At 69.1% G+C, this 111,843-nt stretch carries 107 protein-coding genes and 1 pseudogene (2 of these 108 only partly in view); 57 read left to right on the top strand and 51 right to left on the bottom strand.

All coding sequences use genetic code 11. From position 1 onward, the window contains the following. Positions 1-323, bottom strand: partial view of an MFS transporter gene (locus tag ABD655_RS01320; protein ID WP_344710881.1) — the 5' end (the start) only. The gene continues 1,051 nt to the left of window position 1, outside the view; the window shows 323 of its 1,374 coding nt (coding positions 1-323); its start codon is at positions 321-323; its stop codon lies beyond the left edge, outside the window. Between the two features lie 147 nt (positions 324-470). Here ABD655_RS01320 and ABD655_RS01315 point away from each other — a divergent pair, with 147 nt between their 5' ends. The 9 genes from ABD655_RS01315 (at position 471) to ABD655_RS01275 (ending at position 10,065) form a co-directional block, all read left to right on the top strand. Then, entirely contained in the window at positions 471-959 is a 489-nt protein-coding gene (locus ABD655_RS01315; protein ID WP_344710879.1) for a cation:proton antiporter regulatory subunit, read from the top strand. Between the two features lie 9 nt (positions 960-968). Beyond that, entirely contained in the window at positions 969-2,168 is a 1,200-nt protein-coding gene (locus ABD655_RS01310) for a cation:proton antiporter (protein ID WP_344710878.1), read from the top strand. Between the two features lie 95 nt (positions 2,169-2,263). Continuing rightward, entirely contained in the window at positions 2,264-3,847 is a 1,584-nt protein-coding gene (locus tag ABD655_RS01305; RefSeq protein ID WP_344710877.1) for an MFS transporter, read from the top strand. Positions 3,848-4,057: 210 nt separating this feature from the next. After that, positions 4,058-5,938 carry a molecular chaperone DnaK gene (dnaK, locus tag ABD655_RS01300; RefSeq protein ID WP_344710876.1) on the top strand — a complete coding sequence of 627 codons (1,881 nt, stop codon included), beginning with the start codon at positions 4,058-4,060 and terminating at the stop codon, positions 5,936-5,938. A 2-nt stretch (positions 5,939-5,940) separates the two neighbouring features. Then, complete coding sequence (locus tag ABD655_RS01295) at positions 5,941-6,582, top strand: nucleotide exchange factor GrpE (RefSeq protein ID WP_344710874.1); 642 nt, start codon at positions 5,941-5,943, stop codon at positions 6,580-6,582. A gap of 6 nt (positions 6,583-6,588) precedes the next feature. After that, entirely contained in the window at positions 6,589-7,575 is a 987-nt protein-coding gene (locus ABD655_RS01290) for a DnaJ C-terminal domain-containing protein (RefSeq protein WP_344710872.1), read from the top strand. A 77-nt stretch (positions 7,576-7,652) separates the two neighbouring features. After that, on the top strand, positions 7,653-8,174 hold the full coding sequence (locus ABD655_RS01285; protein ID WP_344710869.1) for a heat shock protein transcriptional repressor HspR: 522 nt from the start codon (positions 7,653-7,655) through the stop codon (positions 8,172-8,174). A 77-nt stretch (positions 8,175-8,251) separates the two neighbouring features. Next, positions 8,252-8,986, top strand: coding sequence for a potassium channel family protein (locus ABD655_RS01280; protein ID WP_344710867.1), 735 nt, complete (start codon positions 8,252-8,254; stop codon positions 8,984-8,986). Continuing rightward, complete coding sequence (locus ABD655_RS01275) at positions 8,983-10,065, top strand: AI-2E family transporter (RefSeq protein ID WP_344710865.1); 1,083 nt, start codon at positions 8,983-8,985, stop codon at positions 10,063-10,065. Before ABD655_RS01280 ends, ABD655_RS01275 begins: the two co-directional genes overlap by 4 nt. A 60-nt stretch (positions 10,066-10,125) precedes the next feature. Here ABD655_RS01275 and ABD655_RS01270 read toward each other — a convergent pair whose 3' ends face one another. Further along, entirely contained in the window at positions 10,126-10,734 is a 609-nt protein-coding gene (locus ABD655_RS01270; RefSeq protein ID WP_344710863.1) for a hypothetical protein, read from the bottom strand. A 195-nt stretch (positions 10,735-10,929) separates the two neighbouring features. Here ABD655_RS01270 and ABD655_RS01265 point away from each other — a divergent pair, with 195 nt between their 5' ends. The 3 genes from ABD655_RS01265 to ABD655_RS01255 all read left to right on the top strand — a co-directional run bounded on the left by ABD655_RS01265 (position 10,930) and on the right by ABD655_RS01255 (position 14,635). Beyond that, positions 10,930-12,150, top strand: coding sequence for a glycosyltransferase (locus tag ABD655_RS01265; RefSeq protein WP_344710860.1), 1,221 nt, complete (start codon positions 10,930-10,932; stop codon positions 12,148-12,150). A 6-nt stretch (positions 12,151-12,156) separates the two neighbouring features. Further along, on the top strand, positions 12,157-13,356 hold the full coding sequence (locus ABD655_RS01260; RefSeq protein ID WP_344710858.1) for a glycosyltransferase: 1,200 nt from the start codon (positions 12,157-12,159) through the stop codon (positions 13,354-13,356). Between the two features lie 259 nt (positions 13,357-13,615). Beyond that, a complete protein-coding gene (locus ABD655_RS01255; protein WP_344710856.1) occupies positions 13,616-14,635 on the top strand; it encodes a GlxA family transcriptional regulator in 1,020 nt (339 codons plus the stop codon). 67 nt (positions 14,636-14,702) lie between these two features. On the opposite strand, the gene ABD655_RS01250 is transcribed toward ABD655_RS01255, so the two are convergent. Beyond that, on the bottom strand, positions 14,703-16,298 hold the full coding sequence (locus ABD655_RS01250) for a M20/M25/M40 family metallo-hydrolase (protein ID WP_344710854.1): 1,596 nt from the start codon (positions 16,296-16,298) through the stop codon (positions 14,703-14,705). 151 nt (positions 16,299-16,449) lie between these two features. On the opposite strand from ABD655_RS01250, the gene ABD655_RS01245 reads away from it, so the two are divergent. The 4 genes from ABD655_RS01245 to ABD655_RS01230 all read left to right on the top strand — a co-directional run bounded on the left by ABD655_RS01245 (position 16,450) and on the right by ABD655_RS01230 (position 22,034). Continuing rightward, a complete protein-coding gene (locus ABD655_RS01245) occupies positions 16,450-18,114 on the top strand; it encodes a SulP family inorganic anion transporter (protein WP_344710852.1) in 1,665 nt (554 codons plus the stop codon). Between the two features lie 102 nt (positions 18,115-18,216). Continuing rightward, a complete protein-coding gene (locus ABD655_RS01240; RefSeq protein ID WP_344710850.1) occupies positions 18,217-20,424 on the top strand; it encodes an ATP-dependent Clp protease ATP-binding subunit in 2,208 nt (735 codons plus the stop codon). A gap of 259 nt (positions 20,425-20,683) precedes the next feature. Further along, the gene (locus ABD655_RS01235) at positions 20,684-21,154 is read left to right on the top strand and encodes a hypothetical protein (RefSeq protein WP_344710848.1); all 471 of its coding nucleotides are present in this window, start codon (positions 20,684-20,686) and stop codon (positions 21,152-21,154) included. A gap of 13 nt (positions 21,155-21,167) precedes the next feature. After that, positions 21,168-22,034, top strand: coding sequence for a UbiA family prenyltransferase (locus ABD655_RS01230; RefSeq protein ID WP_344710843.1), 867 nt, complete (start codon positions 21,168-21,170; stop codon positions 22,032-22,034). Positions 22,035-22,098: 64 nt separating this feature from the next. Here the strand turns inward: ABD655_RS01230 and ABD655_RS01225 are convergent, their stop codons facing one another. From ABD655_RS01225 to ABD655_RS01210, 4 genes are all read right to left on the bottom strand, one after another. After that, positions 22,099-23,244: an FAD-dependent oxidoreductase gene (locus tag ABD655_RS01225; RefSeq protein ID WP_344710838.1), complete on the bottom strand. Its 1,146-nt coding sequence runs from the start codon at positions 23,242-23,244 to the stop codon at positions 22,099-22,101. Continuing rightward, positions 23,237-23,938 (bottom strand): methyltransferase domain-containing protein, encoded by a 702-nt coding sequence (locus ABD655_RS01220; protein WP_344710836.1) that lies wholly within the window; start codon positions 23,936-23,938, stop codon positions 23,237-23,239. The genes ABD655_RS01225 and ABD655_RS01220 overlap by 8 nt, the downstream gene beginning before the upstream one ends. After that, positions 23,935-25,068: a type III polyketide synthase gene (locus tag ABD655_RS01215; RefSeq protein ID WP_344710834.1), complete on the bottom strand. Its 1,134-nt coding sequence runs from the start codon at positions 25,066-25,068 to the stop codon at positions 23,935-23,937. Before ABD655_RS01215 ends, ABD655_RS01220 begins: the two co-directional genes overlap by 4 nt. A gap of 290 nt (positions 25,069-25,358) precedes the next feature. Then, complete coding sequence (locus tag ABD655_RS01210; RefSeq protein WP_344710831.1) at positions 25,359-26,765, bottom strand: MFS transporter; 1,407 nt, start codon at positions 26,763-26,765, stop codon at positions 25,359-25,361. A gap of 57 nt (positions 26,766-26,822) precedes the next feature. On the opposite strand from ABD655_RS01210, the gene ABD655_RS01205 reads away from it, so the two are divergent. After that, complete coding sequence (locus ABD655_RS01205) at positions 26,823-27,350, top strand: ArsR/SmtB family transcription factor (RefSeq protein ID WP_344710829.1); 528 nt, start codon at positions 26,823-26,825, stop codon at positions 27,348-27,350. A gap of 42 nt (positions 27,351-27,392) precedes the next feature. On the opposite strand, the gene ABD655_RS01200 is transcribed toward ABD655_RS01205, so the two are convergent. Beyond that, the gene (locus tag ABD655_RS01200) at positions 27,393-28,556 is read right to left on the bottom strand and encodes an acyl-CoA dehydrogenase family protein (RefSeq protein WP_344710826.1); all 1,164 of its coding nucleotides are present in this window, start codon (positions 28,554-28,556) and stop codon (positions 27,393-27,395) included. A gap of 83 nt (positions 28,557-28,639) precedes the next feature. Between ABD655_RS01200 and rraA the strand changes: the two genes are divergently transcribed. After that, complete coding sequence (rraA, locus tag ABD655_RS01195) at positions 28,640-29,119, top strand: ribonuclease E activity regulator RraA (protein ID WP_344710824.1); 480 nt, start codon at positions 28,640-28,642, stop codon at positions 29,117-29,119. A gap of 98 nt (positions 29,120-29,217) precedes the next feature. On the opposite strand, the gene ABD655_RS01190 is transcribed toward rraA, so the two are convergent. The 3 genes from ABD655_RS01190 to ABD655_RS01180 all read right to left on the bottom strand — a co-directional run bounded on the left by ABD655_RS01190 (position 29,218) and on the right by ABD655_RS01180 (position 31,959). Then, on the bottom strand, positions 29,218-29,805 hold the full coding sequence (locus tag ABD655_RS01190; protein ID WP_344710822.1) for a nitroreductase family protein: 588 nt from the start codon (positions 29,803-29,805) through the stop codon (positions 29,218-29,220). A 148-nt stretch (positions 29,806-29,953) separates the two neighbouring features. Beyond that, the gene (locus ABD655_RS01185) at positions 29,954-31,072 is read right to left on the bottom strand and encodes an ABC transporter permease (RefSeq protein ID WP_344715628.1); all 1,119 of its coding nucleotides are present in this window, start codon (positions 31,070-31,072) and stop codon (positions 29,954-29,956) included. A 2-nt stretch (positions 31,073-31,074) separates the two neighbouring features. Further along, complete coding sequence (locus ABD655_RS01180; RefSeq protein WP_344710820.1) at positions 31,075-31,959, bottom strand: ABC transporter ATP-binding protein; 885 nt, start codon at positions 31,957-31,959, stop codon at positions 31,075-31,077. Between the two features lie 259 nt (positions 31,960-32,218). On the opposite strand from ABD655_RS01180, the gene ABD655_RS01175 reads away from it, so the two are divergent. Then, positions 32,219-32,794, top strand: coding sequence for an NADPH-dependent FMN reductase (locus ABD655_RS01175; protein WP_344710818.1), 576 nt, complete (start codon positions 32,219-32,221; stop codon positions 32,792-32,794). A 110-nt stretch (positions 32,795-32,904) separates the two neighbouring features. On the opposite strand, the gene ABD655_RS01170 is transcribed toward ABD655_RS01175, so the two are convergent. After that, the gene (locus ABD655_RS01170; RefSeq protein WP_344710816.1) at positions 32,905-33,624 is read right to left on the bottom strand and encodes a response regulator; all 720 of its coding nucleotides are present in this window, start codon (positions 33,622-33,624) and stop codon (positions 32,905-32,907) included. Between the two features lie 23 nt (positions 33,625-33,647). Further along, positions 33,648-34,922 (bottom strand): sensor histidine kinase, encoded by a 1,275-nt coding sequence (locus tag ABD655_RS01165; protein ID WP_344710814.1) that lies wholly within the window; start codon positions 34,920-34,922, stop codon positions 33,648-33,650. Positions 34,923-35,071: 149 nt separating this feature from the next. On the opposite strand from ABD655_RS01165, the gene ABD655_RS01160 reads away from it, so the two are divergent. Genes ABD655_RS01160 through ABD655_RS01150 form a run of 3 tightly spaced genes read left to right on the top strand, consistent with a single transcriptional unit; the run spans position 35,072 to position 36,864 of the window. Then, positions 35,072-35,509, top strand: a complete 438-nt coding sequence (locus ABD655_RS01160) for a VOC family protein (protein WP_344710812.1) — start codon at positions 35,072-35,074, stop codon at positions 35,507-35,509. Positions 35,510-35,512: 3 nt separating this feature from the next. Beyond that, entirely contained in the window at positions 35,513-36,220 is a 708-nt protein-coding gene (locus tag ABD655_RS01155; protein ID WP_344710810.1) for a winged helix-turn-helix transcriptional regulator, read from the top strand. An 11-nt stretch (positions 36,221-36,231) separates the two neighbouring features. Next, positions 36,232-36,864 (top strand): dihydrofolate reductase family protein, encoded by a 633-nt coding sequence (locus ABD655_RS01150; protein WP_344710808.1) that lies wholly within the window; start codon positions 36,232-36,234, stop codon positions 36,862-36,864. Between the two features lie 13 nt (positions 36,865-36,877). Here ABD655_RS01150 and ABD655_RS01145 read toward each other — a convergent pair whose 3' ends face one another. Together ABD655_RS01145 and ABD655_RS01140 are read right to left on the bottom strand one after the other, a co-directional pair. Then, a complete protein-coding gene (locus tag ABD655_RS01145) occupies positions 36,878-37,246 on the bottom strand; it encodes a hypothetical protein (protein ID WP_344710806.1) in 369 nt (122 codons plus the stop codon). A gap of 130 nt (positions 37,247-37,376) precedes the next feature. Next, the gene (locus ABD655_RS01140; protein ID WP_344710804.1) at positions 37,377-38,222 is read right to left on the bottom strand and encodes an exodeoxyribonuclease III; all 846 of its coding nucleotides are present in this window, start codon (positions 38,220-38,222) and stop codon (positions 37,377-37,379) included. A 104-nt stretch (positions 38,223-38,326) separates the two neighbouring features. Between ABD655_RS01140 and pyrE the strand changes: the two genes are divergently transcribed. Further along, a complete protein-coding gene (gene pyrE / locus ABD655_RS01135) occupies positions 38,327-38,908 on the top strand; it encodes an orotate phosphoribosyltransferase (RefSeq protein WP_344710802.1) in 582 nt (193 codons plus the stop codon). Positions 38,909-39,148: 240 nt separating this feature from the next. Here the strand turns inward: pyrE and ABD655_RS01130 are convergent, their stop codons facing one another. After that, entirely contained in the window at positions 39,149-39,724 is a 576-nt protein-coding gene (locus ABD655_RS01130) for a YdeI/OmpD-associated family protein (protein ID WP_344710800.1), read from the bottom strand. Positions 39,725-39,754: 30 nt separating this feature from the next. Next, on the bottom strand, positions 39,755-40,570 hold the full coding sequence (locus ABD655_RS01125) for an HAD-IIA family hydrolase (RefSeq protein ID WP_344710798.1): 816 nt from the start codon (positions 40,568-40,570) through the stop codon (positions 39,755-39,757). A gap of 134 nt (positions 40,571-40,704) precedes the next feature. Here ABD655_RS01125 and ABD655_RS01120 point away from each other — a divergent pair, with 134 nt between their 5' ends. Further along, complete coding sequence (locus ABD655_RS01120) at positions 40,705-41,643, top strand: SDR family NAD(P)-dependent oxidoreductase (RefSeq protein WP_378720994.1); 939 nt, start codon at positions 40,705-40,707, stop codon at positions 41,641-41,643. 106 nt (positions 41,644-41,749) lie between these two features. On the opposite strand, the gene ABD655_RS01115 is transcribed toward ABD655_RS01120, so the two are convergent. Together ABD655_RS01115 and ABD655_RS01110 are read right to left on the bottom strand one after the other, a co-directional pair. After that, entirely contained in the window at positions 41,750-42,385 is a 636-nt protein-coding gene (locus tag ABD655_RS01115; RefSeq protein WP_344710794.1) for a metal-dependent transcriptional regulator, read from the bottom strand. A gap of 70 nt (positions 42,386-42,455) precedes the next feature. After that, a complete protein-coding gene (locus ABD655_RS01110; protein ID WP_425561665.1) occupies positions 42,456-43,808 on the bottom strand; it encodes an Nramp family divalent metal transporter in 1,353 nt (450 codons plus the stop codon). A 331-nt stretch (positions 43,809-44,139) separates the two neighbouring features. On the opposite strand from ABD655_RS01110, the gene ABD655_RS01105 reads away from it, so the two are divergent. Beyond that, entirely contained in the window at positions 44,140-44,814 is a 675-nt protein-coding gene (locus tag ABD655_RS01105) for a TrmH family RNA methyltransferase (RefSeq protein ID WP_344710792.1), read from the top strand. Between the two features lie 172 nt (positions 44,815-44,986). On the opposite strand, the pseudogene ABD655_RS01100 reads toward ABD655_RS01105, so the two are convergent. Further along, positions 44,987-46,305, bottom strand: a pseudogene (locus ABD655_RS01100) (MATE family efflux transporter). Positions 46,306-46,375: 70 nt separating this feature from the next. Between ABD655_RS01100 and ABD655_RS01095 the strand changes: the two are divergent. After that, positions 46,376-48,337, top strand: coding sequence for a M13 family metallopeptidase (locus ABD655_RS01095; protein ID WP_344710790.1), 1,962 nt, complete (start codon positions 46,376-46,378; stop codon positions 48,335-48,337). Between the two features lie 133 nt (positions 48,338-48,470). Further along, complete coding sequence (locus tag ABD655_RS01090; protein WP_344710788.1) at positions 48,471-49,391, top strand: serine hydrolase; 921 nt, start codon at positions 48,471-48,473, stop codon at positions 49,389-49,391. A 37-nt stretch (positions 49,392-49,428) separates the two neighbouring features. Here ABD655_RS01090 and ABD655_RS01085 read toward each other — a convergent pair whose 3' ends face one another. The 6 genes from ABD655_RS01085 to ABD655_RS01060 all read right to left on the bottom strand — a co-directional run bounded on the left by ABD655_RS01085 (position 49,429) and on the right by ABD655_RS01060 (position 55,676). Continuing rightward, positions 49,429-50,016, bottom strand: a complete 588-nt coding sequence (locus tag ABD655_RS01085) for a PadR family transcriptional regulator (protein ID WP_344710786.1) — start codon at positions 50,014-50,016, stop codon at positions 49,429-49,431. A 107-nt stretch (positions 50,017-50,123) separates the two neighbouring features. Continuing rightward, on the bottom strand, positions 50,124-51,542 hold the full coding sequence (gene ligM / locus ABD655_RS01080) for a vanillate/3-O-methylgallate O-demethylase (RefSeq protein WP_344710784.1): 1,419 nt from the start codon (positions 51,540-51,542) through the stop codon (positions 50,124-50,126). Between the two features lie 57 nt (positions 51,543-51,599). Next, a complete protein-coding gene (gene purU / locus ABD655_RS01075; protein ID WP_344710782.1) occupies positions 51,600-52,472 on the bottom strand; it encodes a formyltetrahydrofolate deformylase in 873 nt (290 codons plus the stop codon). Between the two features lie 27 nt (positions 52,473-52,499). After that, on the bottom strand, positions 52,500-53,306 hold the full coding sequence (locus tag ABD655_RS01070) for a methylenetetrahydrofolate reductase (RefSeq protein WP_344715623.1): 807 nt from the start codon (positions 53,304-53,306) through the stop codon (positions 52,500-52,502). 170 nt (positions 53,307-53,476) lie between these two features. Next, a complete protein-coding gene (locus ABD655_RS01065) occupies positions 53,477-54,007 on the bottom strand; it encodes a MarR family winged helix-turn-helix transcriptional regulator (protein ID WP_344710780.1) in 531 nt (176 codons plus the stop codon). A gap of 181 nt (positions 54,008-54,188) precedes the next feature. Beyond that, positions 54,189-55,676 (bottom strand): aldehyde dehydrogenase family protein, encoded by a 1,488-nt coding sequence (locus ABD655_RS01060; RefSeq protein WP_344710778.1) that lies wholly within the window; start codon positions 55,674-55,676, stop codon positions 54,189-54,191. A 217-nt stretch (positions 55,677-55,893) separates the two neighbouring features. Between ABD655_RS01060 and ABD655_RS01055 the strand changes: the two genes are divergently transcribed. From ABD655_RS01055 to ABD655_RS01010, 10 genes are all read left to right on the top strand, one after another. Then, positions 55,894-56,772 (top strand): transketolase, encoded by an 879-nt coding sequence (locus ABD655_RS01055; RefSeq protein WP_344710776.1) that lies wholly within the window; start codon positions 55,894-55,896, stop codon positions 56,770-56,772. Beyond that, positions 56,772-57,737 carry a transketolase family protein gene (locus ABD655_RS01050; RefSeq protein WP_344710774.1) on the top strand — a complete coding sequence of 322 codons (966 nt, stop codon included), beginning with the start codon at positions 56,772-56,774 and terminating at the stop codon, positions 57,735-57,737. The genes ABD655_RS01055 and ABD655_RS01050 overlap by 1 nt, the downstream gene beginning before the upstream one ends. A 36-nt stretch (positions 57,738-57,773) precedes the next feature. Beyond that, a complete protein-coding gene (locus tag ABD655_RS01045; RefSeq protein ID WP_344710772.1) occupies positions 57,774-58,844 on the top strand; it encodes a zinc-dependent alcohol dehydrogenase in 1,071 nt (356 codons plus the stop codon). Then, positions 58,841-60,367, top strand: coding sequence for a sugar ABC transporter ATP-binding protein (locus tag ABD655_RS01040; RefSeq protein ID WP_344710770.1), 1,527 nt, complete (start codon positions 58,841-58,843; stop codon positions 60,365-60,367). The genes ABD655_RS01045 and ABD655_RS01040 overlap by 4 nt, the downstream gene beginning before the upstream one ends. Next, positions 60,364-61,353: an ABC transporter permease gene (locus ABD655_RS01035; protein ID WP_344710768.1), complete on the top strand. Its 990-nt coding sequence runs from the start codon at positions 60,364-60,366 to the stop codon at positions 61,351-61,353. The genes ABD655_RS01040 and ABD655_RS01035 overlap by 4 nt, the downstream gene beginning before the upstream one ends. An 87-nt stretch (positions 61,354-61,440) precedes the next feature. Beyond that, a complete protein-coding gene (locus tag ABD655_RS01030) occupies positions 61,441-62,433 on the top strand; it encodes a sugar ABC transporter substrate-binding protein (protein ID WP_344710766.1) in 993 nt (330 codons plus the stop codon). A gap of 74 nt (positions 62,434-62,507) precedes the next feature. Next, positions 62,508-63,290, top strand: coding sequence for an SDR family NAD(P)-dependent oxidoreductase (locus ABD655_RS01025; protein ID WP_344710764.1), 783 nt, complete (start codon positions 62,508-62,510; stop codon positions 63,288-63,290). Positions 63,291-63,304: 14 nt separating this feature from the next. Continuing rightward, a complete protein-coding gene (locus ABD655_RS01020; protein WP_344710762.1) occupies positions 63,305-64,204 on the top strand; it encodes a sugar phosphate isomerase/epimerase family protein in 900 nt (299 codons plus the stop codon). Between the two features lie 37 nt (positions 64,205-64,241). Beyond that, positions 64,242-65,705, top strand: a complete 1,464-nt coding sequence (locus ABD655_RS01015) for an aldehyde dehydrogenase (protein ID WP_344710760.1) — start codon at positions 64,242-64,244, stop codon at positions 65,703-65,705. Beyond that, positions 65,702-66,790: a zinc-binding dehydrogenase gene (locus ABD655_RS01010; protein WP_344710758.1), complete on the top strand. Its 1,089-nt coding sequence runs from the start codon at positions 65,702-65,704 to the stop codon at positions 66,788-66,790. Before ABD655_RS01015 ends, ABD655_RS01010 begins: the two co-directional genes overlap by 4 nt. 26 nt (positions 66,791-66,816) lie before the next feature. Here ABD655_RS01010 and ABD655_RS01005 read toward each other — a convergent pair whose 3' ends face one another. From ABD655_RS01005 to ABD655_RS00965, 9 genes are all read right to left on the bottom strand, one after another. Further along, positions 66,817-68,034, bottom strand: coding sequence for a multidrug effflux MFS transporter (locus ABD655_RS01005; RefSeq protein WP_344710756.1), 1,218 nt, complete (start codon positions 68,032-68,034; stop codon positions 66,817-66,819). Then, a complete protein-coding gene (locus ABD655_RS01000; protein ID WP_344710754.1) occupies positions 68,031-68,894 on the bottom strand; it encodes an ABC transporter ATP-binding protein in 864 nt (287 codons plus the stop codon). The genes ABD655_RS01005 and ABD655_RS01000 overlap by 4 nt, the downstream gene beginning before the upstream one ends. Then, a complete protein-coding gene (locus ABD655_RS00995) occupies positions 68,884-69,660 on the bottom strand; it encodes an ABC transporter permease (protein ID WP_344710752.1) in 777 nt (258 codons plus the stop codon). The genes ABD655_RS01000 and ABD655_RS00995 overlap by 11 nt, the downstream gene beginning before the upstream one ends. Further along, positions 69,657-70,508 carry an ABC transporter permease gene (locus ABD655_RS00990; RefSeq protein ID WP_344710750.1) on the bottom strand — a complete coding sequence of 284 codons (852 nt, stop codon included), beginning with the start codon at positions 70,506-70,508 and terminating at the stop codon, positions 69,657-69,659. Before ABD655_RS00990 ends, ABD655_RS00995 begins: the two co-directional genes overlap by 4 nt. Further along, the gene (gene menE / locus ABD655_RS00985; protein ID WP_344710748.1) at positions 70,505-72,058 is read right to left on the bottom strand and encodes an o-succinylbenzoate--CoA ligase; all 1,554 of its coding nucleotides are present in this window, start codon (positions 72,056-72,058) and stop codon (positions 70,505-70,507) included. Before menE ends, ABD655_RS00990 begins: the two co-directional genes overlap by 4 nt. 72 nt (positions 72,059-72,130) lie before the next feature. Next, positions 72,131-73,117, bottom strand: a complete 987-nt coding sequence (locus ABD655_RS00980) for an ABC transporter substrate-binding protein (RefSeq protein WP_344710746.1) — start codon at positions 73,115-73,117, stop codon at positions 72,131-72,133. Positions 73,118-73,190: 73 nt separating this feature from the next. Beyond that, complete coding sequence (locus ABD655_RS00975; protein ID WP_344710744.1) at positions 73,191-73,643, bottom strand: MaoC family dehydratase; 453 nt, start codon at positions 73,641-73,643, stop codon at positions 73,191-73,193. Positions 73,644-73,681: 38 nt separating this feature from the next. Continuing rightward, positions 73,682-74,575: an amidohydrolase family protein gene (locus tag ABD655_RS00970; protein WP_344710742.1), complete on the bottom strand. Its 894-nt coding sequence runs from the start codon at positions 74,573-74,575 to the stop codon at positions 73,682-73,684. Between the two features lie 20 nt (positions 74,576-74,595). After that, a complete protein-coding gene (locus ABD655_RS00965; protein WP_344710740.1) occupies positions 74,596-75,528 on the bottom strand; it encodes an SDR family oxidoreductase in 933 nt (310 codons plus the stop codon). 94 nt (positions 75,529-75,622) lie between these two features. Between ABD655_RS00965 and ABD655_RS00960 the strand changes: the two genes are divergently transcribed. After that, a complete protein-coding gene (locus ABD655_RS00960) occupies positions 75,623-76,105 on the top strand; it encodes a MarR family winged helix-turn-helix transcriptional regulator (protein WP_344710738.1) in 483 nt (160 codons plus the stop codon). 249 nt (positions 76,106-76,354) lie between these two features. Here the strand turns inward: ABD655_RS00960 and ABD655_RS00955 are convergent, their stop codons facing one another. The 6 genes from ABD655_RS00955 to ABD655_RS00930 all read right to left on the bottom strand — a co-directional run bounded on the left by ABD655_RS00955 (position 76,355) and on the right by ABD655_RS00930 (position 82,854). Then, positions 76,355-77,572: an MFS transporter gene (locus ABD655_RS00955; protein ID WP_344710736.1), complete on the bottom strand. Its 1,218-nt coding sequence runs from the start codon at positions 77,570-77,572 to the stop codon at positions 76,355-76,357. 76 nt (positions 77,573-77,648) lie between these two features. Beyond that, complete coding sequence (locus ABD655_RS00950; RefSeq protein ID WP_344710734.1) at positions 77,649-79,175, bottom strand: aldehyde dehydrogenase family protein; 1,527 nt, start codon at positions 79,173-79,175, stop codon at positions 77,649-77,651. A gap of 143 nt (positions 79,176-79,318) precedes the next feature. Continuing rightward, the gene (locus ABD655_RS00945) at positions 79,319-80,281 is read right to left on the bottom strand and encodes a VOC family protein (protein WP_344710732.1); all 963 of its coding nucleotides are present in this window, start codon (positions 80,279-80,281) and stop codon (positions 79,319-79,321) included. A gap of 23 nt (positions 80,282-80,304) precedes the next feature. Beyond that, positions 80,305-81,405, bottom strand: a complete 1,101-nt coding sequence (locus tag ABD655_RS00940) for a PrpF domain-containing protein (RefSeq protein ID WP_344710730.1) — start codon at positions 81,403-81,405, stop codon at positions 80,305-80,307. Further along, a complete protein-coding gene (locus tag ABD655_RS00935) occupies positions 81,398-82,102 on the bottom strand; it encodes a 4-carboxy-4-hydroxy-2-oxoadipate aldolase/oxaloacetate decarboxylase (protein WP_344710728.1) in 705 nt (234 codons plus the stop codon). Before ABD655_RS00935 ends, ABD655_RS00940 begins: the two co-directional genes overlap by 8 nt. After that, on the bottom strand, positions 82,099-82,854 hold the full coding sequence (locus ABD655_RS00930) for a PIG-L deacetylase family protein (RefSeq protein WP_344710726.1): 756 nt from the start codon (positions 82,852-82,854) through the stop codon (positions 82,099-82,101). Before ABD655_RS00930 ends, ABD655_RS00935 begins: the two co-directional genes overlap by 4 nt. Positions 82,855-83,075: 221 nt before the next feature. On the opposite strand from ABD655_RS00930, the gene ligM (ABD655_RS00925) reads away from it, so the two are divergent. Beyond that, positions 83,076-84,482, top strand: coding sequence for a vanillate/3-O-methylgallate O-demethylase (gene ligM / locus ABD655_RS00925; RefSeq protein ID WP_344710724.1), 1,407 nt, complete (start codon positions 83,076-83,078; stop codon positions 84,480-84,482). Between the two features lie 60 nt (positions 84,483-84,542). On the opposite strand, the gene ABD655_RS00920 is transcribed toward ligM (ABD655_RS00925), so the two are convergent. The 3 genes from ABD655_RS00920 to ABD655_RS00910 form a co-directional block, all read right to left on the bottom strand. Next, complete coding sequence (locus tag ABD655_RS00920; RefSeq protein ID WP_344710723.1) at positions 84,543-85,751, bottom strand: cytochrome P450; 1,209 nt, start codon at positions 85,749-85,751, stop codon at positions 84,543-84,545. Between the two features lie 28 nt (positions 85,752-85,779). Next, a complete protein-coding gene (locus tag ABD655_RS00915) occupies positions 85,780-86,760 on the bottom strand; it encodes a PDR/VanB family oxidoreductase (RefSeq protein ID WP_344710721.1) in 981 nt (326 codons plus the stop codon). A 106-nt stretch (positions 86,761-86,866) separates the two neighbouring features. Further along, on the bottom strand, positions 86,867-87,832 hold the full coding sequence (locus tag ABD655_RS00910) for a LysR family transcriptional regulator (protein ID WP_344710719.1): 966 nt from the start codon (positions 87,830-87,832) through the stop codon (positions 86,867-86,869). 93 nt (positions 87,833-87,925) lie between these two features. Here ABD655_RS00910 and ABD655_RS00905 point away from each other — a divergent pair, with 93 nt between their 5' ends. Continuing rightward, the gene (locus ABD655_RS00905; protein ID WP_344710715.1) at positions 87,926-89,278 is read left to right on the top strand and encodes an aminomethyl transferase family protein; all 1,353 of its coding nucleotides are present in this window, start codon (positions 87,926-87,928) and stop codon (positions 89,276-89,278) included. Between the two features lie 62 nt (positions 89,279-89,340). Here ABD655_RS00905 and ABD655_RS00900 read toward each other — a convergent pair whose 3' ends face one another. Continuing rightward, on the bottom strand, positions 89,341-90,003 hold the full coding sequence (locus ABD655_RS00900; RefSeq protein ID WP_344710711.1) for a GntR family transcriptional regulator: 663 nt from the start codon (positions 90,001-90,003) through the stop codon (positions 89,341-89,343). Between the two features lie 94 nt (positions 90,004-90,097). Here ABD655_RS00900 and ABD655_RS00895 point away from each other — a divergent pair, with 94 nt between their 5' ends. Then, positions 90,098-90,871, top strand: a complete 774-nt coding sequence (locus ABD655_RS00895) for an NAD(P)-dependent oxidoreductase (RefSeq protein ID WP_344710709.1) — start codon at positions 90,098-90,100, stop codon at positions 90,869-90,871. A gap of 77 nt (positions 90,872-90,948) precedes the next feature. On the opposite strand, the gene ABD655_RS00890 is transcribed toward ABD655_RS00895, so the two are convergent. Further along, entirely contained in the window at positions 90,949-92,067 is a 1,119-nt protein-coding gene (locus tag ABD655_RS00890; protein ID WP_344710707.1) for a 5-methyltetrahydropteroyltriglutamate--homocysteine S-methyltransferase, read from the bottom strand. Positions 92,068-92,119: 52 nt separating this feature from the next. Next, entirely contained in the window at positions 92,120-92,986 is an 867-nt protein-coding gene (locus tag ABD655_RS00885) for an IclR family transcriptional regulator (protein ID WP_344710705.1), read from the bottom strand. A gap of 246 nt (positions 92,987-93,232) precedes the next feature. Here ABD655_RS00885 and ABD655_RS00880 point away from each other — a divergent pair, with 246 nt between their 5' ends. From ABD655_RS00880 to pcaC, 11 genes are all read left to right on the top strand, one after another. Continuing rightward, positions 93,233-94,015: an ABC transporter ATP-binding protein gene (locus ABD655_RS00880; protein ID WP_344710703.1), complete on the top strand. Its 783-nt coding sequence runs from the start codon at positions 93,233-93,235 to the stop codon at positions 94,013-94,015. After that, positions 94,002-94,712 (top strand): ABC transporter ATP-binding protein, encoded by a 711-nt coding sequence (locus ABD655_RS00875; protein ID WP_344710701.1) that lies wholly within the window; start codon positions 94,002-94,004, stop codon positions 94,710-94,712. Before ABD655_RS00880 ends, ABD655_RS00875 begins: the two co-directional genes overlap by 14 nt. Before the next feature lie 3 nt (positions 94,713-94,715). Next, positions 94,716-95,597 carry a branched-chain amino acid ABC transporter permease gene (locus ABD655_RS00870; RefSeq protein WP_344710699.1) on the top strand — a complete coding sequence of 294 codons (882 nt, stop codon included), beginning with the start codon at positions 94,716-94,718 and terminating at the stop codon, positions 95,595-95,597. 20 nt (positions 95,598-95,617) lie between these two features. Beyond that, positions 95,618-96,694, top strand: coding sequence for a branched-chain amino acid ABC transporter permease (locus ABD655_RS00865; RefSeq protein ID WP_344710697.1), 1,077 nt, complete (start codon positions 95,618-95,620; stop codon positions 96,692-96,694). Further along, a complete protein-coding gene (locus ABD655_RS00860; RefSeq protein ID WP_344710695.1) occupies positions 96,691-97,968 on the top strand; it encodes an ABC transporter substrate-binding protein in 1,278 nt (425 codons plus the stop codon). The genes ABD655_RS00865 and ABD655_RS00860 overlap by 4 nt, the downstream gene beginning before the upstream one ends. 167 nt (positions 97,969-98,135) lie before the next feature. Beyond that, positions 98,136-98,900, top strand: a complete 765-nt coding sequence (locus tag ABD655_RS00855; protein WP_344710693.1) for an IclR family transcriptional regulator — start codon at positions 98,136-98,138, stop codon at positions 98,898-98,900. An 86-nt stretch (positions 98,901-98,986) separates the two neighbouring features. Continuing rightward, entirely contained in the window at positions 98,987-99,850 is an 864-nt protein-coding gene (gene pcaH / locus ABD655_RS00850) for a protocatechuate 3,4-dioxygenase subunit beta (RefSeq protein ID WP_344710691.1), read from the top strand. After that, positions 99,850-100,416: a protocatechuate 3,4-dioxygenase subunit alpha gene (gene pcaG / locus ABD655_RS00845; protein ID WP_344710689.1), complete on the top strand. Its 567-nt coding sequence runs from the start codon at positions 99,850-99,852 to the stop codon at positions 100,414-100,416. Before pcaH ends, pcaG begins: the two co-directional genes overlap by 1 nt. Beyond that, positions 100,406-101,827 carry a lyase family protein gene (locus tag ABD655_RS00840; protein WP_344710687.1) on the top strand — a complete coding sequence of 474 codons (1,422 nt, stop codon included), beginning with the start codon at positions 100,406-100,408 and terminating at the stop codon, positions 101,825-101,827. Before pcaG ends, ABD655_RS00840 begins: the two co-directional genes overlap by 11 nt. After that, positions 101,824-102,603, top strand: a complete 780-nt coding sequence (locus ABD655_RS00835) for an alpha/beta fold hydrolase (RefSeq protein ID WP_344710685.1) — start codon at positions 101,824-101,826, stop codon at positions 102,601-102,603. Before ABD655_RS00840 ends, ABD655_RS00835 begins: the two co-directional genes overlap by 4 nt. Beyond that, entirely contained in the window at positions 102,600-102,998 is a 399-nt protein-coding gene (gene pcaC / locus ABD655_RS00830) for a 4-carboxymuconolactone decarboxylase (RefSeq protein ID WP_344710683.1), read from the top strand. The genes ABD655_RS00835 and pcaC overlap by 4 nt, the downstream gene beginning before the upstream one ends. 592 nt (positions 102,999-103,590) lie before the next feature. Here pcaC and ABD655_RS00825 read toward each other — a convergent pair. Next, positions 103,591-104,775, bottom strand: coding sequence for a 4-hydroxybenzoate 3-monooxygenase (locus ABD655_RS00825; protein WP_344710681.1), 1,185 nt, complete (start codon positions 104,773-104,775; stop codon positions 103,591-103,593). A gap of 348 nt (positions 104,776-105,123) precedes the next feature. Beyond that, positions 105,124-105,879: an IclR family transcriptional regulator gene (locus ABD655_RS00820; protein WP_344710679.1), complete on the bottom strand. Its 756-nt coding sequence runs from the start codon at positions 105,877-105,879 to the stop codon at positions 105,124-105,126. Positions 105,880-106,255: 376 nt separating this feature from the next. Here ABD655_RS00820 and ABD655_RS00815 point away from each other — a divergent pair, with 376 nt between their 5' ends. From ABD655_RS00815 to ABD655_RS00795, 5 genes are all read left to right on the top strand, one after another. Then, a complete protein-coding gene (locus ABD655_RS00815; RefSeq protein ID WP_344710677.1) occupies positions 106,256-107,272 on the top strand; it encodes an acyl-CoA thioesterase in 1,017 nt (338 codons plus the stop codon). Between the two features lie 141 nt (positions 107,273-107,413). Continuing rightward, a complete protein-coding gene (locus tag ABD655_RS00810; protein WP_344710674.1) occupies positions 107,414-108,178 on the top strand; it encodes a 3-oxoacid CoA-transferase subunit A in 765 nt (254 codons plus the stop codon). Further along, entirely contained in the window at positions 108,175-108,843 is a 669-nt protein-coding gene (locus ABD655_RS00805) for a 3-oxoacid CoA-transferase subunit B (protein ID WP_344710672.1), read from the top strand. Before ABD655_RS00810 ends, ABD655_RS00805 begins: the two co-directional genes overlap by 4 nt. A gap of 1 nt (position 108,844) precedes the next feature. Next, the gene (locus ABD655_RS00800) at positions 108,845-110,020 is read left to right on the top strand and encodes a thiolase family protein (RefSeq protein WP_344710670.1); all 1,176 of its coding nucleotides are present in this window, start codon (positions 108,845-108,847) and stop codon (positions 110,018-110,020) included. Between the two features lie 120 nt (positions 110,021-110,140). Next, on the top strand, positions 110,141-110,926 hold the full coding sequence (locus ABD655_RS00795; protein ID WP_344710668.1) for an IclR family transcriptional regulator domain-containing protein: 786 nt from the start codon (positions 110,141-110,143) through the stop codon (positions 110,924-110,926). 131 nt (positions 110,927-111,057) lie between these two features. Here the strand turns inward: ABD655_RS00795 and ABD655_RS00790 are convergent, their stop codons facing one another. After that, positions 111,058-111,429, bottom strand: a complete 372-nt coding sequence (locus tag ABD655_RS00790; RefSeq protein WP_344710666.1) for a DUF952 domain-containing protein — start codon at positions 111,427-111,429, stop codon at positions 111,058-111,060. 47 nt (positions 111,430-111,476) lie between these two features. Then, on the bottom strand, positions 111,477-111,843 hold the 3' portion of the coding sequence (locus ABD655_RS00785; protein ID WP_344710663.1) for a hypothetical protein. 176 nt of this gene lie beyond the right edge of the window; only the last 367 of its 543 coding nucleotides appear in the window; its start codon lies beyond the right edge, outside the window; it ends in the stop codon at positions 111,477-111,479.

Genomic DNA, 111,843 nt, shown 5'->3' with positions numbered 1-111,843 from the left:
GAGGTGTCCGAGCGCTGTCCGGTGACCGGTGCGAGCACCGCGATGAGCAGGCCGGCGCCGGCCAGAGCCCACCCGAGCTGGGCCTCGACCGTTCCGGCCGGCCCGAAGCTGGAACTGGTGAGGTAGACGGTGAAGACGAACGTGGTCACCACGGCGTTGAAGGCCGCCGAGCCCCAGTCCCACAGGCCCCACGCCAGCACGATGCGCTTGCGCGTGCTGGACGGACCTTCGGCGCCCACGGCGCTCGCGAGCGCATCGGTCGGCGTGATGCCGGAGAACTGCGGCAGGTTGGGCGCCATTCGGGGAACGTCGGGATCGCTCATATGCGTCACGCTAGGGCCCTTCGGTGAACAGCGCGTGCGTCAGGGCACGCGCGCCGCGACTCTGCGGCCTGCTCAGGCTACAGCCGCCCGCCACGGCGACGCGGAAGCACCGAGACCGGCCGCCCGCCGCGGTGCCATGATGTACGCATGCCTGCCCACGTCGAACGCGCCGAGCTGCCCGGAATCGGTGTCCGCCACGACATCGTGACCGAGGAGGGGCGCCGGCTCTCGGTCCTGAACCTCCGCGACGGCGGTCGGCAGCTCGCGCTCTCCGACGAGGACGATCCCGACCGTGCCGGCGAGACGATCACGCTCAGCGACGACGAGGCGATCGCCCTGTCCGAGGTGCTCGGCGCCTCACTGATCCTCACGCAGCTGGCCGGGCTGCGCGATCAGGTGGCCGGCCTCGCCGTCGAGCAGATCCCGGTGCGTGCGGACTCTCCTTTCGTCGCTCGTCCGCTGGGCGACACGAAGGCGCGCACCCGCACCCGGTGCTCGATCGTGGCGATCGTGCGGGCGACGGAGATCCTGCCCGCCCCCGGGCCGGACGACCTCCTGCACAGCGGCGACACGCTCGTCGTCGTCGGTACCCGGGACGGGCTCGATCACCTCGTCCGCATCGTCGGCGGCAGTTGATCGCGGCGGATGGACCACGGCGCGCTCGTCCTCGTCGAGATCGGCGCGCTCATCCTCGGGATCGGGTTGCTCAGCCGACTCGCATCGCGGCTGGAGATCTCTCCGATCCCGCTGATCCTCCTCGGCGGGCTGGCGTTCGGCGAGGGCGGGTTCCTGCCCTTCACGCAGGGTGAGGAATTCATCGAGATCGGCGCGGAGATCGGCGTCATCCTGCTGCTGCTCATGCTGGGCTTGGAATACACCGCACGTGAACTCGTCTCGAGCCTGAACGGCTCGAAGACGGCCGGTCTGATCGACATGGCCCTCAACGCCGTGCCCGGCGCTCTGCTGGCCCTCCTGCTGGGCTGGGGTCCGGTCGGGGCGGTGGCCATGGCGGGCATCACGTGGATCTCCTCGTCCGGCGTCATCGCCAAGGTGCTGCAGGATCTGGGCCGTCTCACCAACCGCGAGACCCCTGTCGTCCTGTCCATCCTGGTGATCGAGGATCTCGCGATGGCGTTCTACCTTCCGGTGCTCACCGCGCTCCTGATCGGGGCGGGACTGCTGGCCGGCACCGTCTCGGTGGTCATCGCACTCGCCTCCGTGACCCTCATCCTCTATGTCGCGCTGCGTCACAGCAGGCTCGTGTCCCGCCTCGTGTGGTCCAAAGAGGCCGATGTCCTGCTGCTGTCGGTGCTCGGGCTGACGCTGCTCGTCGCAGGCCTCGCCGAGGGTGCCAACGTGTCCGCCGCGGTCGGCGCCTTCCTCGTCGGCATCGCCATCTCGGGTCCGGCGGCCAAGCACGCTCAGCGGGTCCTGACTCCGCTGCGAGACCTTTTCGCCGCGGTGTTCTTCCTCTTCTTCGGCCTGTCCACCGACCCGGCCGATCTGGTGTCCATGCTCGTGCCCGCGGTGGGGCTTGCGATCGTCACCATGGGGACCAAGCTGCTGACCGGCTATATCGCCGCGCGCCGCGCCGGCATCGCAGAGCCCGGGCGCTGGCGCGCGGGCTTCGCCTTGATGCCGCGGGGCGAGTTCTCCATCGTCATCGCGGGACTGGCCGTCGCGGCCGGCGTGGACCGCTCACTGGCCGCCCTCGCGACCGGCTATGTCCTGATCACGATGGTCGCCGGGCCGCTGCTGGCCCGCATCCCGGATTCGGCCCGTTTCATGGAGACCACACGGCGGATCGAGGCCAAGCGCCGCGCACGCCTGACCGCCGGCGGGTGACGACGCTCCGCGCGCCGAGCGGGTGACCTGCGATCATCCTCGCGCCGCCGAGCCGACCCACTGGTGCGCACATTCGCCGCGTGATTAGGTGAAGCATGAACGCCGCCACCAGGGCCGGAACCACGTTCAACGGCCGCCTTGCGATCCTGCTCGCGATGGCCATGTTCGTGCTCGTGGTCGACACGTCGCTGATGAACGTCTCGATCTCGGCGGTCGTCCGAGACCTCGACACCACCGCGAGCGGAGTGCAGGGCGCCATCGCACTCGAAGCGCTCGTCTCCGCGGCGTTCATCCTGATCGGCGGCAAGACCGGCGACCTGATCGGCCGCAAGCTCGCCTACATCCTCGGCCTGCTCGGATACGCGGTGGGCGCGATCGCGATGACGCTCGCACAGGACCTCCGGACGATCATCATCTTCTGGGCGTTCATCGGCGGCCTGGGTGCCTCGCTGCTGCTACCCGCGATGCAGTCGCTGATCCACGGCAACTTCCAGGGTGCCCACCAGAAGCGCGTGTACGCGCTGGTCGGCGCGTCCGCGGCCATCGCCGCCGGCGTGGGTCCGCTCCTGGGCGGCGTCATCACGACCTTCCTGTCCTGGCGGATCGGATTCCTCCTCGAAGCCGTCGTGATCGCCGTCGTGCTCTCCGGCATCCGGCTGGTGAAGGACGTCCGCTACGAAGGCTCGCGGACGGTCGACTGGGTGGGGGCGGTGTTCTCCGTGGTCGGCATGGGCGGGATCGTGCTGAGCATCCTGGTCTGGCAGGAGGGCGGGCAGTACGTCGGGCTGCTCCTGGGGATCGGCCTGGTCGCGATGGGCGGCCTGATCTGGTGGCTGATCATCCGCAAGCGGCACGGCAGGGCCACGCTGCTGGATCCGGACCTGTTCAGATCGAAACTGTTCCGCTCGGGTGCGACCGGTCAGCTGCTGCAGCAGGTCGCGCTGGGCGGTTCGATGATCGTCCTGCCGCTCTATCTGCAGATGGTCCTCGAGTACAACGCGCTGCAGGCAGGGCTGTCCATCGCTCCGCTCTCGCTGAGCATGTTCGCGGTGGCCCTGTGGGCGGGCAAGCGGGCCAAGGGGCGCCCCGCGACCATCATCCTGTGGGGATTCGGACTGCTGGTGGTCGGGCTGACGGCGGTGCTGCCGATCGTGCCCCGAGCCGACTCGGGCTGGTGGCTTGCCCTTCCGCTGATCGTGGCGGGAGGCGGCCTGGGGCTGCTCGTATCCCAGCTGAACAACTACACGCTCTCGCCGATCACCGACGAGCGCGTGAGCGAGGCGGCCGGGGTCAATTCCGCGGCCGGGTCGTTCGGTCTCTCGTTCGGACTGGCGTTCGCCGGGGCGATCATGCTGGCCACGCTCGCCTTCACGTTCACCGCCCGGGTGGACGCGAGCACCGTCATCCCTCCCGACGACAAGCAGACCATCGCCGCCGCGCTCGAGGAGGATGCCCAGCTGATCTCGACGACTCAGCTCGAAGAGGTCCTCGACGGCGAGCCGGCCGACGTGCAGGACGAGATCATCGCGATCAACGAGCAGTCACGCCCGATCGCACTGCAGATCGCGTTGCTGGTCCCGATCCTCGCCGGTGTCCTCGGCATCCTGAACGGCCTGCGGATGCGGCGCCTGCCTGATCCGGCGCCGTCTTCGGCCGCAGAAGGAACGCTGATCGGCTGATCGATCCGACACGCCTGCAAAGTTGAGCCAGTCCATATCAACTTCATTTGACACGTTCGGGCGGCCTCCGATAACCTTGAGTCATCGCGGCTCAACCCTTGGGTGCTGAGGCTCACATCTGTGAGTTCCGGTTCCAGGGTCGGCGCGAAAAGACTTCATACACCCCGGGGTCCGGCATCCGTCCGCCCCTGAACAAGGAGAGAGAAACACATGGCCCGTGCTGTTGGAATCGACCTCGGAACCACGAACTCGGTCGTGAGCGTCCTCGAGGGCGGCGAGCCCAAGGTCATCGCGAACGCCGAAGGCTTCCGGACCACCCCGTCGGTGACTGCGTTCACCAAGGACGGCGAAGTGCTCGTCGGCGAGACCGCGAAGCGCCAGGCCGTCACGAACGTGGAGCGCACGATCTCATCGGTCAAGCGCCACATGGGAACCGACTGGAAGTTCGACGTCGACGGTAAGAAGTGGACCCCGCAGGAGATCTCCGCGCGCATCCTCGGCAAGCTCAAGCGCGACGCCGAGGAGTACCTCGGCGACACGGTGACGGATGCTGTCATCACCGTGCCCGCGTACTTCAACGACGCCGAGCGTCAGGCGACCAAGGAGGCCGGTGAGATCGCGGGTCTGAACGTCCTGCGCATCATCAACGAGCCCACCGCCGCCGCGCTCGCGTACGGCCTGGACAAGGGCAAGCAGGACGAGCTCATCCTCGTCTTCGACCTCGGTGGCGGAACGTTCGACGTCTCGCTGCTCGAGGTGGGCAAGGACGACGACTTCTCCACGATCCAGGTGCGCTCCACCTCCGGCGACAACCGCCTCGGCGGTGACGATTGGGACCAGCGTCTGGTCGACTACTTCATCAAGCAGTTCAAGGACACCACCGGCGTCGACGTCTCGGGCGACAAGATCGCCCTGCAGCGTCTGAAGGAGGCCGCGGAGCAGGCCAAGAAGGAGCTCTCCAGCTCCATGTCGACCTCCGTCAACCTGCCGTACCTGTCGCTGACCGACAGTGGACCGGTCTCGCTGTCCGAGACGATCACGCGCGCGAAGTTCGAGGACCTCACCAAGGACCTCCTGGACCGCACCAAGAAGCCCTTCGAGGATGTCATCCGCGAGGCCGGCATCAAGGTCGCCGACATCGATCACGTCGTGCTGGTGGGTGGATCCACCCGCATGCCCGCCGTCGCCGAACTGGTCAAGCAGGAGGCCGGCAAGGAGCCCAACAAGGGCGTCAACCCGGACGAGGTCGTCGCCGTCGGCGCCGCCCTGCAGGCCGGCGTGCTGCGCGGTGAGCGCAAGGACGTGCTGCTGATCGACGTGACCCCCCTGAGCCTCGGCATCGAGACCAAGGGCGGCATCATGACGAAGCTCATCGAGCGCAACACCGCCATCCCGACCAAGCGCAGCGAGACCTTCACGACGGCCGACGACAACCAGCCGTCCGTCGCCATCCAGGTCTTCCAGGGCGAGCGCGACTTCACCCGCGACAACAAGCCGCTCGGCACCTTCGAGCTCACCGGCATCGCGCCGGCGCCGCGCGGCATCCCGCAGGTCGAGGTCACGTTCGACATCGACGCGAACGGCATCGTGCACGTGTCCGCCAAGGACAAGGGCACCGGCAAGGAGCAGTCGATGACGATCACCGGCGGCTCGTCGCTGCCGAAGGACGACATCGAGCGCATGGTGCGCGAGGCCGAGGAGCACGCGGCCGAGGACAAGAAGCGCCGTGAGTCTGCCGAGGTCCGCAACCAGGCCGAGACGCTGTCGTATTCGATCGACAAGCTGATCAAGGACAACGACGACAAGCTGCCCGCCGACGTCAAGACCGAGGTCCAGGCCGATGTCGACGCGCTCAAGGCCGCTCTGGCCGGCGAGGACGACGACGCGGTCAAGACCGCGTTCGACAAGCTCAACCAGAGCCAGGGCAAGCTGGGCGAGGCCATCTACGCATCCGGTCAGGCTGCGCAGTCGGCTCCGGATGCCGCCGGCGACGCCTCGACGGATGGCGGTTCTGCGGACGCGTCCGCGGCATCCGATGAGGATGTCATCGACGCCGAGGTCGTCGACGACGAGGACGAAGAGAAGAAGTAGCCATGACGGACAAGAACTTCGAAGAGCACGGGGCTGATCAGGAGCCTGGCGACGAGGTTCGACCGGACGAGGAGGGGTCGGAGGCGCAGGTCTCCGACCCCGATTCGCAGCCGGACGGATCCGAGGAGAGCTGGACGATCGACGACATCCTCAACGCCGCGCAGAACGTCGACGCCGCCGCCGAGGATGCGGTCATCGCCGACCTGGAGTCGGCCCTGTTGACCGACCTCAAGCGGCTGCAGGCCGAGTACGCCAACTACCGCCGACGCACCGAGGACCAGCGTGAGCGTGAGATCGAACGGGCCAGGGGCGAGGCCGTGAAGGGCCTGCTGCCGGTTCTCGACGACATCGATCGGGCTGACAAGCACGGCGATCTCGCCGAGGGAAGCCCTCTCGCCGCGATCGGCGAGAAGGTGCGCGCCCTGGCTGAGAAGCTGGGCGCGGTCGCGTACGGCGCGGCCGGCGAGCCCTTCGATCCCCAGCAGCACGAGGCGATCTTCCAGGCGCCGACGCCGGGGGTGGCCGAGCCGACGATCCTCGAAGTCGTCGAGGTCGGTTACCGCCTGGGTTCGGTCGAGCTGCGACCCGCGAAAGTGGTCGTCGCGGTGCCGGCCGACCCGTCGGCGGGCTCAGGGGCCGGTTAAGGCGCCATGGCCAGTCAAGACTGGTTCGACAAGGACTTCTACAAAGTCCTGGGTGTCGACAAGAGCGTCAGCGACGCCGACCTGAAGAAGACCTACCGCAAGCTCGCACGCAAGTATCACCCCGACTCCAATCAGGGCGATGCCAAAGCGGAGGCCACGTTCAAAGAGGTCAGCGAGGCGTACTCGGTGCTGTCCGATCCGGAACAGCGCAAGGAGTACGACCAGATCCGGGCGATGGGCTCGGGAGCGCGCTTCACGGCGGGCGACCAGCCCGGCGGGTTCGAGGACGTGTTCAGCATGTTCGGCCAGGGCCGGGGAGCACGCCAGGCGCCGGAGGACTTCGACGACATCTTCAGCATGTTCAACCAGCAGCAGGGCGGAGGCTTCGGCTCCGGTCGGTTCGGGCAGCCGTCGGGCGGATTCCGTGGCTACGGCGGCCCTCGGCGCGGGGCGGACATCACCGCCCGCACCACGATCGACTTCATCACCGCGACCCGGGGCGAAACGATCACACTGCAGGGGGAGGACGGCAAGCCGTTCAAGGTGAAGATCCCCGCCGGCGTCGCGGACGGGCAGAAGATCCGCCTACGCGGGCGCGGACGCCCATCCCCGGACGGCGGCGAGTCGGGCGACATCGTGGTCCAGGTGGCCGTGCGACCGCACCCCGTCTTCACGCGTGAGGGACTGAACCTCCGCGTGATCGTGCCGGTGACCTTCACCGAGGCGGCGCTCGGCGCGACGATCGAAGTGCCGACCCTGGGTGGCGATCCCGTGAAACTGCGGGTGGCGCCGGGTACGCCTTCAGGCCGAGTCCTGCGCGTGAAAGGTCGCGGTGTGGAAACAGCGAAGGGCACCGGCGACCTCCTCGCCGAGGTGCAGGTCGCGGTGCCATCCCACCTCGACGAGGCTGCCCGCGAGGCTCTGCAGCGGTTCCACGACCTGGAGCCGAAAGAGAACCCCCGCGCGGAGCTGATGTCGAAGGCGCGCGGCTGACCCGCAGACCGACCGCGGGTCGTGTCCCGACCGGGAGACGAAGCGGACCGAGGATCGAAGAGAAGAGGTGAGATGGGATGCCTGAACGAGAGATCGATGAGGACGCCCCCATCTTCGCGATCGCCGTCGCCGCCGAACTCGCCGGCATGCACCCGCAGACCCTGAGGCAGTACGACCGACTCGGGCTCGTCGTGCCCGCGCGCACCCAGGGCGGATCACGCCGCTACTCGACGCGGCACGTGGAACAGCTCCGCGAAGTCGCGCGCCTCTCGTCCGATGGCATGAGCCTGCCCGCGATCGCCCGGATCATCGAACTCGAAGATCGCGTGCGAGAGCTGCATCATCGCGTCCACGACCTGGAGGCGCGCGTGCGCGCCGAGCTGGAGAACCGGCCCGGTGCGCGCGTCTTCGCGGCGGGTGCGACCGGGTCCGTGGTCACCCTGCGCCAGGGCCGCCGTGTCCGGCGGGCGACCGACATCGTCGTGTGGCGGCCGCGGCTGGCACTCGAGCAGAGCCAGGATGACCCGGATGCCGCGGAGAGCGCCGGGCGCGCCGACGGCAAGCGGACGTCGCGGAGGCGCACCGACCCGGGGAAGTAGCGCAGCGCGCGCGGGCTCGCCGGTGCCTTTCCGCGCGGCATCCGGCATCCCGGCCGCGCGGGTTCTAGAGTTCGGGCATGACGGAGGAGCGCTGGCGGCAGCTGACGTACTGGCCGCTGTTGATCTCGTCGATCGTCTTCATCCTCGTCTACTCGTGGCAGGTCATCGCCGATCTCCAAGGGACGCTGTACCTGATCGCGCGGGTGTTCATCCTGCTGACCTGGCTGAGCTTCGCGGCCGACTACCTCGTGCGCCTCATGTTGGCGGACACGCGCGGGCGGTGGTTCCGCGAGCACATCTTCGATCTGCTGGTCGTCGCACTGCCGGTGCTGAAGCCGCTGCGGCTGCTGAAGGCGCTCACGCTCATCCATTCGCTGCGGCGCACGGCGGGCACCGCGCTGCGCAGCAGCATCGCGATCTACGGCGCCGGCGCCGCCGCGATCCTGATCTGGATCGCGGCCCTCGCCGAACTCGACGCGGAACGTGGAGCCCCCGGTGCGAACATCGAGACGTTCGGCGACGCGGTCTGGTGGGCGTTCGTGACGATCACGACGGTCGGCTACGGCGACTACTTCCCCGTCACGGCGTGGGGACGCATCGTCGCGGTGCTGCTGATGTGCGGCGGAGTGGCGCTCGTCGGCGTGGTGACGGCGACGCTCGCGTCATGGGTGCTCGAGCGCGCCGCGATCGGCCGTGACACGGACGAGCCGGCCACGCGGGGTCAGCTTCGCGACGTCTCGCACAAGATCGACGACATCAGTGCGCGGCTGCCGCCACCGCCCGCGCCGAAAGAGAGCGCCGACGCCCGATGAGCCTCTTCGGTCGCCAGCCCACCATCCCTGTGCCGCCACCGGCCGCGCTCTCCCCGACTCTGCGCGTGCTGCTCGGTCTGGCCGCTGCGGTGGTCGCGCTCGCAGGTTTGTTCTTCGCCCGTGAGTTGGTCGGCCCGCTCGTGCTGGCCGCCGTGATCGTCATCATCTGCCACCCCGTCCGTCATCCGCTCGAACGCTTCGGGTGGCCGCGCTGGCTCGCCACGACCGCTGTCATCGTCATCGCCTACCTGATCCTCGTCGTCCTGGGGCTGCTGCTGTTCTTCGCGGGGACGCAGTTCGTCCGCCTCGTGGCGGACTTCACCGACGAGCTGCAGGCGTCCGCGCAGACCGTGATCTCCTGGCTCGGTTCGATCGGACTGGGGGATGAAGCGTCGGATGCCGCGGCATCCGTTCTGGAGCCCTCGACGATCGTGTCCTTCGTGACCTCGCTCGGCGGAACTGCGGTGGGGATCCTCACGGCCCTGTTCTTCGTCCTCGCCTATGTGATCTTCATGGCAGTCGACGGCGCGCGCTACGCACGGGCCGAGACCTCGTTCGGTGCGGCCGCGCGGCCGACGGTGCGCCGCATCCTGAGCTTCAACACGGGTGTGCGGCGGTACTACGTCGTCAACGCGAGCTTCGGCGCGGTCGTCGCGATCATCGACGGGCTGGCGCTGTGGGCGATCGGGGTCCCGGCGCCGGCGGTGTGGGCGATCCTCGCGTTCGTCACGAACTTCATCCCGAACATCGGGTTCGTCATCGGGCTCGTGCCACCCGCACTGCTCGCCCTCGTCGTCGGCGGATGGCCGCTCATGCTCGCCGTGATCGCGATCTACAGCGTCGTCAACGTCGTGCTGCAGGTGCTCGTCCAGCCGAAGTTCGTCAGCGATGCCGTCGACCTCAGCCTGACGCTGAGCTTCTTCTCGGTGATCTTCTGGACCTTCATCATCGGTCCGCTCGGCGCGATCCTCTCGATCCCCCTGACCCTGCTGGTGCGTGCCCTGGTGCTCGAGGGTGACCCGGGCGCGCGGTGGCTGCGGTGGCTCTCGGGCGATCGGACGGCCATCGGGCCGGACTGAGCCTGCTCGGGCGCCCGACACCGGTCGTGCCGGCGCCGCTGCGGTCGGCGGTGCAAGGGATCAGGGATCGAGCCGCAGGACCTGGGACGACTCTCCGAGCGCGACGTCGTCCACGATTCGAAGGGTGCGCGCCAGCTCGTCCACGGCACCGAGGACCGTGCCGAATCGCTCCCGGTCGCTGCACACGGCGGTGACCGTCACGAAATGCGCGCCGGTGTCCCACGTGTACGTCGCGAAAGGCGGGGTGCGCTGATCCTGGGGAAGCGGCATCGCGAGCTTCTCTCCCATGCCCAGGTAGCTGCCGCGGAACGACTCGGTGTCGTCGTACTCCATCGGCATCGTGGCGCGCGCCGCGCGGAGCTGCGCCGTGGCCTCCTGAACCTGGGCCATGACGACCAGCAGCTCCGGGTCGGCCTTCCACACCCAGACGAGTACGCGCCCCGCCGCCCGGCGCATCAGGAACGGGGTCGCCTGACTCATCGCCCATGCCGCGAAGCCGCCCGGACGTCGCGACGTCGAATCCGCGGGACCGGCCACGCCGAGCGCACGGTTCGCCTGGTCGAGCAGCATCCGGATCGCGGCCTTGCGGTGCCGGCGACCGCCGAACACCAGGGAGCCGGTCACGGCGACCCAGCGCTTCGGATCGGCATCAGCCTGAAGTCGGGGCATGCATCCAGCGTACGAGGTGGGAACACGCGTCCGCGTCCGTCCGTGCGAGACAGCGAACCGGCCCGACCAGGGGCGAGGTGCCCGCGCCGGATGCGCTCTTCCGGGCGACGGGTGGGCCCCTCGGCTACGATTGAGTTGCGCATGCACCGACCCGTGCGACCCGCCCCCAGCGCAGAGTTAGGCAACCAGCATCCCGTGACCCCGTCCGAGACGCCCGACGATCCCCGCGCCACCGAGCCCGACGCTCACCGACCCCTCACCGTCGTGATCGGCGCCGACACCTTCGCCCCGCACGTCAACGGTGCCGCGCGCTTCGCCGAGCGCCTGGCCGCCGGCCTCGTGGCGCGTGGTCACGATGTGCACGTCATGGCCCCCAGCGCGACGCATTGGACGCGGGGGACAGCGACCGAAATCATCGAAGGTCAGCCGATGACCCTGCATCGGCTCCCGTCGTGGCGGTGGTTTCCGCACGACTGGCTCACGTTCGTCCTGCCATGGAGAGCGAAGCACCACGCCCGTCGCGTGCTCGACGAGGTCAAACCGGACGTCGTGCACATCCAGTCGCACATCGTGATCGGCCGGGGTCTGGCTCGCGAGGCCCACAAGCGCGGCATCCCGATCATCGCGACCAATCACGTGATGGCCGAGAACATCCTGGACTTCACGACCCTGCCGCATGCGCTGAACGAGGTGATGCTCAAGCTCGCCTGGGCCGACGCGAAGCGGACGTTCGTCATGACGCGCGCTGTGACCACGCCGACCCGCAAGGCGGCGGACTTCTTGGAGTCGACGATCGACATCCACGGCGTCATCCCGATCAGCTGCGGCATCGATCGTTCGAACTATGCGCCCGACCTCACGCCCCGGGACGCGCACCGCATCCTGTTCGTCGGCCGGCTGACCACCGAGAAGCACATCGACGTGCTGCTGAAGGCGGTCGCCCGGCTGGATCCCGAGCTCGATGTCCACGTCGACCTCGTCGGCGGGGGCGATCAGCGCAAGAACCTCGAGCAGCTCGCGCAATCGCTCGGGCTCGCGGCACGCGTGAACTTCCACGGGCACGCGCCGGAAGACGAGCTTCGCGCGCTGTACAGCCACGCCAGCCTGTTCGCCATCGCGTCGATCGCGGAGCTGCAGTCGATCGCGACCATGGAGGCGATGGCCTCCGGGCTTCCGATCGTCGCGGCGAACGCGGTGGCGCTGCCCCACCTCGTCCACGACGGCGAGAACGGGTACCTCTTCGAGCCCGGCAACGCCGAGGAGATGGCAGCACGACTCACGGACGTGCTCACCGCGGCGCCCGAGGAGCGCCTCCGCATGCAGCAGGCGTCGCTCGACGGCGTCGTGATCCACGACATCAACCGCACCCTCGACACGTTCGAGGCGCTGTACCGCGGCGACCCGCTTCCTGAATAGGCGCCGATGCACGTCGTGATGTTCGGCGATCAGCACGTCGAGTCCCTCGGCGGGGCACAGGTCTCGATGCGGCTGCAGCGTCGCTTCCTCGAGCGCGCTGGCCACGTCGTGACGGTCGTCGCGCCGCGGATGCACGGCCCCCGCGCCGGTGCGTCCGATGACGCGTACGTCGACACTCCGTCGATCCCGATCACGTGGGACCGGGAGTACTCGCTGTCCTGGCCGGGCCGCCGGACCGACCGGTTCGTGGATGCCGCGCTCGCCGGCCGGCCGCCGGTGGATGTGGTCCACGTCCAAGGCGACTTCTGGGGCGCCCTCATCGGCCATCGCTTCGCGACCCGACACGGCTTGCGCGTGGTCCACACGATGCACAACCGCGTGGATGTCGGGATCGAGGCGACCGCGCCGTTCCCCGGCATGGTGCTGCGGGTGCTGAACGCGTGGCAGCGGCGGGTCCTGAAGCTCGGACCGAAGGGCCGCGACGGATGGGCGTACCTGCGCGGCTTCGCCGTGCGCTCCCACGCGATCACCGCGCCCTCCTCGCACTTCGCGCGCCGACTGGAGCAGCACGGTGTAGCCCCCGGCATGGGGACGGAGCGGGCCGTCGATGTGGTGTGGAACGGGATCGACGACGACGTCCTGGACGCCGCGCTCGCCGCCGGCGCCGTGGTGCGCGACGCCGGCCGGCCGCGCTTCGTGTGGCTTGGACGGATGAGCCCGGAGAAGCGTCTGATCCCGTTCCTCGACGCCCTCGCCGAGTCGGGCATCGACGCGGATGTGGAGGTCATCGGGGGCGGGGGACAGGCGCGCGCGGCGCGCAGGCTGGTCGAACGGCTGCGGCCGACGGCATCCGTCGTCTTCGCGGGACGGCTGCCGTACGCCGAGACGCTGCGCCGCATCGCCGCGGCCGACGCGGTCGTGCAGACCTCGATCGGATTCGAGACGCAGGGCATGACCGTGTTCGAGGCCGCGGCCCTGGGCACACCCGCGGTCGTCAGCGACCCCGACATCGCGGCGGAGCTCGGTTCGGGCTTCTGGGCGGTGCCGGATGCTTCGTCCGCCGCTCTTGCGGCGACCCTGCGCACCGCGGCGCTGCAGATCGCGACCGGGACGGGCCCGACGCCGGACCCCTCGATCCGTGAGCGCTTCCGCCAGTCGTCGCGAACGGCGGCAATGGTGGAGGTCTACGCCCGCGCCCGGGCCTGACTGCCGGTGGCGTTCGCCCGGCGGTCAGGGTCGGGACGCGCTCAGGGGAGTCGCGTGTAGTCGGTCGGCTCCCGGTGGTAGCCGTCCTTGGTGAGGGCGACGACCGATGCACCGATCGCATATGCGGCAATGGCTGCAACAACAATGATCATCAACATGGCAGAAACGCTACGCTTGACGTGATCCGGCCACGAGTGGCAGGATGGACACACAACGCAGGAAAACTGCCACGACCGTTCCTTGCTCAGAGGAGTTCGACATGAAGACCGTCGCTGTCATCGTCCAAGACGGGTTCGCGCCGTTCGAGTTCGGCGTCGCGTGCGAGGCCTTCGGTCTGGATCGCACGGATGACGGCATCCCGAACTTCGATTTCCGGATCGTGGCACCCGAGCCGGGAGTCGTGCAGTCCAAGATCGGCTTCTCGATCAACGTCGACAACGATCTCACGTTCGCCTACGAGGCGGACCTGGTGGTCGTCTCGCCGACGCCCAAGGAGTGGTGGGGGCGCACCGATCCGCGTGTGCTCGACGTCGTGCGTCACGCCTCGGCCCGCGGCGCGTGGTTGCTCAGCGTGTGCAGCGGGTCGTTCATCCTGGCCCAGGCGGGAGTCCTGGACGGCCGCCGCGCCACGACGCACTGGATGTACGCCGATCGGATGGCGCAGATGTACCCGTCGATCGACGTCGATCCCGATGTGCTCTACGTCCAGGACGGACACATCATCACCAGCGCCGGCACCGCCGCGGGGCTGGATGCATGTCTGCACCTGCTGCGTCAGGAGCTCGGGGCGGAGATGACCAACACCATCGCGCGCCGCATGGTCGTGCCGCCGCAGCGGGACGGCGGTCAGGCGCAGTTCATCTCACGCCCGCTGCCCGAGGTCGCGAGCCTGTCGCTGTCCCCGGTCGCCGACTGGATGATGGAGAACCTGCGGATGGAGCTGCCCGTCGATCAGCTCGCCGCGAAGGCGCACATGTCGCCGCGCACCTTCGCCCGCCGGTTCAAGGCCGACTACGGCACGACGCCCGCGGCCTGGCTGGGCCGTCAGCGGATCATCCACGCGCAGCGCCTGCTCGAGCAGACCGACCTGGGCCTGGACCGCATCGCGTACGAGTGCGGTTTCGGCTCGGCATCCGTCCTCCGTCAGAACTTCTCGCGCGTCCTCGGCACGACGCCCACCGCCTACCGCGCCACCTTCTGCTGCGAGATCGGGACGGGCGGCTCGGCGCTCGAGCGCCGCGAGGCCGAGCGCATGGCTTCCGCAGTTCCCGCCGCATAGCGGTCTCGCCGCTGCAGCGACGCCGAAGCGGCGAGGACGACATGCGTCCCCGCCGCTTCGCGTCCCGCTACTGCGTGTAGCGGTCCCGCAGGGCGTTCAGGTCGACGCTGGATCCGAACGACTTCGCGCTGAAGGTGTCCGCCGTGCCGTTCACGGTCGATGTGTCGAACGCGAAGGTGATGATGGCTGCCGCCAGCGCGTCGGAGTTCACGTCCAAGGCGATCCGGTTGACGTTCCCGGTGAGCCGCTGCTTGTACGCCTTGTTCAGCGCCTTGTAGAGCGCCTGGTCCGCCCCATCGGCGGTGAGGCTGTCACACGGCTGGTGGTAGCACGGGTCGTAGGCGACATCCGCAAGACCGCCGTACAGCGCGGCCTCGTCGGCGGTCTTGATTTCCTCGGCGCCCGTGAACAGGCCGCCGGCCGGGATGCCGACCTCGATGAACGGCCCGTAGTCCGAGCGGCCCGAGAAGTCGGTGTCCTGGTACGGCAGCCCCTGCGACTGGTAGAACTGCTCGAAGACGTCCTCGATCGCCGCGGAGCCCTCGGGGATGAACCCTTCCGGAGCCGTTCCGCTCGAGTTGTCGCCGTCGTACACGCCGTAGAAGTAGTTCGGCGAGCCGATCATGTCGAAGTTCAGGTACAGCGCGATGGCATCCTGCTGTTCCGGGGTCAGGTTCGCGACGTAATGCTCGGAGCCGAGCAGGCCCTCCTCCTCGGCGCCCCACCACGCGAAGCGCACCGTGTTGGTCGGATTGACGCGCTGCATCTGGATCGCGGTCTCCAGCAGGGCGGCGCTGCCCGTGCCGTTGTCGTTGATGCCCGCGCCGTTCTGCACGCTGTCCAGATGTGCGCCCGCCATGACGACGTTGCTGTCATCGCCGGTCGTCGTCTCCGCGGTCACGTTGAACGCGGTCCGCTCCTCGGCGAAGTAGTCGACGGTCACCGTCACCTCCGCGCCGGGCGTCGAGGCGAGATCCTCGCCGACGGGGGAGGCCACGAACACCGCCGGGATGGTGAGTCCGGTCGCGTCGCCGATCATCCCGACCAGGCCGGGCCGACCGTCGTTGGACACGATGACCGCGACGGCACCCGCCGCCTGCGCATTGAGCGCCTTGACCGCGAACCCGCAGGTTCCACGCTGGACCAGGGCGACCGAACCCGGCTCGAAGCCGGCGAAGTCCGCCGCCTCGCAGCCGCTCGTGCTCAGACCGTCCCCGGGGAACGGCTCGACCAGGTCGACCGACACGACCGGCCCGGTGCCGGTACCCTCCGGGCTTCCGGAGTCGAAGTTGTTGCGGAGGAAGTCCTGGCCGTCCACCCACGTCGTCGGGGGGTCGACGCGCGTGAGCTCGGAATTCTCCTCGGCATAGGTGAACGGGAACTCCTGCACCTCGGGGGTGTACCCGGCGCGCGTGAGCTGCTTCACCACATAATCAACGGATGCCGCGTATCCGGGGCGTCCGGCCGCGCGGTCGCCGTTGTCGTCGGCGATGCGCTGCAGTTCCTTCAGATGGTTCATCACCTGGCTGATCTTCACGGCCTTGGTGAGCTTGGTGACAGTATCGGCCTCGGGCACCGCGAAGGCCGGCGATGCCAGACCAACGGTTGCCACCATGGCAGCGGCAGCGATCGCCGCACCCATTTTGTGGGACGTGAACGACATGGTTCTCCTCTCGGATATCGGCGACCTCGTTGACGCCGACGTTCCGACGTTAGTCAACGTGTCGTCGGTTGGGTAGGGCTGGCGCGGGTCACGGTGTCGGTGCATGCGGGCCCCGGTGTCGGCGCGCGGGGGCGTTCGATAGCGTGTGAGCGTGCGCGCCGCGCTCCGGAAACTCTTCTCCCGCAAGACCATCGGCAAGGATGCCGTGTCGGGTCTGGTGCTGGGTGTCGAGGCCGTGCCGGATGGCCTGGCTGCCGGTCTGCTCGCGGGCATCAATCCGCTGGCCGGCCTGTACGCGTACCTGTTCGGCATGGTCGGCGCCGCGTTCTTCACCAGCAGCACGTTCATGGTCGTGCAGGCGACCGGCGCCATGGCGCTGATCGTGTCGGACGCCGACCTCGAGAGCCGCGCCGATCCTGACCGCGCGCTGTACACCCTCGCGATCATGACCGGCATCGTGATGATCCTCGCCGGCCTGTTCGGCGGCGGGCGCCTCGTCCGATTCGTGCCGACGGCCGTCATGGCGGGCTTCGTGACCGCGGTCGGCGTGAACATCATCCTGGGCCAGCTGTCGAACCTCACCGGCTACCCGGCCGAGGGCGGCAACCGGCTCGCAAAGCTGGTCGACCAGCTTCTGCACATCCCGGAATGGAGCATCGCGTCGGTCACCGTCGGACTGCTGGTGATCGGACTGATCCACCTGTTCCGACTCGCCCCGATCGGCTCGGTGGGCCTGGTCGTCGCCGTCGTGCTCGGGTCCGGCCTCGCCGTCCTCCTGAACATCTGGCTCGGCACACCCGTGCTCCTGCTCGACGACATCGTCGACGTGCCGAGCGGCCTTCCGGCGCCGGTGCTTCCCAATATCGACGATGTCGTGTTCCTGATCATTCCGGCGTTCTCGCTCGCGTTCGTCGGGCTGGTGCAGGGCGCCGCGGTGTCAGCGGGCCTCCCGACCCCGACCGGCCGGCCCCCGAACACGTCGCGGGACTTCATCGGGCAGGGCGCCGGCAGCATCGTCTCGGGGGTGTTCCAGGGGATGCCGGTCGGCGGGTCGATGTCGGGCTCGTCGCTCGTCGTGGCGAGCGGGGCCAAGACACGGCTTGTCTTCGTCGTCGCGGGCGGCGTGATGGCTCTGGTGATCCTCTTCGCTTCGGATCTGGTGAACTACGTGGCGATGCCCGCACTCGCCGGGCTGCTGATCGTCATCGGCATCGGCGCCATCAAGCCCAGTCGCATCCTCTCCGTGATCAAGAGCGGCCCGCTTCCGACGACCGTCATGGCGGTCACGTTCGGGCTCACGCTTGTCATGCCGCTGCAGTTCGCCGTCCTCGTCGGGGTCGGCATGGGGATCATCCTGTTCGTCGGGCAGCAGTCGAATCGGGTGCGCGTGCGCCAGGTGCACGTACGTGATGCCGGGCGCATCCGCGAGACCGACCCTCCTGCGCGCATCCCGGCCGGCGAGATCGTGATCCTGCAGCCGTACGGCAGCCTCTTCTTCGCGAGCGCGCCGGTCTTCGAGAATCAGCTGCCCGCGGTGGATCGCGACTCGAAAGGCGCCGTCGTGATCATCCGGCTGCGCGGGACGGATCAGATCGGCCTGTCTCTCATCGAGGTCCTGCGGCGGTACGCGCGGGAACTACGGGATGCCGGTGCCTGGCTCAAGCTCGTCATCAGTGAGAAGCGCGTGTTCGACCAGGTGCAGACGAGCGGTCTGGCCGAGGAGCTGGGCCCGGGCAACGTGTATCGCAGCAGCGAGTGGGTGGGCGAGACGGTGCGGCGCGCGTATGCGGACGCGCGGGAGGAGCAGCGCGGCTGATGATGCGGCGGCATTGTCGCCGACGGACTGCTCTGATAAACTTGAGTCAACGCGGCTCAACTTTGAAGACAGCCGGAGCCGGTACCAGAACTCAGGAGACAGATGAACGCCACGCAGCAGCCCGGGCAGGAGGACCAGCAGAGCCCTCTCGAACAGTTCGGGATCAACCTCACCGACCGCGCCCGCCAGGGCAAGCTCGACCCCGTCATCGGACGCGACAGCGAGATCCGTCGCGTCAGTCAGGTCCTCACACGGCGCACCAAGAACAACCCGGTCCTCATCGGCGAGCCGGGCGTCGGCAAGACCGCCGTCGTCGAGGGCCTCGCCCAGCGGATCGTCGCCGGAGACGTCGCCGAGTCCCTCAAGGACAAGGAGCTGGTCACGCTCGACATCTCCGCGCTGGTGGCCGGTGCGATGTACCGGGGCCAGTTCGAGGAGCGTCTGAAGAGCGTGCTGAAGGAGATCACCGAGTCCGACGGCAAGATCATCACGTTCATCGACGAGCTGCACGTGCTGATGGGCGCCGGTGGCGGGGAAGGGTCGGTCGCGGCATCCAACATGCTCAAGCCGATGCTCGCCCGCGGCGAGCTGCGCATGATCGGGGCCACCACGCTCAACGAGTACCGCGAGTTCATCGAGAAGGATGCCGCGCTCGAACGGCGCTTCCAACAGGTGTACGTGGGGGAGCCCTCGGTCGAGGACACCGTCGCGATCCTGCGCGGGCTGAAGGAGCGGTACGAGGCGCACCACAAGGTCGCCATCGCCGACGCGGCACTGGTGGCGGCGGCATCTCTGAGCAGTCGCTACATTCCTTCGCGGCAGCTGCCGGACAAGGCCATCGACCTCATCGACGAGGCGGCGTCGCGGCTGCGGATGGAGATCGACTCCGCGCCTCTGGAGATCGACGAGCTGCGACGCCACGTGGACCGGCTCAAGCTCGAAGAGCTCGCGTTGAAGAAGGAGAAGGACGCGGCATCCAAGGAGCGTCTTGCCAAGCTGCGTGACGATCTGAAGGGCGAGGAGGAGCGGCTCGGCGAACTGCAGTCCCGCTGGGAGCGCGAACGAGCGTCGCTCAACCGCGTCGGCGACCTCAAGACGAGGCTCGACGCCGCCCGGATGGAGTCCGAACGCGCACAGCGCGAAGGGAACCTCGAGAAGGCGTCGCGCCTGCTGTACGCGGAGATCCCGGCGCTCGAGCGCCAGCTCGTCGAGGCCGAGCGCGAGGAGCCCGCGGGCGACCGCATGGTCAACGACCAGGTCACCGACGAGGACATCGCCTCCGTGATCGCCGCGTGGACCGGCATCCCGGTGGGCCGTCTTCTGCAGGGCGAGACCGAGAAGCTGGTGCACCTCGAAGCCGAACTCGGCAAGCGACTGATCGGGCAGAAGGAGGCCGTCAAGGCGGTCTCGGATGCCGTGCGGCGTTCACGCGCCGGCATCAGCGATCCCGACCGGCCGACCGGCTCCTTCCTGTTCCTCGGACCCACCGGTGTCGGAAAGACGGAGCTCGCGAAGTCGCTGGCGGACTTCCTCTTCGACGACGAGCACGCCATGGTCCGCATCGACATGTCCGAGTACGGCGAGAAGCACTCGGTCTCGCGGCTGGTCGGTGCTCCTCCGGGATACATCGGCTACGAGCAGGGCGGCCAGCTCACCGAGGCCGTGCGACGTCGCCCCTACAGCGTCGTGCTGCTCGACGAGGTCGAGAAGGCGCACCCCGAGGTGTTCGATGTGCTGCTGCAGGTGATGGATGACGGTCGCCTGACCGACGGTCAGGGCCGCACCGTGGACTTCAAGAACGTCATCCTGATACTCACCTCGAACCTCGGTTCGGCGACTCTGATCGACCCGACGCTGACGATCGCGCAGAAGCGCGATGCCGTGCAGGGGCTGGTCCGCCAGGCGTTCAAGCCCGAGTTCATCAACCGGCTGGATGACATCGTGATCTTCCAGGCCCTGACCGAGGACGATCTGGCGCAGATCGTCGAGCTCAGCGTGGACGCGCTGCAGCGCCGGCTGCGCGAGCGGCGGCTCACCCTGGCGGTCACCCCGGACGCGCGCGCGTGGCTCGCCGAGCGCGGCTACGACCCGGTGTTCGGCGCCCGCCCGCTCCGCCGGCTCATCCAGTCCGAGATCCAGGACCGCCTCGCGATGGCGATCCTCTCGGGCGGCGTGCGCGACGGGGACCTGGTGCGAGTGGATGTCGCGGCCGACGGGTCGACACTGGTGCTCACCAGCAGCGGCCCGGCCGCGGCATCCGAGCCCACGGCGGACGAGGACGACGTGGTCGAGGCGATCCTCGAGGACTGAGCCCCGGGCCCCTGCTGCTCCCCTGTCGCAACCTGCCGCGCGCGGGGGCGGTTTGCGACAGGCGAGGGGCTGGCAGGCCGGGGCCCCCTGTTGTTCCGCTGTCGCAACATGTCGCGCGCGGGGGCGGTTTGCGACAGGCGAGGGGCTGGCAGGCCGGGGCCCCCTGTTGTTCCGCTGTCGCAACGTGTCGCGCGCGGGGACGGTTGTGACAGGCGAGGGTTCCTCGTGTCGCATGCCGGTGCGGCGGTACGGTCGGGGCATGCAGATCGCACGCTCCGGCCGCTTCGTCTTCGTCGCCCAATGGGTGGCGGCGCTGCTGCTGCCGCTGTTCTTCTTCCTCGGTCGCGGGCTGGTGGGCGCCGAGGTCGGATGGATGGGCTTCGTCGGGATGGTGTACGGACTCCTCGTGGTCGTCGTGCTGCTGCTCCCGCCGGTGCTGACCCTCTTCGACCCGACCGTCCGGAGGGCGAAGGCCACTCGCCTCGCGTACGACATCGCCAGCGTCGTCCTGTGGGCAGCGCTCATCGTCGGCGCGCTCACCGTCCCCGACGCCGGGGACAGCGGGCGCCTCGACTCCGGCCTCACGGCCTGGACCGGGGGCGCGGTCACGTACGACGCATCCGCGGTGATCTTCACCGCGGCCGCCTTCATCACCGGCATCGCGTATCTGGCCGCCGTGGTGCTCGGCATCGCCGGCATCGTGCGGTGGCGCCGCCCGGTCGACGCGTGAACGGGGACCCGTCATGACCGAACCACCCCGCAGCGAGCCGATCGCGTCCGGCCGTCCGTCGGTTATCGGGGCGCTGTGGCGTTCGACGCACCCCGGCCCGAGCGTCGTGGTGACCGCGGTTGCGCTCACCCTCGGCGTCGCCGCGGGCCTTGAGCCCTGGCGCATCGTCGTGCTGACGCTCGCGATCTTCCTCGGTCAGCTCTCGGTCGGGATCTCCAACGATGCGATCGACGCGCCGCGGGACCGGGTCACGGGTCGAGCCGACAAGCCGATCGCCCGCGGTGACGTGTCGCTTCGCGCTGCGTGGGTCGCGGCATCCGGATGTCTTCTGCTGTCGCTCGTCCTGTCGTTCCTGCTGAGCTGGGCGATGGGGCTCGCCCACCTCGTGGCGCTCGCATCCGCGTGGTCGTACAACGCGGGGCTCAAATCGACGGTGGTCTCGGTCGTGCCGTTCATGGTCAGCTTCGGACTGCTGCCGTCCCTCGTGACGCTGTCCGCCGCGGAGCCGCGCGTCGCGGCCGGGTGGGCGTGGGCGGCCGGCGCGGCGCTCGGCGTGGCGATCCACCTCACCAACGTTCTGCCCGACCTCGACGACGACGCCCGCACCGGCGTGCGCGGCCTGCCGCACCGCCTCGGTCGCCGTGTCTCGGCCGTGATCGCGGCGGTCGCCCTCGTCGGGGGTGCCCTCGCGGTGCTGCTCGGAGCCGGCCCGACGCCGGTGAGCGTGGTGATCTTCGGCGCCGTCGTCCTCATCGCGATCGCCGGGCTCGTACTCGCGCTCGTGCGGCCGCCCGGGCGTCGGGTGTTCCAGCTCGTGATGCTCGCGTCGCTCCTGCTGTGCGTGCTGCTCGCTGCGACGGGTCCGGCGCTCGCGACCTGAGCCCCCGGCCGCCACTCGCGGGGGAAGGTGCGGGAAGCGCGGCGTCTCCGGGACCGGCGCGGCGTCACGGGCCGGCGTCGAGCCCCATCGCGTACGCCCACGCGAATCCGCGCCCGAGCGGCGGCATCAGCATGCCGCGCACGAGCGTGCGGCGTGCGGCATCGATCGGGCCCTGTCGCGGGCGGCCGAGCACAGTGTTGACCGCGGCGAGCCGCCCCGCCCGCACGGCCGAGCGCACGCGACGGTGCTCCCACACGGCGAGGTCCGCGTCGGGTGCGGCGCGCTCGTGGATCCACCGCGCCAGCAGCGGTGCCAGGCCGACGGCATCCAGCAGTCCGAGATTCATCCCCTGACCGCCGATGGGGCTGACCTCGTGCGCCGTGTCGCCGATCACGAACAGCCCGCCGCGCCGCAACCGCGGGGCGATGACGCGCCGCACCCCGAATGCGGTCGCGGTGACGACGGCGTCGGCGACGGATGCCTCGCCCCGAGCTCGCAGGGCGGCCTGAAGCCGCGCGACCCGCGCCGACTCCGAATCCGCGGCCGGATCGGTCGCGGCATCCCACGCCACCATGCGCCGCATCGCACCCGGGAGCGGGAAGGATTCGAGCACGCCACCCGGCGCGAGATTGACGATCGCGGTATCGGCATCCGATCGATCCCCGACGCTGATGTCGGACATGAGATAGCGGTCGGGGTACGTGGTGGTGGGCACCGCGCGATAGGCCAGCGGCCGCGCGGCCCACCCGCCGGCCAGCACGACGATCGGCGCGGCGGCCACCTCGTCGGTACCGTCGGAGTGCGTGAGCGTCAACTCGACGGCGGTCGGGCGCCCCCTCACCGCGGTCACCTCGGCACCGCGCTCCGGGGCCGGCGCCGCCGCACCGAGCACCGCCTCGGTCTCGGCCTGGGCCAGCGTGGCCACGAACGGGAAGCGCGTCGAGAGCCGGTCGAACCGCACGACCCCGAGCACGCGTTCGCCGGCGCGCGCTTCCCCGCGGTGGACGCGCCGGGCGTGCGCGAGCAGCTGCTCGGTGATGCCCGACTCCTCGAGGGCGGCGAGGACCGGCGCGTGCAGTCCGATCGCGCGGGTGCCGAGTCCGGGAGCCGGCCGGCGCTCCAGCAGTCGCACGTCCACACCGCGACGGAGGAGCTCGGCCGCGAGCAGCGTCCCTACCGGACCTGCACCGACGACGACGACATCAGGCATCGGCGAGTCCGGGTGCGACGGCGAGCACTCGGAACGGAAACGGCCGCTCGACACGCCACGGGGCACCCAGGACGTCGGCGAGCTCGGCCCGGCGATAGCTGCGGCGGATCGAGCGCAGACCGTCGGTGCGCAGGAACGAGCCCGGGGCGAACGGGGTGATCCACACCGTGTACAGCCCGTACGCGACACGGCCGCGTTCGATGTCCGCGTGCATGACCAGGCCGCGAGAGAGTCGACGCGACTCGTCGGCAAAACGCAGCAGCTCGTCCGAGGTCAGATGGTGCAGCACGTGGTTCGACAACACCAGGTCGAAGGATTCGCCCTCTTCCAGAAGGCTCCCGCTGTCCGTGCAGCGGAAGCTCGCTCCCGCCGGTGAACTCCTCGTGGTCGCCACCTCGAGGGCGCGGGGATCCGGATCCACACCGATCCATTCGACCGTGAGGCCGTCTCGCCGCGCGCGGTGCGCGAGGTGTGTCAGGACGTCGCCGCCGCCGCAACCGAGGTCCAGTACCCTCGCGGGCCGATCGAGCGCGGAGAGGTACGGCCGGATCCGGGAACGGTAGATGTGCCCCCACCCCGACACCACGCGGTTGATCGTCTCGAACCGCCGCAGCGTGGTGCGGAGGAGCTCGGGGTCGCACCCGGGGTCGTCCATCAGCTCGAGCAGGACCCCGTCGCGTTCGGCCAGGCTCATCCCGCCACTGCCAGGTGTCGTTCGGCGTGGGCGGCCGGCGTGACCGGGGCGATCCGCTTGGTGAACATGGCCGATTCGACGGTCAGCCCCGGGCCGAACGCGAGGCCCGCGATGGTCGCGCCGTCCTGGACCGCATCGTCGCGCAGCAGCTCCCGCAGGATGAACATGACCGTGGCGCTGGACATGTTGCCGTAGTCCCGCAGCACGGCGCGCGACGCGTGCAGCGCTTCGGGGGCGAGTTCGAGGCCGGCCTGAACCCGATCCAGGATGCTGCGACCACCGGGGTGGATCGCCCACGCCGTCGGCACGTCGCCCGCGAGAAAGCTGTCGACCGCTCCACGGATCTCTCGTCCGATGATGCGGGGCACCTCGCCGGTCAGGACCATCTCGAACCCGTCGTCGCCGATGGTCCAGGCCATGTCCTCCTCGCCTTCGCTGGTCAGCGTCGTGCCGAACCGCTCGAGGTCCAGGCCGGGGCGGTCGGCCGCGTCGGCGGTGATGACCGCCGCGGCCGACCCGTCGGCGAACACCGAGGACGAGACGATCTGGTCCGGCGACGCGCTCGGCCGGATGTGCAGGCTGCACAGCTCCGTGCAGACGACGAGCACGACGGCGTCGGGCTGGGCGGCGCAGAACCGCTCGGCTGCCCGCAGCGCCGGAAAGGCGGCGGCGCAGCCGATGAATCCCAGGTGGTAGCGCTCCGTGGAGGGTGCCAGCCCCAGGTCGCGGACGATACGGAAATCGGGGCCGGGGGCGAAGCATCCGGTGCACGAAACAGTGACCACGTGCGTGATCCGGGATGCCGCGACCCCCGCCTCGTCGAGGGCGGCCTGCGCCGCCCTGCGGGAGAGCTCCGGCGCGAGCCGGATGTACTCCGCGTTGCGCAGCGCGGTGCCGGGGGAGCGCAGCATCCCCTGGGCGTCGACGAAGATGCCGTCGCCTCCGGCATCGCCCAGTTCGGGCAGCACGGTGTGCCGCCGCTCGATCTGGGCCGCGTCGAACGTCGCGCGGATGAGGCGCTGCGTGAGCCGGTCGCAGTCGGGTTGTTGGGCGAAGAAGTCGCGGATGCGGTCCTGTGCGATCGTCGTCGGGGGTGTCGCGGTTCCGATCGACAGGATGCGTGCGGTCATGCTTCACGATAGGCCGGGAACACCGCTCGCGCACAGGGATAGCGCGATCCGCGTTCCCGCGATCGGGAATCGACCGTCTTCCGATACCCCCGCTCCGCGGGCTGTGCGATCGTCTGCGCGTTCGCTCCGCCTCCTCTGTTCACTTGCCCTGTATGTACGCCGATCGTCTCGTTTCGCGTACGAACAGGGCAAGTGAACAGGGGAGGGACGGGGCACACGAGCGGATGCCGCGGCATCCGGCCGTGCGTGGCGGGACACGCGAAGGGACAAGCGACGGGCCGCTCGACGGTTCAGCGGGCTGAGGGTGCCTCGGTGTCGGGCAGGTCGCGCATCGACCAGAACGGGCCGATGAGGACGAACAGCGCCGCGAGGAGCTGGCCGACGGCCCCGATCCACATCGTCGCGACCACTCCGAGCCACGTGCCGAGGGCGCCGGAGAGCACCGCCGCGATCGGCATCACGCCCCACACGACGAAGCGGATGGACGCATTCATCCGGCCGAGCAGCCGCGGCGGCGTGATCCGCTGCCGGAAGGTCACCTGGGTGACGTTGTACCAGAGCACAGTGAAGCTGCCGACGAAGCCCTGCGCGACCAGCAACGGGAACGCGATGGACGGCACCATCGCGGCAACCGGGAGAAAGACGGCCACGACGCTGAACCCGATGGAGCTGAGCGGGATCGATCGCGCTTCGCCGAGCCATCGCACGATGTGCGGGGTCGCGACGGCCCCGATCAATCCGCCGACGGCGCCGAGCGAGAAGATGACGCCCATCGAGGCCGGGCTGAGTCCGAGCTCCCGCAGGAGGAAGATCGGCAGCATGGTCGTCGAGACCATGTTGAAGAAGTTCGATGTCGCCGTCGTGCCCACGATCCGCCGGAGCAGCTTCTCGGCGAAGACGAACCGCAGGCCCTCCCAGATCTCGTGGAGGATCGGGGCCCGATCTTCGGGGGCACGCTCCGGCTCATCGTCACGCGTGAACAGCAGCGCAGCGAACGAGATCAGGTACGTGCCCACGGTCGTGAGGATCGCGAAGGGCGCAGCGATGATGCCGATCAGCCACCCGCCGATTCCGGGGCCGGTGATGTTCGCCACCTCGTACGTGGCCTGCAGCTTGCCGTTCGCCTCGGCGATCTGCGCCGGGCGCACCAGCGACGGGATGATGCTCTGATAGGACACGTCGAAGAAGACGGTCGCAACCCCGACGATCAGGGCGACGGCATAGAGGTGCCACATCTGCAGCGCGCCGAGCCACCACAGCAGCGGGAGTGCGGTCAGCGCGACCGCGCGCACCGCATCGGCCCAGATCATCACGCGCCGTTTGCGCATGCGGTCGATCCAGGCGCCCGCGGGCAACCCGACGACGAGGAATGCGGCCACCCCCGCGGCGCTGAGCATGCCCACCTGCAGCTCCGTCGCGTTCAGGATGAGCACCGCCAGGACCGGAATCGCCAGCTCCTGGATCTGCGATCCGAACTGGCTGAAGGCCTGCCCGCTCCAGAAGGTGAGGAAGTTGCGGTCGCGCCACAGGCTGCGGGGCGGCGCGGTCGGCCCTGAGTCCGTCACCCGCGTGTCGCCGGTTCGGTCGTCGTTCCTCCACTCGCTGACCGGTCCCGCCAGTCCGCCGGGGCGCTCGGATTCGGCACGTGCCTCGGCGATCACGTCACGATCCGTGCCATCGGCATCTGATTGAGACATGTCAATCAGTGTCCGACACTGATTGAGGAATGTCAATCACCGAGTTAGGCTGACGCCATGACCGAAGAGCGGATCGTCCTGCACGAGGACGATCCGGCTGCGCGGGCTCGGATCCGCGCACTCAGCTCCGCGACGCGACTGCGCGTGCTACGCCTGTGCGCATTCGAATCCCGCACGAACAAGGAGCTCGCCGAGCTGCTCGGCGTGAACCCGGGGACGATGCTGCACCACGTCCGCACCCTCGTGCAGACCGGGTTCCTCGCGGCCGATCCCGATCGCATCGGCGCTCAGGGCGCGCGGGAGGTGCCGTACCGGGCGACGGGGCTGTCCTGGCGCACGTCGATGCCGGGCGGGTCGCTGGTGATGGTCGAGACCTTCCTGCAGCAGATCGCGGGCCTGCCGCCGGATGACGTCGACACCACATGGCTCGGGCTCAAGATCAACGACCAGCACCGGGAGGAGCTCACGCACCGCCTGTACGAGGTGATCAGGGAGTTCAAGGAGCGCGGACCGGACCCGGACGGCCAGCCGTACTCGCTCTTCACCGCCCTGCACCCCGATCTGAACCCGCCGGCTTCGCGCTGAGCCGCTCGGAGCCGAGCCCGGCCGAACGTTCGCGTGCGGCGCTCAGCGGGTGAGGCGGCGCCCGATGATCTCCTTCATGATCTCGGTCGTGCCGCCGAAGATCGTGGCGACCCGGGAATCCATGTAGTCGCGGGCGACGGCGTATTCGCGCATGAAGCCGTATCCGCCGTGCAGCTGCAGGGCGCGCTGGATGACCCGCTGATGCAGTTCGGTCGCCCACCACTTGGCCATCGCCGCGGTGATCTCATCCAGTTCGTGGCCGGACGCATCGAGGATGCAGCGGTCGATGAAGGTCTGCGTCACCTCGATCTCGGTCGCCAGCTCGGCGAGGTAGAAGCGGTTGGCCTGGAAGTCGGCGATGCGCTCGCCGAAGGCACGGCGCTCGCCGGCGTAGGCGAGTGCCTGCTCGAAGGTCGCGCGCATGCGCGCCATCGACGTGATGGCGATGCTGAGACGTTCGATCGCGAGGTTGCGGCGCATGTTCGTGAATCCTTCGCCCTCACCGCCGAGCACGTTCGTCCGGGGAACGCGCACGTTCTGGAAGAACAGTTCCGCCGTGTCCTGCGCGGGCAGGCCGATCTTCTTCAGCGGTCCGGACCGGGTGAATCCCGCAGCGTCGGCATCGACGATCAGCATGCTGATGCCCTTCCGGCCCGCGGACGGGTCGGTGCGGACGGCGACGATGAAGAAGTCCGCGAGCAGGCCGTTCGAGATGAACGTCTTCGCGCCGTTGAGCACGAGAGCGTCGCCGTCCGGGATCGCCGTGGTCGTGATCGCGGCGAGGTCGGATCCCGTGCCGGGCTCGGTCATCGCGATCGCGCCGACCTTCTCTCCGGCGAGCATCGGGGCGAGCCAGCGCTCGTTCTGGTCCCGGGTGCCGAAGTTGGTGAAGTACGGCGCGACGAGATCGTTCTCGCCGCTGATGGACATCGACACATCGCTCGCTCCGGCGCGAGCGAACTCCTCGATGACGATCGCATTGAAGCGGAAATCATCCATGCCGCCGCCGCCGAACTCCTCGGGAGCGGTGATTCCGAGCAGTCCCGTCTCGGCCGCCTTGCGGAAGAGGTCCCGATCGACGCGTCCTGCCTCGCCCCACGCGGCCAGGTGGGGGGTGACCTCGCGCTCGACGAAGCGGCGGACCACGTCACGGAACTCGTCGTGGTACTCGCCGAAGATCGTGCGGGGAAGAGCGACACTGGCCATGGGAGACATTGTAGTGAAGTTCAATGATTTAAAACAACAACGATCTGAGCGCGGGCGAGCGCTGACTGGCTAGCGTGGTCGTCATGACGATCGCGACTGCGGACCTGTACGACCAGCGCGGGGACGCGCTGAACTCGCTGGCACTCCAGCTGCACGACCTGGGCGGACGCACCGCATTCGACGGCCCGATCCGCACGGTGCGGTGCCATCGGGACAATGCGCTGGTCAAGGCGGTCCTGGCCGGACCGGGGTACGGCGCGGTGCTGGTGATCGACGGCGGCGGATCGCTGGAGTCGGCCCTCGTCGGGGATGTGATCGCGGCATCCGCTGTCGATCAGGGCTGGGCCGGGATCATCGTCTTCGGGGCCGTTCGCGATCGTGCGGCGATCCGCACTCTGCCCATCGGCCTGAAGGCGCTCGGGAGCAATCCGCGAAAGAGCGCGAAAGACGGGACGGGCGAGGTGGATGTGCCGATCGTCATCGCCGGGGTCGCGTTCACGCCGGGCCGGCACGTATGGGCCGATGCGGACGGCGTGCTGGTGGAGCGGCCCGAGGAGAGCTGAGGCGCGGGGCCTCAGCCCGGCGGGGGCCTCAGCGGCGCGCGGCCCCAGCTCTGCGGGGCCTCAGCCCCTGCGCGGGCCTCAGGCCGCGGTCGCGGCTCTCACGCGTCGATGAGGATGCTGTCGGACAGCGGTCGACGCACGCGCGGCGCCGACTCGCGCTCCTGAAGCGCCTCGGGCAGGTCCGCGGCGTCGCCGAGTTCGCCGAGGGCGATGACGGTGACCGGCGCGAGGTTCGACCCGATGCCGAACCGCTCACGCAGCACGTCGGCCTCGAAGCCGCCCATCTGGTGCACGTAGAGTCCGTCCGCATGCGCCTGAACGCTCAGGTGCGCAACGGCCTGGCCGAGATCGTAGGAGGCGAAGGCCGCCGGGCGGCCCGCGTCGTCCGCGGTCTGGGCGATCGCCACGATCAGCACCGCCGCCTTGTCGGCCCACACCCGGTTGAACCCGGTGAGCGCGTCATGGATGGTGTCGTGCGCGGCGCTGCCGCGACGAGCCACCAGAAAGCGCCAGGGCTGGCTGTTGCCCGCCGACGGCGCCCAGCGCGCGGCCTCGAGGGCGCTCGCGAGCTTGGCCTCGTCGATAGGAGCGTCCCCGGCGAACGCGCGCGGGCTCCAGCGCGCGCTCAACACGTCGAGCACGGGGGCGTTCGTGTCGGCGGAGCGGCTGTGCAGGGTGGTTGTCATGGCGACCTCACGTGTTGCGATTCGGGGGGTGGGTCGCCATTGGCCCTCAGAGTCAACCTTATTCGCTCGAATATATTCCCCGGAACGCTGCCGCCGACATGATGGATGCCCCGGCCGCAGTGGCGGAGGCATCCAACGCTCACGTTCGTCAGCCGCGCAGCGCGTCCCGCAGCTTCACGCGGGCGCCCATCCGCAGCAGCGAGTTCTGGTAGATCCTCGCGCCGATCAGGATCGCGGCGACGCACGTGGCGATCAGGATGAGGAGCGACAGGATCGGCTCCCACCACTGCGCCTCGCCCAGGTACAGGCGCATCGGCATCCCGACGGGTGCGGAGAACGGCACGTACGACATGACGGCCAGCACCGTCGGGTTGTCGTTGAAGAAGATGACCAGGAAGTACGGCGCCATGATCAGCATGGTCAGCGGAGTCGTGGTCGATCCGATGTCCTCTTGGCGCGACACCATGGCGGCGGCCGCGGCGAACAGCGACGCGAGCAGGATGAAGCCGAACAGGAAGAACACCGCGAACCAGGCGATCGGCGCTCCGAGGCCCTGCAGGATCGCACCCTGCCCCGTTACCGTCAGCCCGATGATCGCCACCGCTGCGAGCACGAGGATCTGCCCCATCGCCAGGATCGTGTTGCCCACGACCTTGCCGGCCAGCAGGGCGCGGGTCGGAATCGCCGAGATGAGCAGCTCGACGACCCGGGTCTGCTTCTCTTCCACGACGCTCTGCGCGATCGTGCCGCCGAACAGGGATGCCGCGAGCAAGAAGACGATGCCGAAGCCGATCGCGACGAGATACCGCAGCGCCGGGTTGGTGTCATCGGGGTTGAGCAACTCGACCGGGGGTACCTGGGCGAGCGTGAGGATCAGCTGCGTCGGCGCCTCGGAATCGGCGATGACCGTGAACCCGAGCGGTGATGAGGAGTCGGCCACGATCGCCGCATCCACGTCGCCCGACGCGACCAGGGCTTCGGCATCCGCGCGGTCGGCGACGTCGGTGATCTCGAAGTTCGCACTCTCCGGCACGAACTGCACCGCGTCGCTGGTCACCGCGACCGGCGTGCCGGAGGTGTTCCCCGCCGAGAAGCCGCCCCACACCACCAGCGCGAGGGCACCGAGGAACAGGATGGCGGTGGAGATGACGAACGCCTTGCTGCGCAGCTTCGAGGCGATCTCGCGCTCGGCGACCAGCGCGATGCTCTGGGCGGTGCTTGGTGCGCTGGGGGCGCCCGCCCGCGCGGGCGAGGGGCTGGTGTGCACGGTCACTGGATGACCTCCTTGAAGATCTGGGCGAGCGTCGGATGCTGTGGCGCGAAGCTCGCGACATCGCCCTGCGCGACGGCGCGGCGCAGCACACGCTGGGTGGTCTGCTCACCGTCAGTTTCGAACACGGCGTAGCCGCCGTCGAACTCGAGGACCTCGACTCCCGGCTCGTCGCGCAGCCATCCGGCGTCGCTGGCCGAGACGAGCTCGTAACGGCGCCGGGAATGCTCGGCGCGCAGGGCATCGCGCGTGCCGGCGGCGCGGATCTCGCCCGCGGAGATGATGACGAGCTCGTCGCAGAGCCGCTCGACCACGTCCAGCTGGTGCGAGGAGAACAGGACGGCCGCGCCACGCGCCGCACGCTCCTGGAGGACGCCCGCCACGACATCCACGGCCAGGGGGTCCAGGCCCGAGAACGGCTCGTCCAGGATGAGAACCTGCGGTTCGTGCACGAGCGCCGCGGCGATCTGCGCGCGCTGCTGGTTACCCAGAGAGAGGGTCTCGACGTTGTCGCCGAGGCGCTCGCCGAGGCCGAGCTGTTCGAGGAGGAGCCGGGCTCTCCCGGTGGCGTCCGGCTTCGAATAGCCATGCAGCCGGGCGAGGTAGACGATCTGCTCGAGCACCTTCATCTTCGGGTACAGACCGCGCTCCTCGGGCATGTACCCGAATCGACGACGGTCCGCCGCGGTGACCTGGGTGCCATCGAGGGTCACCGTGCCACCGTCTCCGGCGAGCACGCCCAGGACGATGCGCATGGTCGTGGTCTTGCCGGCGCCGTTGCCGCCGACGAATCCGGTGAGCCGGCCGGGCCGTACGTCGAACGACACGTCGTCCAGCACCCTCCTCCCGCCATAGCTCTTCGTGATCCCTCTGAGTTCCAGCATCCTGGTTCCCCGTCTTTCCACTCGGCTGTCCACGGGCGGCGCACGCCGCATCGAGGACAACGCTACGGAGACCGTCGGCACCCGGCATCCCCCCGGGGGTGGGTTTCGTCGCCGGCAGCTCCGCCGCCCGGGGGAGACCGCGCCGCGACCCGCGAAGCCGATGCACGGGAATACATCCGAGGGCGCCGTCCTTGCATCGGGATGGAACGTCCACGGTGGCCCCCGCACCGGGGGCTGCCCTTTGTCTGGAAGGAAACCCATGAGCGACCGCACCATCGGCTACATCGTCGGAAGCATCTCGAGCACCTCGATCAACCGCCGCCTGGCGAAGTCCCTGGAACGTCTCGCCCCCGAGGGCACCACCCTGGTCGAAATCCCCATCGCCGACCTCCCCTTCTACTCGCCCGACCACGACGCCGCCTTCCCCCAGGTGGCGCTCGATTTCAAGCAGGCGATCGCGGACGTCGACGGCGTCATCATCGTGACCCCCGAGTACAGCCGCTCGATCCCCGGTGTTCTCAAGAACGCCCTGGACTGGTCGGTGCGCCCGTACGGCCAGGCGTCCTTCAGTGGCAAGCCGACCGCCGTCATCGGCACCTCCGGCGGTGGCATCGCGACCGCGGCGGCACAGCAGCACCTCAAGGCGATCCTCAGCCACATGAACGCCCCGACGCTGGGCCAGCCCGAGGGCTACGTCCAGTCCACGCCCGGGCTGTTCTCCGAGACCGGCGAGGTCACGGACGACTCCACCGCGGCATTCCTCGTCGCGTACCTCGAGGCGTTCGGCGCGCTCGTCGAGCGCTATGCGACCGAGCGGGTTGCGGCCGCCGCGTAGGTCCGATCGGTTTCGGACGGCGTACAACTCCCGCACGGCGCGGCAGCCGAGCTGCTCGCCGGAGCGGGAGTCGTACGCCGTCACCGCCGCTCAGCGCGTCCATGGCGCCCTCAGGCCAGACCGTTCCGGTGCGCGTAGACCACGGCGGCCACGCGATCTCGGGCGCCGAGCTTCTGCAGCACGTTCGAGACGTGCGTTTTGACCGTCGCCTCGCCGATGTACAGGCGCGAGGCGATCTCGGCGTTGCTCAGCGCCTGGGCAAGCAGGTGGAGCACCTCCTTCTCCCGATCGGTGAATCCGGGCCCAGCCATGTCCGCCTCGCGAGCCTGTGGCGCCGAACCGCCTGCGGAGACGGCGTCGGGCTGATCCCGGCTCGCCGCCGGGTCCTCGAGCGTCGCGAAGCGCTCGATCACGCGCCGCGTCACCTCCGGGGCCAGCAGTGCATCACCGGCCGCGGCCACGCGGACGGCCGAGATGAGCTCTTCCGGACCCGCGTTCTTCAGCAGGAAGCCGCTGGCTCCGACCGCGAGCGCCCGGAACAAATAGTCATCGCGGTCGAACGTCGTCACGATCACGACCGCGGCGTCGAGATCGGCATCCGCCACGATGCGGCGGGTCGCCTCGAGCCCGTCCATGTCGGGCATCTGGACGTCCATGCAGATGACGTCGGGGCGCAGAGCGGATGCCGCGGCGACCGCCTCCACGCCGGTGGCAGCCTCGCCGGCCACGACGATGTCGGGCTCGGTCTCGAGGATCATCCGGAAGCCGGCGCGCATCACGGCGTGGTCGTCCACGAGCAGCACGCGGATCGGCCCTTCGGATCCTGTCATCGCTCCGCTCGTCCTGGGCCTCCTCATGCCCGGAGCCCGGCGTGCGCAGGGACCGGGATCCGCGCACGCACGAGGAACCCGCCCCGCCCGCGCGGGCCGATCTCGATCTCGCCGCCCGAGGCCGCGGCGCGCTCGCGCATCCCCACGATGCCGAGCCCGGGCCGGGCGAGCGATGATGCGCGACCGGTGTTGGTCACCTCCAGCTCGACATCGGCGACGTCGTACCGCAGCCGGACGTCGGCCGCGGCATCCGGTCCGCCGTGGCGGCGCGCGTTCGTCAGCGCCTCCTGTGCAATGCGGTACATGTTCACCTGCGCGAGCGCGGGGACCTCGACCGGCTCCCCGACGATGGTGAAGCTGGTCGGCAGGCCGTTCTCGCGGGCGTGCTCGATGAGCTGCGGAAGCGCGGCGAGGCTGACCGTGGATTCGCTCGGCTCGGCGCCCTGCGGGGTGCGCAGGGTCTCCAGCAGTTGACGCAGTTCGGTCAGGGCGGATCGGGCCGAGGACTCGATGCCGAGGAGGGCACCGCGCGCGGCCTCGGGATCACGTTCCAGCACAGCCCGCGCGGCGCCGGCCTGAACGCCCATGGCCGACACATGATGCGCGACCACGTCGTGCAGTTCGCGCGCGATCCGCACCCGATCGAGGGCGACGGCCTGGGCGGAGGTGCGCTCGCGCTCGCGTTCGAGCTCGACGGTGCGCTCGTGCAGAGCGGTGCGTTCGATCGCCGCGGCATATGCCCGATCACCCATGTAGTACGCGCCCCCGAAGAATGCGGCGTTCACGAGGAACTGGATCAGCATGAACGCCACGAACGGCGAGAACACACCCACCCGCGAGAAGCCTTCGTCGGTGGGTGCCGTCGCGGACTGGAACGTGGTGATCAGGAGCCACCCGAACATGCCGACGATGATCAGGATGCGGATGAGGTTCGCGCGGCGACGGTCGTCCACCCAGGCGCCGACTGTATACATGGCGATGAACAGAGCGATGTTGCCGACGTACAGCTCGGGAACCTTCAGTGAGACGCCCACGAAGAACGCCACGGCGACGACGACGGCGGCGATCTCGGGGAACCGGCGGCGAACGGCCAGCGGCGCGGTCAGCGCGACCGTGTAGAGCAGCGCCCAGCTCAGGTGCGTGCTGTCCTCGCCGTACACCCCGGCCACCGAGCCGAGAGCCGCGCTCAGGATCGCGCCCAGGAGGAGTCCGCCGGCGAGCCAGATGTCGGCGCGGAGCTCGTTCGGGGTCGGGCGCGGGCGAGTCGTCGCCCCGGCGGGAACGGTGAGCACGGGCATGGCATCCACGGTACGGGGGAGCCGGTCGACGAACATCCCCCGTGGGGCGGAGACGCCGACACTTGCTATTGACAAGCACACTTGCTTTTTGCAACCATGTCGTCATCACCCGCGGCGGAGCCGCACACACGACCGGCAAGGAGAAAGAAATGACGCACATCTTCGTCAACATCCCGACGTCCGATCTGGAACGCGCGAAGGCGTTCTACACCGCTCTCGGCGCCGGCATCAATCCGCTGTTCACCGACGAGAACGCCGCGTGCATCGTCTGGGACGAGAACGTCTTCTTCATGGTGCTCACCAAGGAGTACTTCGCGACCTTCACCGACAAGCAGATCATCGACCCGAAGACCCACGCGCAGACGAGCATCGGGCTCAGTCGTGACTCGCGCGACGAGGTCGACGCGATCATGGCCGCGGGACTGGCCAGTGGTGGCACCGAGCCCAAGCCGGCGCAGGATTACGGCTTCATGTACAGCCGGGATCTGGAAGACCCCGACGGCAACATCCTCGGGTTCCTCTACATGGAGCCGCAGGCGGCGGAACAGGGCCCCGAGGTGTACCTGGCCGAGCACGCCCAGGCGTAGCGGGTGGCCTCTCGCAGCTACGGGCAGTACTGCGGGGTCACGACGGCCGTCGAGTTGATCGGCGAGCGATGGGCGATGCTCATCGTCCGCGATCTGCTCGTCGGCCCGCGTCGGTACACGGACCTCAAGCAGGGCTTGCCGAAGATCCCCACCAACATCCTCTCCACACGGTTGAAGGAACTCCAGGAGGGCGGTGTCGTGCGCCGCGCGCCGCTGTACCGAACCGGGCTCGTGTACGAACTCACCGACTACGGGCGCGAGCTCGAGCCGATCGTGCTCGCGCTGGGCCGGTGGGGCTTCCGACAGATGGGCGAACCCGGTCCCGACGACGTCGTGACCGCGGACTCCCTGACGATGGCGCTGCGGACCGCTTTCCGAGCGGATGCCGCGGCCGGACTGCCTGCGGCCGACTACGAAGTGCACGTCGGCGAGGTCGCGCTGCGGGTTCAGGTGGACGGCGAGCACCTACGGATCGCTCAGCTCGCCCCACCGGCCCCGCCCGTGGGGGGTCGGCTGCCCACGGGGGAGGCCGACCTGGTGTTCGCGGCAGGGCCGGGGATCCGCCGCCTCATCTCGGGGGAGCTGACTCCCGCCGAGGCCATCGCGCAGGACGTGCTCGCCGTGGTCTCGGGGCGGGCGGACCTGCTCGAGGGGTTCGCCTCGACATTCCACATCGACTCACCCGCTGCAGTCCCCGCGGCTGCGGCATGAAAGGACAACCCATGACCGGTCGGATCTACATCGATCTGTTTCTCACCCTGGACGGCGTGGCCCAGGCGCCGGGCGGCCCGGACGAGGACCGCGAATCGGGCTTCCCGTTCGGCGGATGGCAGGCGCCTCTGATCGGCGAGGTGGACGGCCGGTCCGTCGGCGAGGGTATCGCCGCGATGGACGCGCTGGTGCTGGGCCGGAAGACCTACGACATCTTCGCGTCCTACTGGCCCCAGCACACCGGCGCGGACGCCCCGATCGCCCAGACGTTCAACAGGATCCCGAAGTACGTCGCATCCCGTCACCCGCTGGCGCTGGACTGGGCGGGCACGTCACAGCTGGGACCGGATGCCGTCGCCGACGTCGTCGCGCTGCGGGACAAGCACGAGCGGATCCACGTGATCGGCAGCATCGACTTCGTCCAGTCCCTGCTGGCCGCGGGCGCCTACGACGAGCTCAGCCTGTGGGTGTACCCGGTCGTGCTGGGGCAGGGCAAGAAGCTCTTCCCGGACGGCGCCGCGCCGGCGACGATGACACTGCTGGAGCGCCCGCTGGTCTCGGCCCAGGGGGCGGTGCTGCTGCGTTACGGTCCCGCGGGCGAAGTGCGCACCGGGGACATGGGAGCGGACGACCGCGGTCTCTGATCCGCGCCGCGGATCAGACCTGGAAGAACGCATTGGCCCGGCGCGTCCAGAGCAGCACCAGACCGATCAGCACCACGACGCCGGAGACGATCCCGGACCAGACCTGCGCCTGCTGGGAGAAGATCACGAACACCGCCGAGATCAGGTTCAGCACGAACACGACCGTCACGACGATCCGCGCGCCATTGCTTCCGCGAAGCAGCCCGATGCTCACCACGATCGTGATGATGCCGAGCGCGAGCTGGATCAGCCCCAACCAGAGCGCGTCCGGCGCCATGAGGGCGGCGATCAGCAGCAGGATTCCGGCGACGATGTTGACGGCACCGGAGATCCAGGCCAGAACAGCGACGAGGGTGACCCCTCCCGGGCGGGTTCCAGCCATGGCGGCGCCTTCCTGTCGAGCTTCGGGTCGTCGACAGTCGCGTCGGTTCACAGTCGCATCGGTGTGCTTCGGGTTCGCCACACAGTAGCGGATGCCGCAACTGCGGCGATAGTGACAGTTTCGCGGTCGCTCAGCCGAAGATCATCGGGCGATCGTCGTCGTCCTCGGGGGAGGCCAAGTCGAGGTCGACGACCACGGGGACGTGATCGCTCGGCGCCTTGCCCTTGCGCTCGTTGCGGTGGATCGCGGCGCCGGTGACAGCGGTCGCGAGCGCGTGGGAGCCCAGGATGAAATCGATGCGCATCCCCTCGTTGCGAGGGAAGCGCAGCTGCTTGTAGTCCCAGTAGGTGAATCCGGTCGGCACGAGCGGACGGACGACGTCGGTCAGGCCGGCCGACTCGAGAGCGGCGAATGCCTCGCGCTCGGGCGGTGAGATGTGCGTCGCGAAGCCCTGGACCACCGCGGGGTCGCCGTTGTCGGCATCCGTCGGCGCGATGTTGAAGTCGCCGGTCAGCGCGAGCGCAAGGTCCGGCGTGGTCGCCAGCGTCTCGGACGTGTACTGCTGCAGGGCGCTCAGCCACTCCAGCTTGTAGAAATAGTGCGGGTCGCCGAGTGACCGACCGTTGGGAACGTAGAGGCTCCACACCCGCACGCCGCCCACGGTGGCACCGATCGCCCGCGCTTCCTGCGGAGCGTCCGGCCCCGCATGGTCCTTCTCGAAACCGGGCATGCCGGGAAAGGCATGTTCCACGTCGGTGAGCTGCTCCCGGCTCGCGATCGCGACACCGTTCCACTGCGAGAACCCGTGCGCTTCGACGTGGTAGCCGGCGTCTTCGAACATCTCGAAGGGGAACTGCTCGGCCTTGCACTTGATCTCCTGCATCGCCAGCACATCGATCGATTCGCGCACCGCGAAGTCGATGATCCGGTCCACCCGAGCACGGACGGAGTTGACGTTCCACGTGGCAAGCCGCATGCGGACAAGACTACGGCGAGCCGGCGACGCCCCGGCGTGCCGGTCGCGGAGCGCGCATCGACGCGATGGTCGGGCGCCTCGTCCGCGTCCGTAAACTCGGAGTCATGACCGCCGCCAGCACGCCCGAAATCGAAGCCGACCGTCAGGCGCTCATCGCGCTGATTCAGGACGAGGCCGTGTTCCACGGGGACTTCACGCTGTCCAGCGGCAAGAAGGCCACGTACTACGTCGATATGCGCAAGCTCACGCTGGACCACCGTGCCGCGCCGGCGATCGGCCGCATCATGCTGGACCTCGTCCGCGACATCGACGGCGTCGTGGCCGTCGGCGGCCTGACCCTCGGCGCCGACCCGATCGCGAACGCGGTGATGCACGAGTCGGCACGCACCGACGTCCCGTTGGATGCGTTCGTGGTGCGCAAGGAGCCCAAGGACCATGGCCGCGGCCGCCAGGTCGAGGGTGCGGACGTCGCGGGCAAGCGGGTCGTCGTGCTCGAAGACACCTCCACCACGGGCCAGTCGGCGCTGAAGGCCGTCGAAGCCCTGCGTCGCGAGGGCGCCGAGCCGGTGGCGGTCGCCGTCATCGTCGACCGCAGGACCGGCGCGCAGGCGGCCATCGAGGCCGAGGGCCTGACGTGGCTCGCCGCGATCGACCTCGACGACCTGGGCCTGACCCCGCAGTATTGACGCGAGCCGGATCAATGCGGGCCAGGCCCGCGTTGATGCGGCTCGGGTCAAGGTCGAGTAGCGAGCGCCAGCGAGCGTATCGAGACCCGTCGCGGCCGAGACCCTCCTCAGTCCTTGCGGTTGTTGCGCAGGTACTGCCAGACGAACACGATGAGCGTCCCGACCAGGACGATCGCGGTCGCCGCGAACAGCAGCGTCTGCTCGAAGTCGCTCATACCGGCCTCCTGTGCGCGGAGCGGCTCATGACGGCCTCTTTCCGTTCGCGGCATCCGCCACGATCTTCGCGATGCGGCTCGCGCGCGTCTCGGGACGTCGCGCCGCGTCCACCTGGCCGATCCCCATCTTCCGGGCGGACGGAGGGAATGCGTCCCACTCCGCGCGCGCCGCGGGTGAGGCATCGAGCGCGGCGGCGAAGTCGTCGGGCTCACGCATGGCCTCGGCGTTGTCGAACACGGTCCATGCGCCGTTGGCCTTCGCGACCTCGATCGCGCGGCGGCCGGGCTCGGCCATGAGTCCCTGCTCCTCGAGCAGGATGACGCGTGCCTTGTTCGTCGCCGCCCACCCGCTCGAGGGGCGGCGCGGCGCGAACCAGAGTCCACCGATCCGCTCGTCGAAGCTGCGTACCGGCCCGTCGATCCAGCCGAAGCAGAGGGCATGCAGGATCGAGTCCTCGTACGCCACGGCCTGAACGTCCGAGCCCGGGCGCGCGCGCACGAGCCACGCGCCCTTGGAGGTCGCGTGGTTCTCCTCGAGCCAGGCGCGCCAGGTCGCGGCATCCGGTGCATGAACACGCTCGCCGTCGTCGAGAGCCCCCATCAGTGCCCGCCTCCCCTCATGCCCGTACCTTCACAGCACGTCCGATTCGGGCAGGTCGGTCTCCATCGGCTCGGCCGCCAGCAGGTCGGCGACCGAATCGAGCACCTCGTCGGGGCGGAACGGATACCGCTCGATCTCGGCCGCGTCGCTGATGCCCGTGAGCACCAGCACGGTGTGCAGCCCGGCCTCGATGCCCGCGACGATGTCGGTGTCCATCCGGTCTCCGATCATCCCGGTGTTCTCGGAGTGCGCGCCGATCCGGTTCAGCGCCGAGCGGAACATCATCGGGTTCGGCTTGCCGACGACGTACGGCTCCTTGCCGGTGGTCTTGGTGATGAGGGCGCTGATCGCGCCCGTCGCGGGCAGGATGCCGTCGACGGACGGTCCGGTGGCGTCCGGGTTGGTGGCGATGAAGCGCGCGCCGTCGGCGATGAAGCGGATCGCCTTCGTGATGGCCTCGAAGGAGTAGTTGCGGGTCTCGCCGACGACCACGTAGTCGGGGTAGGTCTCGGTCATGATGTAGCCCGCTTCGTGCAGGGCGGTGGTCAGCCCCGCCTCGCCGATCACGAAGGCGCTGGCCCCGGGTGCCTGGCCCTTCAGGAAGTCGGCGGTCGCCAGCGCCGAGGTCCAGATGGACTCCTCTGGCACGACCAGCCCGGACGCCCGCAGCCGCGCGCTCAGATCGCGCGGGGTGAAGATCGAGTTGTTGGTGAGCACGAGGAACGGCGTGCCCTGGTCGCGCCACTGCTGCAGCAGTTCGGAGGCGCCGGGGACGGGTGTGTTCTCGTGGACGAGGACGCCGTCCATGTCTGTCAGCCAGCATTCGATGTCGGCGCGGCTCCGCATGCGCACAGCCTATCCGGCCGGTGTGACGCGCTCGCCCGACCGCCGCTCGCCTCGCAGCCCACTCGGGGCGGCGAGGAGTGGGCAACAGCCGTAGGCTCGATGTCGTGGCGCGAGAACAGGCGTGGGACCCCGTGATGCTCCCCGACCTGACCGGTCGCACCTACCTCGTGACCGGCTCGAACAGAGGGCTCGGGTACTTCGCGAGCGAGCAGCTGGCCCGCGCGGGTGCCGGCGTGCTCATGACCGGCCGCAGTCCCAATCGGCTCATGGCGGCGCGCGCGGCGCTGCGGCGACGGCTGCCGGACACCGGCGACCGCGTCCAGACGCTCCTCCTGGACACCAGCAACCTGGGCTCGGTGCGCGCCGCCGCCGCGACGGTCGCCGCTCGCGGAGCGCTGGACGGCCTCCTGCTGAACGCCGGAGTCGTGCATCCGCCGAAGACCCGCCAGACCACCGGAGACGGGCACGAGCTCGTCTTCGCCACGAACGTCCTGGGCCATTTCGCGCTAGCCGGAGAGCTGCTGACCTCGCTGGCCGCGGCATCCGGTCGGATGGTGTGGCTGGGCAGCATGTCGACGTCGCTGTGGAAGTACGACCCGGTCGACCCGCAGCTGGTGGAGGACTACACGGGATGGCGCGCCTACGTGCAGTCCAAGGTGACGACAGCGGGCCTCGGACTCGAAGCGGACCGGCGGCTGCGCCACGAGGGGGTCCCGGTGACCAGCGTCGTCGCGCACCCCGGCTACTCCACGAGCGGACGGACGCCCGGCATCCGGGGCGTGAACGAGCCCACCAGACTCGGGCGGTTCGCCGACAACCTGCAGTTCGCGATCACGCAGTCCAAGGAGCGCGGGGCGTGGACGCTGGTGCGCGCGCTGGTCGATCCCGCCATCGCGGGTGGCGAGTTCTGGGGACCGCGATTCGTCACGCGCGGCGCGCCGCATCGCGCGACGGCATCCAAGATCAGCCGCGACACCGAGATCGCCGCGCGCATGTGGACCTTTTGCGAAGACGCGACGGCCGTCCGCTGGCCCTTCGCGAAGGCCGCCGGCGTGCGCGTGCTGGGCCGCTGATCCGCGACCGAGCCGGCGCCGGCGTCCCTGCCGCGCGTTACACGTCCTGCCGCGGCCGCCGATGCGCGTTGCGCGCTGAGGTCCCTGCCGCGCCGACCGCTGCGCGTTACGCGCTGAGCCAGATCGCGCCCGCCGCGGCGTCCGGCAGCGCGACGTCGGCTCCGTCGATCCGGAGGGTCGCAGCATCCGTCACCGCCACCTCGGCTCCGACGGCCACGCCCGCCGCCTCGACGGCCCGCAGCAGGTGGGGGTCACGGTCGCTGACCCGCAGCACGCGGCCGGAGTGACCCGGCACGGCGTCGGCGAGCAGGACGAAGGGTTCGCGGTGCACCGTGCCCGCGGCATCCGGAATCGCATCGCCGTGCGGGTCGAACCGCGGGCGGCCGAGTCGCTCGTCGATGCCCTCGAGCAGTCGGTCGCTGAGGGCGTGCTCGAGGACCTCGGCCTCGTCGTGGACTTCGTCCCACGTGTAGCCGAAGTCGCGGACCAGCCACGTCTCGACGAGCCGGTGGCGGCGGATGATCGACGCTGCGCGGCGGGTTCCCTCCGGGCTGAGTGAGATCGGGCCGTACGGCCGGTGCGTCACGAGCCCTTGTGCGGCGAGCTTCTGAACCATCTCCGTGACGCTCGACGGGGCCAGGCCCGGTTCGGCGGCCAGCTGCGACGGCGTGATCCGATCGTCCTGCCACTCGGTGTGGTGGTAGATCGTCTTCAGATAGTCGTCGACGGCGGGGGAAGGCACGCGCCCAGGCTACCCGGCGGCGCTCACGTCGCACGTGGTCAGGACCGTTGCCGAGCGCATCGGTCGGTTCTCACGCACCGCTGAGCACCAGCCAGAGGAGCACGCCGTTCAGAGTGATGAGGAACACGGATGCCGCGACCCCCGTCGCGGTTGTCACGCCGCGGTTGCGGAACCGGCCGAGCGTGCGGCGCTGGGCGGTCAGGACGACCAGCGGGATCAGCGCGAACGGGATGCCGAAGGACAGCACGACCTGGCTGAGCACGAGGGCGAGCGTGGGGTCGGCGCCGAGAGCCAGGATCGCGAGCGCGGGGATCAGCGTGACCAGTCGCCGTGCGAGAAGCGGGATGCGGACGTGCAGGAGTCCGTGCATGATCTCGGCGCCGGCGTACGCGCCGACGCTCGTTGAGGCCAGGCCGCTGGCGAGGAGTCCGACGGCGAACAGGGTCGCGACCAGCGGGCCGATGCCGTCGCGCAGCGCCGCGTACGCGCCCTCGAGCGTGTCGGTGCCGGCGACGCCGGAGAGGTTGGCAGCGGCCAGCAGCAGGATGCAGAGGTTGACCGTTCCGGCGATCAGCATCGCGATGCTGACGTCCCACTTGGTGGCACGAAGGAGGCGCGCCGTCGAGATGCCGCGCTTCTCCTCGAGTTCGCCGTTCGCGCGGACGTTGCGCTCGGTGGCGGTCTCGGTGGTGGACTGGAACACCTCGGGCTGCCCGGCGGCGATCGGGGCGAAGCGATCACGTGCGAGCGCACTGTGGGCGTAGATGGGGTGCGGCATGATCGTCGCACCGAGGATGGATGCCGCCAGCAGCACCGAACCGGTGTCTTCGAAGCGCGGGACCAGCCCGCCGGCGACCGCTGCCGCGTCGGGCGGAGCGATGAAGACGCCGAAAGTGAAGCCGATCGCGATGATCGCGACGAGCCCGATGACCACGAACTCGAACGTGCGCGGTCCGCGCCGCGTCTGCAGCATAAGCAGGACGATCGACACCGCCCCGGTGATGACCCCGCCCCACAGCAGCGGGATGCCGAAGAGCAGGTTCAGCGCGACCGCACCGCCGATGACCTCGGCGATGTCGGTGGCCATCGCGACGAGCTCGGCCTGCAGCCAGTACGCGCGTCGCGCCCACGGGTTGCGGATCCGACCCCCGAGCGTCTCGGGCAGGCTTCGGCCCGTTACGATGCCGAGCTTCGCCGACAGGTACTGGATCAGCCAGGCCATCACGTTGCCGAGCACGACGACCCAGACCAGCAGGTATCCGTAGCGGGCGCCGGCGGTCATGTTGCTCGCGACGTTGCCGGGGTCGAGGTAGGCCACGCCCGCGACGAGGGCGGGGCCGATCAGCCACGCGAGACGAGCGGTGGAGCGCGGTGCGCGTCCTGTCGGGGGACGAACGTCGATGTCGGAGGCAGTTTTCGGCACACCGAAACTGTAGCGGATATTTCGGTCCACCGAAATATCCGTGAGCCCGCGGTTCCGCAGCCTCGTTTGATGCTCGGCTGTCACGACGTGCCGCTCGGCGCGGCGGTTTGCGACAGGCGAGCCCTGCGCGGGTCTCGACTCGACTCGCGCCTCCTGCCGCTCGGCGCGGCAGATTGCGACAGGCGAGCCCCGCGTGGGTCTCGTCTCGACTCGCGCCTCCTGCCGCTCGGCTGTCACGACGTGCCGTCCGGCCCGGCAGATTGCGACAGGCGAGCGCGCGCGGAAGCCGCGGCTGGGGCTCGGGCTCAGCCGCGCCGGGTAGCCTGGGCCGGTGACGGACCCGACCCTCCCCGAGACGCCCGCGAGTGCCCCAGAGCACGTCGAGCCGGTGCTCTCGCACGGGGTCGGACCCTGGCCCGGCGGTCCGGAGAACTGGCCCGCGGACCCGCATCTGGACCCGGAGCTGCTCGCCCACGGCGATTCGCGCAACGTGATCGACGAGTACCGCTATTGGCGAATGGACGCGATCGTTGCCGACCTCGACGGGCGACGGCATCCGTTCCATGTCGCGATCGAGAACTGGCAGCACGACATGAACATCGGCTCGATCGTGCGCAGCGCCAACGCCTTCCTCGCCGCCGAGGTGCACATCGTCGGCAAGCGCCGGTGGAACCGCCGCGGCGCGATGGTCACCGACCGCTACCAGCACGTCCGGCACCACGAGGACGTCGCGGCCTTCGCAGCGTGGGCGGATGCCGCGTCCATTCCCGTCATCGCGGTCGACAACCTGCCGGGTGCGGTGCCGGTCGATCGCGCGGAGCTTCCGGAGCGGTGCGTGCTCTTCTTCGGCCAGGAGGGCCCGGGGCTGTCGCCGGAGGCGCTGGCCGCGGCATCCGGAACCGTCGAGATCACGCAATACGGCTCGACCCGCTCCCTCAACGCCGCGGCCGCCGCGGCCGTCGTCATGTACGAGTGGTGTCGGCGCTGGGTCGCACCGGCGGCCTGACCCTCCGTCAGCCCCCGCGGCGCCCCGGTTCGCCTGTCGCGTTCTGCGGGTCGCGCCAGCGTGTTGTGACAGGCGAGCGGGAGGATCCCCGGTTCGCCTGTCGCGTTCTGCGGCTCGCGCCGGCGTGTTGTGACAGGCGAGCGAAGGGGGGATGCGCGGCGGATGCTGCGGCTCAGGCCGCCGTGCTCATCCACGCCGCGCCGCGGACGCGCCAGCCCAGCGTTGCGAAACGGGCGAGCATGTACACGCCGAAGAACGAGACCGACAGCCACGCGAGTCCGGCCGCATCGCCCGCCCCGACGACGGCGATGACCACCAGCACCGGAACGAACGGGATGAGATTGAGCACACCCGCGATCGCAAGGTACTTCGCGTCTCCGGCGCCGATCAGAACTCCGTCCAGCACGAACACGACACCGCACAGCGGCTGCGCCACCGCCAGCACGATCAGTGCGGGCTGAATGAGCGCGGCCAGCGCGGCGTCCCCGGTGAACAGAAGTCCGATCACACCCGAGAGTGCGCCGATCACAGCGCCCACGATCACGCCGAACCAGGCGCCCCAGGCGACGGTCCGCCCGAGCGTGCGCTGCACCTCGACCGTGTCGCCCGCGCCGAGGCCCTTGCCGACCAGGGCCTGGGCGCGGGCGCCAGGGCGTCCAGGGCGAAGGCGGCGGTCGAGAAGATGGTGAACGCGACCTGCCAGCCGGCCAGTTCCTCGGTGCCCAGAGCGGTTGCCACCGCCACCGTCGCGAGCAGGGCCACGCGCAGTGACACCGTCCGGACGAAGAGCCAGCCGCCCGATCGTGCGGAGCCGCGCACTCCGTCGCGACGTGGACGGATGGATGCCTCGTGCCTGCGGGCGAGCCGTCCGATCACGAAGACGTATGCGGCGACCATGCCCCACTGGGCCACGACGGTGCCGAACGCCGACCCGCCGATGCCCCACCCGAAGCCGTAGATGAACAGCCAGTTCAGCAGCGCGTTGGCGGTGAAGCCGAGCCCGGCGATCCAGAGCGGTGTCACGGTGTCCTGCATGCCGCGCAGCAGCCCCGTTGCGGCGAACACGATGAGCATCGCGGGCAGCCCCCACATCGAGATGCCGAGGTAGGTCTCGGCGTCCCGGGCGACCTCCGGGCTCGCTGCGAACATGCCGACCAGCAGGGGCGTGGTCAGGTAGCCGACCAGGGCCAGGACGGCGCCGATTCCGAGCGCGAGCCACATGCCGTCGATGCCCACGGACACCGCCCGGGTCGGGTCTCCCGCGCCGAAGCGGCGGGCGACGGCGGGGGTGGTGGCGTAGGCGAGGAAGACCATGAGCCCGACGATCGTCTGCAGGACGGCCGAGGCGATGCCGAGGCCGGCGAGGGGTGTGACGCCGAGGTGGCCGACCAGTGCGGAGTCGACGATGAGGAACAGCGGCTCGGCCACGAGCGAACCCAGCGCGGGGACGGCCAGCCGCCGGATGTCGCGGTTCAGAGTGTCGCGGGGCACCCGAGAAGCTTAAGCCGAGCCTGCCCACAGGCCGGTCCGGGTGCCCAGCGTGGACGCTTATCCTGTACGCATGACCGAAACCCGCTCCGGTCTCGCGCTCGACGAACTCAGTGCCGAGATCCGCCCCCAGGACGACCTGTTCCGCCACGTGAACGGCGCCTGGTTGGAACGCACCGAGATCCCCGAGGACAAGGCCCGCTGGGGCTCGTTCCACCTGATCGCCGAACAGGCCGAGAAGGACGTGCACGCGATCGTCGAAGAGACGCGGGTTGCCGAGCCGGGCACCGAGTCGCGCAAGATCGGCGACCTGTACACCAGCTTCATGGACACCGAGCGCATCGCGGAGCTCGGTGGTGCACCGCTCCTGGACCAGCTCGCTCGGGCGGATGCCATCTCATCGATTCCCGCACTCCTGCGCACACTCGGCGAGCTCGAGCGTGACGGCATCGGAGGCCTGATCGGGCTGTACGTCGAACCCGATCCCGGCAACCCGCAGCGTTACGTGCCGTTCCTCGTTCAGGGCGGCCTGTCGCTGCCGGATGAGAGCTACTACCGCCTCGACAACTTCGCCGAACTGCGCACCACCTATCGCGGACACATCCAGCGGATGCTCGAGCTGGCGGATGTGGCGGGTGCCGCGGCATCCGCTGATCGCATCTTCGCGCTCGAGACCGAGATCGCCACCCACCACTGGGACAACGTGAAGAGCCGCGACGCCGTGGCGACCTACAACCTGCTGCCGTGGGCCGAGGTCATCGAACTGGCGGGGGTCGATCTTCGCCCCTGGCTCGAGGGCACCGCGCCGGGCCGCGAGGACGCGTTCGCGGAGGTGAACGTCTATCAGCCCAGCTTCTTCGAGGGGCTCGGGTCGCTGCTGGGCGAAGAGCGCCTCGAGGACTGGAAGGCGTGGGTGCGCTGGCGGATCGTCCACGGTGCCGCGGCGTTCCTGTCCGACCCGTTCGTCGACGAGAACTTCGCGTTCTACGGAACGCAGCTGACCGGCGTGCCGGTCAACCGTGAGCGTTGGAAGCGCGGGGTGGGACTGTCCGAGGCCGCGATGGGTGAGGCGATCGGGCGGGTGTACGTCGAGCGGCACTTCCCGCCGGCGGCCAAGGTCGCGATGGACGAGCTGGTCGCCAACCTCATCGAGGCCTACCGGCAGAGCATCTCGGACCTGGAATGGATGAGCCCCGAGACCCGTGAGCGGGCGCTGGCCAAGCTCGACGCGTTCACCCCGAAGATCGGCTACCCGGTGAAGTGGCGGGACTACTCCGCGCTGGAGGTCGACGCACTCGACCTGATCGGCAACGTCCGACGCGCGCACATCCATGAACACGACCGCCAGCTGGGACGCATCGGCCAGCCGGTCGATCGCGACGAGTGGTACATGACGCCGCAGACGGTCAACGCCTACTACAACCCGTTGATGAACGAGATCGTCTTCCCGGCCGCGATCCTGCAGTATCCCTTCTTCGAGGCAGACCGCGATGCCGCGGCGAACTACGGCGGCATCGGCGCCGTCATCGGCCACGAGATCGGCCACGGGTTCGATGACCAGGGCAGTCGCTTCGACGGTGACGGCTCGCTGCGGGACTGGTGGACGGATGCCGACCGCGTGGCCTTCGAGGAACGCACCAGCGTGCTGATCGAGCAGTTCAACGCGCTGGTGCCGCGCGGGCTGGCCGAGGACAACACGGTCAACGGCGCTCTCACGATCGGTGAGAACATCGGCGATCTCGGCGGCCTCGGAATCGCGATCAAGGCCTACGAGCTGTCGCTCGACGGCGCACCGGCGCCGGAGATCGACGGGTTCAGCGGCGTCCAGCGCCTGCTGCTGTCGTGGGCGCAGATCTGGCAGCAGAAGGGCCGGGATGCCGAGACCATCCGGCTGCTGACCATCGACCCGCACTCGCCGAACGAGTTCCGGTGCAATCAGATCGTCCGCAACATCGACGCGTTCTACGACGCGTTCGCGGTGACGGAGTCCGACGAGCTCTGGCTGGACGCCGACGAACGCGTAACCATCTGGTGATACGCTCCGCGCAGTCACCCGACTCGCGCGCGGCATCCGCTGCATCCTTTCCACAACCCAGAGCGCGCCACCGGATGATCAACTGGCGCCGACGGCGCATTACTCACTCCCACTGACACCGGAAGGAACACTGGTGGGCATTGCCCCAGAGCCCAAACGGGACGCAGAGTCGCTGCGGGGGTCGCGACGAAGCAACAGACGGCTGCCGCGACGGGCCGCGATCGGTCGCAGGTCTTTCACGTCGACGCTGAAGGTGCTCGATCAGCTCGCCGCGTCCGGTGCGCGGGTCGCTGTCCGCATCACCGATCTCGACCGCGGCAGCGCCGTGCTCGCCGGGGACGACCACGAGATGCTTCCGGTCGCCGGCCTCGGGGTGGTGCCGTTGCTGGTCGAGATCGCCGCCGGCTTCGAGTCGGGCGCCCTCGATCCGCTGGAGATCATCGATCGTTCCGCGCTCGATCAGGTCGCCATCGCCGGGGTCTGGCAGCACCTGAAGGCTCCCGCCCTGCCGCTGTCGGACCTCGCGGTCCTGGCCGCGGCGACCGGGGACGCCCTCGCCACGAACGCGCTGATCGAGCGCGTCGGGCTTCCCGCTGTCCGCGCCCGCATCGAGCAGCTCGGCCTTGCGCATTCGGCCCTGCTGGACGTGTTCCGCGACGAACGCGGACCCGACGACGCCCCGCACGTCGCGCTCGGTTCTGCCCGTGAGCTGTCCGAGCTGTTCGCCGCCCTCGTGAACTCAGAGGTCGTCTCCGCCGGCGTCAGCGCCCAGGTCGCCGAGTGGCTCAGCCTCAACCACGACCTGTCGCTGGTCGCGTCGGCGACCGGCCTCGACCCCTTCTCGCACGAGAACGACGAGCACGGGCTGCTCTTCGTGAACAAGACGGGGCAGGATGCCGGCATCCGTGCCGAGGCGGGAGTCCTGGCGGGTCCCCGGGCGGGCGTGTCCTACGCGCTCATCGTCTGCTTCGACGACCTGTCGATCACGCATCGGCTGCGCGCGCACGAGGCGTTCCGCACGCTCGGGGTCGACCTGATGGAGTACGTGTTCTGAGCCGGCGCCGACGGCGTCGCCCCGGTGCGGCCTGCCGCTAAGGGGAGACTTCCAGCTCGTCGACCAGGGCGAGCCCTCGGTGCGCCCACTCGATCTCGATGCGGGCGCGGTCGACGAGGCCTTCGTACGCGAAGCGCTTGTACGCGAGGGTGCGGTCGCGCTCGTCCTCCGGCGTGGCAGCGAGGCGCCGGATCAGCATGGGGTTGTCGCGCGCGGCGATACGGCGCAGTTCGTTCTCCCACACTCCGAGCTCGCTCTCCCACTGCGTGATGTGGGCGCGCAGGAACGCCCGCGCCGCCTCGGGAGTCGTCGTCTCCAGATACGCCGCGCGAAGGTGCGCCGGGTCGCGGACCCGCTGATAGTGCAGAGGATCGGCCATCCAGGTGAGGAACGCCTGGTCGCCGGTCCTGGTCACGTGGTATAGGCGCCGGGTGCCGCGGGCGCCGCGCACCTGCTCCTCACCCTCGATCAGGCCCTCGGCCTCCATCTTGCGCAGCTCGGGATAGATCTGCGAGTCCGGCGCGTGCCAGACATGGCCGACCGACTCGGTGAACTGCTTCTGCAGGTCGTAGCCCGACTGCGGACCCACGCGCAGCAGCGCAAGCAGGGCATAACGCAGACTCATGGGTCCTCCTTCCAGCGGGTGACACCGAGGCTATCAATGGTGCGAGGGGGCCCACCCGCGGACAGGCGAAATGAGCCTGTGCGGGCGAACCCCCTCGAGTCGTTCAGCTACGCAGAGGCGTTGTCGTAGCCGGTGCGCCAGCCGCCCTGGTAGGTCGCGCGAGCGACGGTCGAGTACGGCACGGGGCTGACCACGGCGCGGACCTCGGTCTGCTCGTGGGGCTCGACCGATGCCTTGCTGGTGCCGCCGTTCGGCTCGCCCCAGACGACCTTGAGCTCGGTGCCCTCGGGGACGTCCGGGTTGACCAGACCGAGCGAGAGGCCGCGACGCTCGTTGGCCGAGTAGCCGGTGAACATCGACAGGCCGACGGTGGTGCCGTTGGCGTCGACGACCGCGTCGTAGTTCGCCGAGCCGTAGTTGGCCAGCGGCAGGTCGAAGAACTTGTAGTTGGGTCCGTCGACGTTCAGCAGTGACGTCCACACCTTGCCGAGGTCCTCGGCGTTCCAGGCGAGCGTGACCTTCTTGCGCTGCGAGGCGGGATCGATCTTCTCGAGCGCGTCACGGCCGATGAAGTCGTGGTCGAACTTCACGAACGAGCCGTAGCCGAGTTCCCACGGCGTGAGGTAGTAGTCCTCGATGTTGTCCGAGACGAACGAGCCGGCGAGCGTGCCGGTGGCCTCGTAGCTGTCGACACCGAGCCACTCGCGGTATGCGCGCTCTGCTTCGCCGGTGTAGATGGCGGGCAGCGGCGAGGGGATCCAGCCGGACTCGAGCGTGTTCGACGGGTACGCACGCGAACCGACGGGGACCAGACCGAATTCGACACCGGCTTCGACGATCGCGTCGCGGATGACGTCGTGGTCGGCGTACGGGCCCCAGATCTCGAGCCCGGGAGCGCCGGCCATGCCGTGACGCAGCGTGCGGACATCCTTGCCGGCGATCTTCATCGTCGACATGTTGAAGAAGCCGAGCTTCTCCAGCGGTCCGCCGTTGAGCTTCTCGATGACGGCCCAGGCGTTGGGGCCCTGGATCTGGAAGCGGTAGTACTGGCGAGTGACGGCGTGGCCGTACGGACGCGAGGGCGAACGACGGTCGGCGCTGATCTCGAGGTTCTGGTATCCGCCGGTCTCACCGTGGAAGAGCAGCCAGTTGGACGCGGGCGCGCGGCCCACGTACACGTACTCGTCCTCGGCCTCGCGGAAGAGGATGCCGTCACCGATGACGTGGCCGGAGGCCGTCGTCGGAACGTACTGCTTCGCCTTGTTCACCGCGAAGTTCGCGACCGAGTTGATGGCGGTGTCCGAGATCAGCTTGATGGCGTCGGAACCCTTGAGGAACACGTTGTCCATGTGGTGCGACTGGTCGTAGAGGACGGCCGTGTCGCGCCAGGCCTTCTGCTCCTTGATCCAGTTCTGGAAGTCGGCGGGGACGACCGGGTAGATGTACGAGCCGATCTGCGAGTTGCGCAGGAGCTCAACGGGGCTCTTGGCCGCGTCGAGCACTTCCTGAAGATTCTTCGGTGCCATAGGAGGGAACCTCTCTGTTCGGTGGATGGATGCCCCGGGGTGAGGCATCGGTGGTCGTCAGAAGACGATGGTCTGGTTGCCGTGTCGGATGACGCGGTCTTGGGCGTGCCACTGCACGGCACGGGAGAGCACGGCGCGTTCGACATAGGCCCCGCGGGCCTGGAGGTCGGCGGCCGAGTGGGCGTGGTCCACGCGGGCAACGTCCTGCTCGATGATCGGCCCCTCGTCCAGGTCCTTCGTGACGTAGTGCGAGGTCGCACCGATCAGCTTCACGCCGCGCTCCTTGGCCTTGCGGTAGGGAGCGGCGCCGATGAAGGCGGGCAGGAACGAGTGGTGGATGTTGATCACCGGAACCCCGACGCTGTCGAGGAAGTCCTCCGAGATGATCTGCATGTAGCGGGCGAGGACGATGAAGTCGACGTTGCCCTTCAGCAGCTCCAGGATCTTCGCTTCGGCCTCGGACTTGTCCGGTCCCTGGGAGGGGACGTGGAAGAACGGGATGCCGAACGAGCGGACGTCCGCGGCGACGTTGGTGTGGTTGGAGATCACCATCGGGATGGTGACCGGCAGTTCACCGCGGCGGTGCCGCCAGAGCAGCTCGAGCAGGCAGTGGTCCGAGGTGGAGGCGAGGATCGCCATCCGCTTGGGCACGGACTGGTCCGTCAGGGTCCACTCCAGGCCCAGCGCGGTGACCGTGTCGGCCAGGTCCGCCTCGATGTCGGGCATCGCTGCGCTCAGGTCGGGACGGTGGAAGACGACGCGCTGGAAGAACGCGCCGCCGTTCGCGTCGTCGGAGTACTGGTCCAACGTGACGATATTGCCCTTGTTGCGGGTGATCAGCGCCGTCACCGCCGCGACGATGCCCGGCTTGTCCGGGCCGTGCACGATCAGGCAGGCGTGATCGCGCAGTGATTCATTCTGCAGAGTCATGACTTCTCCTCAGGCCTCGGGCGGCCGTCAGGACTGGGCGGCGGCGTAGCCGCGGGCCCAGTCGGCGGTCGCCAGCAGGCCGCCGAACGTGTAGAAGTGCAGCTTGACGTCGCCCGAAGCCGGGTCCTCGGCCAGCAGCGCGGACAGGTCGGTGACGAACTTGTCCGGACCTGCGGTGCCCATCAGGTTGGTCAGCGAGAAACCGTACTTCTTCACGATCATCGCGTTCGCGCCGACGCCGAAGCGGCGGGCGAACCCGATCAGACGCTTGATGCCGGCGGGTCCGGGCGTGCCGATGCGGATGGTGCTCTCGATGCCGCGGGCGCGGACTGCTTCGACCCAGGCGATCACCGGGTCGGTGTCGAAAGCGAACTGGGTGAGGATGGTCGCGTCCAGTCCCTGCTGCTTGAGGGAGAGGGACTTGTCCTCCAGTGCGCGCCAGAGGACGTCTTCCTTGATGTCCGGGTGCCCCTCGGGGTAGCCGGCGATGGAGACCTCCTTGACGCCGTAGTCGCGCAGCAGGCCCGTGCGGATCACGTCGTAGGAGTCCTCGTACGGGCCCTCCGGCGTGGCCGGGTCGCCACCGACGACGAAGACGTGCTCGGTCGCGCCGACATCCTGCAGGCGATCGAGGAACTCCTCGAGCTGAGCGCGCGAGGCCAGGCGCCGCGCGGAGATGTGGGGGACGGGGATGAAGCCGAGTTCCCGGACAGCCTTGGACGCCGCAATGCGCATCTCCAGGTCCTCGTTGCCGAGGAAGGTCACGTTGATCTTGGTGCCGGCGGGGATCGCGTCCTTCGCCTCGATGAGGCCCGGCACATCCTTGCCGGTCATCTCCAGGGAGTAGCCGTTCACCAGCTGAAGCGCTGCCTCACGGTTCGCGGTCACATGCGTGGTCTTTGACACTGATCGAGGTCCTTTCCGCTTTCAGTCGGAAGTCGTCTGTGCCTTCCGCCCTCCACAGTACCTATGTACATAGGGAATGTCTATAGGTAAATCGCTCGTCAGCCCGCGTCTGCGGGCGCGGGCGACTCGGACGCGCGCGAGAGCTCGGGCATCTTCTGAAGGAGCCTGCCGAGCAGAGAGTTGAGCTGGTCGATCTCGGCGGAGCTCAGGTCGCCGAGCACGATCTCCTGCCCCTCCAGTGAGATCGGCATCATGCGGACGTGCATATCCGCGCCCTCGCGGGTGAGGTAGAGGGGACGCGACCCGCGGGCACCGTCGGCTGGAACGATCAGTCCGCGGGTGATGAGCGTGTTGACGCTCTTGGAGACCACCGCCTTGTTCATCGCCACGAATTCGGAGATGTCGCTGGAGGTGGCACCGGGCCGGATCGCCAGCGCGGAGATGACCCGCCAATCGTTCGTGCCCAGGCTGAACTCCTGCCGCAGCAGGCGCGACTCCCGCCAGACGAGCGCGTTCGACAGCAGGGCGATCAGCCGCGGCGTGAACTTCTCCGTGTCGATCACGTCCTCCAAAGGTGCGGTGACGATCTCCGGGCCGCCGACGAACAGGGGCCCGGCGTCAGCGTCCAAGTCGCCAGTCAATCGGACTCCGTTCCAGCGACGGATCACGGCAGATTCCGTGACGTGAGTCTATCGAGCGGGCTGAACGAGACCACTGGGATCGTCGTCAGCCGCCCACGCGGAGGCGCGAAGGGTGCCGCGGCCGACACCCTCGACCCGGGAAGCCGAGGATGCCGGCCGCGACCGCCCATCAGTGCGCCTGTGCGGCGAGCGCGGTGGCGTCGATGGTGGCGATGGAGCGGGTGTCTTGGAAGGCGCGGATGCCTTCGATGCCCTGTTCGCGGCCGAATCCGGATTGCTTCATGCCGCCGAACGGGGCGCGCAGGTCCAGGCGGGTCGCGCCGTGGTCGTTGACCCACACGTAGCCGCAGGCGAGTTGCCCGCCGACCCGGGTGGCGGCGTCCGCGTCGGCGGTCCAGACCGACCCGCACAGGCCCGCCCAGGTGTCGTTGGCTGCCGTGATCGCTTCGTCCTCGGTGTCGAAGCCGATGATCGGGATGACCGGACCGAACTGCTCCTGGGTGACCACGCGCAGTGCGGGGTCGGCGCCGACCACGATCGCCGGGCGCAGGAAGTTCCCGCCGGCAAGGTCCCCACCGGGGAGCTCGCCGAACTCGCGCACGTCGGCGCCGGCGTCCTTGGCCTCCTGGATGAGCTCCTCCACGAACGCCTTCTGCGCGGACTGGTGTAGCGGCCCCATCGTGGTGCCCTCGTCCAGCCCGTATCCGAGGACCACCTTCTCCAGCCGGGCGCTGAGCCCGGCGACGACCTCGTCCAGCCGGGAGTTGTGCACGTAGACGCGTTTGGCGTTCATGCAGATCTGCCCGGTGGTGTCGTAGATCGCCGCGTAGAGACGGTCCAGGTGGGTGTCATCGATGATGGCGTCCTCGAGGAAGATCGCCGCGTCGTTCCCGCCCAGCTCGAGCGTGACCCGGGTGAGCGAGGTCGCGGCCATCTGCATGATCCGCTTGCCGCCGTTGACGCTGCCGGTGAAGCACACCTTCGCGATATCGGTGTTCGAGATCAGGCCGGACATGTTCTCGTCCTTGCCGGTGACCACGTTCAGCACCCCGGCGGGAAGCTTCTGCGCGATCCGCTGGATCACACGGGTCAACGCCAACGGCGTCGAGGGCGGCGGCTTCACGATCGCGGTGTTACCGGCCAGCAGCGCGTGCGGCAGCGCGGCGCCGAGGATCGCGATCGGCCAGTTGAACGGCACGATCAGGGTCACCACACCCAACGCCTGGTACGACACGACCGTCTCGACCGGGATACCCGGGACCACCGGGAGGACCTTGCCGGTGTCCACCTCATCGGCGACCATCAACGCGAGGTTCCAACGGATCTCGAACACCAGCGCGTCCACCCACGCCTCGAACCGGACCTTGCCGTTCTCCTGCGACAGGATCGCCGCATCCGCATCACGCTCATCCGCGATCCCGGCGATCGCCTCGGCCATCACCCCGGCCCGCTCGGTCGCGCTCAACGCCGACCACGCCGGGAACGCACCCTTCGCCGCGGCCACCGCATCCGCGACATCCTCCTCCGTGGCAGACGCCGCATACCCCACGATCACACCCGGCTTACCCGGATCCGCAACCGCAAGCGACTCGGCAGTGGACCGCTCCACCCCACCGATGAACAGACCCGTTCGAACGGTCTCCAACGTTTCAGTCATGACTGATCAAGCACCTCTCTGTGACTTGCATATGCACCACTGATGCCTATGAGCATCGTAAACAAGTTTACGTGCATTCCTGTTTACTTGTAAATCACTTCGTGTTATTGTCGCTCAGTCGAGGTCCGGAACACGGATCCGATCGCAAGCGAGAGTCGCTGAGGACGCGCGCCATGCCGCCTCAGAGATGTCCGTGTCATCGATGAGGAGGCATGTGATGGGTGAAGCGACGCTTCAGAAGCGGGAGAACCCGCGCACCGTCGAGGAGCTGGAAGATCTCGCGTTCGAGCTGAGGTCGAAGCTGCTGCACCTGTGCGGCACCTATGAGGGCGCCGTTCATATCGGCGGCGATCTGTCCGCGGCGGACATCTTCACCGCGCTGTTCGAGTACGGCCTGCACGTGGACCCGACCGATCTGCGCAACCCGGAGCGCGACCGCTTCGTTCTGAGCAAGGGTCACGCGGCGGTGTGCATGTACATCGCGATGTCGATCCGCGGGTTCTTCTCCTATGAGGGGATCGTCGACACATACGGGCAGCTCGACAGTGCGTATGGGATGCACCCGTGCAAGGTGCAGCTGCCAGGTGTGGAGTGCTCCACCGGGTCTTTGGGGCACGGTCTGCCGATCGCGGTCGGCATGGCGCTGAGCGCCCGGGGTCGTGGCGAATCGCACCGCGTCGTGTGTCTGCTCGGCGACGGGGAGACCGGCGAGGGGTCGGTGTGGGAAGCGGCGATGGCCGCGCGCAGCAATGAGCTCGGCAATCTCGTGGCGTTCGTGGACCGCAACCGTCAGATGATGACGAGCTTCGCCGAGGAGCGGGTCGTCTTCGAGCCGTATCCGGACAAGTGGGCGGCGTTCGGCTGGAATGTCGTGCACATCGACGGCCACGACATGGGCCAGCTGGTCGAGGCGATCGATGCGCTCCCGGCCACGGACAGCAACCGCCCCACCGTGGTCATCTGCGAAACCGTCAAGGGCAAGGGCGTCGACTTCATGGAGCGCAACCTCGCCTGGCACGCCGGCTCGCTCGGCGCCGCCGATCTGGAGCGCGCGATGGCAGCGCTCGAGGCATCCCGCCAGAAGGAGTCCGTCTGATGCCCGTTACCTTCACCTTCGGAGAGATGCTCTCCGCCCGTTCCGTGATCGGAACGACCCTCGCCGAGCTCGGCGACGACTACCCGAACCTCTGGGTGCTCACCCCAGACATCGGCGCGACCCTGGTGGAGTTCCGCGACAAGTTCCCGGAGCGATTCCTGGACGTGGGGCTGGCCGAGCAGGTGTGCGTCGGCATCGCCGCCGGATTGGCCTACGACGGGAACATCCCCGTCGTGTCGGGCATGCTGCCGTTCTTGAGCATGCGGGCGCTGGAACAGGTCCGCAGCGACGTCTGCTACCCGAATCTGCCGGTGAAGATCATCGGCACCCACGGCGGACTGGTCGGCAACGGCGGCTCCACCCACTACGCCGTCGAGGACCTCGCGTTGATGTGCGCGCTGACCAACATGACGGTCACCTCGGTCGGTGACCCGCTGATGGTGGGCGAGATCATTCGGCAGTCGATGACGATGGAGGGTCCGATCTACATCCGTCTCGCCGTCGGCAAGAAGGACAAGGTCCTCTACGAACCCGGACAGCACGAGATCCGCATCGGCAAGGGCATCATCGCCCGCGAGGGCACGGACGCGACGATCTTCACGCACGGCACGGTCGTGGCCCAGGCACTGGATGCCGCTGAGGAGCTCGCGAAGGACGGCCGGTCTGTCCGCGTGGTGGACATGTTCACGCTCAAGCCGATCGACGAGGAACTCATCGCGCAGTGCGCCGCCGAGACCGGCGGACGGTTCGTGATCCTCGAGGACCACCTCGCCTACGGCGGTCTCGCCTCCCGGGTGGCGGACGTGATCGCCGACCGCGGCATCCATCTGACCGCGTTCGAGCGGCTCGGCATCCCGCAGGTCTACGCCGGCTTCGGCGAGGACGAGGAGCTGCGCGACAAGCACGGCTACGGCCTGACCGCGACCATCGCCGCGACCCGCCGCGTTCTCGCCGCCGGCGACTGACGCCCGACGGCCCCCGCTCGCCCAACGGAGAGACGAATGAGAACAGTCGCGGTCACCAAGATCGGCAGCCTGCGCGATCCGGATGAAGTTACGCGGGGCCGCATCGGCGTCGTGGACTTCCCCGACCAGCCACTGGGCCCGGAGGACGTCCGGATCCGTGTGGCCTACTCGGCCATCTGCGGATCCGACCCGCACCTGGCCGAGGGATTCTTCGGCACCGACGTCCCGATCGGTCTGGGCCACGAGCTGTCCGGCGTGGTCGAGGCGCTCGGGGACCGCGCGCACCGCAACGGGCTGCAGATCGGCGACCGCGTCGCCGGGAACTTCCTGCGCTTCTGCGGCACGTGCACACCCTGCCGTGCCGGCAAGCAGCAGTTCTGCGAGCACATTCAGGATTACAACCGGCCCGGCATGGCAGAGACGGTGACCTGGCACGAGTCGCAGGTGTACAAGCTGCCCGACTCGGTATCGCTCCTGCACGGATGCCTCCTGGAGCCCATCTCGGTGGCGGTGCGCATCGCCGATAAGACCCACATCAAGGTCGGCGACCGCGTCGCGATCTGCGGGGGCGGCCCGATCGGCCAACTCGCGCTGCAGGTCATGAAGCGCAACGGCGCGACCTCACTCACTCTCATCGAGCCGATCGCCGAACGCCGCGAGATGGCTCTGCGGCACGGAGCGGATGCCGTCATCGACCCGGTCACCGAGGATCAGTACCAGCGGTCGGAGGAGATCACGCAGGGCGCCGGGTTCGACGTCGTGATCGACGCCTCCGGGTCCGCTCGTGCCGTGCGGGGCCTGCTCGATATCGCCGCGAAGGGTGCGACGGTCATCTACGGGGCGATGTATCCGCACGACTTCGAGATGCCGCTGAACCTCTCGGACTACCTCTATCTGAAGGAACTCACCCTCACCGGCGTCTTCGTCTCGCCCTACGCATTCCCGCGAGCCCTGCAGCTCCTGCCCTACCTGGAGCTGGACGATCTGACCCAGTCGGTGTTCGACCTCGAAGATGCCGCCGAGGCGTTCGCCACGCACATCAGCGGTGCCTATGCGAAGGTGCTGATCCGCTGCAACGACATCGAAGACTCCGGGACTGCGTCATGACGCTGCCCGCGAGCGAGGCCGTCCTCACCGCGACCCCAGCTCTCGAGGCCGTCGATATCGTGAAGAGCTTCGACGGTGTCCACGCATTGAAGGGTGTGCAGCTGTCGGTCCAACCCGGCGAGATCCACGCACTCCTCGGCGAGAACGGTGCCGGCAAGTCGACGCTCATCAAGGTCATCACGGGTCTCTACGCACCCGACTCGGGACAGATCCATCGCAACGGCGAGGAGGTCGAGTTCGCCAACGTCCGCGCAGCTCACAAGGCCGGCATCGTGGCGCTCTACCAGGAGCTCTCGATCGTGCCGACGACCTCGGTCGCCGAGAACGTGCTGCTCGGAGAGCAGCTGCCCAGTCGGGCCGGCATCGTCAACGGCCGCGCGCTCCGGCGTCAGGCCCGTGTGCAGCTCGATCGGCTGAACCAGAAGATCTCGATGCGCAAGCTGGCCGGCGACCTGTCGCCGGTGCAGCAGACGATGGTCGCGGTCGCGCGTGCTCTGGCCACGGATGCGCGGGTCCTGATCCTGGACGAGCCGACGGCATCGCTCACCGACACCGAGATCCGCGAGGTCTTCACCGTCCTGCGCTCCCTCCGCGACGAGGGCGTGGCAGTCGTCTACGTCTCCCACCGGCTCGAGGAGGTCTTCGAACTCTGCGACCGCCTCACGATCATGCGCAACGGCGAGACGATCATCACGAAGAACGTGGCCGACACGACCATCAACGAGGTCATCTCGACAATGGTCGGCCGCAACGCCGACTCCCTCTACCCCGAGCGGGGGACGGCGACCGCGGAGGTCGCCCTCGCCGTGGAGGATCTGCAGGGGCGGCGAGTGAAGGACGTGTCATTCACGGCGCACGTGGGGGAGGTCCTCGGCATCGGCGGCCTCGCCGGCTCCGGACGCAGCGAGCTGCTGCGCATCCTCGCCGGGGCCCAGCGGGCGAAATCCGGAACGGTGACCGTGGGTGGGGTGGCCGTCCCCCATCGTGCCGGCGTCGGCCGGGTCCTCGCTGCCGGAATGGCGCTCGTGCCGGAAGAGCGCCGCAGCCAGGGGGTGCTGCTCGGTTCGTCCGTCCAGGACAACATCGCCCTCGCCAACATCCCGGCGGTCAGTCGTGGCGGCTGGGTCTCGGGCAAGCGGATCGCACAGATAGCCAACCGCGGCATGGCCGACCTTCAGATCAAGGCGCGCAGCGCGCGCCAGACCGTCGGCGAGCTCTCCGGTGGCAACCAGCAGAAGGTCGTACTGGCCAAGATGCTCGCGCGCCGGCCGAAGGTCCTTCTGATGGACGAGCCCACCCGCGGCATCGACGTCGGAACCAAAGCGGAGATCTACCGCCTCATCCGCGAGCTCGCAGCGAGCGGCACCACCGTGATCGCTGTCAGCTCCGAACTGCCCGAGCTGATCGGCATGTGCGATCGCATCCTCATCATGCACGAAGGCTCGATCTCGGGCGACGTCCCCGCAGAGGGCGCCGACGACGAACTCCTCCTCTCTTACGCCTACGGAAGGTCCACATCATGACGATTCAGAAGGAGCCGACCCGGACCGGGGCCATGATGGCCCAGCAGTCGCGCACGGCCGGACGAGTCCTCCTGCAGAGCGGCACGATTGTGGCGCTGATCCTGCTGATCCTCTTCTTCTTCGCGATGCGCCCCGACACCTTCCTGTCGTTCGTGAACATCCGCAACATCCTGTACCAGATCTCGATCCTGGCGATCATCGCCGGGGCCCAGACGATCGTCATGGTCGTCGGCGACTTCGATCTGTCGGTAGGAGCGACCTCGAGTCTCGCCGGCGCGGTCACGGCCGCGCTCCTGCTCGGGGACAACCCGCTGCCGGTGTCGATCCTGGCCGGTCTCGCGGTCGGTCTACTGGTGGGACTGGTCAACGGCGTGCTGATCGCCTATCTGCGCCTCTCGGCGTTCATCGCAACCCTGGCCACGATGACCTCGGTCATCGGGTTGGCGTATCTGGTCACCGGCGGCACGACGGTGTTCGGCATGCCGGCCGAGTTCAACGAGCTGGGACAGGGCAGGTTCCTCAACGTGCCGCTGCCGGTGTACTTCGCCGTCGTGATCTCGGTGCTCATCTGGGCACTGCTGCGATTCACGACGCTGGGTAGGCGCTTGCATGCGATCGGCGGCAACGAAGAGGTCGCACGGCTGTCCGGCGTGAACGTGCGCTGGGCGCGGATGCTCGCCTTCACGATGGCGGGCTTCATCTCCGCGATCGGCGGCATCCTGCTGGCCGCTCGGCTCGGCAGCGCCGCGGCCGAACAAGGCGGCGACAACACGCTGTTCTCGGTGGCGGCCGTCTTCCTGGGCATGACCGTCATCCGCTCCGGGGCGGCCAACCTCGGCGGCACGATGATCGGCGTGGGAATCATCGGCGTGATGAGCAACGGCTTGAACATCCTCGGCGTCAACGCCTACATCCAGCAGGTGGTGACGGGGCTCATCATCATCGCCGCAGTCGTCCTGTCCGGTCTCAAGACGCGGGAGAGATAGCGACCCGATCCGGCCGAACGTCACGCGGAACCCGTTCCGCGTGGGTATCAAGAAGCAAGAAACGCAGTCACACAAAGGAGTCAACACATGCGTAACACGTTCAAGATCGCGGCCGTGGTCGCCGCGGCCGCTCTCGCACTGACCGGATGCTCCAGTTCCGGTTCGGGTTCGGGCGACAGCAGCGGTGGAAGCGGAGACGAGCCCCTCAAGGTCATCGCCTTCACCTCCGGCAACCAGACGCCGGTCGGCGCATGGTGGGTCAAGGCCGTCACCGCCAAGGCGGATGAGCTGGGCTGGGACCTGACCATGATCCCGGGCGACTTCGACTTCCAGAAGATGAACCCCGCCGTCGAAAGCGCGATCGGCCAGGGCGCCGACGTCATCCTCGATGGCTACACCGATGTCTCGTCCATCGGCTCGATCGTCACAGCGGCGAAGGACGCCGAGATCCCGATCTTCGCGATGGACGCCGGCACGGAGGCGACCGATGCGTTCGTCACCAACATCACCACCAACCAGCAGCAGATCGTCGACAAGACGGTGGAGGCGATCGACGAGTCGATCGGCGGCCTGGAAGGCAAGACCGTCATGGTCATCGGCCACGACCCGCACGCCGGCATCCGGTTCCGCTCCGCGCTCGCTGTCACGGCATTCGAGAAGGCCGGGGCGACGGTCGTGGGCGGCGAGCCCCAGCAGGTGACCAACCCGGCCACCGGCCGCACCGAGGCGCTGAACTTCGTCTCCGACTACCTCTCCGCCAACCCCGACGGGCTGGACGCCGTGTGGGCCGGCTGGGATGACGCGGCACTCGGTGCCGCACAGGGCCTGGCCGAAGCGGGCTCGACCGCGCCGGTGACCGGTGTCGACGCGCTCTCCGAGACGCTCGCGGCAATCGAGGCGGGCGGCAACATGCTGGCGACGATCGACCAGCCCTGGCCGGCCGTTCTGGACATGCTGATCGAGGACGTCGTGGCATTCCAGAAGGACGGCAAGCTGCCGGCCAAGAACTTCGTCGACGTCGATGTGACGCTCGTGACGAAGGAGAACGCCGCCGACACCACTCCGTCGGACAAGCTCTAGCCGCACCCGTGGGGGCCGGGCGACCGGCCCCCACGTTTCCCCCCGCACATCACGCACCACGAAAGAGAATCCTCATGCGTTTGGAAGGCAAAGTAGCCGTCATCACCGGCGGCGCCAGCGGAATCGGACAGGCCACCGTGCTGAAGTTCGTCCGTGAGGGCGCCAAGGTCGTCATCGCCGACATGAATCTGGCGCAGGCCGAAGAGGTCGTCGCGCAGGTGGACGCGCTGGGATTCGAAGGCTCGACCACGGCGGTACGGACCGATGTCTCGGTGTACGCCGACGTCGAGGCCGCTGTCGCACGCGCGGTCGAGGTGTACGGGCGTCTCGACGTCATCTTCAACAACGCCGGCATCGCCGGCGGCAAGCCGCTGCTGGACCACGACCCCGCGGTCGACTACGCCCCGATGATCCGCGTGGATCAGGACGGCGTCTACTACGGCATCCTGGCCGCCGGCCGTCAGTTCCGCGACCAGGGCACGGGGGGCGTCATCATCAGCACCTCCTCGATCTACGGCGAACAGGCCGCTGAGCTGTCGTTCACCTACAGCGCCGCCAAGGCGGCGGTCATCTCCTTCACGCGTTCGGCCGCCTACGAGCTGGCCGAATTCGGCATCCGTGCCGTCGCCATCACCCCCGGACGCGTCGGGACGCCGATCATCAACCAGTTCAGCGAAGACCTGAAGAGCACCTTCGCGTCCGAGCAGCTGCGCAACAAGATGACCGCGCCCGAAGAGATCGCCAACGTGGTCGCCTTCCTGGCCTCGGACGAGTCGAACGTCATCAACGGGACCGTCGTGCACGTCGACGACGGCTACTCGGTGTTCAAGCAGCGCCTCGACCTGCCGACCTTCTAGCGAGCGGGGGAGCCGTGACCGCACAGTCCACTACGTCCACCACGCTCGACGTCGCGTGCCACCTCAACGTCGTCGTCCCCGACCTTTCACCCGGGACACTGCCGGAGGCGCTGGCCGCGATCGCCACCGCCGGCTACGCGCGTGTCGTGCTGCCCCCGGTCGATCCCGAGTCGACCGACGCGGCCGTGCTGCGCGCAGCCTTCGCCGACCACGGGCTCGTGCCGATCACGATCGCCGGACAGGGGCCTGGCGCCGATGTGTCATCCGCCGACGCTGACGAGCGCGCTGCGGGCGCGGCCGCGCTGCGGGCGAGTGTGGACCTCACCGCGGCGCTCGGCTCGGACCAGATGAACGGCGTTCCCTACGGTGTCTTCGGCCACCCCGCCGGTCCCACCTCGGCCGCGGCGTTCGACCGCGCCGCGCACGAGGTCGGCGCGGTCGCGGACTACGCGCACGAGCGCGGCATCACGATGACCTTCGAAGTGCTCAACCGCTACGAGACCTCGGTGATCAACACGGCCGCCCAGGCGTTGGTATTCGTCGCGGCAAGCGGCTCGGAGCACCTGCGCATCCACCTGGACACCTTCCACATGGCCGTCGAGGAAGCCGACATGGCCGCGGCCGTCCTGCTCGCCCTGCCCAAACTGTCGTACCTCGAGCTCGGACAGTCCGGCCGGGGCCGGCTCGGAACGGGATCCGTCGACATCGAACGCATCGTGCGTACGGCTCGGGATGCCGGATACTCGGGCCGCTGGGGTGTCGAGGCGTTCTCGCGCTCCGTGCTGTCGGACGGGGCCGCCGACATGCTGGCCATCTGGCGCTCGCCGTACGACCAGGGCGCCGAACTGGCGACCGACGCGATGCGTCTCGTCCAGCGGGCCTGGACCACGAACCCGCCGCCGCGCGGCATCTGATCGAACCGAAGCTGACCACGCAAGACGGAGGAAACGAATGACGATCATCACGGAATCCGATAACCGGCTGTTCGTCGGCGGGGAGTGGCGGCCGGCGCGGTCGACCCTGCGCATCGAGGTCGAGGACCCGTACGCCCGCACCACCGTGGGCGTCGCACCGGACGGCAGCTTCGACGATGTCGATGCGGCCGTGCGCGCGGCCCGAGCCGCCTTCGACCACGGACCCTGGCCGCGAATGACCCCGGACGAGCGCGCCGGTTACCTGGAGCGCCTCGCCGATGAGCTGGAGCGCCGCGGGGAGGGCACCGCCAGCCTGGTCACCGGCGAGATCGGCCAGCCGGTCGGCTTCTCCCGGATCGTCAACATCGCTCTTCCGGCGCGGCATCTCCGGTACTTCGCCGAGATGATCCGCGGCTTCGCCTTCGAGGAGCAGCGGCAGAACGCCAATGGACCGGGCACCTCGGTGGTCCGCCTCGAACCGGTCGGCGTCGCCGGGCTCATCACCCCGTGGAACTACCCGCAGTCCATCCTCTCGGCCAAACTGGCCCCCGCGCTCGCCGTGGGCTGCACGGTGGTTATCAAGCCCGCTGCCGAGACGCCGCTGGATGCGCTCGCCCTGGCCGCCGCGGTCGAGGCCGTCGGGTTCCCGCCCGGCGTGGTCAACGTCGTCACGGGTGGTCGCGAGACCGGCGACGCCCTGGTCAAGCATCCGGGTGTCGACAAGATCGCCTTCACCGGCTCGACCGCCGCCGGTCGCATCATCGCGCGCAACTGCGGTGAGCGTCTCATCCCGGTGACGCTCGAACTCGGTGGCAAGTCCGCGGCCATCATCGCCGAGGACGCGGACATCGACGTCACTCTCGCCGGGCTGCGCTCCGGATCGTTCATGAACTCGGGTCAGACCTGCTTCCTGCTCTCGCGGGTGCTCGTGCCGCGCACCCGGAAGGACGAACTCCTCGAGGGCTTGGTGGAGCTCGCCCGGTCCTTCCGTCTCGGCGACCCCCGCGACTCTGCCACGGACATGGGTCCTCTCGTGTCCGAGCGGATCCGCGGCCGGGTGCGCACCATGGTCGAGGATGCCCGCGGCGAGGGCGCGCAGATCCTCACCGGCGGCCGGGACCTGCCCGGCGAGCGCGGCTACTTCTACGAGCCGACGATCATCGCGGGGGCATCCGCCGATTCCCAGATCGCCCGCGAGGAGATCTTCGGCCCGGTCGTGACCGTCTTCGAGTACGACGGCATCGACGAGGCGATCGCGCTGGCGAACGACTCGCGTTACGGGCTCGGCGGGGCGGTCTTCTCGGCCGACACGGCCGCCGCGCTGGAGATCGCGCGCGCCGTGCAGACCGGCACGATCGGCGTGAACGGCTATGCGCCCGATCTGGCCACGCCGTTCGGCGGCTACAAGGAGTCGGGACTCGGTCGCGAACAGGGCACCGAGGTTCTGTACAACTATCTGAACACCAAGGCGATCAACACGAGCATCGGACGATCCGCATGAGAGCAGCAGTCGTCAACGCCTTCGGCGGCGGATTCGATATCGAGGACATCGATATCGCCGAGCCCACCGGCCGCGAGGTTCTCGTGGACGTCAAGGCCTCGGGGCTGTGCCACTCCGACCTGCACTTCGCCGTGAACGACTTCGGAATGGCGCCACCCATGGTGCTGGGCCACGAGGTGTCCGGGATCGTCGCGGCGGTCGGACCGGACGTCACCGAGTTCGCCGTCGGCGATCACGTGGTCGGCTCGCTCGTCCAGTTCTGCGGCGCGTGCCTGGAGTGCCTGAGCGGGCGCACGGTCAGCTGCCTCCGCCCCGAGGCGACGCTGCGGGCCGACGATGCGCCGCCACGGCTCAGCCGCCGCGGCGAGCCGATCCTCGCCGCGATGGGCACTGCCGGATTCGCTGAGCAGGCGCTGATCCACGAGAACCAGCTCGTGCGGATCGACGAGTCGGTGCCGTTCCCCGAAGCATCGGTCCTCGGTTGCGGCACGATCACCGGCGCGGGGGCCGTGCTGAACGCCGCGGGCGTCCGCGCCGGCGACACGGTCGCGGTGATCGGCCTGGGTGGCGTGGGCCTGAACGTGGTCAGCGGCGCCCGGCTGGTCGGGGCGGCGCGGATCATCGGCATCGACCTGAACGACGAGAAGCTCGAGCTCGCTCGCGCCTTCGGCGCGACCGACGGCGTGAACGCTGGTGCGGGCGACGTGGTGGCGCGGGTGCGTGAGCTCACCGGGGGAGGTGTCGACCACGCATTCGAGGTGATCGGCCGGAAGGAGACCGCCGAGCAGGCGATCGCCATGCTCCGCGTCGGCGGCACCGCGAGCCTCATCGGCATCCACGGCGCCGGGGGAAAGATCGAGTTCGACGCGAACGGGCTGCTGCGGGAGCAGAAGAAGGTGAACGGGGTCTACATGGGATCCTCGAACATCAAGCGCGACATCCCGCTCTACGCGTCGCTGTTCCTGCAGGGCCGGCTCAACCTGTCCGACCTCATCGCATCCGAGATCGCCATCGACGAGATCAACGACGCGTACGACGCGCTCGGCTCGGGCAAGATCGCACGGACGGTGATCACCCGGTTCTGATCCCGGTCCCCGGCGGCCGGGTCGGATCAGGCGGCGGTGCGTCGGCGGGTCGCGACGAACCCTGCTGCCAGCCCGGTCAGGGCGAACGCGGTCATCGACACCCCCGCAGGAACGGCGGTGTCCGTGCCCAGGGTGCCGCCCAGTGGTGAGGCGAGCGCGCCGAAGAGGAACTGCAGGAACCCGAGCAGCGCCGAGCCGGCCCCCGCAGCCGCGACGGCGTGGCCGATGGCCAACGCCGATGCGCTGGACATGACGATGCCGCAGCCGACGGCGACGGCGAACACCGAGGGCAGGTACGTGCCGAGCACGAGGGTTCCGGTGCTCGCGAACAGGGCGGTGGCCGATGCGCCGAGGAGCGTGACGACCTGCCCCACCCGCATCGTGGTCGTCGCGCCGCGCGCTCGCGCGATGCGTCCGCTCGACCAGGCACCGAGCATGACCGCGATCGAGCTGAGCGAGAAGGTGAGCGCGTAGCCGAACGGAGTGACGTCGAGGACCCCCTGGACGATGAACGACGACGAGCTGATGTAGACCATCAGCGCGGCGTAGCCCGACGCATACGCGATCGCGTAGCTGATGTAGGTCGGATTCCGCACCAACCGGCCGACGTTGCGGGCGAGCGCACCCACCCGGAGGGGGTGACGCTCGTCCGGCGGCATGCTCTCCGGAATGAACAGGATCGCCACCACCAGCATCCCGGTCGCGAACACCGCCAGGCCGAGCAGCGCCAGCCTCCAGCCGCCCACTCCGGTCAGCAGGGCGCCGAGCGGACTTGCGATGGTGGGGCCCAGCGCGATCATGATGAACAGGGTGCTGAACGCTCGGACGGCTCGTTCGCCCGAGACGAGGTCTGCGACCACGGCGCGGGCGAGCACTGCGCCGGCCGCACCGGCGAACCCCTGCACGGCGCGCACCCCGATCAGCACGGCGAGCGTCGGACTGGCCGCCGCTGCGAAACCGCACACCGTGAACAGCGCGAGCGCCGCAATGAGCACCCGCCGACGCCCCAGCGCGTCCGAGAGTGCGCCGATGAAGAGCTGACCGACTGCCGAGCCGGCCAGGAAGGCCGTCAGAGTGAGCTGGACCGCGGAGGCGCCGACCCCCAGGTCCTGAGCGATCGAGGGGAACGACGGCAGATAGAGATCCGTCGACAGTGACCCCGCCATGGAGACGTAGCCGAGCGCGGCGAGCAATCCGCCACCGAGCCGGTAGTCGCCCTTCGCCCTTGGTGCGGGGGACGTCACCGTGCCGCGGCGGCGTCGGGACGGAAGCCCCGCTTGGCGAGCTGGATCTGCTCGTAAACGTGGTGGCGAAGCTCGGTGAACCGCGGCATCGAGCGCGTCTCGAGCTGGTCGCGCTCCTCCGGAAGATCGATGATCAGATCCTCCTGCACGACCGTCGGCGAGCTCGAGAGCATCACGACCCGCTCGCCGAGGTACACCGACTCGTCGATGTCGTGTGTGACGAACAGCACCGACAGTCCGAGCGTCTTGCGGACCCGGCGCACGAGATCCTCGAGGTCGGCACGCGTCTGGGCGTCCACCGCCGCGAACGGCTCGTCCATCAGCAGAACCTCCGGCTGGTAGGCGATGGCGCGGGCAATGGCCACGCGCTGTTGCATGCCGCCGGAGAGCTGCCACGGGTAGGAGCGCGGCACGTGGTCGAGCTCGACACTGGCCAGGGCTTCCTGGACGAGCGCGGTGCGCTGCTCCTTCGGCATGCCCGCGTTCTTCAGAGGCAGCTCGACGTTTTCGGCGACGCGCAGCCAGGGGAACAGCGAGCGGCCGTACTCCTGGAACACCACGGCCATCTTCTTCGGCGGCGCCGTGACCTTCTTGCCGTCGAGGATCACCTCGCCGCTGGTCGGCGCGAGCAGCCCGGCGATGCACTTCAGGAGCGTCGTCTTGCCCGACCCGGACGGCCCGACGAGGCACGTGAGCTCGTTCTTGCCGAGATCGAATGTCAGATCGCGGACGGCCTCGATGTCGCCGCCGTCCGTGGAATAGACCTTCTTCAGATTCCGCACCGACAGGAGCGTGTCCTCGGGGGGCAGTGTGCGCCCGTAGGAGACGGTGTTCAGGGGCGGGGAGGTGTCAGACAACATTCTCAAGGTCCTTCAGTCCGGTGTACCAGCGGAGAACTCGTCGCTCGGCGTAGCGGAAGACCGCTGCCACGCCGTAGCCGATCAGTCCCAGCACGAGGATGCCCGACCACATCTCGGGGATGGCGAACCTGCGCTGGAACTGGATGATGGAAAAGCCCAGACCCGACGAGGATGCGAACATCTCGGAGATCACCATCAGGATCAGGCCGATCGGCAGGCTCTGGCGGATGCCGGCCATGATCTGGGGGGCGGCGCCCGGCAGGACCTGATAGCGCACGCGGGAGAACCCGTGGATGCCGTAGGAGCGGCTGGTCTCGTTCTGCACCGGGTCTGCGTTGCGCACGCCCTCGATCGTGTTCAGCAGCACGGGCCAGATGGCAGCCAGCGCGATGACGAAGATCTTCATTGCGTCGGTGGGGCCGAGCAGCAGCAGCAGTACCGGGATCAGGACGGGTGCGGGGAGGGCGCGGAAGAACTCGAAGACCGGCTCGGTGAACGCGCGCAGGTCCCGGTTGAGTCCGACCAGGATGCCCAGCAGCAGCCCCGCGACGATCGCGATGATGACCCCGACTCCGAATCGCAGGATGCTGGGCAGGACGTCCAGCCAGAGGCGCGGACCGAACCAGGTCTCGAAGAACGTGACGATGAGCTCGCTGGGGGTCGGGATGAAGAAGCTCGGCGACACGATGGTCGCGATCCACCACAGCAGCACGAGGATCGCCGGCAGGCCGAACGCGTAGCCGAGGGCGACGAGTGTCTTCTTCATGCGGGCACGTCCTCTCGCACCGACACGTGCCACGACAGCAGGGCGCGCTCCAGGAGCCGTGCGCCGAAGTTGATCAGCACACCCAGGAAGCCGGTGGCCAGGATCAGCGCGTACATCGTCGTATACAGGCCTGCGTTCTGCGCCTTGGCGATCTCCAGGCCCAGTCCGGGGGTGCCGATGATCAACTGCGCGGTGATCGCCAGGATCAGCGCGACCGCCGCAGCCAGCCGCAGCCCGGTCATCAGGTAGGGGAGCGTGGTCGGGAACACGATGTCGCGGATGCGCTGCCACGAGGAGAACCCGTAGCTGCGGCCGGTGCTCATCGCCACGGTGTCCACGTCGGCGACGCCGTAGAGGACCTGGATGAAGATCTGCCAGAACGCCGCGTACACGATCAGCAGGAGACTCGCTTCGATCCGCACGCCGAACAGCAGCACGGCCAGCGGGATCAGTGCGACGGAAGGGACCGGGCGCAGGAATTCGACCGTGGAGTTGGTCGCCCGCCGCAGGAAGGGGGAGAGCCCGATCACGACACCGAGCACGGCGCCGAGGACGAGTGCGATAGCCAGGCCCAATCCCCACTGAACCAGCGTCTCGCCGACGGCCACCCAGAACTGGGCGAGCGTGGCGACCTGGAAGAGCCGCGGGATGACCTCGGTCGGGGGCGGCAGGAAGCGGGCGTCGACCAGGCCGACGCGCACGACGAGCTCCCAGACGATCAGCAGCGTGAGGACGCCGGCGATGCCCAGCAGGGTCTTGCGGGGGCGATACCGCCGGCGGCGGTTCTTGGCCCGAGCGACGGTGACGGCGCGGGTGATGGTCTCATCGCCTGCGGGCGCGATGCTCATGATTCGCTCACCGATCGCTCGGCCACCGGAGCGGCGTATTGCGCACGGAGCTCGGCTTTGCGGATCTTACCGCTCGCCGTCCGGGGCAGCTCGTCCACGACGACCACCCGCTTGGGGATCTTGTACTTCGCCAGACGCCCCGTGAGATGAGCGATGACAGCTTCTGGTTCCACCGCGGCACCATCCTTCAGCGTGATCACGGCGAGAGGAACCTCGCCCCACTTGTCGTCAGGCACGCCCACCAGTGCGACCGCGGAGATATCGGTGAGTTCCATGATGACGCCCTCGACCTCGGCGGAGTAGATGTTCTCGCCGCCCGAGATGATCATGTCCTTCAACCGGTCCGATATGTAGACGTAGCCGTCCTCGTCGAAGTAGCCGAGATCGCCCGAGCGGAACCAGCCGTCGACGAACGCCCGCTCGGTCGCCTCGGGGCGCCGCCAGTACTCCTTGATGACGTTGGGACCGCTCACGCAGATCTCACCGACCTCACCCGGCGGCAGTTCGTTGCCGTCCTCGTCGATGATCTTGACGTCGGTGAAGAAGTGCTTCAAGCCCGAGGAGCCCATCTTGTGTCGCGCCATATGGGCCGGCATGGCAGTGGCTCCCGGGGCGGTCTCGGTCATACCGTAGCCGCACGAGAATCCGAGGCCGCGATCCGCATAGGCCGCCAGCATCCGCTCCGGCATGGAGGAGCCGCCGCACGTGAGGTGCTGAAGGCTGCTGATGTCCGCGGAAGCCCAGGAGTCGCTCTCCTGCAGCAGCTGGAACGTGGTCGGGACGCCGGAGAGCATCGTGACGCGCTCGGACTCGACCGTCTCCAGCACGTGGGCGGGGTCGAATTTCTCGTGGAGGATCACGGTGCCGCCCTGCAGCAGGGTCGGAAGCGCTCCGTTGCTGAGCGAGGCGACGTGGAACATGGGCGAGATGAGCAGGACCCGCTCGCCGGGGCTGACACCGTAGTCGACGAGGACGTTGAAGCAGTTCCACGTCAGGTTGCCGTGGGTGAGTACGGCGCCCTTGGGATGCCCGGTGGTCCCGGAGGTGTACAGGATGATCGCGGGATCGTCTTGAGTGACCGGCTCGTCGCGGTGCTCGGCCTTCCCCGAGCTGAGTACATCCTCGTACTGCTCGATGCCGGCGACGGGGGACTCACCGGCGATGATGATGCGGCGCTTGGCGCGCGTGGACCAGCTTCCCGACCGGGCGAGGTCGGTGAGGTCCGCGTGGAAGAAGAGAGTCGTGGCGCCCGAATCCTCGAGGGCGAACTCGATCTCCGGGGGTGCCAGGCGGGTGTTCAGGGGCACGAAGATGGCCCCGAGCGTCGTCGTCGCGAAGAAGACTTCGAGAAACGACGGATGGTTGTTCCCGAGGTAGGCGACGCGTTCGCCGGCGGTCACCCCGCGGTCGCTGAGTGCGTTCGCGAGCCGGTCGATCCGCTCGGCCAGCTGCTCGTAGTGGAGTCCTTCGTCGCGGAAGGTCAGTGCGACGTCGCCGCGCGAACGCTCGCGTCTGCGCCAGACCCACGGTCCGATCCCGTGATTGTGCACGACATCCCCTTCCTGGAGACGACTGGTGCCCAGGCCCGGTGCCGCCGCGACGGCGGCACCGGGCGGTGGGAACTACTGGATGATGACCTTGTCGAGGTCCGGCTCGCTGTCGATGAAGCCGTACTTCAGCGCCATCGCGCTCAGCTCCTCGATGACGCCGCGGTCGAGGTCGCCGGAGAGGTTCTCCAGGGCGATGTTCTTCACGACATCGGCGGGCATGCCGGTGAACTCGACGATGGTGTCGCGGTAGCGGTCGGTGTCATCCATCGCCAGCGCGGTCGCCTCGGTGATCGCCGCGGCGAACGCTTCGGCGATCTCGGGGTTCTCTTCCACGTACGCCGTGGAGGAGAAGCCCACCATCGTGTACAGACCATCGATCGCGGTGAGCGGGTCGCCGAGGAAGGTCACGCCCTCGGTGGCCAGCGAGGCGCTGAGGAACGGTTCCGGAATCCACGAGGCGTCGATGTTGCCCTGCTCGAGCTGGGCGAGCTGGTCGGGGAAGGCGATCTCGATGAAGTTCACCGCGGCCGGGTCGCCGCCGTCCTTTTCGACGTACGCCTTCGTGGTCAGGTCGCCCTGGGTGTTGACGGCGTTGAGCGCGACGGTCTTGCCCTCGAGGTCCTTCCACGAGGCGATGCCGGAGTCCTCCTTGACGACGATGCCCGAGGGGGGCGGGTCGGCGACGGCGGAGAAGCCGGAGACGATGCTCATCTCCAGCCCCTGGCTGGCGGCGACGAGCACGGAGAGCGGGTTTCCGACGGCGAACTGGATCGACCCGCTGGAGACGGCCGGCAGAAGGGCCGCGCCACCCTGGCCGAGCTGGACCGTGACGTCGAGGCCGTGCTTCTCGAAGATCCCCTCATCGATGCCGAGCTGCACGGCGGCCGAGGGGGCGATCTGAAGCAACCCGACGGTGATGGGCGTGAGCTCGCCAGAGCCCTCCGCCTCCGCGGTCGGGGCGGAGGTCTCGCTCCCGCTGAGATCCCCGGACGAGCATGCGGCGAGCATGAGGCCTGCGGCGGTCACGGCCGCCAGAGCCGCGATTCGTGTGATTTTCATTTCAGTTACTCCTTTGTGAACTGTGCTGGGTGCCCGAGGGCGGATGCTGCGTGTTCAGTTGTGATTCGGACGGTCAGAGGTAGAACCGCTGGAGGCTGCGCGCGACGACAGCCGGCTTGGTGCCGCCTTCTGTCTCGATCGTCGCATCAACGGTGAGCTGGTAGCCGCCGGCGACCTCGGTCACCTCGACGACGGCGGCGGTCATGCGGATGCGGGATCCGACCGGAACCGGCGAGACGAAGCGGACCTTGTCCAGTCCGTAGTTCACCTTCGTCGAGACACCCTGGACATCGAGCAGCTCGACCCACAGCGGGATCAGCAGCGAGAGTGTGAGGAATCCGTGGGCGATCGGGGCGCCGAACGGACCGCCCTTCGCCCGCTCCGGGTCGGTGTGGATCCACTGATGATCGGATGCCGCGTCGGCGAACGTGTTGACGCGATCCTGCGAGATCTCGAACCAGTCGGTGTAGCCGAGGTCGGTGCCTACCAGGCCGGGCAGGTCGGTGTAGCTGACGGTGGTGGTCATGGTGCTCCTTGATGGTTCCGGCGAATGCGTTGCGAGGCTCATGAAGGCGTCCCGAGTCCCAGCAGGCGGGCGGCGTTGTCCTTCATGATCCCGGGCATGACTTCGGGTTTGAGCGCCGTCTGCTCGACGTCGCGAATCCAGCGGTCGGGGGTGATCATGGGGAAATCCGAGCCGAAGAGCACGCGGCGCTTGAGCATCGAATTGGCGTAGCGGATGAGCTCTGCCGGGAAGTACTTGGGGCTCCACCCGGACAGGTCGATCCACGTGTTGTGCTTGTGCGTCGCGACCGAGAGAGCCTCGTCCTGCCACGGTACCGAGGGGTGGGCCATGATGATCTGCAGGTCGGGGAAGTCCCCTGCGATGCGGTCTAGAAGCATCGGGTTGGACAGGCCGAGCCGGAACCCGTAGCCGCCCGGCATCCCCGCTCCGATCCCGGTCTGACCGGTGTGGAAGAGAGCGACGACACCCGCATCCTGGAGCGCGTCGTAGAGGGGGTAGTACGTCTCGTCGCTCGGGTCGAAGCCCTGGACGGTCGGGTGGAACTTGAACCCGCGCACTCCGTAGTCCTCGATCAACCGCCTCGCCCGGTCGACCGCGGCCGCGCCGGTGCGCGGATCGACGGAGCCGAACGGAATGAGCACGTCGTTGTGGCGCGCAGCGCCCTCCGCGATGTCCTCACTCGAGATCGCCGGGTGGCCCACCTGCGTCTGGGCATCGACGGTGAACACGACGGCGGCCATCCGGCGCTCGCGGTAGTACGCGGCGATGGAGTCGAGGTCCGGCCGGGGGCCGTCGGTGCTGAAGTACTTCGAGGCCGCCTCCGTCAAGGCGGCTGGCAGCGAGGCGTTGCCGCGGGCATCGACCTCGACGTGCACGTGCACGTCGATCGCGTCGATCGCGTCGAGGTCGATCGCCGATTCGTAGCGGGTCATGTGTCTCAGCCTTCGCAGTGTCAGGCCGACGGGGCTGGGCGGACCAGCTCTTCGGGCAGGGGGGGGAATTTCTCGCCGACCGGCTGGAGTTCCCCGCCGATGACGGTCGGGAAGTCCGCCTCGAGGGCCTCGTAGGACCACCCCTCGTCGTGGTAGGCGGTGACGACCGGTTCGGGGTGGGCCCATAGCTGCAGGCGGTCTCCGCCGATGCCGATGGCCTGGCCGGTGACGCCGGCTGCGGCATCCGATGCCAGATACGCGACCAGACCCGCGACGTCGCCGGACGTGCCGAACCCGAGGTCGTGGCGGAAGAAGGCGGGCATCGGATCGCCGGCCGCGTCGGCCTCGACGGCTGCCGCGAAGTACGGAACGGTGGCGGTCATGGCTGTCGCAGCGACCGGGATGACGGCGTTCGCGGTGATGCCGGCCTTCTTCAACTCGAGCGCCCAGGTGCGAACCATGCCGACGATTCCCGCCTTGGCCGCGGCATAGTTGGTCTGCCCGAAGTTGCCACGCTGCCCGGTGGGGGAGCCGATGCAGATGATCCGGCCGGCGATGCTGTTCTCCCGCATGTAGGTCGCGGCTTCGCGGACACAGGTGAAGGTGCCGCGCAGGTGCACGTTGATGACCAGGTCGAAGTCTTCATCGCTCATCTTCCACAGCACGGTGTCTCGCAGGACGCCGGCGTTGGTGACGAGGATGTCGAGGCGGCCGAAGTTCTCCACCGCCGCGGCGACCAGCTTCTTGGCGGTCTCGGTCGATCCGACCGGAGCGACCACGGCGACGGCTTTGCCGCCGGCGGCTTCGATGGTGGCGACGCCGGCGTCGGCGGTGGCGGCATCCACGTCATTGACGACGACGGCGGCACCTTGACGCGCGAGTTCCTGCGCGTACGCGAGTCCGAGCCCGCGGCCGGACCCCGTGACGATGGCTACCTTGCCTTCGAGTGACATGAACGCTCCTTTGTGTCTCGTGCTCATTGAAGTCGAGTTCATTGAGATTGTCAATCATTCGAAATCTCTACCAAGTTGTGTTTATGATGTGAGCATGTCGATGGCGAGCCGAACGAACAGCGGGACGCCGGCGAGCAATGACCGACTCTGGGACAGCGTCGTCGGCAACGACCTGAGCTTCCGCCTCGCTCGTGCGAACGCCCTTTCGTTGGCCGGCGTGCACGCGGCCCTGGCCGAATACGACCTGCGCGTGCGGTCCTACTCCGTGCTGGCGATCGCCGCCGAGGGTTCGCGGCCCTCGCAGCGCGAACTGTCGGAGTTCCTCCGTCTCGACCCGAGCCAGATCGTCGCGCTCGTGGACGATCTGGAATCTCGCGGGCTCGTCCGTCGCGAGCCGGACCCGCAGGATCGACGCGCCAATGTCCTGGTCGCAACGGACGGCGGACGTGAACTCTTCCGCGCCGCCCGTGCGGCGAGCCGGCGGGCGGAGCAGGAATTCCTCGCCCCGCTCGGCGCGCTCGGTGCCCCGCTCGACGCGGCGCTGCGCATGCTTGCCGGCGCGCCCGACGCCGACTGAGTCGGCGGTTCGGGTCTCCACACTCGTTCACTTGCCCCGCCTCCCTCTGTTCACTTGCCCTGTTCGTACGCGAAACCGAGCTTCCGGCGTACAAACAGGGCAAGTGAACAAAGGGGGGCCGCGACCGCGTGCCCAGGGCGAGCCGACAGGGCGGACGCGGGGACGGCGCAGACCGCCGAGAGGACGCGCGGACGGAGTCGCCGCCGAGAGGACGCGCGGACGGCGCAGAGCGCCGAGCGGACGCCCGGGTCAGCGCTCGAGCACGTAGCGGTCGCGGCCGACCAGCAGGCCGAGGAACAGTTGGCCGATCAGGACCGCACCGACCAGGATCAGCGGGGCGAGCCAGCCGTCGGTGAGGCTGATGAGCGCGCCGAAGAGGATCGGACCGGCCGCGGCGATGAGGTATCCGCCGGACTGCGCCATTCCCGACAGGGCGCCGGCGGCCTGGTGCGTGCGGGCGCGAAGGCTGAACAGGCTGAGGGATACCGCGAGGGATGAGCCCGAGGACAGGCCGCACAGGATGACCCACACCAGGAAAGCCTGCGGGAACGCGATGAGGCCGCCGACGCCGATGATCGCCAGGACCGGGACGAGGGCGGGCGCAATCCGCTTGATGCGGCCGCGCAGCAGCAGGGGAACGGTCAGCGAGCCGACGATCGCGCACAGCTGATAGATCATGACATCGATGCCGGCCACCACTTCGGCGCGGCCCAGAGAGTGGGCGATCGGCGCGAACCAGGTCACGAGCATGTAGAAGATGCTCGACTGCAGGCCCATGTACCCCAGCACCTGCCAGGCGAGCGGGTCGGTCCAGATGCCCGTGCGCGGGCGCCGCGCCGTGGATCCCGCATCGCGCGGGCGACCGCGCAGCGACAGCAGCCACGCGACCAGCGCGAACGGCAGCAGCGCGCCGGTCCACAGCAGTGCGCCCTGCCAGCCCAGTTCGCCGGTGCCCACTTCGATGTGCGAGATCGGCACCACCACGCCCGAGGCGACCGCCCCCATGCCGGCCAGCAGGGCGGTGAACGCGGCGGTCACGACGGTGATGCGGTCGCCGAAGTCCCGCTTGATGACCGCGGGCATCAGAACGTTCGCCACCGCGATGGCGGAGCCGATCAGCGCGGTGCCCAGCCAGAGGTTCACCGGCGAACCCGGGATCGATCGCCAGATCGTGCCGACCGCCATGAAGATGAGGGACCACAGCACGACGCGCGGCATCCCGAATCGCGCGCTGAGTCCGTGCGCGAACGGGGAGACCACCGCGAAGGCGATCAGTGGAACGGCGGCCAGCGCGCCCAGCGCGGCTTCGCTCGTACCCAGGTCTTCGGCGACCTGCGCGAGGAGCGGGCCCAGGCCGGTGATGGTCGCGCGAAGGTTCGCCGCGATGAGCAGGACGGCCACCAGCAGGAGCAGCCGAGGACTGCTGCCGTGCTCTGCGACGCGGTCGACCGTGCGGGGAGCGGTCATCGGGTGTGCCCCGATGACCGCGCCGCGCGAGCGAGACTCCTGGTCAGGCAGAACGATCCTCCCTGACCCGGCACGGTCAGTGCGCCTGCGCCGCGAGGGCTTCAGCGTCGATGTGGGCGATGGAGCGGGTGTCCTGGAAGGCACGGATGCCCTCGATGCCCTGCTCGCGCCCGAACCCGGACTGCTTCATGCCGCCGAACGGCGCCCGCAGGTCCAGTCGCGTCGCGCCGTGGTCATTGACCCACACGTAGCCGCAGGCGAGCTGGCCGCCGACACGGTTGGCGGCGTCGACGTCGGCCGTCCAGACCGAGCCGCAAAGCCCCGCCCACGTGTCGTTGGCCGCGGCGATCGCCTCGTCCTCGGTGTCGAAGGGGAGGATCGGGATGACCGGACCGAACTGCTCCTGGGTGACCACGCGCAGCGCGGGGTCCGGGTCGACGACGATCGCCGGGCGCAGGAAGTTCCCGCCGGCAAGGTCCCCACCGGGGAGCTCGCCGAACTCGCGCACGTCGGCGCCGGCATCCTTCGCCTCCTGGATGATGTCCTCCACGAACGCCTTCTGCGCGCTCTGGTGCAGCGGCCCCATCGTGGTGCCCTCGTCCAGCCCGTACCCGATCACGGCCTTGTCCAGCCGTGCCGACAGGCCCTCGACGAGCTCATCGATGCGCGAGCGGTGCACGTACAGCCGCTTGGCGTTCATGCAGATCTGACCCGTCGTGTCGAACACGGCGGCGTAGATGCGGTCCAGGTGGGTGTCGTCGAGGATCGCGTCCTCGAGGAACACCGCCGCGTCATTCCCGCCCAGCTCGAGCGTCACCCGGGTGAGCGACTTCGATGCCATCTCCATGATGCGCTTGCCGCCGTTGACGCTGCCGGTGAAGCACACCTTCGCGACGTCGGTGTTGGAGATCAGGCCGGACATGTTCTCGTCCTTGCCGGTGACCACGTTCAGCACGCCGGCGGGAAGCTTCTCGGCGATCCGCTGCACGACCCGGGTGAGCGCCAGCGGCGTCGAGGGCGGCGGCTTGACGATCGCGGTGTTACCGGCCAGCAGCGCGTGCGGGAGTGCGGCGCCGAGGATCGCGATCGGCCAGTTGAAGGGCACGATCAGGGTCACCACGCCCAGCGACTGGTACGAGACGGAGGTCTCGACCGGGATGCCGGGAACCACGGGCAGGACCTTGCCCGTGTCGACCTCGTCGGCGAGCATCAACGCGAGGTTCCACCGGATCTCGAAGACCAGGGAGTCGACCCAGGCCTCGAAGCGGACCTTGCCGTTCTCCTGCGACAGGATCGCAGCATCGGCATCCCGTGCCTCGGCGATCCCTTCCAGCGCCGCGCGCATCTGCTCGGCGCGCTCGAGGGCCGAGAGGGCTGACCACGCCGGATAGGCGGCCTTCGCCGCGGCGACGGCGTCGTCGACGTCCTGCGGAGTGGCGGAGGCCGCGCGGCCGACGATCACGCCCGGTTTGCCCGGGTCAGCGACATCCAGGGTCGCGGCGGTGTGCCGCTCTTGGCCGCCGATGTACAGCCGTGTCCTGATTTCCGTGCCGGCCTCGCCGGTGACCGCGGTCGCGGAGTCCGCGCCTATCGTGTCCGTCATGTCCACACCCCTCTGTGCGTTGTTGCTCAGATTGTTGCCGAGGGCCCTGCCCAGCGCAGCGCCCGATCTCTGTTCATTCCACCACTGATTCGCTCAGCGGGGGCGGGAACGTCCCATGAGCCGGGCGCCGGCGCGGGAAAGGTTCAGTCTGCGACGACGTCCACGACCGGCGTGCCGTGCGTGTGGAAGCTCTCGATCGTCTTCATGCCCCACGCCTGGCCCTTCTTGCGCTCTTCCTGGCTCCACTCCACGACGGGCTGGTCCGGGTCCAGCAGCAGGCGCGCGCCGGCGTTGGCGAACTCGATGCGGTTGCCGCCGGGCTCCCAGACGTACAGGAAGAAGGTCTGGTTGATCGCGTGCTTGTGCGGACCGGACTCGATGTAGATGCCGTTCTCGATGAAGATGTCGGCGGCCTTGAGGATGTCCTCGCGCGTGTCGGGCGCGAAGGCGATGTGGTGCAGGCGGTTGCCGTGACGGGTCCAGTCATCGGAGTAGACCACGTCGTAGGACTTGTTGTTGAAGTGGAACCACCATGCCGCGTAGCCGCCGGCATCCAGCTTGATGCGCTCGCTCTCGCGACCGCCGAGAGCGTTGGCGATGAACTCGCCGTTGGCGACGACGTCCTTGGCGAGGTAGTTGATGTGGTCGAGGCGGCGGGCGTTGACGCCGTAGCCCGGGAAGCGCGATGCCTGGTTCTTCAGAGCCGGCTTGTCATCGGTCGCGACATAGCGTTCGGTCTCGTAGTAGATCGCCATGGCGTGGCCGTCGGGGTCGGTGAACTCGAACGTGGGGCCCGTTCCGACCTCGCCGTCGACCCAGCTGCCGCCGAAGCCCGTCTCGGTGATCGCTGCGACACGGCGCTGCAGCGCATCCTCACTGGATGTGCGGAACGTCGTGCGTCCCACACCCGCGGCATCGGATGCCGTGAGCTTGATCGTGTACAGCTCGTACTCGTCCCACGTGCGCAGGAAGACGGAGTCGCCCTCCTCGGCGACGACGCGCATCGCGAGCAGGTCGGTGAAGAACGCCTTGCTCTCCTCGAACTTGGGTGTGAGCAGCTCGACGCTGCCGATGTGGGCGACGTCGAACGCGGTGAAATCGGTCATCGTGCGGTCCTCTCTGGCGGGTGTTACAGGCGTGGTCGCGGAAAGACCACGCCGTCGAAGATCTTGCGGGCGGTGCGGGTGGAAATCGATGTGGCGTGCCACTGGCCGTCGTCGCCGAGCTGCACCTGAACGCGGGCGGGGAAGGTGCCGCCGGGGTGTTCGATGAGGTCGGGACCGGTGTCGGTCAGCGCCGCGATGTCGGCGCCGACGGCGCCGGGGATGCGGATGCCGGCGGCCACGGACGCGGCCATGAGCACGCCGATCGAGGTGTGGACGCGAGCGGGGATGAAGGCGCGGGTCGAGACCGCGCCGCCGTGGAGCGCGGGCGAGAGCAGGAACATCTTCGGGACGGTGGCGTGCGCCACATCGCCGAGGCCCATCGCCGGCCCTGCCTGCAGGCGGATGCTCTCGAGCGCGACCTTCAGATCGATGCGCTCTTCGAGCTCGGCCGGGGACTCCGTGCCCGCGACGCCGAATTCGTCCGCGCGCAGCAGGACGACCGGCATCCCGTTGTCGATGAGCGTGACGGAGTGACCGTTGAACGTGTCGGAAACGCTGCCGGACGGCAGCAGCCGCGCGTCGGGGCCGGGACTGAGGGCGATCTCGATGCCGGCGGCGGTACCGGGCACGCCGTCGATGGCCGTCCCGGTGCCGGACGAGGCGCCGTCGTAGTCGACGCGGCCCTGCGGCGTGAGGAAGGTCTCGATGGCGAGGTCGCCGGTGTTCACGAGCCGGATGCGCACCGTCGTGGTCTCGTCACCCGGTGCGACGAGTCCGCGCTCGACGGCGAACGGGCCGACGCCGGCCAGCAGATTGCCGCACGTCTGCGCGTCGCTCACGGTGGCCTGGTCGACACCGATCTGCAAAAAGAGATAGTCGACGTCGACGCCGGACTCGGCCGAGCGCGACACGAGGGCGACCTTGCTGGTCAGCGGGTGCGCACCCCCGAGGCCGTCGATCTGGGTGGGGTCGGGGCTGCCCATGATCCGCAGCAGCAGGCTGTCCCGCTGCGCGGGCTCGACGGGCAGGTCCTCGGTGAGGAAGTAGGCGCCCTTCGACGTGCCTCCGCGCATGAGCATGCAGCGGATGCCGTCGCCGGAGGGATCGCGCACGTCCTCAGTCACGGTCGTATTCCGCCTGACTGACGTACCGGACGCCGAGGTCGGCGAGGAGCGGGCGCAGCGAACTGACGTCCAGCGAGAGTTCGCCGGCCTGGTAGCGGAGCCGGGTGGCCGCCTCTTTCGCGGCACGCGCCTGGGCGGCTTCGAGGGTCGCCGCGGCGCGGGCGCGCGGCACGATCGTCACGCCGTCGTCGTCGGCGACCACGATGTCGCCCGGGTTCACCACGACGCCTCCGAGCACCACCGGAACGTTGACCGAGCCGGCCGTGTCCTTGACGGTGCCCTCCGAGCTGATGTGCGCGGTCCACACCGGAAAGCCCATGGTGCGCAGTTCGCCCGTGTCGCGCACACCGCCGGAGGTGACATAGGCGCGCACGCCGCGCTCCTGCATCTGCGTGGCCATGAGCTCGCCGATGAACCCGAAGGGGGAGTCGGTCGTGGGCACGACGACGACGACGTCGCCGGCGCGGGCCTGCTCGATCGCGGCGTGCACCATCAGGTTGTCGCCCGGGGCGGTCAGCACGGTGATGGCGCTGCCCGAGATCGACACGTCCTGCTGGATGGGACGGATGCGGGGACCGACGTAGCCGATGCGCCCCATCGCCTCGTGGACGGTCGCCGAACCCAGTTCGGCGAGCGCGTCGACGGTCGCGGCATCCGCCCGCTCGATGTCGGTGACGACGACGTGATCGGCGCTCATTCGAGGATGTCCGTGACCGCGGGGTAGTAGCGCACGTACGCCTCGCCCATCGTGTCCACCGGCAGCCCCAGGTTCGGGCCGGCGTTGCGCTTGAGCTGAACCCCGCGGCGCACCGCGAGCGAGGTGTAGTACTCCCACATGTGCTTCTGGGCGGGCAGGCACTCCATCGCCTTCTGCTTCATCGGGAACGCGGCCGTGATGTCCAGGAGCACGTTCGGCTTGAAGTCCGACTGCTCGGGCTGGTGGGGTTCGAAGAAGAACACCGGCGGTGCGCCGATGATCTCGTCGGTGGTGGGGAAGGTGCCGTCCGAGTTGGCCACACCGATCGCCTGTGCCAGGACGCGGGCCTCCAGCGCCATGCGCGCGGCCGCCGGGTGGTCGCCGTTGTACGGATCGGCCAGCGGGTGCGTCAGCACCACGGTGGGCTGCACGCGGCGGAAGACGTCGACGAGCTTCGCGACGGTCTCGGTCGATTCGAGCAACGGGTAGTCGCCGGCATCAAGGAACTCGATCTCGGCGCCCAGGGCGGATGCCGCGGCTGTCGCCTCTTCGCGGCGGATGGCCTTGATCTCATCGAGCGACTTGCCCTGCAGCCACTGGCTGGCCGACTCGCCGCGCTCTCCATACGACACGCAGACCACGACGGCCCGCTCTCCGCGCAGAGTGGCGGCGGCGATCGCACCGCCGGCACGCCAGACGAAATCGCCGGCGTGGGCGCTGACCACGAGAAGCGTGCGGGTTGACTCAGCCAAAGGGACTCCTGACTCGACAATCTCCGCCGACGGCGGACAGCGGGCATGGGTAACCGCAGCGAACACGGCCCGGCCCGTGAACCCAGAGAACCACACCCCTAGCGCAATGGTCAAGATTCTGGTTACAATTTTGGTGACCCTGAAATCCCTCTGGACATAGGGAAATGTTCTCCGTACCATCGCGGCAGGACCACAAAGACGAAGATGTTGAAGGGAACGACATGGCCAGCAATCTGCAGGAAGTCCTCGACGAGGCGGGCAATACCGTCGAACACCTGCGTAATTCGCAGCTCGGGACGTACATCTACCCGGTCGTTCCGGCCGAGTTCACCAACTGGCGCCGCGAGCAGATCGCGTGGCGTGAGTCGGCGGTGCTCTTCGACCAGACGCACCACATGGTGAACTTCTTCATCTCGGGACCCGACGCGCTGAAGCTGCTGTCGGAGACCGGCATCAACAGCTTCGCGAACTTCCCGCTGAACACGGCGAAGCAGTTCGTGCCGACCGCCTCCAACGGCGGTGTCATCGGTGACGGCATCCTCTTCCGCGAGGGAGAGAACGACTACGTGTACGTCGGCCGCGCCCCCGGCGCCAACTGGCTGCAGTTCCACGCCGAGACCGGCGGGTACAACGTCGAGACGCGCTACGACGACCGTTCGCCGTCGCGCCCATACGGTGCAGCCGTGCACCGCGAGTACTACCGCTTCCAGATCCAGGGCCCGAACGCCTGGCAGATCATCGAGAAGCTCAACGGCGGAGCGCTGGAGAAGGTCCGGTTCTTCCACATGGGCGAGCTGACGATCGCGGGCGAGAAGGTTCGCACGCTTCGCCACGGCATGGCCGGCGCCCCCGGGCTCGAGCTGTGGGGCCCCTACGAGCAGCACGGCAAGATCCGCGACGCGATCCTCGAGGCCGGCCGCGAGTTCGGCATCGAAGCCTGTGGCTCACGCGCCTACTCGTCGAACACGCTCGAGTCGGGCTGGATCCCCTCGCCGCTGCCCGCCATCTACTCCAGCGAGGCCGAGCGCGGCTACCGCGAGTGGCTGCCCGCGAACAGCTACGAGGCGATCAACGCGCTCGCCGGCTCGTTCGTCTCGGACAACATCGAGGACTACTACCTCAACCCGTGGGAGCTGGGCTACGGCTCGTTCGTGAAGTTCGACCACGACTTCATCGGTCGTGACGCGCTCGAGAAGATCGATCCCGCCGCGCAGCGCAAGAAGGTCACGCTGGCCTGGAACGACGAGGACCTCGCCAAGCTGCTCACCACGCCGATCGACCGCGAGGGCACCGGATACCAGGTCTTCGACCTGCCGAACGCGAACTACGGCTCGTCCAACTACGACGCCGTGATCGACGCGAACGGTGACACGGTCGGCCTGTCGCTGTTCACCGGTGTGACCGCCAACGAGAAGCGTGGACTGTCGCTCGCGACCGTCGACGTCGACGTGCCGGTCGGCGCCGAGGTGCGCGTGGTCTGGGGCGAGCCCGACGGTGGATCCAAGAAGACGACGGTGCAGCCGCACGAGCAGCTCGCCGTCCGTGCGATCGTCAGCCCGGTGCCGTACGCCGTCACGGCCCGCAACGAGTACCAGGGCGGGTGGCGCACCGCCAGCGTCGCAAGCTGATCACTGAGAAGGGGACGGATGCCGCGGCATCCGTCCCCTTCTTCGCGCCCGGGCCGCGGCTCAGCCGCGGTGCACGCGCACCGGCATGTGCTCCCAGCCGACGAGGGTGTTGTTGAGGTGGCGCTGCTCCGGAGCGGCGGGTTCGATGTCGACGATGCGGTCCAGCAGCGCGTCGAGCACGCAGATCGCCTCGAGGCGGGCGATGTGCTGTCCGACGCACTGGTGGATGCCCATCCCGAACGCGACGTGGCCGGACGGGTCCCGGTCCAGGTCGAACGTGTCGGGGTCCTCCCACCGCCGCGGGTCGCGGTTGGCCGAGCCCAGGAACATCAGGATCTTCTCCCCGTCGGCGATGTCCACCCCGCCCACCTGCAGGTCGCGCGTCGCGGTGCGGAAGAAAGTCTGCACCGGCGAGGTGAGCCGCACGGCCTCCTCGAACGCCGTCCGCGTGAGGGAACGGTCGCGCCGCAGCCGGGCGACGGCGCCCGGGGTGTGCGCCAGAGCGTGCACGATCGCCGCGATGCCGGTCACGGTGGTATCGACTCCGGCCGTCAGCAGTGAGCGCACGATCATCGGCGCGTGCTCGGGCGAGATCTCGCCACGATCGGCCGCGGCCCAGATCTGCGCCCCGAAACCGTCCTCGGTGAGGTTCTCGCGCAGACACTGCCGACCGATCCACTCCGTCACGGGCGGCATGTGCGGCGCGGCACTCGTGACGAGCTCGTTCGGGGGGCCGAACGCGTTGAAGGCGAAGTCGCCGTAGGGGAGCAGGTTCTCCCGGCCCTCTTTGCCGATGCCCACCGCGTCCGGGAAGACCCGCAACGGGAAGACCTCCGCCAGATCCGTGACCGCGTCGAATTCCTCGCCGCGGTCGAGGACCGCATCGACGACGGTCGCGGCATCCGCCCGCCATTGCTGTTCCAGATCGCGCAGACGCCGCGTGGTCAGCAGCGGCGCCACCACGGCCCGAGGCCCGTCGTGGCGCGGCGGGTCGGCCTCCAGCAGCACGCTCGGCGGACGCCACGGCTTCTCGTGCCGGAAGTTCGACAGGCCGACGCCGGCCGCCGACTGGAAGGACTGCCAGTCCACGAGGGCGGCGTGCACCTCGTCGTACCGCGCCATCGCGTACACGCCGTACTTCTCGAGGCGGACGACCGGCCCGGCATCGCGCAGGGCCGCGTGGTGCGGCAGCGGATCGCGCAGGAACTCCAGGTCGAACGGATCGATGGATGCCGCGTCCGGCGTGGTCGGAGACTCGACGATGCTCATGGGTTTCCTTCGTGATTCGGTCGGTCGTTCACAGGTCGAGTACGAGGCGGTCCGAGACCGCCCGTGAGATGCACGGGTACAGGCAGCGGGATTCCGCGCGCTCCGCCTCGCTCAGCAGTGCGTCGCGGTGGTCGGGGACGCCACGCAGCACACCGGTCTCGCACGTGCCGCAGACTCCCTGGGCGCACGAGGTGATGACGTCCACGTCGACGCGGCGAAGCGCGTCGACGATGGACTCGTCCTTCTGCACGGTGACCACGGCGCCGCTGCTGGCCACCTCGACCTCGAAGACGGTGGCCGGGCGGTCGGCATCGCCGCGCGCGGTGAACCGTTCCAGGCGGACCCGGTGGCGCCCCAGCGGAGCGGCCCACAGGTCGACGGCGTCGAGCATGCGCTCCGGCCCGCAGGCGTAGACGACAGGCGGGACGGCAGGGTCCGGCATCCAGTCGTCGATCACCGCGCGGCCGCTCTCGTCGGCGGCGTGGACGGTCACCCGCTCGCCGTACTGCGCCAGTTCGTCGAGGTAGGCGAGGCGGGCGCGCGACCGGCCCAGGTAGAGCAGCCGCCACGGATCGCCCAGGAGCTCGGCCTGGCGGACCATCGGCATCAGCGGGGTGATGCCGATGCCACCGGCGACGAACAGGTATCCCGGTGCGGGGGAGAGGCGGAAGTTGTTGCGCGGGCCGCCGAAGCCGACCGTGTCGCCGGCGGTGAGGCGCGTGTGGATGTGCTCCGAGCCGCCGCGCCCTTCGCGTTCGCGCAGCACCGCGATCGTGAAGCTGTGCGCATCCCAGCGGTCGCCGAGCAGGCTGTACTGGCGGGTGGTGCCATCCGGCAGCACGATGTCGATGTGCGCGCCCGGCGCCCAGTCGGGCAGTCGCTCGCCGCCGGGTCGGGCGAGCGTGAGCTCCACGACATCCTGCGCCACGTCGCGGCGGGCGGTGACGACCAGCGTGCCGCCGTGGGCGGCGTTGCGACGAGCGGATGCCGCGGTCAGCGTATCGGCCATCGCGAACTCCTTGCCGGGCGGCATCGGCGCCGCTCCACCAGGGACGCTACGCGGCCACCGCAGAGGGTCGAAGCCGATTTCCGTTGAACGGAATCGCTGGGCGTGCCTACGGCGACGTCGCGGATCCGCGGGCGGCACCGTGGATCGCGAAGAACTCGCCGTGGGTTCCGCGCACGGCCCGCACCACCGTCTCGTAGAGCCAGTCCAGGGCGCCCAGCTGCTGCGTGGTGGTACGCCGGTACAGGCACACCTCCACCGCCTGCATGTCCAGCGGCAGGGGGTGGACCACGAGGGGCCAGCTCTGCGCCCAGCCCGAGGCGATCGTGTCGGGAACCGTGGCGAGCAGGTCGGGACTGGTCGCCAGCAGCGGCGGCAGCGAGGCGAAGTGATTGAGCACGACGTCCGTCCGCAGCACCGCGCCGGCCCTGCGGAACGCGGACTCCAGGCGGGGCAGCCCGGAGTCGCCGGCGACGACCACGTGATCGGCGGCGAGGTAGTCCGCGAGCGTGATGCCGCCCGGCGCGGAGGCGAGCGGATGCTCGCGGGACATCAGCACGCCGTAGGCCTGCGACTTCAGCACGGCGTGCTCGAACCCTCCCGCGACCGGAGACGAGGTGACGGCCAGGTCGATCGTCCCCTGCGAGAGCCAGTCGGGCAGCGCCTGCACGTCCAGCGGCACGGCCTCGACGCGCAGGTGCGGAGCCGCGGAGCGCACGGCGCCGAGAATCGAGGGGAAGTACCCGATCTCGCCCAGCTCCGACAGTGCGATCCGGGACCGACGCCGCGACTGCGCGGGGTCGAAGCCGACGACGCCGTCGATCGTGCGGTCGATGCCCGCGAGTCCGTCGCGGAATCCGGGGAACAGGCCGACCGCCATCGGCGTCGGTTCCATCGTCCGTCCCACGCGCCGGAACAGGGGGTCGTTGAGGTCGCGCCGCAGCCTGCCGAGGGCTTGGCTCACCGCCGGCTGGGTCACGTACAGGCGCGCGGCGGCTGTCGTGAGACTTCGCGTCTCGTACACCGCCACGAACACTCGGATCAGGTTGAGGTCCACGAGCGCCGGGTAAGGCATCCTTTCTCGTCCATAACCACTGCTTATGCAAGATCGTAGGCCCGATATGTCCTGGTGCATAGCATGGGAGTCTCAAGGAACGAAGGAGTCTCCATGCCCGAGTCACTCGCGCAAGCCATCACCCGCGCCGGGAGTGCCGTGGACCTGCTGCGCAACGCCCAGGCCCGCCCCACCGTCTTTCCGGTGACGCCGGAGTTCAGCAACTGGCGCTCCGAGCAGCAGTCGTGGCGCACCTCGGTCGCGCTGCTGGATCAGTCGCACCACATGACGGATCTGTTCATCACCGGCCCCGACGCGCTCAGACTGCTCTCGGATGTCGGCGTGAACAGCTTCGCGAAATTCCAGATCGATCAGGCCAAGCAGTTCATCGCGGTCAACCACGAGGGCTACCTGATCGGCGACGCGATCCTGTTCTATCTCGCCGAGCAGTCGTTCGACCTCGTCGGATGGCACATGGTGCTGGACTGGGTGCAGTTCCACGGCGAGACCGGTGACTACGACGTCTCGTTCGAACGCGACGCCAGCTCGGTCGTTCGCGAGGGCGACCCGAAGCTGTATCGCTACGAGCTGCAGGGCCCGAACGCGCTGGCTCTGATGGAGAAGGTCACCGGCGCCGAGGTGCCGGCGACGAAGTTCTTCGGAATGGCGACCTTCACGATCGACGGTGTCGAGGTGCGCTCGCTGCGCCACGGCATGGCGGGGCAGCCGGGCTTCGAGCTGTTCGGTCCCTGGGCCGATGGCGAACGCGTTCGCGCGGCCCTCATCGCCGCGGGCGAGGGCCTGGACCTGGTCCTGGTCGGGTCGAAGGCGTATTCTTCCGCGAACCTCGAGTCGGCCTGGGTGCCTTCCCCGCTTCCCGCGATCTTCAGCGGCGAGGGCACCGATGCGTACCGCGAGTGGCTGCCGGTCACCCGCACCGGGTCGCTCGCCGGGAGCCTGAACTCGGATCGGATCGAGGACTACTACATCACGCCGTACGACATCGGCTACGGGCGGAGCGTCGCATTCGACCACGACTTCATCGGCCGGGCCGCGCTCGAGCGTCACGCCGCCGCGCAGAACCGTCAGAAGGTGACGCTGGTGTGGAACCCCGAGGACGTCGCATCGGCAGCGCAGTCCCTCCTGGAGCCCGGCCTGCCGGTCAAGTACATCGACTTCCCCAAGGCGCGCTACGGCCAGCACCAGCTCGACCGGGTGCTCGTCGACGGGAAGGACGTCGGGATCTCCCATGACGTGGGCTACATCACGAACGAGCACGCCTTCGTGTCGCGCGCGAGCATCGACAACGATCACGCGACGCCCGGCACCGAGGTCGAGGTGATCTGGGGCGAGGAGCCGAACTCGCACAAGCCCGCGGTCGAGAAGCACCGTCAGGTGTCGATGCGGGCGACCGTCCAGCCTGCGCCGTACTCGGCGTTCGCCCGGGAGAACTACCGCAAGAGCTGACCCTCGCTCCCTTGGCCGCGAGACAGCGGCGCCTATCCGGTCTCGCGGTCGAGAGGGGCGGGTCAGGCGACCTCGCGCAGGGCCCCGATCACGCTCAGCAGGTGCGCACGCACGGCCTGCTCCGCGGCGGCGGGGTCTCGCGCGACGATCGCGTCGATGATCGCCGCGTGCTCGAGCACCGACACCTTCGCGCGCTGCGGACGAGACGAGAGCTTGAACTGGTGACGCACGCTCTGTGCGTGCAGGCGCGCGAGCACTTCCGAGGCTGTGTGGTGCCGGCTCAGCACGCGCACGCGCTCGTCGAGCCGCTGGTTGAGCCGGGAGTACTCCACGAGGTCACCGTCGGCCACGGCGTCGATGAGGTCCTGGCGGAGGTGGAGGAACTCCTGGATCTCGCCGTCCGTGACGGATGCCGCGGTCTTGGCGGCGCACAGGCCCTCGACCCCGATGCGGACCTCGAGAATCTCGATCGCCTCTTCGACCGAGATCGCTCGCACCCGTGATCCGCGATTGGGGAGGCGCTCGACCAGTCCCTCGTTGGCGAGTTCGAGCAGCGCGGTGCGCACGGTCGCACGGCTGGCCGCGAACGTGTCGCTGAGGTCCGCTTCGATGAGGCGCTGGTTGGGGGCGTACTCTCCCCGCACGATCGCGTTGCGGATGACATCCGTCACCCGTTCCTCGGACGTCGCGGCGCTTGCAGCCGCGTCCTCGGCGGTCATCGACATCGAGTCTCCTTCGGGTCAGCCGAGACCGTAGGCCCAAGCTCCAACCACTATTGTCAACAATATAGAGGCGAATGCCCGTGGGTGGGAGGTCAGTATGCGCATTGCGGTCCTGGGGTTGGGTGAAGCAGGGAGCATCTACGCGACCGACCTGCCGACACGCGGTGCATCCGTCGTCGGTACCGATGTGCGCATCTCGGCCGCTCCGGCAGGGGTCGACCGGGCGGACGACATCCCGCGCGCCGTGCGCGGCGCCGACGTCGTCCTCAGCCTGGTCGGCGCGAGTTCCGCGGCATCCGTCCTCGAGGAGGCGCTGCCTGCGATGGGTGCCACCAGCATCTTCGCCGACATGAACACCAGCGGACCCACCGACAAGCGAGAGCTGGCCGCCGTCGCGGCGGCGCGCGGCATCCCGTTCGTGGATGTGGCGATCATGGCGCCGGTGCCGCGCGCCCGCATCGACACGCCGCTGCTGCTGAGCGGCCCCGGGGTCGCGCAGCTGCAGCCCTTCCTGCGGGATCTGCGCATTCCGGCGACCGAGGTCGGTCCGGAGCCGGGAGCGGCGGCCCGACTGAAGCTCCTGCGGAGCGTCTTCATGAAGGGACTGGCCGCGGTGGTGGTCGAGAGCGTCACCGCCGCCGAGATCTTCGGCGCCGAGGAATGGCTGATCGGCCAGATCGCCTCGGAACTCGGCGCACCGGACCGCACGGCGGTGGATCACCTCATCGATGGCACGACCAAGCACGCCGTGCGGCGAGAAGCCGAGATGATCGCGGCGCGCGAGTTCCTGCGGTCGCTCGATACGCCGCATCCCATGACCGACGGCACGATCGAGTGGCTGCACGCGGTCGCCGGACGCACCGGTCGCTGAGTCCCGAACCTGCCGCACGCTGAGCTTGCGGACGCGTCGTGGGTCGGCCGTTCGCCGCGCTCAGGCCCCGTCAACGCCTACGCGTCGGGCCACACCTCGGCCGCCAGCGCGACCGTCTCCTCGACCTTGGCCCACTGCTCGGACTCGGTGAGGACGTTGCCCTCCTCGGTCGAGGCGAAGCCGCACTGCGGGCTCAGCGCCAGCTGCTCGATCGGCACGATCGTGGCCGCCTCGTCGATGCGGCGCTTCAGCTCGTCGGGGTTCTCCAGCGCGCCGGACTTCGTGGTGACCAGGCCGAGCTCGACGACCTTGTCGCCCTTCGGGAGGAACCGCAGCGGCTCGAATCCGCCGGCGCGTTCACTGTCGTATTCCAGGAAGTAGCCGTCGTAGGCGGTCTCGCCCAGCAGCTGCTCCGCGACCGGCTCGTACCCGCCGGACGAGATCCACGTCGAGCGGAAGTTCCCGCGGCACACGTGGGTCGTGATCACCATGTCGGCCGGCTTGTCGCGCAGCGACGCATTGACCAGCGCCGCGTAGCGCTCGGGCAGATGATCGGTGCGGATGCCGCGCTCGGCGGCTTTTGCCAGCTCGACGTCCGAGCACAGGTAGGCCCACGCGGTGTCGTCGAACTGCAGGTAGCGACAGCCGGCGTCGTAGAACGCCTGCACCGCGCTCCGATAGGTCGCGGCCAGGTCCTCGAAGATGTCGTCGTGACCGGCGTAGGAAGAGCCCGCGAGCGCGTCGCGCTCGAGGCGGAAGTCGAGCACCGTCGGGGCAGGGATGGTGAACTTCGCCACGACACCGGCGGCGTCGGCGATCGGCTTGAGTGCGCGGAAGTGCTCGATCATCGGGTGATCGCTCGGAAAGCCCACGGTCCCGTCGATGTGCAGCCCGAGCGGTCGGGTCTGGACCCCTTGGAACTGGATGCCGTGATCGAGCTCGACGAGATTGACGCCGTCCAGCATCCCGAAGAAGTCGAAGTGCCACCATGACCGTCGGAATTCGCCATCCGTGGCGACCTTCAGGCCGGCGGCCGCCTCACGAGCGACGAGCGCGCTGATCGCCTCGTCCTCGACGAGGCGGAGGCCCGCGGCGTCGAGTTCGCCGGCTGCGTGACGCGCACGTGCGACCTTGATCGCCTCGGGACGCAGGAAACTGCCGACGATATCGGCGCGGAACGGGGGGTTCACAGACATGCCGCCAACTTTAGTTCCCAGGTGCGGAAGGCCGCGCTGACGTGTCCTGACGTTACGACGGTGCCACCGCGGAGATCGACTCGAGGTACTCCATCGACCGCACCGAGGAGGTCACGAGCGGCCGGAAGCGGCCGCCGGGAGTCGCGGCGGGATGTGCGGTCGGCAAGTACGCCGCCCGCATCGCCACCGTGATCTCGCGCGCGGCCCGGGTCAAGAGCTCGATGTGGCCGAGGGTCGGTGCATCGTCGTTGGGCACGACGACACCGATGGCCGCGATGACATCCTCGTGCGCGCCGTACACGGGCACCGCGATTCCGCGCGACTCCTCATGGATATGTCCGTTGCAGACCGCCCAGCCGTCCGCCCGCACCCGCCGCAGCTTCGCGTACAGGTCCGCCTCGGTCCGGATCGTGTGCGGTGTGTAGCGGCGCATCGGGCCGGCCAGTACGGCATCCACCACGGCCTGGCCCGAGTGGGCCAGAAGAACGAGCCCGCTCGAAGAGGCGTGCAGCGGGATCCGCCCGCCGATGAGGGTGGCGTTCACCACGGCGTCGCGCGTCGAGAGCCGATCCAGGAACAGCACCGCGGTGTCGCTGAGCACCCCGAGCTGCGTGTGCTGCCGCACGCGCGCGTGGACGGCCTGCAGATACGGACGGGCGAGCTCCCTCAGGCCCAGGGCTCCTGGCGTGCGGCACGCCAGCTCCCACAGCCGCACGCCCAGACGATACGTCCGGTCGGGCAACCGCTCCAGCAATCCCTCCCGCTCGAGCTCACCCACGATCCGGTGCGCGGTGGAGGGCGCCAGCCCGGCTCGCTCGGCGATCTCCGAGAGTGTCAGAAAGGGGACCGCCGCCTCGAACGTCCCGAGGATACGAAGATGCTTGGAGAGGACGGACTCGCCGTCGGATGCCCTTGCCACCGTTACTCCTCATCGAGCGCGTCGCCGCCGGACACGGCCGCCCGCCATCCTATGCTCGAATTCCATTGAACGGAACCCGAGTTCGCGTGATTTCGCCGCCAGAATAGGCTCTAAAGCGGCGGAATCATCACGATTTCGAAACTCGTTCCAAAATCGTTGACAATCTCGTCCGCGATCCATAACGTTCCATGTGGTGAAAGATCGCTTTACATCCCGAGCAATGGGGCGATCGGGGAGAGGTGGCGAATGGCCGCGCGATTGAAGCTGAAAGACGTTTCGCTGCGCTTCGGCGGCATCAAGGTCCTCGAAGAGGTCACCTTCGATGTGGAACCCGGCGCGATCTTCGGACTCGTCGGTCCGAACGGCGCCGGTAAGACTTCACTGTTCAACTGCATCAGCGGCCACTACAAGCCGTCGTCGGGGTCGATCATGATCGGCGAGACCGAGGTCGCAGGCGCACAGCCGTCGGCGCTGGCCGCCCATGGTCTGGCACGCACGTTCCAGCATCCTGCGCTGCAACTGCACGCGACCGTGCTCGAGAACGTGCTGCTGGGTGCGCACACACGACTCTCCGGCGGCCCGGTGGAGTGGTCGCTGCGACTGCCCCGCACGACGCGGTCCGAGAAGAGCCTGCGCATCGAGGCGCGCGCGCTGCTCGAACGCAACGGGCTGGGCTGGGCAGCCGACCTCCACGCCGATGAGCTCTCGCACGGCCTGCACAAGGGCATCGAGCTGTGTCGCGCACTGCTGTCCAAGCCGCAGCTGCTGCTGCTGGATGAGCCCGCCGCCGGCCTGCCGCACGCGGAGGTCGAGCAGTTCATCGCCTCCATCAAACGACTGCGCGACGAAGAGGACGTCACGGTGGTCATCGTCGAGCACCACATGGGCCTGATCGCCGCGCTGACCGACCGCGTCGTCGTCCTCGACCATGGTCGCAAGCTCATGGAGGGCACGGCGGCTGAAGCACAGTCCGACCCGCGCGTCATCGAGGCCTACATCGGCAAGGAGGCCGCGGATGACGCTGCTTGAGCTCACCGATGTGACCGCCTTCTACGGGCCTGTCCAGGTCCTGGAAGGCGTATCGCTCTCCGTTCCCGACGAAGGCGCCGTGGGCATCCTCGGCGCGAACGGTGCCGGCAAGACGACCACGCTCCGCGCCATCAGCGGAACCGTGCGCGCCGGCGGCCAGATTCTCTTCGACGGCAAGAACATCCGAGGGATGCGGCCGGACAAGGTCGCCGCCCTCGGCATCGCCCACGTGCCCGAGGGTCGTGGGACGCTCGCCGACCTCACGGTTCGAGAGAACCTGCGCGTCGGCGCGTACCTGCGCAAGGACCGCAAGGGCATCGAGGCGGACATCGAGTACTGCCTGGACCTGTTCCCGAATCTCAAGGAGCGGATCCGTTCGCACGGCTCGGCGCTCTCGGGCGGTGAGCAGCAGATGCTGGCCGTCGCTCGCGCCGTGATGGCCAAGCCGCGGCTGATGCTTCTGGACGAGGCGTCTCTCGGGCTCGCGCCGAGCACCGCCAAGAACGTCTATCAGGCGATCGGCCGACTGCGCCGAGAGTCCGGGATCGCGATGCTCGTCGTCGAGCAGAACGCGAATCTCGCTTTCACTCTGGTCGACACTGCGACGGTCCTGGAGACCGGCCGCAGCGTTCTGACCGGCACCTCGACCGAGCTCAAGGGCATGGACGAGATCCGACGCGCCTATCTGGGAGGCTGACCGATGGGCACTTTCATCCAACTGGTCATCGATGGCCTTTCGGCCGGTTCGATCTATGCCGCGCTCGCGCTGGCGATCGTGCTGGTCAATCAGGCCACCGGACTGATCAACTTCGCGCAGGGTGCGATGGCGGTCCTTTCCGCCTACGTCGCCTATTCGTTCCTGCGGATCGGCGTGCCGCTCGTGCTCGCCATCCTGCTGGCCGTCGTGGTGTCGTTCATCTTCGGAGCGCTGATCGAACGCTTCCTGATGCGGCGCTTCGAGCGCGGCGATCCCGATACCGCGGTCGTGGTCACGATCGGCCTGCTGACGCTCATCACCGGCATCGCCGGCTGGATATGGAGCTTCAACAACCTGCAGTTCCCGTCGCTGTTCCCCGTGCAGAGCGTCAACATCCTCGGCGCCGTGGTCAGTGTCCGCTCGATCGGCACGACCCTGGTGATCGTCGGGATCATGATCCTGCTGCAGCTGCTGTTCATCGGCACCAAGCTGGGCCTCGCCCTGCGGGCGGTGGCGGTCAACCCGCAGTCCGCCGCGTTCTCGGGTCTGCCGGTCGGGCGCCTGCTCATGGTCGGCTGGGGACTGGCGGCCGCACTGGGCGCCATCGCCGGTGCGCTGGTCGCCCCGTCTCTGACGCTGACGCCCGGCATGATGGATGCGGCGCTGGTCTACGCGCTGGCCGCCGTCATCCTCGGCGGACTGTCGAGCCCACTGGGCGTCGTGATCGCCGCGTGGATGATCGGTGTCCTCGAGAACCTCGCCGCCGTGTACATCCCCCTGATCGGATTCGATCTCAAGATCGCCGTGCCGTTCATTCTGATCTTCGTCGTGCTTCTCGTGCGCCCCCAGGGCCTGTTCGGCCGGAAAGACGTGGTGCGAGTGTGATGGCCCGGGCAGCGGTATTCATGAACAAGCCGTGGGTGCGGTGGGTCGGCGTGCTGCTGATCGTCGTCCTCCTGGTGGTGGCGCCCCTGGTGCTGCCGGAGTTCCTCAACCAGACCCTGGCCCGCATCGGTGTCTTCGCCGTCGCGGTCCTCGGCCTGAACGTGGTGATGGGCTACACCGGACAGGTCTCGCTCGGCCAGATCTTCTTCGTCGGTGTGGGCGCATACGTGACCGCGTACGGCGTCAACAACGACTGGAACATCGCGCTCGTCTTCATCCTCGCAGCGCTCATCCCGGGCATCATCGGCCTGGTCATCAGCCTGGCCGCGGCCCGGCTGGGCGGGCTCGCGATCGCGATGGTCACGATCGCACTGCCGATCATCGGCGTCCCCCTGGCCAAGCGCCTGTCCGACGTCACGGGCGGATCGCAGGGTTCCTCCGCGCGGTTCTCCGCGGCACCGGAGTGGACCGGCCTGTTCAACGACCAGTGGCAGCTGTACATCGTGATCGCCGTCGCCGCCGTCGTCTTCCTGCTGACACGCAACCTCGTCCGTGGTAAGTACGGCCGCGCATTCGCGATCGTGAAGGGCAACGAGGCGGTCGCCTCGTCCATGGGCATCTCGCCGTACCGCTACAAGGTGCTCGCGTTCACCATCGCATCGCTCATCGGCGGCGTCAGCGGCTTCCTCTATATGGTCGTGGTCCAGTACACGTCCCCCGAGACGATGAGCTTCGGCCATTCGATCTCGCTGCTCGCGGCGATGGTCATCGGCGGCGCCGGGAGCATCCTCGGCTCGCTGCTCGGCGGTGCCTATTACGTCCTCGCGCCCCAGCTGACCAACGCCATCGACTCGAGTCTGACCGCCGTGCTGCAGGGCGTCATCCTGCTGGTGATCCTCTTCGTCCTCCCCGGTGGGCTGGTTTCGCTCCCCCGGCTGTGGCGTCGAAAGAAGCGAGGCGGCCCCAACGCGGCCGCGGCACCGGTGATACCCGCGGCGAAGAACGCGGCAGCCGCGACCGTGGCGCCCGGCGCAGCGCCGGATCCCTCCACTCCCCCCACACCCACACAGTCACAAGAAAAGAGGCAGGACACATGAGCACACTCCGGAAGAAGGTGCGGATCACTTCGGTCGTCGCCGGAATCGGCATCGTCGCCGTTCTGGCCGCCGGCTGCAGCCGCGGCGGCGCGAGCGATGGCGCAGACGCCACCGATGGTCCCGCCGAGGCGAGCCCCGGCATCACCGACACGAGCCTCACGTTCGGTATCACCAGCCCGCTCACCGGCGGCACCGCTGGGCCCGGCAACTGCACGGTCGACGGCGCACTCGCCTACTTCGGCGTCAAGAACGCCGAGGGCGGCATCGAATTCGGCGACGGCAAGACGCGCACCATCGAGATCAAGTCGTACGACGACGGCTACGACCCGCAGAAGGCGCTGACGAACTTCCAGCAGATGGTCTCGGACGGCGTCTTCGCCGCCGGCGTAGGACTGGGCACGCCCACCAACCGCGCCTGGCGCGAGGCGGCCATCGACGAGGGCGTCCCGCAGGTCCTCGTCATGACCGGCGACCCGATCTTCAGCGATCGCGAAGAGAGCCCCGAGCAGATCGGACTCGTGCCGATCTACCAGCAGGAGGGCGGCGCGTTCGGCGAGCTGCTCGCCGAGTCGGGTGAAGACCACAAGGTCGCGATCCTCTCGCAGAACGACGACTACGGCGACGGCTACGTCGAGGGCTTCAAGGAGGCCATCGAGGGCGCGTCGAACATCGAGGTCGTCAAGGAGCTCACGTACGAGGCGACCGACACCTCGGTGGACGCGCAGCTCACCGAGCTCGCCGCGAGCGGTGCCGACGTGTTCTTCAACGCCATGTCGATCACCCCGCTGGTCATCTCGGCACTGAAGAAGACCGAAGAGCTCGGCTGGCTGCCCAGCTGGTTCCTGCCGTCCAACACGTCCAGCCCCGGTGGCATCCTCCAGCAGCCCGACGTGCACGCGGACGCCTTCCCGGGTGTCTACACGGTGGCGTTCTCCCAGTCGGCGGCAAGCCCCGCCTTCCAGGAGAGCGAAGAGGGTCAGGCGTTCCTGGCCGCGATCGACGAGTACACGAACCAGGAGGGCGTCCCCGCCTTCCCGCACTGCGTGTGGAGCTGGATCGCCGGCGCGACGCTCGAGCAGGCCTTCACGAAGATGACCGAGCCGACCCGTGAGTCCTTCATGGAGGCGCTCCTGAGCATTCAGGACTTCTCGGCACCGTTCATGCTCGAAGGGTCGGTCATCGACACCACGATCGACGGAAAGCCTGCCGTTTCGCAGGTCATCGTGCAGAAGTACAACGGCAAGGGCTACGCCAACGCCGACGTCTTCGGATGAGCCGCGTTCGCTGAACTGCTCGATAGCTGAGCTGAATCGATAAGGCCGGGGCGGCCCGCGGAAACGTGGACCGCCCCGGTTTTCGCATGCCGGGTGGCACCCCGACCCCGCGGGCTCTCGTCGGCCGAGTCCGGGCTCGTCGGTTAGCCTCGGCGAGGAGGCGTTTCATGACCGAGAGCGGCGAGGGCGTCCTTACTCGCGCGATGCGCGTGCTGCAGTGCTTCAGCGAAGCGGAACCGCAGCTGTCGGCCACTCAGCTGGCCGAGCGCACCGGCCTGGCGGCATCCACCCTGCATCGGCTGATGGCGCAGCTGGTCGAGTTCGGCCTGCTCGCCCGCGCACCGGGTCATCGCTACACGATCGGCGCGCGACTGTGGGAGCTCGGCGAGTTGTCTCCGCTCTCGCTCCGCCTACGCGAGACCGCGCTGCCGCACATGCTGCGCCTTTACGAGGCCACCGGAGAGAACGTGCACCTCGCGGTGCTGGATGCTCCGACGCCGGAGTCGGCGACCGCGCTGTACGTCGGCCGGGTGACCGGCAAGGGGTCGATTCCGACGCTGAGCCGGATGGGCGGCCGGCATCCGCTGCACGCCACCGGCGTGGGCAAGGCGCTTCTGGCCACCCGTGACGACGCATGGCTCTCACGCTTCTTCTCGGTGCCCCTGCGGCGCGAGACGATGCTCTCGATCACCTCGGAGGCGGCCCTCCGAGCCGACCTGGTGCGCACCCGCACGCGCGGCTACGCGATCACGCGCGAAGAGATGACGCTCGGGAACGTGTCGGTGGCGGCGGCACTGCCCCCCGCCGAGGCGCTGCCGCCCGCGGCGATCGGCATCGTCGTGCATCTGGAGAGCGCGGATGAGCGCCGCCTGGGCGGACTCGTGGTCCAGGCCGCCAAGGATCTGAGCAGAGACCTGCGCGATTCCCGCTGAGTGGGAGTCGGTGCTGTCAGCGGTCGAGGCTGATGCAAGGCTTGGAATGCGTGCTCTGGAACGTGCGCGCGTCGAAGGAGACCCCCATGACCACCACCCGTCCGGACCCGACTGGCGAGGCATTCTCGTCCTCGGTGATCATCGAACCGACCGCGGCGGCGCCCGAGTCGCTGCTCGCGTCAGCCGACATGCCGTCGCAGCGCGAGATCAACAAAGAGATCGACGAGCTGCACGCCGACTACGCGCGCCGCGACGAATCCGGCGAGGAACTGCGGGCCACCCTGCACGACTTCCCGCCGTATCGCTCCAGCCTGCTGCGCCACCCCACCAAGAACCTCAAGCTCGTCGATCCCGAGACGATCGAGCTGTACTCGCCGGCCTACGGGCAGCGCGATGTCGCGGCCATCGAGGCCGATCTGACGCTGCAGCACCGCGGGGAGCCCCAGGGCGAGCGCATCACCGTCGAGGGGCGCCTGCTGGACTCGTGGGGCCGTCCGCTGCGCAACCAGCTCGTCGAGATCTGGCAGGCCAACGCGGCCGGCCGTTACATCCACCAGCGGGACCAGCATCCCGCCCCGCTCGATCCGTACTTCACCGGTGCCGGGCGCATCGTGACGAACGACAACGGCGAGTGGAAGTTCACGACGATCAAGCCGGGCCCGTACCCGTGGAAGAACCACGTCAACGCGTGGCGCCCCGCGCACATCCACTTCTCGGTCTTCGGCAGCGCGTTCACGCAGCGGATCATCACGCAGATGTACTTCCCCGGCGACCCGCTGTTCGCCCTGGACCCCATCTACAACACCATTCCGCGCCAGGCGGACCGCGATCGCCTCGTCGGCGACTACGACCACGACCTCACCGTCCCCGAATTCTCGATGGGCTACCGGTGGGACATCGTCGTCGACGGCCCGGACGCCACCTGGTTCGAACCCGAGGGAGAGCACTGATGCCCGCACCCACCCAGCCCAAGACCCACAAGGCCACACCGGGCCAGACGATCGGACCGTTCTTCGCGTTCGGCCTCGACTACGACAAGAAGCACGAAGTCGCCTTCCCGCACAGCGCCGGCGCGATCGTGCTGGGCGGCAGGCTGTACGACGGAGACGGCGCGCCGATCCCCGACGCGATCGTGGAGATCTTCGGGGCCGACTCGGACGGCACCGTTCCCCGAGGCCGCGGCTCCCGTCGCCGCGACGACCACACGTTCACGGGATTCGGGCGCTCCGCGACCACGGACGAGGGCGGATTCGAGTTCTGGACGCGCAACCCCGGCGCGATCGACGGCAAGGCGCCCTTCTTCGCGGTCGTCGTGTTCGCTCGTGGGATGCCGGACAAGCTGCACACGCGCATCTATCTGCCCGAGAACCCCGAGCTGCTCGATGCCGACCCGCTGCTGTCCTCGCTCAGGCCGGAGGAGCGCGCTACGCTCATCGCAACGCGCACCCCGGAGGGGTACCTGCGGCACGACATCCGGCTGCAGGGCGAGAAGGAGACCGTCTTCCTTGCCTTCTGACCCATCGCCCGCCGAGTCGTTCGCGGCGCCCGCACACGACGGCGCGACGACCCCGGTGGGCGACGTCGGACTGCTGTCGCCGGTGTCGATCGGGGCGGGGGATGCGGCATCCGATCGTGTCGTCCTGGCACACCTGATCGAGGCCGAACTCGCCCTCACCCGCGCGCTCGTCGCTTCGGGGGCGGCACCGCGTTCGGCGGGCGCGGCCGTGGACGCGGTGCGGCTGGCACCGCCCGCCATCGACCTGGCCCAGCTGGCCCGGGATTCCGTGGCCGGCGGCAACCCCGTCATCCCGCTGATCCCGCTGATCAAGGCGCGCGTCGCTGAGGAGGATCGGGATGCCGTGGCCTGGGTGCACGTCGGCGCGACGAGCCAGGACATCCTCGATTCCGCGCTGATGACCCTCGGACGCGACGCGTCCGCCGCCGTCTCCGAGAGCCTCTCCCGCACGACCGCCGCGCTCCGGCTCCTCGCGGGCGCGCACCGCGACGACCCTGCGGCAGCCCGCACGCTCACCCAGCACGGCGTGCCGACGACACTCGGGCTCAAGGTCGCGAACTGGGTGCGGGCGGTGGACCGTGCGCGCCTCCGCCTCGCCGAGACCGCCGCGCGCCTGCCCGCTCAGCTGGGCGGGGCGGGTGGCACCCTCGCCGCCTTCGTCGAGCGGTTCGGCGCCGCAGCGGCCGCAGGCCTCCCGGCGCGGTATGCCGATGAGCTCGGACTTCAGGCGCCCGATGCCCCTTGGCACACCGACCGCTGGCCGGTCACCGAACTCGGCGATGCGCTGGCCGCCGTGGTGGCCGCGGTCGGGATGTTCGGCTCGGACGTCGCGAGCATGGCCCGCACCGAGGTGGCCGAGGCCGCCGTCGCCGAGGGTGGCGGCTCATCCGCGATGCCGCAGAAGCAGAACCCGGTGGATGCCGTCCTGCTGCGGTCCGCGGCGCTGCGCGCCCCAGGCCTCGCGGCCCAGCTGCACCTGGCCGCCGGACTCGCCGTGGATGAACGCCCGGACGGTGCATGGCACGCCGAATGGCCCGCGCTGCAGGAACTGCTGCGACTGGCTCTCGGCGCCTCCGCCCGGGCGGCGCATCTGGCCGCGGGCCTGTCTCTCGACGCCGGCCGCGCCCGCACCAACCTCGACCTCACGAACGGACTCATCGTGAGCGAGCGACTGGGGATCGTGCTCGTGCCACTGATCGGCAAGGCACGGTTCGACTCTCTGATCTCGGATGCCGCGGCCGGCGGCGACCTCGCCGTCCTTGTGCGAGCACTGCCCGAGACAGCCGCGCTCGATGTCGCCGCGCTCGTGGACCCCGCGCACTACCTCGGCCTGGCGCCCGCGCTCGTGGACGCCGCGCTGCGGCACGCATCTTCGCCCACCGACCCCCTCGAGGAGGGCATCCGCCCGTGACCGTTCCCACCGTCTCCTTCACCGCGCCCGTCGGTCCGGCCGACGCCCCGCTCGTGATCCTCGGTCCGTCGCTGGGCACATCGACGATCCTCTGGGACGACGTCATCCCGCTGCTCGCGACCGACTACCGCGTCGTGGCGTGGGACCTGCCGGGGCACGGATCCTCAGCCGCGGCATCCGATTCCTTCACCGTCGACGAGCTGGCGGATGCCGTCGCCGAGGGCGCCGAGTCACTCGGTTCCGGCGCGCCGGTCTTCTACGCCGGCGTCTCGCTCGGCGGTGCCGTCGGGCTGGCGCTGGCGCTGCGGCATCCGGCGCTGGTGCGCCGCGCCGCGATCGTCGCATCAGGAGCCCAGCTCGGTGACGCCGCGGGGTGGCAGGAGCGCGCGGCGCAGGTGCGCGCGCAGTCGACCTCGAGCGTGATCATGGGCTCGGCGCAGCGCTGGTTCGCGCCGGATTCGATCGCGCGGCGTCCGGAGCTGTCCGGCCGGCTGCTGCACGCCCTGCAGGACACCGACGACGAGAGCTACGCCCTCTGCTGCCAAGCGCTCGCGGCGTACGACGTGCGCGACGCGCTGAACGGCATCCGGATGCCGATTCTCGCGGTGTGGGGCGAGCACGACGGCGTGGCCCCCGAGGCGAAGTCCGCGGAGATCGCAGACGGCGTGTGCAACGGCGCCCTGGTGCGGATAGACGACGCGGCGCACCTTCCGCCCGCAGAGCAGCCCGAGGCCGTCGCCGCGGTGCTGCGCGACTTCTTTCGGGAGGCATCATGAGACCCGCCGGTGAAGGGCTCTCCGACCAGGAGCGCTACGACCAGGGCATGGGTGTGCGCCGCGAGGTCCTCTCCGGCGAGCATGTCGATCGCTCGACGGCCGCCGCGAACGAGCTGACCGCCGAGTGGCAGGACTTCATCACCCGGGTCGCGTGGGGTGACGTGTGGTCGCGGCCGGGCCTGGACCGCCGCTCGCGGTCGATCGCCGTGCTGAGCTCGCTCATCGCGCACGGGCATCACGAGGAGCTGGCGATGCACTTGCGGGCCGCCCGCCGCAACGGGCTGACGCTCGCCGAGATCAAGGAAGTCATCCTGCAGAGCGCGATCTACTCCGGCGTTCCTGCGGCCAACACGGCGTATCGGATCGCGAGCGAGGTCTTCGCCGACGAGCTGTGAGCCCCGGCCCGGTCGTCGCCGAGCGTGCGTGTTGCGGCTGCCGAGAGTGCATGTTGCTGGTGTCGAGGGTGCGCGGTGCGCGTGGCGAGGGTGCACGTTGCGGGTGCCGAGGGTGCGCGGTGCGGGTGGCGAGGGTGCGCGGCGCGGGTGCCGAGGGTGCACGTTGCCTCTGCCGAGAGTGCGTGTTGCCGCTGCCGAGAGTGCACGTTGCGGCTGCCGAGCGTGCGTGTTGCCTGTGACGAGGGTGCCCGTTACCGGCGCTGAGAGTGCGTGTCGCCGCTGCCGAGGGCGCCCGTTACGGGTGTCGAGGGTGCACGTTGCGGATGCTTAGGGTGCGTCGCGGGTGCTGAGAGCGCCCGTTACCGACGCCGAGCTACGTATTTGTCGCCAGGCGTCACGTCGAGACTCCGATTCGGCACCGGGCACAGGCACGGTCGCCGGGGGACGTGCACTTTCGCGAGCGGGACGTGCACCCTTGGCAGCGGCGTCGTGCACTCTCGCGAGCGGGGACGTGCACTCTCGCGAGCCGCAACGTGCACTCTCGCGAGCCGGGACGTGCACTCTCGCGAGCAACGACACGGGGACGCGTCGGTCAGCGGCCCGCCAGCGGCCAGCCGGTGTACGCCTCGGCGAGATACCGACGACCCGATTCCGACTCGACGACCGTGCGCAGCTCGCCGAGCTGTCGGAGGCGGTCGAAGTCCGAGGCATCAGGGGCGACGTGCAGCATGCTCGTCATCCACCAGGAGAAGTGCTGCGCCTTCCAGATGCGCTGCAACGCCTGTTCGGGGAAGGCCTCGAGGAGCCGCGAGTCGTCCTCGAGCAGCAGCGCCTGCAGCGCCTTGTTCAGCAGGACGACGTCCGCCACCGCGAGGTTCATGCCCTTGGCGCCGGTCGGCGGAACCGTGTGCGCCGCATCGCCGATGAGCGCCACGCGCCCGCGCAGCAGCTGATGGGCAACGAAGCTGCGGAATCGCAGCACGTCACGCTGGAAGATCGGACCCTCGAGGAGGTCGTGTCCGTCCACGCTGGCCTGCAGCGCGTCCCAGATCTGCCGCTCGCTCATCGAGTTCGGGTCGAGTTCGGGGTCGCACTGCAGGTACATCCGCTGCACGGTCGCGCTGCGCTGGCTGATCAGGGCGAACCCGTGCGGCGAGTTGCTGTAGATGAGCTCGGGTGCGCTCGGCGGGGCCTCGGTGAGGATCCCGAACCACGCGAACGGATACTCGCGGAAATAGCCACCGGTCGATGACCCGGTCACTGCCGCACGGGCGACGCTGCGCGAGCCGTCGGCGCCCACCACGAACTCCGCGTCGATCTCGATGGCGTTGCCCGCGGCATCCGTCGCCAGCACACGCGGCCGGTCGGTCTCGACGCCCTCGACGTGGTCCGCAGTGACTCCGAAGCGCAGGTCCTGGCCGGCCGCGAGGCGCGTGGCGATCAGGTCCTTGAGCACCTCGTGCTGGGGGTAGAGCCACACGCCACGGCCGACGAGTGCGGCGAAATCGATGCGGTGGCCCTCGCCGGCGAAGCGCAGCTCGATGCCGTCGTGACGATGGCCGGCCGTGCGGACGCGATCCGACGCGCCCGACTCGTCGAGGATCTCGACCGTGCCCTGCTCGAGGATGCCGGCGCGGATCGTGGTCTCGATCTCCTCGCGCGAGCGTGAGTCGAGGACGATCGAGTCGATGCCGGCGTTCGCCAGCAGGTGCGAAAGCAGCAGGCCAGCCGGGCCGGCGCCGATGATCGCGACGCGGGTGCGGACGGAATCGGTCATGTGGTCTCCTTTGACGGCCGAATGCGGATCCGGATGCTTCGTCCAGTGTGTCCTGGACGCGGCACGTCACGGCGATCCCTTCCCGTTCAACGGGAATCCATCTCTTTCCGAGACGCTGGTATACCCGCGCTCGTCTGTCACGAAACGCCGGTGCGGGCCGCGGTGTGCGACAGGGGAACCGCTGCCTCCCTGGCCGCGGTGACAGGGGAACCGCTGCCCCTCCGGCCGCGGTCGCCCGGGGGACGGATGCCGCGCCGCGCGCACCCCGGACGTTCACTGGTCGTGGATGTACGTCACCGCGGGCGTTTCGTGTACGAACAGGGCAAGTGAACGAGGGGGGCGCGGGGCTCAGCGGCGGTCGGCGGCGAGGGCCCGGCGGATCCCGGCGGCTGCGGCCCGCAGCTCCTCGAGCGCGGCAGCGGTCGGGGTGCCACGGGGGAGCACCACCGACAACGCCGCGACAACCGCGCCGGACGCGTCCCGCACCGGGACGGCGACGCCGGTCGAGACGGCCTCGATCGACCCGGGCGCAATCACGTACCCCTGCCGGCGCACATCGGCGAGCGTGCGGCGCAGGGCCGCGGCATCCGTGATCGTCTCCGGCGCACGCCGCGTGAGCGTGCCGGCGAGCACCCGCTCCTCAAGATCCCGCGACCCGAACGCAAGGAGGACGAGTCCGGACGACGAGGCGTGCAGCGGAAGGCGTCCGGCGATGCGGGTGATGTTGGCGCCGGAGTCCGGGGACGAGAGCCGCTCGAGGAAGAGCGCCTCGTCCTGCTCGAGCACCGCCAGCTGCGTGTGCTCGCGGATCGCCGCCTGCACGCGCTCCATGAACGGCATCGCCGCCTGGCGCAGGCGCAGGGCATCCGAGCCGCGCAGGGCCAGCTCCCACAGACGCATGCCGAGGCGCACGCGGGAGTCGTCGTCGCGCTCGAGCAGGCCGGCGTCCACCAGCGCGTCGACCTGCCGATGCGCTGTCGACGAAGGCAGCGCCGCTCGGCGGCCGATCTCGGCGGCCGTCTGGACGGTGCGCTCGGCCGAGAACGTCTCGAGGATCCGGACGATCCGCTCGGTGAGCGAGTCGCCCGACGGCGAGTTGGCCATGCGCCCAGCGTGCCACACCCCGTCACGGGTCGAGCAGCCGCGGCTTCGGACTCAGCGACGCCGCAGCCGCGTCCGCGCGCGCGACCGCCGCGATCGCGCGACTTACGCCGAAGCCGCGGACCCCGCGACGCCGCGGCCGCAGCGACGCCACAGCCGCGGCCGCAGCGACGCCACAGCCGCGACCACAGTGACGCCGCAGCCGCGTCAGCGCGCGCGACCGCCGCCGCGACAGCCGCGACCCCAGCGACACCGCAGCCGCGCCCCAGCTTCCCTCGCGCGACAACGGCCGCGACCGACGACCCCGAGCAGCCGCGCGGCGCCGGGAACGACCCCACCGCACCGTGCCGCGGCATCCGCAGCGCCCTAGGCTGGCGCCGTGCCCACCTCGGACTCCGCGCTCCCCGTCACCGCCGCCGCCGCCCGCGACGACCGCGTCACGCTGCGGTTCATGAGCGAGCCCGGTGACACGGCGGCGGGAGGCCGCTCGGTCGCCGCCGGCAGCGTCATGGAGTGGATCGACAAGGCCGGGTACGCGTGCGCGGTCGGCTGGGCCGGGACGTACTGCGTCACCGCGTACGTCGGCAACGTGCACCACCGGCGTCCGATTCTGCCGGGGAGCATCATCGAAGTCGTCGCGCGTCTCGTTCACACGGGCCGCACCAGCATGCACGTCGTGGTCACGGTGTCCTCGAGCGACGTCAACGTCCACGACTACACGCCCGCGACGACGTGCATCCTCGTCTTCGTCGCCAAGGGCGCGGACGGCCGTCCGGCGGCCGTGCCCGAGTGGGTCCCGACCTCGCCCTCGGACCGCACGCTCGCTGCCGCCGCGCTCGAGCGCATACCCGCCCGCAGCCAGATCAAGCGACTCATGCTCGACGAGGAATACACCGAGGCCGGTCGTGCTCCGCGAACCACCCTGCGCTTCCTGGTCCCGCCCGGCGCCGTCAACTGGGGCGGCAACGCGCACGGCGGCACGGTCATGCGCTGGATCGACGAGGCCTCCTACGCCTGCGCCGCGTCCTGGGCGCAGGACGGCGACGGCGCCAGCGAGGCGGTCGCAGTGTATTCGGGTGGCATCCACTTCTTCGCGCCCGTCCGCATCGGCGACCTCGTCGTCGTGGACGCGCGCCTCATGTATACCGGCGAGCACAGCATGCACATCAGCATCCGGGTCTCCAGCGCGGACCCTCGTCGGCCGGACGAGCTGTCCCTGACCACGCAGTGCATGAGCGTGTTCGTCGTGCCCGGGCGCTCGGACGGAGCCCTTCCCATCCCGCAGTGGAAGCCGTCGACCGACGAAGACATCCGCATCGCCCAGCACGCGCAGGAGATCATCCGACTGCGCGAGGACATCGTGCCGATCCCGGCCTCACTCACCCTCGAGCCATAGCGTCCGACGCGGGAGCGGACCCACTGCGCGGGCCCGCCCGTGACACGGCCGCACGAGCGCAGTACAATGAACGTATGGCGCACATGTGTGCGCATAGCGCACAGAACGACCGGCGCACCGCAGCGAACACGAGGAGTGCACGTGATCGACAAGACGGTTCCGGATGCCGAGACGGCAGTCTCCGGCATCCCCGACGGAGCGACCATCATGATCGGCGGCTTCGGCCGGGCCGGACAGCCGGTCGAGCTCATCGACGCGCTGATCGCGTCCGGGGCGGGTGACCTCACCATCGTGAACAACAACGCGGGCAACGGCGACACCGGCCTGGCGGCACTGCTGAAGGCCAAGCGCGTCCGCAGGATCATCTGCTCCTTCCCGCGGCAGCACGACTCCTGGGTGTTCGACGGGCTGTACCGCGCGGGAGAGATCGAACTCGACATCGTCCCGCAGGGGAACCTCGCCGAGCGGATCCGCGCCGCAGGTGCCGGAATCGGCGCTTTCTTCTCGCCGACCGGTGTCGGCACCGAGCTCGCCGAGGGCAAGGAGGCCCGGATCATCGACGGACGCGCCCACGTGCTCGAGTACCCGATCCGCGCGGACTTCGCCCTCGTCAGCGCCCTGAAGGCGGACCGTTGGGGCAACCTCGTCTACCGCAAGACGGCACGCAACTTCGGCCCGATCATGGCGTCGGCTGCGACCACGACGATCGTCCAGGTCGACGAGGTCGTCCCGCTCGGATCACTCGACCCCGAGGCGGTGGTGACCCCCGGCATCTACGTCGACCGCGTGGTCGCGGTCGGGCAGCGGCTCTGGCTCGACGACGGCGCCTTCGTCGGCGGCGTCGACCTGGAGGGTGCGCCCGTGGGCGAAGCGAACGCGAACGCGACGAACGGAGCAGACCAGTGAACACCCGGATCAGCCGCGACGAGCTCGCGCAGCGCATCGCCGCCGACATCCACGAAGGCTCGTACGTGAACCTCGGCATCGGGGCGCCCACCCTCGTCGCGAACTTCCTGCCCCAGGACCAGGAGATCATCCTGCACACCGAGAACGGGCTGCTGGGCATGGGTCCGGCTCCGGATGCCGCGCACGTCGACCCCGACCTGATCAACGCCGGCAAGCAGGCTGTCACCGCCCTGCCGGGAGCCGCCTACTTCCACCACGCCGACTCGTTCGCGATGATGCGCGGCGGTCACCTCGATGTCTGCGTCCTCGGTGCGTTCCAGGTGAGCCAGACCGGCGATCTGGCCAACTGGTCCACCGGCGCGCCCGGCGCGATCCCCGCGGTCGGCGGCGCGATGGACCTCGCGATCGGCGCGAAGGCCGTCTACGTGATGACCGACCTGCTGACCAAGACCGGCGAGTCCAAACTCGTCGCGGCGTGCACGTACCCGCTCACCGGCGTCGGCTGCGTGACCCGCGTCTACACCGACCACGCCATCTTCGACGTGACCGCCGACGGGTTCGCCGTGCGCGAGGCGTTCGGCGAGAACACGGTCGCCTCACTGGCCGAGCTCACCGGCTTGACGCTGACGGATGCCGCGGCCGAAGCATCCCAGAAGGAGAACTGACATGACCGCCAGCTATGTGTACGACGCCGTCCGCACGCCTTTCGGACGCGCGGGAGGCGCGCTCGCGGGTGTCCGACCCGATGACCTCGCCGCCGTCGTGATGCGCTCGATCGTCGAGCGTACGGGCCTGGACCCGGCGCGGATCGAGGATGTCATCTTCGGGGACGCCAACCAGGCGGGTGAGGACAACCGCAACGTCGCGCGCTTCGGAGCACTGCTTGCCGGGTTCCCCTCCAGCGTGACGGGCGTCACCGTCAACCGGCTCTGCGCCTCGTCGGTCGAGGCGGTCATCCAAGGCTCGCGGGCGATCGAGTCCGGCGACGCGGACATCATCCTCGCCGGCGGCGTGGAGTCGATGAGCCGGGCTCCCTTCGTGGTGGAGAAGTCCGCCAAGCCGTGGCCGGCCGTGGGCAACCAGACGATGTGGAACACGTCGATCGGCTGGCGGATGACCAACCCCGCGCTGCGCAAGGACTGGACGATCAGCAACGGCGAGTCCGCCGAGAAGGTCGCCCGCCAGGTCGGACTCACGCGCGAAGCGCAGGACGAGTTCGCGGCGCGTTCGCACCGCCTCGCCGCCGCCGCATGGGCGGCCGGCATCTACGACGGAGAGATCGTGCAGGTGCCCGGCGCCGAGCTGGCGCGGGATGAGGGCATCCGCGACGACTCCACCGTCGAGAAGCTCGCGGGGCTGAAGCCGCTGTTCGCCCAGGACGGCAGCGGCACCGTCACCGCGGGCAACTCCTCACCCATCAACGATGGCGCCTCCGCGGTGCTGCTCGCCGGCGAAGGCGTGCTGCCCGGCGAACCTCTGGCGCGGATCGCCGGACGCGCGGCCCACGGCGTGGACCCCGACCAGTTTCCGCTCGCGCCGATCGAGGCCGCCAACAAGGCACTCGCTCGCGCCGGCAAGACATGGGCAGACGTCGACTTCGTCGAGCTGAACGAGGCGTTCGCCTCGCAGGCGCTCGCAGACATCCAGGGCTGGCCGGACCTCGACCCCGAAAGGGTCAACATCCACGGCGGCGCTCTCGCGATCGGGCACCCCCTGGGCGCCTCGGGCGGTCGCATCATCGGGCATGCCGCGCACGAGCTCGCCCGCCGCGGCGGGGGAGTCGCGGTCGCCGCGATCTGCATCGGGGTCGGCCAGGGCCTCGCGGTCGTCCTCGAGCGCTGAGTCCGTCGTGCACAACTCCGCCAATCCGCTCGTCAGAGGGGCCGAGTCGCGCGTGGGCGGCCCTGGACGCCACGGATCAGCGGAGTTGTGCACGCCCCACCTCGGAGGAACGGGCGGCCGATGAGCACCCCCGACTCCGGCGACTTCGTGCAATCCCTGGCCCGCGGGCTGTCCGTGATCCGCGCGTTCGACGCAGACCACGCCGAGCTGACGCTGAGCGAGGTCGCCCGGCGGGCCGGGATCACCCGCGCCGCCGCGCGCCGGTTCCTGCTGACGCTCGAGGCGCTCGGGTACGTCCGGGGGTCGAACGGCGCGACGCCCACGCGCGCGTTCTCGCTGACCCCCCGGGTGCTCGAGCTCGGCTTCAGCTACCTGTCCTCGCTGTCCCTGCCCGAGATCGTCCAGCCGCACCTCGAGTCGTTGTCCCGCGAGGTGGGAGAGAGCGTGTCCGCCGCCGTGCTCGGCGGCGCCGACATCGTCTACGTCGCGCGCGTTCCCACCCGGCGCATCATGAGCGTGCGCATCACGATCGGCACGCGTTTCCCCGCCTACGCGACCAGCATGGGCCGCGTGCTTCTGGCGGGGCTGCCGGATGCCGCCGCCGACGCCGCGGTCGCGGCATCCGATCTCGCATCCCTCACCGACCGCACCGTGACCGACGCGCGCGCGCTGCGGGGCGAACTCGACCGGGTGCGCGCGCAGGGCTGGTCGATGATCGACGGCGAGCTGGAGCCGGGGCTGCGGTCGATCGCCGCGCCGCTGCACGCCCGGGACGGCGGTGTCGTCGCCGCACTCAACGTCTCGACGAGTGCCACTCGCGACTCGGTGGAGCACCTGCTCGAGGCGTACCTGCCCCCCCTGCTGCGGACCGCGGCGGCCATCGACGCGGAGCTTCGGCTGGTCTGACCGCCGCACCCATCCCTCTCCCGTCCCCGCGAGACCGGATAGGCGCGACGAGACGGGGGGAGAACACCGCGGTCTTGCGGCGCCTATCCAGTCTCGCGGGGCCGGCGGATGGGCGAGAGCGCGGGCGCCGGCTATGCCGCCTGTGCGACCCATCGGTCCCCGGCGCGCTCGAGCCGCCGGGTGGCCACGACGATGGAGTCGTCGGTGCAGGGGATGGCGCCGAAGATGCGCCAGCCCTCGCCGCTCGAGGGCTCGACCGGAATGCCAGAAGCCTCCAGCCCCGCCACGCTCAGGGTGACGAGGATGAGCGGCAGGGTGAGGTCCGGGTAGATCCGGTCGAGCACGGGCTGCACCCCGTGCGTGGTCGTGGCCCTGATGTAGCCGCCCGGCTCGTACGCCACCCTGCGCGTTGCCGCCTCGTACGCTCCGAGCGGCAGGCTCATCTCCCAGTCGTCTTCGATCGCCACGTGCACGATCGCGTCGCCCGTCGTGTCGCTGCTCATCGGGCTCCCCCTTCGTTCGAACCAGGACTCCGCGGCCGGCGCGGCTCTCAGCTGGCGGCACGCAGAGCGGTCAAGGCCACTCCGATCACGACGCTCACCGCAAGCGCGGCGTACAGGATGCGCAGCAGGATCGCCACGACGCGTCGTCGAGCGTGGCGGGTGCCGTCCATGGCGAGGACGAGCGCCGCGAGGAGTGCGACTCCGCCGATCGCGCCGACCCAGGGGGCGGAGGTGAGGCTCCCCACGATGACGATCACCACGCCCGTGTTCCACAGCAGCAGGAGCATCCACCGTCGACCCCGCGGTGTGAGAGGGGCGGCCGCCAGCCGGTGCTGCGTGCTGATGACGCATTGGGCGACACCGCCGACGAGCACGAGATAGGCCGCCAGCCAGCTGCCTCGGTCCAGATCCAGG

It is taken from the genome of Microbacterium terregens (assembly GCF_039534975.1).
GTDB lineage: Bacteria > Actinomycetota > Actinomycetes > Actinomycetales > Microbacteriaceae > Microbacterium > Microbacterium terregens.
The sequence above is the reverse complement of the archived record's forward strand: the minus strand, read 5'-3'. Positions and strand labels throughout refer to the sequence as shown.

What these genes read in the sequence shown, in the direction of transcription:
- ABD655_RS01130 (WP_344710800.1), bottom strand. Translation starts at nt 39,724, where the DNA reads ATGGGGGCTCTCGACGACGGCGAGCGTGTTCATGCACCGGATGCCGCG.
- ABD655_RS01120 (WP_378720994.1), top strand. Translation starts at nt 40,705, where the DNA reads ATGCTCCCCGACCTGACCGGTCGCACCTACCTCGTGACCGGCTCGAAC.
- ABD655_RS01150 (WP_344710808.1), top strand. Translation starts at nt 36,232, where the DNA reads ATGACCGGTCGGATCTACATCGATCTGTTTCTCACCCTGGACGGCGTG.
- ABD655_RS00970 (WP_344710742.1), bottom strand. Translation starts at nt 74,575, where the DNA reads ATGACCCGCTACGAATCGGCGATCGACCTCGACGCGATCGACGCGATC.
- ABD655_RS00920 (WP_344710723.1), bottom strand. Translation starts at nt 85,751, where the DNA reads ATGAGCATCGTCGAGTCTCCGACCACGCCGGACGCGGCATCCATCGAT.
- ABD655_RS00855 (WP_344710693.1), top strand. Translation starts at nt 98,136, where the DNA reads ATGACCGAGAGCGGCGAGGGCGTCCTTACTCGCGCGATGCGCGTGCTG.
- ABD655_RS00905 (WP_344710715.1), top strand. Translation starts at nt 87,926, where the DNA reads ATGCCCGAGTCACTCGCGCAAGCCATCACCCGCGCCGGGAGTGCCGTG.
- ABD655_RS01045 (WP_344710772.1), top strand. Translation starts at nt 57,774, where the DNA reads ATGAGAACAGTCGCGGTCACCAAGATCGGCAGCCTGCGCGATCCGGAT.
- ABD655_RS00820 (WP_344710679.1), bottom strand. Translation starts at nt 105,879, where the DNA reads ATGGCCAACTCGCCGTCGGGCGACTCGCTCACCGAGCGGATCGTCCGG.
- ABD655_RS00980 (WP_344710746.1), bottom strand. Translation starts at nt 73,117, where the DNA reads ATGAAAATCACACGAATCGCGGCTCTGGCGGCCGTGACCGCCGCAGGC.
- ABD655_RS01000 (WP_344710754.1), bottom strand. Translation starts at nt 68,894, where the DNA reads ATGTTGTCTGACACCTCCCCGCCCCTGAACACCGTCTCCTACGGGCGC.
- ABD655_RS01125 (WP_344710798.1), bottom strand. Translation starts at nt 40,570, where the DNA reads ATGCGGAGCCGCGCCGACATCGAATGCTGGCTGACAGACATGGACGGC.
- ABD655_RS00890 (WP_344710707.1), bottom strand. Translation starts at nt 92,067, where the DNA reads ATGTCTGTGAACCCCCCGTTCCGCGCCGATATCGTCGGCAGTTTCCTG.
- ABD655_RS01250 (WP_344710854.1), bottom strand. Translation starts at nt 16,298, where the DNA reads ATGTCGTTCACGTCCCACAAAATGGGTGCGGCGATCGCTGCCGCTGCC.
- ABD655_RS01070 (WP_344715623.1), bottom strand. Translation starts at nt 53,306, where the DNA reads ATGACCGGCAAGGATGTGCCGGGCCTCATCGAGGCGAAGGACGCGATC.
- ABD655_RS01260 (WP_344710858.1), top strand. Translation starts at nt 12,157, where the DNA reads ATGCACGTCGTGATGTTCGGCGATCAGCACGTCGAGTCCCTCGGCGGG.
- ABD655_RS01290 (WP_344710872.1), top strand. Translation starts at nt 6,589, where the DNA reads ATGGCCAGTCAAGACTGGTTCGACAAGGACTTCTACAAAGTCCTGGGT.
- ABD655_RS01175 (WP_344710818.1), top strand. Translation starts at nt 32,219, where the DNA reads ATGAGCGACCGCACCATCGGCTACATCGTCGGAAGCATCTCGAGCACC.
- ABD655_RS01165 (WP_344710814.1), bottom strand. Translation starts at nt 34,922, where the DNA reads ATGCCCGTGCTCACCGTTCCCGCCGGGGCGACGACTCGCCCGCGCCCG.
- ABD655_RS00790 (WP_344710666.1), bottom strand. Translation starts at nt 111,429, where the DNA reads ATGAGCAGCGACACGACGGGCGACGCGATCGTGCACGTGGCGATCGAA.
- ABD655_RS00875 (WP_344710701.1), top strand. Translation starts at nt 94,002, where the DNA reads ATGACGCTGCTTGAGCTCACCGATGTGACCGCCTTCTACGGGCCTGTC.
- ABD655_RS01055 (WP_344710776.1), top strand. Translation starts at nt 55,894, where the DNA reads ATGGGTGAAGCGACGCTTCAGAAGCGGGAGAACCCGCGCACCGTCGAG.
- ABD655_RS01225 (WP_344710838.1), bottom strand. Translation starts at nt 23,244, where the DNA reads ATGCCTGATGTCGTCGTCGTCGGTGCAGGTCCGGTAGGGACGCTGCTC.
- ABD655_RS01295 (WP_344710874.1), top strand. Translation starts at nt 5,941, where the DNA reads ATGACGGACAAGAACTTCGAAGAGCACGGGGCTGATCAGGAGCCTGGC.
- pyrE (WP_344710802.1), top strand. Translation starts at nt 38,327, where the DNA reads ATGACCGCCGCCAGCACGCCCGAAATCGAAGCCGACCGTCAGGCGCTC.
- rraA (WP_344710824.1), top strand. Translation starts at nt 28,640, where the DNA reads ATGACGATCGCGACTGCGGACCTGTACGACCAGCGCGGGGACGCGCTG.
- ABD655_RS00865 (WP_344710697.1), top strand. Translation starts at nt 95,618, where the DNA reads ATGAACAAGCCGTGGGTGCGGTGGGTCGGCGTGCTGCTGATCGTCGTC.
- ABD655_RS00955 (WP_344710736.1), bottom strand. Translation starts at nt 77,572, where the DNA reads ATGACCGCTCCCCGCACGGTCGACCGCGTCGCAGAGCACGGCAGCAGT.
- ABD655_RS01015 (WP_344710760.1), top strand. Translation starts at nt 64,242, where the DNA reads ATGACGATCATCACGGAATCCGATAACCGGCTGTTCGTCGGCGGGGAG.
- ABD655_RS00895 (WP_344710709.1), top strand. Translation starts at nt 90,098, where the DNA reads ATGCGCATTGCGGTCCTGGGGTTGGGTGAAGCAGGGAGCATCTACGCG.
- ABD655_RS01040 (WP_344710770.1), top strand. Translation starts at nt 58,841, where the DNA reads ATGACGCTGCCCGCGAGCGAGGCCGTCCTCACCGCGACCCCAGCTCTC.
- ABD655_RS01170 (WP_344710816.1), bottom strand. Translation starts at nt 33,624, where the DNA reads ATGACAGGATCCGAAGGGCCGATCCGCGTGCTGCTCGTGGACGACCAC.
- ABD655_RS01160 (WP_344710812.1), top strand. Translation starts at nt 35,072, where the DNA reads ATGACGCACATCTTCGTCAACATCCCGACGTCCGATCTGGAACGCGCG.
- ABD655_RS01035 (WP_344710768.1), top strand. Translation starts at nt 60,364, where the DNA reads ATGACGATTCAGAAGGAGCCGACCCGGACCGGGGCCATGATGGCCCAG.
- ABD655_RS00860 (WP_344710695.1), top strand. Translation starts at nt 96,691, where the DNA reads ATGAGCACACTCCGGAAGAAGGTGCGGATCACTTCGGTCGTCGCCGGA.
- ABD655_RS01255 (WP_344710856.1), top strand. Translation starts at nt 13,616, where the DNA reads ATGAAGACCGTCGCTGTCATCGTCCAAGACGGGTTCGCGCCGTTCGAG.
- ABD655_RS01060 (WP_344710778.1), bottom strand. Translation starts at nt 55,676, where the DNA reads ATGACTGAAACGTTGGAGACCGTTCGAACGGGTCTGTTCATCGGTGGG.
- ABD655_RS00995 (WP_344710752.1), bottom strand. Translation starts at nt 69,660, where the DNA reads ATGAAGAAGACACTCGTCGCCCTCGGCTACGCGTTCGGCCTGCCGGCG.
- ABD655_RS00825 (WP_344710681.1), bottom strand. Translation starts at nt 104,775, where the DNA reads ATGACCGATTCCGTCCGCACCCGCGTCGCGATCATCGGCGCCGGCCCG.
- ABD655_RS00945 (WP_344710732.1), bottom strand. Translation starts at nt 80,281, where the DNA reads ATGACCGATTTCACCGCGTTCGACGTCGCCCACATCGGCAGCGTCGAG.
- ABD655_RS01010 (WP_344710758.1), top strand. Translation starts at nt 65,702, where the DNA reads ATGAGAGCAGCAGTCGTCAACGCCTTCGGCGGCGGATTCGATATCGAG.
- ABD655_RS01145 (WP_344710806.1), bottom strand. Translation starts at nt 37,246, where the DNA reads ATGGCTGGAACCCGCCCGGGAGGGGTCACCCTCGTCGCTGTTCTGGCC.
- ABD655_RS01180 (WP_344710820.1), bottom strand. Translation starts at nt 31,959, where the DNA reads ATGCTGGAACTCAGAGGGATCACGAAGAGCTATGGCGGGAGGAGGGTG.
- ABD655_RS01215 (WP_344710834.1), bottom strand. Translation starts at nt 25,068, where the DNA reads ATGACCGCACGCATCCTGTCGATCGGAACCGCGACACCCCCGACGACG.
- ABD655_RS01190 (WP_344710822.1), bottom strand. Translation starts at nt 29,805, where the DNA reads ATGACAACCACCCTGCACAGCCGCTCCGCCGACACGAACGCCCCCGTG.
- ABD655_RS00800 (WP_344710670.1), top strand. Translation starts at nt 108,845, where the DNA reads ATGACCGCCAGCTATGTGTACGACGCCGTCCGCACGCCTTTCGGACGC.
- pcaC (WP_344710683.1), top strand. Translation starts at nt 102,600, where the DNA reads ATGAGACCCGCCGGTGAAGGGCTCTCCGACCAGGAGCGCTACGACCAG.
- pcaG (WP_344710689.1), top strand. Translation starts at nt 99,850, where the DNA reads ATGCCCGCACCCACCCAGCCCAAGACCCACAAGGCCACACCGGGCCAG.
- ABD655_RS01315 (WP_344710879.1), top strand. Translation starts at nt 471, where the DNA reads ATGCCTGCCCACGTCGAACGCGCCGAGCTGCCCGGAATCGGTGTCCGC.
- ABD655_RS01275 (WP_344710865.1), top strand. Translation starts at nt 8,983, where the DNA reads ATGAGCCTCTTCGGTCGCCAGCCCACCATCCCTGTGCCGCCACCGGCC.
- pcaH (WP_344710691.1), top strand. Translation starts at nt 98,987, where the DNA reads ATGACCACCACCCGTCCGGACCCGACTGGCGAGGCATTCTCGTCCTCG.
- ABD655_RS01285 (WP_344710869.1), top strand. Translation starts at nt 7,653, where the DNA reads ATGCCTGAACGAGAGATCGATGAGGACGCCCCCATCTTCGCGATCGCC.
- ABD655_RS01085 (WP_344710786.1), bottom strand. Translation starts at nt 50,016, where the DNA reads ATGAGTCTGCGTTATGCCCTGCTTGCGCTGCTGCGCGTGGGTCCGCAG.
- ABD655_RS01305 (WP_344710877.1), top strand. Translation starts at nt 2,264, where the DNA reads ATGAACGCCGCCACCAGGGCCGGAACCACGTTCAACGGCCGCCTTGCG.
- ABD655_RS00870 (WP_344710699.1), top strand. Translation starts at nt 94,716, where the DNA reads ATGGGCACTTTCATCCAACTGGTCATCGATGGCCTTTCGGCCGGTTCG.
- ABD655_RS01210 (WP_344710831.1), bottom strand. Translation starts at nt 26,765, where the DNA reads ATGTCTCAATCAGATGCCGATGGCACGGATCGTGACGTGATCGCCGAG.
- ABD655_RS01095 (WP_344710790.1), top strand. Translation starts at nt 46,376, where the DNA reads ATGACCGAAACCCGCTCCGGTCTCGCGCTCGACGAACTCAGTGCCGAG.
- ligM (WP_344710784.1), bottom strand. Translation starts at nt 51,542, where the DNA reads ATGGCACCGAAGAATCTTCAGGAAGTGCTCGACGCGGCCAAGAGCCCC.
- ABD655_RS00960 (WP_344710738.1), top strand. Translation starts at nt 75,623, where the DNA reads ATGTCGATGGCGAGCCGAACGAACAGCGGGACGCCGGCGAGCAATGAC.
- ABD655_RS01310 (WP_344710878.1), top strand. Translation starts at nt 969, where the DNA reads ATGGACCACGGCGCGCTCGTCCTCGTCGAGATCGGCGCGCTCATCCTC.
- ABD655_RS00900 (WP_344710711.1), bottom strand. Translation starts at nt 90,003, where the DNA reads ATGTCGATGACCGCCGAGGACGCGGCTGCAAGCGCCGCGACGTCCGAG.
- ABD655_RS01280 (WP_344710867.1), top strand. Translation starts at nt 8,252, where the DNA reads ATGACGGAGGAGCGCTGGCGGCAGCTGACGTACTGGCCGCTGTTGATC.
- ABD655_RS01270 (WP_344710863.1), bottom strand. Translation starts at nt 10,734, where the DNA reads ATGCCCCGACTTCAGGCTGATGCCGATCCGAAGCGCTGGGTCGCCGTG.
- ABD655_RS01235 (WP_344710848.1), top strand. Translation starts at nt 20,684, where the DNA reads ATGCAGATCGCACGCTCCGGCCGCTTCGTCTTCGTCGCCCAATGGGTG.
- ABD655_RS00910 (WP_344710719.1), bottom strand. Translation starts at nt 87,832, where the DNA reads ATGCCTTACCCGGCGCTCGTGGACCTCAACCTGATCCGAGTGTTCGTG.
- ABD655_RS01050 (WP_344710774.1), top strand. Translation starts at nt 56,772, where the DNA reads ATGCCCGTTACCTTCACCTTCGGAGAGATGCTCTCCGCCCGTTCCGTG.
- ABD655_RS00975 (WP_344710744.1), bottom strand. Translation starts at nt 73,643, where the DNA reads ATGACCACCACCGTCAGCTACACCGACCTGCCCGGCCTGGTAGGCACC.
- ABD655_RS00965 (WP_344710740.1), bottom strand. Translation starts at nt 75,528, where the DNA reads ATGTCACTCGAAGGCAAGGTAGCCATCGTCACGGGGTCCGGCCGCGGG.
- ABD655_RS01140 (WP_344710804.1), bottom strand. Translation starts at nt 38,222, where the DNA reads ATGCGGCTTGCCACGTGGAACGTCAACTCCGTCCGTGCTCGGGTGGAC.
- ABD655_RS01030 (WP_344710766.1), top strand. Translation starts at nt 61,441, where the DNA reads ATGCGTAACACGTTCAAGATCGCGGCCGTGGTCGCCGCGGCCGCTCTC.
- ABD655_RS01025 (WP_344710764.1), top strand. Translation starts at nt 62,508, where the DNA reads ATGCGTTTGGAAGGCAAAGTAGCCGTCATCACCGGCGGCGCCAGCGGA.
- ABD655_RS00880 (WP_344710703.1), top strand. Translation starts at nt 93,233, where the DNA reads ATGGCCGCGCGATTGAAGCTGAAAGACGTTTCGCTGCGCTTCGGCGGC.
- ABD655_RS01230 (WP_344710843.1), top strand. Translation starts at nt 21,168, where the DNA reads ATGACCGAACCACCCCGCAGCGAGCCGATCGCGTCCGGCCGTCCGTCG.
- ABD655_RS00915 (WP_344710721.1), bottom strand. Translation starts at nt 86,760, where the DNA reads ATGGCCGATACGCTGACCGCGGCATCCGCTCGTCGCAACGCCGCCCAC.
- ligM (WP_344710724.1), top strand. Translation starts at nt 83,076, where the DNA reads ATGGCCAGCAATCTGCAGGAAGTCCTCGACGAGGCGGGCAATACCGTC.
- ABD655_RS00935 (WP_344710728.1), bottom strand. Translation starts at nt 82,102, where the DNA reads ATGAGCGCCGATCACGTCGTCGTCACCGACATCGAGCGGGCGGATGCC.
- ABD655_RS01205 (WP_344710829.1), top strand. Translation starts at nt 26,823, where the DNA reads ATGACCGAAGAGCGGATCGTCCTGCACGAGGACGATCCGGCTGCGCGG.
- ABD655_RS01200 (WP_344710826.1), bottom strand. Translation starts at nt 28,556, where the DNA reads ATGGCCAGTGTCGCTCTTCCCCGCACGATCTTCGGCGAGTACCACGAC.
- ABD655_RS00950 (WP_344710734.1), bottom strand. Translation starts at nt 79,175, where the DNA reads ATGACGGACACGATAGGCGCGGACTCCGCGACCGCGGTCACCGGCGAG.
- ABD655_RS00795 (WP_344710668.1), top strand. Translation starts at nt 110,141, where the DNA reads ATGAGCACCCCCGACTCCGGCGACTTCGTGCAATCCCTGGCCCGCGGG.
- dnaK (WP_344710876.1), top strand. Translation starts at nt 4,058, where the DNA reads ATGGCCCGTGCTGTTGGAATCGACCTCGGAACCACGAACTCGGTCGTG.
- purU (WP_344710782.1), bottom strand. Translation starts at nt 52,472, where the DNA reads ATGACTCTGCAGAATGAATCACTGCGCGATCACGCCTGCCTGATCGTG.
- ABD655_RS00990 (WP_344710750.1), bottom strand. Translation starts at nt 70,508, where the DNA reads ATGAGCATCGCGCCCGCAGGCGATGAGACCATCACCCGCGCCGTCACC.
- ABD655_RS01220 (WP_344710836.1), bottom strand. Translation starts at nt 23,938, where the DNA reads ATGAGCCTGGCCGAACGCGACGGGGTCCTGCTCGAGCTGATGGACGAC.
- ABD655_RS01240 (WP_344710850.1), top strand. Translation starts at nt 18,217, where the DNA reads ATGAACGCCACGCAGCAGCCCGGGCAGGAGGACCAGCAGAGCCCTCTC.